This is a genomic window from Qipengyuania aquimaris (assembly GCF_020171965.1).
GTDB classification, from domain to species: domain Bacteria; phylum Pseudomonadota; class Alphaproteobacteria; order Sphingomonadales; family Sphingomonadaceae; genus Qipengyuania; species Qipengyuania aquimaris_A.
In genome coordinates this window covers 1,300,932-1,413,764 of the sequence record NZ_JAIUZK010000001.1, presented here as the reverse complement: position 1 = coordinate 1,413,764, position 112,833 = coordinate 1,300,932, and the positions used below count along the sequence as shown (strand labels likewise).

At 62.8% G+C, this 112,833-nt stretch carries 113 protein-coding genes, 2 tRNA genes and 1 pseudogene (2 of these 116 running past the window's edge); 40 read left to right on the top strand and 76 right to left on the bottom strand.

Annotated features, from left to right (window positions below; all coding sequences use genetic code 11):
• From LCM24_RS06980 to LCM24_RS06950, 7 genes are all read right to left on the bottom strand, one after another.
• A protein-coding gene (locus LCM24_RS06980) for a TonB-dependent receptor plug domain-containing protein (protein WP_224803322.1) crosses the window boundary here: on the bottom strand, nt 1-1,040 show its beginning. 1,729 nt of this gene lie to the left of the window's left edge; only the first 1,040 of its 2,769 coding nucleotides appear in the window; its start codon is at nt 1,038-1,040; its stop codon lies off the left edge, out of view.
• 245 nt (nt 1,041-1,285) lie between these two features.
• Nucleotides 1,286-2,626, bottom strand: coding sequence for an ammonium transporter (locus LCM24_RS06975; RefSeq protein WP_224803321.1), 1,341 nt, complete (start codon nt 2,624-2,626; stop codon nt 1,286-1,288).
• Between the two features lie 17 nt (nt 2,627-2,643).
• Nucleotides 2,644-2,982 carry a P-II family nitrogen regulator gene (locus tag LCM24_RS06970; RefSeq protein ID WP_224803320.1) on the bottom strand — a complete coding sequence of 113 codons (339 nt, stop codon included), beginning with the start codon at nt 2,980-2,982 and terminating at the stop codon, nt 2,644-2,646.
• Nucleotides 2,983-3,124: 142 nt separating this feature from the next.
• Nucleotides 3,125-3,826: an endonuclease/exonuclease/phosphatase family protein gene (locus LCM24_RS06965; protein ID WP_224803319.1), complete on the bottom strand. Its 702-nt coding sequence runs from the start codon at nt 3,824-3,826 to the stop codon at nt 3,125-3,127.
• 7 nt (nt 3,827-3,833) lie between these two features.
• Nucleotides 3,834-4,391: a pyridoxamine 5'-phosphate oxidase family protein gene (locus LCM24_RS06960; RefSeq protein ID WP_224803318.1), complete on the bottom strand. Its 558-nt coding sequence runs from the start codon at nt 4,389-4,391 to the stop codon at nt 3,834-3,836.
• A complete protein-coding gene (locus LCM24_RS06955) occupies nt 4,391-5,260 on the bottom strand; it encodes an alpha/beta fold hydrolase (RefSeq protein ID WP_224803317.1) in 870 nt (289 codons plus the stop codon). Before LCM24_RS06955 ends, LCM24_RS06960 begins: the two co-directional genes overlap by 1 nt.
• 37 nt (nt 5,261-5,297) lie before the next feature.
• On the bottom strand, nt 5,298-6,842 hold the full coding sequence (locus tag LCM24_RS06950) for a peptide chain release factor 3 (protein WP_224803316.1): 1,545 nt from the start codon (nt 6,840-6,842) through the stop codon (nt 5,298-5,300).
• Nucleotides 6,843-7,060: 218 nt separating this feature from the next.
• Here LCM24_RS06950 and LCM24_RS06945 point away from each other — a divergent pair, with 218 nt between their 5' ends.
• On the top strand, nt 7,061-7,576 hold the full coding sequence (locus LCM24_RS06945; RefSeq protein WP_224803315.1) for a hypothetical protein: 516 nt from the start codon (nt 7,061-7,063) through the stop codon (nt 7,574-7,576).
• 12 nt (nt 7,577-7,588) lie between these two features.
• Here LCM24_RS06945 and LCM24_RS06940 read toward each other — a convergent pair whose 3' ends face one another.
• From LCM24_RS06940 to hisN, 9 genes are all read right to left on the bottom strand, one after another.
• Nucleotides 7,589-8,338: an SDR family NAD(P)-dependent oxidoreductase gene (locus tag LCM24_RS06940; RefSeq protein ID WP_224803314.1), complete on the bottom strand. Its 750-nt coding sequence runs from the start codon at nt 8,336-8,338 to the stop codon at nt 7,589-7,591.
• Nucleotides 8,335-10,728 (bottom strand): phenylalanine--tRNA ligase subunit beta, encoded by a 2,394-nt coding sequence (gene pheT, locus LCM24_RS06935; RefSeq protein ID WP_224803313.1) that lies wholly within the window; start codon nt 10,726-10,728, stop codon nt 8,335-8,337. The genes LCM24_RS06940 and pheT overlap by 4 nt, the downstream gene beginning before the upstream one ends.
• Entirely contained in the window at nt 10,725-11,825 is a 1,101-nt protein-coding gene (gene pheS, locus LCM24_RS06930; RefSeq protein ID WP_090477265.1) for a phenylalanine--tRNA ligase subunit alpha, read from the bottom strand. The genes pheT and pheS overlap by 4 nt, the downstream gene beginning before the upstream one ends.
• Before the next feature lie 110 nt (nt 11,826-11,935).
• Nucleotides 11,936-12,841 carry an AraC family transcriptional regulator gene (locus LCM24_RS06925; protein ID WP_224803312.1) on the bottom strand — a complete coding sequence of 302 codons (906 nt, stop codon included), beginning with the start codon at nt 12,839-12,841 and terminating at the stop codon, nt 11,936-11,938.
• Entirely contained in the window at nt 12,838-13,770 is a 933-nt protein-coding gene (locus LCM24_RS06920; RefSeq protein ID WP_224803311.1) for a helix-turn-helix domain-containing protein, read from the bottom strand. Before LCM24_RS06920 ends, LCM24_RS06925 begins: the two co-directional genes overlap by 4 nt.
• A 114-nt stretch (nt 13,771-13,884) precedes the next feature.
• Nucleotides 13,885-14,244 (bottom strand): 50S ribosomal protein L20, encoded by a 360-nt coding sequence (gene rplT / locus LCM24_RS06915; protein ID WP_090477261.1) that lies wholly within the window; start codon nt 14,242-14,244, stop codon nt 13,885-13,887.
• Nucleotides 14,245-14,269: 25 nt separating this feature from the next.
• Nucleotides 14,270-14,473 carry a 50S ribosomal protein L35 gene (gene rpmI, locus LCM24_RS06910; protein ID WP_040964345.1) on the bottom strand — a complete coding sequence of 68 codons (204 nt, stop codon included), beginning with the start codon at nt 14,471-14,473 and terminating at the stop codon, nt 14,270-14,272.
• 119 nt (nt 14,474-14,592) lie between these two features.
• The gene (locus LCM24_RS06905) at nt 14,593-15,342 is read right to left on the bottom strand and encodes an SDR family oxidoreductase (protein ID WP_224803310.1); all 750 of its coding nucleotides are present in this window, start codon (nt 15,340-15,342) and stop codon (nt 14,593-14,595) included.
• Nucleotides 15,343-15,369: 27 nt separating this feature from the next.
• A complete protein-coding gene (gene hisN, locus LCM24_RS06900; RefSeq protein ID WP_224803309.1) occupies nt 15,370-16,152 on the bottom strand; it encodes a histidinol-phosphatase in 783 nt (260 codons plus the stop codon).
• A 111-nt stretch (nt 16,153-16,263) separates the two neighbouring features.
• On the opposite strand from hisN, the gene LCM24_RS06895 reads away from it, so the two are divergent.
• Complete coding sequence (locus LCM24_RS06895) at nt 16,264-17,247, top strand: helix-turn-helix domain-containing protein (RefSeq protein WP_224803308.1); 984 nt, start codon at nt 16,264-16,266, stop codon at nt 17,245-17,247.
• A gap of 3 nt (nt 17,248-17,250) precedes the next feature.
• On the opposite strand, the gene LCM24_RS06890 is transcribed toward LCM24_RS06895, so the two are convergent.
• Both LCM24_RS06890 and glpX read right to left on the bottom strand, forming a co-directional pair.
• Nucleotides 17,251-18,186: a ribose-phosphate pyrophosphokinase gene (locus tag LCM24_RS06890; protein WP_090477256.1), complete on the bottom strand. Its 936-nt coding sequence runs from the start codon at nt 18,184-18,186 to the stop codon at nt 17,251-17,253.
• A gap of 94 nt (nt 18,187-18,280) precedes the next feature.
• Nucleotides 18,281-19,255 carry a class II fructose-bisphosphatase gene (gene glpX, locus LCM24_RS06885; protein ID WP_090477254.1) on the bottom strand — a complete coding sequence of 325 codons (975 nt, stop codon included), beginning with the start codon at nt 19,253-19,255 and terminating at the stop codon, nt 18,281-18,283.
• 89 nt (nt 19,256-19,344) lie between these two features.
• Here glpX and LCM24_RS06880 point away from each other — a divergent pair, with 89 nt between their 5' ends.
• A complete protein-coding gene (locus LCM24_RS06880) occupies nt 19,345-19,971 on the top strand; it encodes a hypothetical protein (protein WP_224803307.1) in 627 nt (208 codons plus the stop codon).
• On the opposite strand, the gene LCM24_RS06875 is transcribed toward LCM24_RS06880, so the two are convergent.
• The 3 genes from LCM24_RS06875 to LCM24_RS06865 all read right to left on the bottom strand — a co-directional run bounded on the left by LCM24_RS06875 (nt 19,925) and on the right by LCM24_RS06865 (nt 22,532).
• Entirely contained in the window at nt 19,925-21,232 is a 1,308-nt protein-coding gene (locus tag LCM24_RS06875) for a homoserine dehydrogenase (protein ID WP_224803306.1), read from the bottom strand. The genes LCM24_RS06880 and LCM24_RS06875 overlap by 47 nt on opposite strands.
• Entirely contained in the window at nt 21,225-21,641 is a 417-nt protein-coding gene (locus LCM24_RS06870; protein WP_224803305.1) for an acyl-CoA thioesterase, read from the bottom strand. Before LCM24_RS06870 ends, LCM24_RS06875 begins: the two co-directional genes overlap by 8 nt.
• A gap of 69 nt (nt 21,642-21,710) precedes the next feature.
• Nucleotides 21,711-22,532, bottom strand: a complete 822-nt coding sequence (locus LCM24_RS06865) for a hypothetical protein (protein ID WP_224803304.1) — start codon at nt 22,530-22,532, stop codon at nt 21,711-21,713.
• Between the two features lie 392 nt (nt 22,533-22,924).
• Here LCM24_RS06865 and LCM24_RS06860 point away from each other — a divergent pair, with 392 nt between their 5' ends.
• The 5 genes from LCM24_RS06860 (at nt 22,925) to LCM24_RS06840 (ending at nt 26,066) form a co-directional block, all read left to right on the top strand.
• Entirely contained in the window at nt 22,925-23,578 is a 654-nt protein-coding gene (locus tag LCM24_RS06860; protein WP_224803303.1) for an energy transducer TonB, read from the top strand.
• A gap of 50 nt (nt 23,579-23,628) precedes the next feature.
• A complete protein-coding gene (locus LCM24_RS06855; RefSeq protein ID WP_160596033.1) occupies nt 23,629-24,417 on the top strand; it encodes a MotA/TolQ/ExbB proton channel family protein in 789 nt (262 codons plus the stop codon).
• A gap of 75 nt (nt 24,418-24,492) precedes the next feature.
• Nucleotides 24,493-25,023, top strand: coding sequence for an ExbD/TolR family protein (locus tag LCM24_RS06850; protein ID WP_224803302.1), 531 nt, complete (start codon nt 24,493-24,495; stop codon nt 25,021-25,023).
• A gap of 36 nt (nt 25,024-25,059) precedes the next feature.
• Complete coding sequence (locus LCM24_RS06845; protein ID WP_224803301.1) at nt 25,060-25,491, top strand: ExbD/TolR family protein; 432 nt, start codon at nt 25,060-25,062, stop codon at nt 25,489-25,491.
• A gap of 128 nt (nt 25,492-25,619) precedes the next feature.
• A complete protein-coding gene (locus tag LCM24_RS06840; RefSeq protein WP_224803300.1) occupies nt 25,620-26,066 on the top strand; it encodes an ExbD/TolR family protein in 447 nt (148 codons plus the stop codon).
• A gap of 3 nt (nt 26,067-26,069) precedes the next feature.
• On the opposite strand, the gene LCM24_RS06835 is transcribed toward LCM24_RS06840, so the two are convergent.
• From LCM24_RS06835 to LCM24_RS06815, 5 genes are read right to left on the bottom strand one after another with little or no spacing between them, the layout of a single operon-like run.
• Nucleotides 26,070-28,538: a ligase-associated DNA damage response DEXH box helicase gene (locus LCM24_RS06835; protein WP_224803299.1), complete on the bottom strand. Its 2,469-nt coding sequence runs from the start codon at nt 28,536-28,538 to the stop codon at nt 26,070-26,072.
• Between the two features lie 46 nt (nt 28,539-28,584).
• The gene (locus LCM24_RS13095; RefSeq protein WP_224803298.1) at nt 28,585-29,397 is read right to left on the bottom strand and encodes a DUF2059 domain-containing protein; all 813 of its coding nucleotides are present in this window, start codon (nt 29,395-29,397) and stop codon (nt 28,585-28,587) included.
• A gap of 23 nt (nt 29,398-29,420) precedes the next feature.
• Nucleotides 29,421-30,824 (bottom strand): phosphoglucomutase/phosphomannomutase PgmG, encoded by a 1,404-nt coding sequence (pgmG, locus tag LCM24_RS06825; RefSeq protein WP_224803297.1) that lies wholly within the window; start codon nt 30,822-30,824, stop codon nt 29,421-29,423.
• On the bottom strand, nt 30,821-31,123 hold the full coding sequence (locus LCM24_RS06820) for a J domain-containing protein (RefSeq protein WP_224803296.1): 303 nt from the start codon (nt 31,121-31,123) through the stop codon (nt 30,821-30,823). The genes pgmG and LCM24_RS06820 overlap by 4 nt, the downstream gene beginning before the upstream one ends.
• On the bottom strand, nt 31,120-31,932 hold the full coding sequence (locus LCM24_RS06815; protein ID WP_224803295.1) for a division plane positioning ATPase MipZ: 813 nt from the start codon (nt 31,930-31,932) through the stop codon (nt 31,120-31,122). The genes LCM24_RS06820 and LCM24_RS06815 overlap by 4 nt, the downstream gene beginning before the upstream one ends.
• 89 nt (nt 31,933-32,021) lie before the next feature.
• Between LCM24_RS06815 and panC the strand changes: the two genes are divergently transcribed.
• Complete coding sequence (gene panC / locus LCM24_RS06810; protein WP_224803294.1) at nt 32,022-32,873, top strand: pantoate--beta-alanine ligase; 852 nt, start codon at nt 32,022-32,024, stop codon at nt 32,871-32,873.
• Nucleotides 32,874-32,902: 29 nt separating this feature from the next.
• Here panC and LCM24_RS06805 read toward each other — a convergent pair.
• From LCM24_RS06805 to pepN, 9 genes are all read right to left on the bottom strand, one after another.
• Nucleotides 32,903-32,976: transfer RNA gene (locus LCM24_RS06805), tRNA-Gly, on the bottom strand.
• A gap of 57 nt (nt 32,977-33,033) precedes the next feature.
• Nucleotides 33,034-33,666 carry an OmpA family protein gene (locus LCM24_RS06800; RefSeq protein ID WP_224803293.1) on the bottom strand — a complete coding sequence of 211 codons (633 nt, stop codon included), beginning with the start codon at nt 33,664-33,666 and terminating at the stop codon, nt 33,034-33,036.
• Nucleotides 33,663-35,516 carry a cation:proton antiporter gene (locus tag LCM24_RS06795; RefSeq protein ID WP_224803292.1) on the bottom strand — a complete coding sequence of 618 codons (1,854 nt, stop codon included), beginning with the start codon at nt 35,514-35,516 and terminating at the stop codon, nt 33,663-33,665. Before LCM24_RS06795 ends, LCM24_RS06800 begins: the two co-directional genes overlap by 4 nt.
• Before the next feature lie 92 nt (nt 35,517-35,608).
• Nucleotides 35,609-36,145 carry an adenine phosphoribosyltransferase gene (locus tag LCM24_RS06790; RefSeq protein ID WP_224803291.1) on the bottom strand — a complete coding sequence of 179 codons (537 nt, stop codon included), beginning with the start codon at nt 36,143-36,145 and terminating at the stop codon, nt 35,609-35,611.
• A gap of 93 nt (nt 36,146-36,238) precedes the next feature.
• On the bottom strand, nt 36,239-37,090 hold the full coding sequence (locus tag LCM24_RS06785) for a cytochrome c1 (RefSeq protein ID WP_224803290.1): 852 nt from the start codon (nt 37,088-37,090) through the stop codon (nt 36,239-36,241).
• Nucleotides 37,091-37,115: 25 nt separating this feature from the next.
• The gene (locus tag LCM24_RS06780; RefSeq protein WP_224803289.1) at nt 37,116-38,408 is read right to left on the bottom strand and encodes a cytochrome b; all 1,293 of its coding nucleotides are present in this window, start codon (nt 38,406-38,408) and stop codon (nt 37,116-37,118) included.
• A gap of 23 nt (nt 38,409-38,431) precedes the next feature.
• Nucleotides 38,432-39,004 (bottom strand): ubiquinol-cytochrome c reductase iron-sulfur subunit, encoded by a 573-nt coding sequence (gene petA / locus LCM24_RS06775; RefSeq protein ID WP_224803288.1) that lies wholly within the window; start codon nt 39,002-39,004, stop codon nt 38,432-38,434.
• A 217-nt stretch (nt 39,005-39,221) separates the two neighbouring features.
• A complete protein-coding gene (gene pgeF / locus LCM24_RS06770; RefSeq protein ID WP_224803287.1) occupies nt 39,222-39,905 on the bottom strand; it encodes a peptidoglycan editing factor PgeF in 684 nt (227 codons plus the stop codon).
• A 10-nt stretch (nt 39,906-39,915) separates the two neighbouring features.
• Nucleotides 39,916-42,570, bottom strand: coding sequence for an aminopeptidase N (gene pepN / locus LCM24_RS06765; protein ID WP_224803286.1), 2,655 nt, complete (start codon nt 42,568-42,570; stop codon nt 39,916-39,918).
• 42 nt (nt 42,571-42,612) lie between these two features.
• On the opposite strand from pepN, the gene LCM24_RS06760 reads away from it, so the two are divergent.
• Nucleotides 42,613-43,389, top strand: coding sequence for an SDR family NAD(P)-dependent oxidoreductase (locus LCM24_RS06760; RefSeq protein WP_224803285.1), 777 nt, complete (start codon nt 42,613-42,615; stop codon nt 43,387-43,389).
• Here the strand turns inward: LCM24_RS06760 and LCM24_RS06755 are convergent.
• Both LCM24_RS06755 and LCM24_RS06750 read right to left on the bottom strand, forming a co-directional pair.
• Nucleotides 43,372-44,310 (bottom strand): DMT family transporter, encoded by a 939-nt coding sequence (locus LCM24_RS06755; RefSeq protein WP_224803284.1) that lies wholly within the window; start codon nt 44,308-44,310, stop codon nt 43,372-43,374. The genes LCM24_RS06760 and LCM24_RS06755 overlap by 18 nt on opposite strands.
• On the bottom strand, nt 44,307-45,314 hold the full coding sequence (locus LCM24_RS06750; RefSeq protein WP_224803283.1) for a threonine aldolase family protein: 1,008 nt from the start codon (nt 45,312-45,314) through the stop codon (nt 44,307-44,309). Before LCM24_RS06750 ends, LCM24_RS06755 begins: the two co-directional genes overlap by 4 nt.
• Before the next feature lie 52 nt (nt 45,315-45,366).
• On the opposite strand from LCM24_RS06750, the gene LCM24_RS06745 reads away from it, so the two are divergent.
• Complete coding sequence (locus LCM24_RS06745) at nt 45,367-45,660, top strand: GNAT family N-acetyltransferase (protein WP_224803282.1); 294 nt, start codon at nt 45,367-45,369, stop codon at nt 45,658-45,660.
• Here the strand turns inward: LCM24_RS06745 and LCM24_RS06740 are convergent.
• The 4 genes from LCM24_RS06740 to LCM24_RS06725 form a co-directional block, all read right to left on the bottom strand.
• Nucleotides 45,657-47,177, bottom strand: coding sequence for a PH domain-containing protein (locus LCM24_RS06740; protein ID WP_224803281.1), 1,521 nt, complete (start codon nt 47,175-47,177; stop codon nt 45,657-45,659). The two genes, LCM24_RS06745 and LCM24_RS06740, sit on opposite strands and share 4 nt — an antisense overlap.
• A complete protein-coding gene (locus LCM24_RS06735) occupies nt 47,174-47,641 on the bottom strand; it encodes a PH domain-containing protein (protein WP_224803280.1) in 468 nt (155 codons plus the stop codon). Before LCM24_RS06735 ends, LCM24_RS06740 begins: the two co-directional genes overlap by 4 nt.
• A 32-nt stretch (nt 47,642-47,673) precedes the next feature.
• Complete coding sequence (locus LCM24_RS06730; RefSeq protein ID WP_224803279.1) at nt 47,674-48,843, bottom strand: acyl-CoA dehydrogenase family protein; 1,170 nt, start codon at nt 48,841-48,843, stop codon at nt 47,674-47,676.
• Nucleotides 48,844-48,962: 119 nt separating this feature from the next.
• Nucleotides 48,963-49,037, bottom strand: a tRNA-Thr gene (locus LCM24_RS06725).
• Between the two features lie 113 nt (nt 49,038-49,150).
• On the opposite strand from LCM24_RS06725, the gene LCM24_RS06720 reads away from it, so the two are divergent.
• Genes LCM24_RS06720 through LCM24_RS06675 form a run of 10 tightly spaced genes read left to right on the top strand, consistent with a single transcriptional unit; the run spans nt 49,151 to nt 58,048 of the window.
• Nucleotides 49,151-49,294, top strand: a complete 144-nt coding sequence (locus LCM24_RS06720; protein WP_224803278.1) for a hypothetical protein — start codon at nt 49,151-49,153, stop codon at nt 49,292-49,294.
• Nucleotides 49,295-49,327: 33 nt separating this feature from the next.
• Nucleotides 49,328-50,014: a 2,3-diphosphoglycerate-dependent phosphoglycerate mutase gene (gene gpmA / locus LCM24_RS06715; protein WP_224803277.1), complete on the top strand. Its 687-nt coding sequence runs from the start codon at nt 49,328-49,330 to the stop codon at nt 50,012-50,014.
• A 2-nt stretch (nt 50,015-50,016) separates the two neighbouring features.
• On the top strand, nt 50,017-50,499 hold the full coding sequence (gene purE, locus LCM24_RS06710) for a 5-(carboxyamino)imidazole ribonucleotide mutase (protein WP_224803276.1): 483 nt from the start codon (nt 50,017-50,019) through the stop codon (nt 50,497-50,499).
• Nucleotides 50,499-51,557 (top strand): 5-(carboxyamino)imidazole ribonucleotide synthase, encoded by a 1,059-nt coding sequence (locus tag LCM24_RS06705; RefSeq protein ID WP_224803275.1) that lies wholly within the window; start codon nt 50,499-50,501, stop codon nt 51,555-51,557. The genes purE and LCM24_RS06705 overlap by 1 nt, the downstream gene beginning before the upstream one ends.
• A complete protein-coding gene (locus tag LCM24_RS06700) occupies nt 51,554-52,030 on the top strand; it encodes a dihydrofolate reductase (RefSeq protein ID WP_224803274.1) in 477 nt (158 codons plus the stop codon). The genes LCM24_RS06705 and LCM24_RS06700 overlap by 4 nt, the downstream gene beginning before the upstream one ends.
• Nucleotides 52,027-53,196, top strand: coding sequence for a dipeptidase (locus LCM24_RS06695; RefSeq protein ID WP_224803273.1), 1,170 nt, complete (start codon nt 52,027-52,029; stop codon nt 53,194-53,196). The genes LCM24_RS06700 and LCM24_RS06695 overlap by 4 nt, the downstream gene beginning before the upstream one ends.
• Nucleotides 53,193-54,134, top strand: a complete 942-nt coding sequence (locus tag LCM24_RS06690) for a bifunctional riboflavin kinase/FAD synthetase (RefSeq protein WP_224803272.1) — start codon at nt 53,193-53,195, stop codon at nt 54,132-54,134. Before LCM24_RS06695 ends, LCM24_RS06690 begins: the two co-directional genes overlap by 4 nt.
• Nucleotides 54,127-57,102, top strand: a complete 2,976-nt coding sequence (gene ileS, locus LCM24_RS06685) for an isoleucine--tRNA ligase (RefSeq protein WP_224803271.1) — start codon at nt 54,127-54,129, stop codon at nt 57,100-57,102. Before LCM24_RS06690 ends, ileS begins: the two co-directional genes overlap by 8 nt.
• Nucleotides 57,099-57,641, top strand: a complete 543-nt coding sequence (gene lspA, locus LCM24_RS06680; RefSeq protein ID WP_224803270.1) for a signal peptidase II — start codon at nt 57,099-57,101, stop codon at nt 57,639-57,641. Before ileS ends, lspA begins: the two co-directional genes overlap by 4 nt.
• Nucleotides 57,638-58,048 carry a DUF3035 domain-containing protein gene (locus LCM24_RS06675; RefSeq protein WP_090477186.1) on the top strand — a complete coding sequence of 137 codons (411 nt, stop codon included), beginning with the start codon at nt 57,638-57,640 and terminating at the stop codon, nt 58,046-58,048. Before lspA ends, LCM24_RS06675 begins: the two co-directional genes overlap by 4 nt.
• A 24-nt stretch (nt 58,049-58,072) precedes the next feature.
• Here the strand turns inward: LCM24_RS06675 and LCM24_RS06670 are convergent, their stop codons facing one another.
• Nucleotides 58,073-59,398 carry a hemolysin family protein gene (locus LCM24_RS06670; protein ID WP_224803269.1) on the bottom strand — a complete coding sequence of 442 codons (1,326 nt, stop codon included), beginning with the start codon at nt 59,396-59,398 and terminating at the stop codon, nt 58,073-58,075.
• A gap of 168 nt (nt 59,399-59,566) precedes the next feature.
• Here LCM24_RS06670 and LCM24_RS06665 point away from each other — a divergent pair, with 168 nt between their 5' ends.
• A complete protein-coding gene (locus LCM24_RS06665; protein WP_224803268.1) occupies nt 59,567-60,259 on the top strand; it encodes an OmpA family protein in 693 nt (230 codons plus the stop codon).
• A 69-nt stretch (nt 60,260-60,328) separates the two neighbouring features.
• Here the strand turns inward: LCM24_RS06665 and LCM24_RS06660 are convergent, their stop codons facing one another.
• Nucleotides 60,329-61,111 carry a 3'(2'),5'-bisphosphate nucleotidase CysQ gene (locus tag LCM24_RS06660; RefSeq protein ID WP_090477180.1) on the bottom strand — a complete coding sequence of 261 codons (783 nt, stop codon included), beginning with the start codon at nt 61,109-61,111 and terminating at the stop codon, nt 60,329-60,331.
• A gap of 118 nt (nt 61,112-61,229) precedes the next feature.
• Between LCM24_RS06660 and sucC the strand changes: the two genes are divergently transcribed.
• Nucleotides 61,230-62,429, top strand: a complete 1,200-nt coding sequence (gene sucC / locus LCM24_RS06655; RefSeq protein WP_160596000.1) for an ADP-forming succinate--CoA ligase subunit beta — start codon at nt 61,230-61,232, stop codon at nt 62,427-62,429.
• 13 nt (nt 62,430-62,442) lie between these two features.
• Here sucC and LCM24_RS06650 read toward each other — a convergent pair whose 3' ends face one another.
• The gene (locus LCM24_RS06650; protein ID WP_224803267.1) at nt 62,443-62,952 is read right to left on the bottom strand and encodes a DUF6265 family protein; all 510 of its coding nucleotides are present in this window, start codon (nt 62,950-62,952) and stop codon (nt 62,443-62,445) included.
• 202 nt (nt 62,953-63,154) lie between these two features.
• Between LCM24_RS06650 and LCM24_RS06645 the strand changes: the two genes are divergently transcribed.
• The 4 genes from LCM24_RS06645 to LCM24_RS06630 all read left to right on the top strand — a co-directional run bounded on the left by LCM24_RS06645 (nt 63,155) and on the right by LCM24_RS06630 (nt 66,772).
• Nucleotides 63,155-63,901: an electron transfer flavoprotein subunit beta/FixA family protein gene (locus LCM24_RS06645; protein WP_224803266.1), complete on the top strand. Its 747-nt coding sequence runs from the start codon at nt 63,155-63,157 to the stop codon at nt 63,899-63,901.
• A gap of 27 nt (nt 63,902-63,928) precedes the next feature.
• On the top strand, nt 63,929-64,858 hold the full coding sequence (locus tag LCM24_RS06640) for an electron transfer flavoprotein subunit alpha/FixB family protein (RefSeq protein ID WP_090477173.1): 930 nt from the start codon (nt 63,929-63,931) through the stop codon (nt 64,856-64,858).
• 62 nt (nt 64,859-64,920) lie between these two features.
• Nucleotides 64,921-65,850 (top strand): energy transducer TonB, encoded by a 930-nt coding sequence (locus LCM24_RS06635; RefSeq protein WP_224803265.1) that lies wholly within the window; start codon nt 64,921-64,923, stop codon nt 65,848-65,850.
• Entirely contained in the window at nt 65,840-66,772 is a 933-nt protein-coding gene (locus LCM24_RS06630; RefSeq protein WP_224803264.1) for a TonB family protein, read from the top strand. The genes LCM24_RS06635 and LCM24_RS06630 overlap by 11 nt, the downstream gene beginning before the upstream one ends.
• Here LCM24_RS06630 and LCM24_RS06625 read toward each other — a convergent pair.
• From LCM24_RS06625 to LCM24_RS06600, 6 genes are all read right to left on the bottom strand, one after another.
• Entirely contained in the window at nt 66,764-67,981 is a 1,218-nt protein-coding gene (locus LCM24_RS06625) for a DUF445 domain-containing protein (protein WP_224803263.1), read from the bottom strand. The genes LCM24_RS06630 and LCM24_RS06625 overlap by 9 nt on opposite strands.
• Before the next feature lie 82 nt (nt 67,982-68,063).
• Nucleotides 68,064-71,534 (bottom strand): efflux RND transporter permease subunit, encoded by a 3,471-nt coding sequence (locus LCM24_RS06620; protein ID WP_224803262.1) that lies wholly within the window; start codon nt 71,532-71,534, stop codon nt 68,064-68,066.
• A 4-nt stretch (nt 71,535-71,538) separates the two neighbouring features.
• Nucleotides 71,539-72,735, bottom strand: a complete 1,197-nt coding sequence (locus LCM24_RS06615) for an efflux RND transporter periplasmic adaptor subunit (protein WP_224803261.1) — start codon at nt 72,733-72,735, stop codon at nt 71,539-71,541.
• 213 nt (nt 72,736-72,948) lie between these two features.
• Nucleotides 72,949-73,215 (bottom strand): GlsB/YeaQ/YmgE family stress response membrane protein, encoded by a 267-nt coding sequence (locus tag LCM24_RS06610; RefSeq protein ID WP_090477163.1) that lies wholly within the window; start codon nt 73,213-73,215, stop codon nt 72,949-72,951.
• 136 nt (nt 73,216-73,351) lie between these two features.
• Complete coding sequence (locus LCM24_RS06605) at nt 73,352-73,651, bottom strand: DUF1153 domain-containing protein (RefSeq protein ID WP_090477161.1); 300 nt, start codon at nt 73,649-73,651, stop codon at nt 73,352-73,354.
• Entirely contained in the window at nt 73,652-73,945 is a 294-nt protein-coding gene (locus LCM24_RS06600) for a hypothetical protein (RefSeq protein WP_224803260.1), read from the bottom strand. It abuts the gene before it with no gap.
• Nucleotides 73,946-74,050: 105 nt separating this feature from the next.
• On the opposite strand from LCM24_RS06600, the gene mnmA reads away from it, so the two are divergent.
• Complete coding sequence (gene mnmA / locus LCM24_RS06595; protein ID WP_224803259.1) at nt 74,051-75,205, top strand: tRNA 2-thiouridine(34) synthase MnmA; 1,155 nt, start codon at nt 74,051-74,053, stop codon at nt 75,203-75,205.
• Here mnmA and LCM24_RS06590 read toward each other — a convergent pair whose 3' ends face one another.
• Nucleotides 75,206-75,544 (bottom strand): hypothetical protein, encoded by a 339-nt coding sequence (locus tag LCM24_RS06590; RefSeq protein ID WP_224803258.1) that lies wholly within the window; start codon nt 75,542-75,544, stop codon nt 75,206-75,208.
• A 34-nt stretch (nt 75,545-75,578) separates the two neighbouring features.
• Here LCM24_RS06590 and LCM24_RS06585 point away from each other — a divergent pair, with 34 nt between their 5' ends.
• Entirely contained in the window at nt 75,579-76,712 is a 1,134-nt protein-coding gene (locus LCM24_RS06585) for a serine hydrolase domain-containing protein (protein ID WP_224803479.1), read from the top strand.
• Here LCM24_RS06585 and LCM24_RS06580 read toward each other — a convergent pair.
• The 3 genes from LCM24_RS06580 to pdxH are packed head-to-tail and all read right to left on the bottom strand — an operon-like array spanning nt 76,691 to nt 79,046.
• Entirely contained in the window at nt 76,691-77,494 is an 804-nt protein-coding gene (locus LCM24_RS06580) for a PhzF family phenazine biosynthesis protein (RefSeq protein ID WP_224803257.1), read from the bottom strand. The two genes, LCM24_RS06585 and LCM24_RS06580, sit on opposite strands and share 22 nt — an antisense overlap.
• Complete coding sequence (locus LCM24_RS06575; protein ID WP_224803256.1) at nt 77,491-78,426, bottom strand: cation diffusion facilitator family transporter; 936 nt, start codon at nt 78,424-78,426, stop codon at nt 77,491-77,493. Before LCM24_RS06575 ends, LCM24_RS06580 begins: the two co-directional genes overlap by 4 nt.
• Nucleotides 78,423-79,046 (bottom strand): pyridoxamine 5'-phosphate oxidase, encoded by a 624-nt coding sequence (gene pdxH / locus LCM24_RS06570; protein ID WP_224803255.1) that lies wholly within the window; start codon nt 79,044-79,046, stop codon nt 78,423-78,425. Before pdxH ends, LCM24_RS06575 begins: the two co-directional genes overlap by 4 nt.
• 201 nt (nt 79,047-79,247) lie before the next feature.
• Here pdxH and LCM24_RS06565 point away from each other — a divergent pair, with 201 nt between their 5' ends.
• From LCM24_RS06565 to fabI, 3 genes are read left to right on the top strand one after another with little or no spacing between them, the layout of a single operon-like run.
• Nucleotides 79,248-80,195 carry a DnaJ C-terminal domain-containing protein gene (locus LCM24_RS06565; RefSeq protein ID WP_224803254.1) on the top strand — a complete coding sequence of 316 codons (948 nt, stop codon included), beginning with the start codon at nt 79,248-79,250 and terminating at the stop codon, nt 80,193-80,195.
• A gap of 5 nt (nt 80,196-80,200) precedes the next feature.
• Nucleotides 80,201-81,190 (top strand): YihY/virulence factor BrkB family protein, encoded by a 990-nt coding sequence (locus LCM24_RS06560; RefSeq protein ID WP_224803253.1) that lies wholly within the window; start codon nt 80,201-80,203, stop codon nt 81,188-81,190.
• A 23-nt stretch (nt 81,191-81,213) separates the two neighbouring features.
• Complete coding sequence (fabI, locus tag LCM24_RS06555; protein WP_224803252.1) at nt 81,214-82,020, top strand: enoyl-ACP reductase FabI; 807 nt, start codon at nt 81,214-81,216, stop codon at nt 82,018-82,020.
• Nucleotide 82,021: 1 nt separating this feature from the next.
• Here fabI and wecC read toward each other — a convergent pair whose 3' ends face one another.
• The 10 genes from wecC to LCM24_RS06505 all read right to left on the bottom strand — a co-directional run bounded on the left by wecC (nt 82,022) and on the right by LCM24_RS06505 (nt 90,658).
• The gene (gene wecC, locus LCM24_RS06550; protein ID WP_224803251.1) at nt 82,022-83,287 is read right to left on the bottom strand and encodes a UDP-N-acetyl-D-mannosamine dehydrogenase; all 1,266 of its coding nucleotides are present in this window, start codon (nt 83,285-83,287) and stop codon (nt 82,022-82,024) included.
• 72 nt (nt 83,288-83,359) lie between these two features.
• Nucleotides 83,360-84,484: a non-hydrolyzing UDP-N-acetylglucosamine 2-epimerase gene (wecB, locus tag LCM24_RS06545; protein WP_224803250.1), complete on the bottom strand. Its 1,125-nt coding sequence runs from the start codon at nt 84,482-84,484 to the stop codon at nt 83,360-83,362.
• A gap of 42 nt (nt 84,485-84,526) precedes the next feature.
• Nucleotides 84,527-85,132, bottom strand: coding sequence for a hypothetical protein (locus tag LCM24_RS06540; protein WP_224803249.1), 606 nt, complete (start codon nt 85,130-85,132; stop codon nt 84,527-84,529).
• Nucleotides 85,133-85,227: 95 nt separating this feature from the next.
• The gene (locus LCM24_RS06535; RefSeq protein ID WP_090477139.1) at nt 85,228-85,755 is read right to left on the bottom strand and encodes a demethoxyubiquinone hydroxylase family protein; all 528 of its coding nucleotides are present in this window, start codon (nt 85,753-85,755) and stop codon (nt 85,228-85,230) included.
• Nucleotides 85,752-86,231 carry a disulfide bond formation protein B gene (locus LCM24_RS06530; protein WP_224803248.1) on the bottom strand — a complete coding sequence of 160 codons (480 nt, stop codon included), beginning with the start codon at nt 86,229-86,231 and terminating at the stop codon, nt 85,752-85,754. Before LCM24_RS06530 ends, LCM24_RS06535 begins: the two co-directional genes overlap by 4 nt.
• Before the next feature lie 18 nt (nt 86,232-86,249).
• Nucleotides 86,250-87,590, bottom strand: coding sequence for a S41 family peptidase (locus tag LCM24_RS06525; protein WP_224803247.1), 1,341 nt, complete (start codon nt 87,588-87,590; stop codon nt 86,250-86,252).
• Nucleotides 87,591-87,693: 103 nt separating this feature from the next.
• Entirely contained in the window at nt 87,694-88,923 is a 1,230-nt protein-coding gene (locus LCM24_RS06520) for a murein hydrolase activator EnvC family protein (protein WP_224803246.1), read from the bottom strand.
• Nucleotides 88,924-88,941: 18 nt separating this feature from the next.
• Nucleotides 88,942-89,364 carry a 23S rRNA (pseudouridine(1915)-N(3))-methyltransferase RlmH gene (locus tag LCM24_RS06515; protein ID WP_224803245.1) on the bottom strand — a complete coding sequence of 141 codons (423 nt, stop codon included), beginning with the start codon at nt 89,362-89,364 and terminating at the stop codon, nt 88,942-88,944.
• Nucleotides 89,365-89,497: 133 nt separating this feature from the next.
• A complete protein-coding gene (rsfS, locus tag LCM24_RS06510) occupies nt 89,498-89,917 on the bottom strand; it encodes a ribosome silencing factor (RefSeq protein WP_224803244.1) in 420 nt (139 codons plus the stop codon).
• Nucleotides 89,918-89,986: 69 nt separating this feature from the next.
• Nucleotides 89,987-90,658 carry a nicotinate-nucleotide adenylyltransferase gene (locus LCM24_RS06505; protein WP_224803243.1) on the bottom strand — a complete coding sequence of 224 codons (672 nt, stop codon included), beginning with the start codon at nt 90,656-90,658 and terminating at the stop codon, nt 89,987-89,989.
• 315 nt (nt 90,659-90,973) lie between these two features.
• Between LCM24_RS06505 and LCM24_RS06500 the strand changes: the two genes are divergently transcribed.
• Both LCM24_RS06500 and LCM24_RS06495 read left to right on the top strand, forming a co-directional pair.
• The gene (locus LCM24_RS06500) at nt 90,974-92,059 is read left to right on the top strand and encodes a M23 family metallopeptidase (RefSeq protein ID WP_090478423.1); all 1,086 of its coding nucleotides are present in this window, start codon (nt 90,974-90,976) and stop codon (nt 92,057-92,059) included.
• Between the two features lie 19 nt (nt 92,060-92,078).
• Entirely contained in the window at nt 92,079-92,468 is a 390-nt protein-coding gene (locus tag LCM24_RS06495; protein WP_221562742.1) for a bactofilin family protein, read from the top strand.
• 87 nt (nt 92,469-92,555) lie between these two features.
• Here the strand turns inward: LCM24_RS06495 and LCM24_RS06490 are convergent, their stop codons facing one another.
• From LCM24_RS06490 to LCM24_RS06470, 5 genes are all read right to left on the bottom strand, one after another.
• Entirely contained in the window at nt 92,556-94,226 is a 1,671-nt protein-coding gene (locus tag LCM24_RS06490) for a long-chain-fatty-acid--CoA ligase (protein ID WP_224803242.1), read from the bottom strand.
• Between the two features lie 98 nt (nt 94,227-94,324).
• The gene (locus LCM24_RS06485; RefSeq protein WP_224803241.1) at nt 94,325-95,059 is read right to left on the bottom strand and encodes a DUF1013 domain-containing protein; all 735 of its coding nucleotides are present in this window, start codon (nt 95,057-95,059) and stop codon (nt 94,325-94,327) included.
• A gap of 117 nt (nt 95,060-95,176) precedes the next feature.
• Nucleotides 95,177-96,253 (bottom strand): glycosyltransferase family 4 protein, encoded by a 1,077-nt coding sequence (locus LCM24_RS06480; protein WP_224803240.1) that lies wholly within the window; start codon nt 96,251-96,253, stop codon nt 95,177-95,179.
• Nucleotides 96,250-97,149 (bottom strand): UDP-2,3-diacylglucosamine diphosphatase, encoded by a 900-nt coding sequence (locus LCM24_RS06475; RefSeq protein WP_224803239.1) that lies wholly within the window; start codon nt 97,147-97,149, stop codon nt 96,250-96,252. The genes LCM24_RS06480 and LCM24_RS06475 overlap by 4 nt, the downstream gene beginning before the upstream one ends.
• 96 nt (nt 97,150-97,245) lie before the next feature.
• A complete protein-coding gene (locus LCM24_RS06470; RefSeq protein ID WP_224803238.1) occupies nt 97,246-98,259 on the bottom strand; it encodes an NAD(P)H-quinone oxidoreductase in 1,014 nt (337 codons plus the stop codon).
• A 101-nt stretch (nt 98,260-98,360) separates the two neighbouring features.
• Between LCM24_RS06470 and LCM24_RS06465 the strand changes: the two genes are divergently transcribed.
• The 5 genes from LCM24_RS06465 (at nt 98,361) to LCM24_RS06445 (ending at nt 104,320) form a co-directional block, all read left to right on the top strand.
• A complete protein-coding gene (locus LCM24_RS06465) occupies nt 98,361-98,561 on the top strand; it encodes a DUF1192 domain-containing protein (RefSeq protein WP_090478415.1) in 201 nt (66 codons plus the stop codon).
• A gap of 142 nt (nt 98,562-98,703) precedes the next feature.
• Nucleotides 98,704-101,094, top strand: a complete 2,391-nt coding sequence (gene clpA / locus LCM24_RS06460; RefSeq protein ID WP_224803237.1) for an ATP-dependent Clp protease ATP-binding subunit ClpA — start codon at nt 98,704-98,706, stop codon at nt 101,092-101,094.
• 69 nt (nt 101,095-101,163) lie between these two features.
• Entirely contained in the window at nt 101,164-102,168 is a 1,005-nt protein-coding gene (locus LCM24_RS06455) for a ligase-associated DNA damage response exonuclease (protein WP_224803236.1), read from the top strand.
• A gap of 2 nt (nt 102,169-102,170) precedes the next feature.
• A complete protein-coding gene (locus LCM24_RS06450) occupies nt 102,171-103,763 on the top strand; it encodes a cisplatin damage response ATP-dependent DNA ligase (protein WP_224803235.1) in 1,593 nt (530 codons plus the stop codon).
• Between the two features lie 47 nt (nt 103,764-103,810).
• A complete protein-coding gene (locus LCM24_RS06445; RefSeq protein ID WP_224803234.1) occupies nt 103,811-104,320 on the top strand; it encodes a DUF1993 family protein in 510 nt (169 codons plus the stop codon).
• On the opposite strand, the pseudogene LCM24_RS13090 reads toward LCM24_RS06445, so the two are convergent.
• From LCM24_RS13090 to LCM24_RS06410, 7 genes and pseudogenes are all read right to left on the bottom strand, one after another.
• A pseudogene (locus LCM24_RS13090) lies at nt 104,304-104,429 on the bottom strand (DUF167 domain-containing protein); the annotation flags it as partial. The gene LCM24_RS06445 and the pseudogene LCM24_RS13090 sit on opposite strands and share 17 nt — an antisense overlap.
• A gap of 142 nt (nt 104,430-104,571) precedes the next feature.
• On the bottom strand, nt 104,572-105,138 hold the full coding sequence (locus tag LCM24_RS06435) for a gamma carbonic anhydrase family protein (RefSeq protein ID WP_224803233.1): 567 nt from the start codon (nt 105,136-105,138) through the stop codon (nt 104,572-104,574).
• Nucleotides 105,135-105,692 (bottom strand): GNAT family N-acetyltransferase, encoded by a 558-nt coding sequence (locus LCM24_RS06430; protein ID WP_224803232.1) that lies wholly within the window; start codon nt 105,690-105,692, stop codon nt 105,135-105,137. Before LCM24_RS06430 ends, LCM24_RS06435 begins: the two co-directional genes overlap by 4 nt.
• Nucleotides 105,685-106,239: a GNAT family N-acetyltransferase gene (locus LCM24_RS06425; protein ID WP_224803231.1), complete on the bottom strand. Its 555-nt coding sequence runs from the start codon at nt 106,237-106,239 to the stop codon at nt 105,685-105,687. Before LCM24_RS06425 ends, LCM24_RS06430 begins: the two co-directional genes overlap by 8 nt.
• On the bottom strand, nt 106,236-108,281 hold the full coding sequence (locus LCM24_RS06420; protein ID WP_224803230.1) for a spermidine synthase: 2,046 nt from the start codon (nt 108,279-108,281) through the stop codon (nt 106,236-106,238). The genes LCM24_RS06425 and LCM24_RS06420 overlap by 4 nt, the downstream gene beginning before the upstream one ends.
• Nucleotides 108,274-109,275 carry a porphobilinogen synthase gene (hemB, locus tag LCM24_RS06415; protein WP_224803229.1) on the bottom strand — a complete coding sequence of 334 codons (1,002 nt, stop codon included), beginning with the start codon at nt 109,273-109,275 and terminating at the stop codon, nt 108,274-108,276. The genes LCM24_RS06420 and hemB overlap by 8 nt, the downstream gene beginning before the upstream one ends.
• A 37-nt stretch (nt 109,276-109,312) precedes the next feature.
• Nucleotides 109,313-110,908: a M23 family metallopeptidase gene (locus LCM24_RS06410; RefSeq protein ID WP_224803228.1), complete on the bottom strand. Its 1,596-nt coding sequence runs from the start codon at nt 110,906-110,908 to the stop codon at nt 109,313-109,315.
• Between the two features lie 205 nt (nt 110,909-111,113).
• Between LCM24_RS06410 and LCM24_RS06405 the strand changes: the two genes are divergently transcribed.
• Nucleotides 111,114-112,833: the 5' portion of a helicase-related protein gene (locus tag LCM24_RS06405; protein WP_224803227.1), read on the top strand. Its footprint extends 788 nt past the window's final position; the window shows 1,720 of its 2,508 coding nt (coding positions 1-1,720); it begins with the start codon at nt 111,114-111,116; its stop codon lies beyond the right edge, outside the window.

The window sequence follows — 112,833 nt, the reverse complement described above, 5'->3', positions numbered from 1 at the left end:
CCCACGAGGACCGACGCGACACCGCCATCTTCTTCGGCAAGGGGAGCGCCCGTCGCAGGATCGACGAAGGGTCCGGCATAGACGCCGCCACGATTGGTCGGGTTGCGGAAGAAGAAACCGCCGTCGACGTTACGCTCGGCGTAGTTGCCGAAAGCGTAGAGTTCGATGGCGGGCGAAAGTTCGAGGCCGAAGTTGGCAAAGAACTTCATATCGTCGTTGACGTTCGGCTGGCCCCAGATCTGGGCCGGATCGGCAACGGCGGTATTGCCGGCAGCGATCAGCGCGGCAGCGTCGTCGCGCTGGACGGAACGGACAGTCGCATCGGATTCTCCATATTCGGCCGACAGGTTGAGGAAACCTGCTGCCGTGACCGGGATGCCGACATTGGCGGCGATGGTGTATTTGTCGCCGTCGCCTTCATAGGTCTCGCCCCATTGTGCGGACACGGTGCCGCCGTCCGGGCTATCCTTGAGAATGAAGTTGAGAACACCGGCGATGGCGTCCGAACCATATTGGGAGGATGCGCCGTCGCGCAGCACTTCGAGCTGCTTGATCGCGATCGACGGGATGACCGAAATGTCGGGGCCCTGCGACCCGTCCGAGATGCCGCCGCCGAGGAAGGCGATGACCGCAGCACGGTGCTGGCGCTTGCCGTTGACCAAGACCAACGTGTTATCGGGCGAAAGTCCGCGAAGGTTTGCAGGACGAACGAGCGTGGCAGCGTCCGAAATCGGCTGCGTGCCCACGTTGAATGAGGGGACCGAAACGCGAAGGACGTTGCCGATATCGCTATCGGCCTGGTTATTCAGTTCTGCAGTGGAAACGATATCGACCGGCGCGACGGTGTCCGCAGCCGAGCGGTCGGCCTGGCGGGTACCCGTGACGATGATGGCGCGGTCGGCCTGTTCGGCGGCGACTGCATCGGTTTCGATCCGTGTCTGAGAATCCTGCGCCATTGCAGGCGCGGAAGCGACAAGCGCGGCTGCACCGCAAAGAAGCGCTGCACGCGTCGCAAGAACACTGTTCTGATTATTAGTCATTACTCTCTCCTCCTGAGAACGAGCCCAGTGATTGAATCTGACGCTTTGGATGTTGCTTGCGCAATAGTATTTCGTGAGGCGGAGAATGAACCGAAAAGCAGTGTGACAGCTTTGCAACATAAAAAGAGGCCGGCCCCGTCAGGGAACCGGCCTGTTAAAGTCTTGTGTTCGCAGGAGGAACATCGGTGGGCGGGGCCGCCCGTGAGGAGAGAGGAGAGAGTTAGGCGGCCCCGCCGAGTTGGTGATCAGTTGTAGGCACGTTCTCCGTGTTCGGAGATATCGAGGCCTTCGACTTCGGCGTCTTCGGTGACCCGCAGTCCGATCAGAGCCTTGACGACAAGGCCGGCGATCAGGGTGCCGATACCGGCCCAGGCAATGGTCACGAGGACGCCGAACGTCTGGATCCAGAGCTGCGCACCGAGAGCGGTCGAACCGTCGCCGGGGCCACCGAGGAACGGCTGGTAGACGACTGCCGTACCGATAGCGCCGACGATGCCGCCCACGCCGTGGATACCGAATGCATCGAGGCTGTCGTCATAGCCGAACTTCATCTTCACCTTGGCGACGAAGATGTAGCAGACGGCCGAACTCAGGATACCGAGCAGGATCGCACCGAACGGACCGCTGTTGCCTGCTGCCGGGGTGACGGCAACGAGGCCTGCAATGACGCCCGAGCAGAAGCCCAGCGCGCTGCCCTTGTGGCCCGCTGTCCGCTCGATGACCATCCAAGTCAGCGCACCGGCTGCAGTGGCGACGAAGGTGTTGATCATCGCAAGACCGGCCGAACCGTCGGCTTCCAGAGCCGAACCGGCGTTGAAGCCGAACCAGCCCACCCACAGCAGGCCCGTGCCGACCATGGTCAGCGTCAGGCTGTGCGGCATCATCGGTTCCTGCGGCCAGCCACGACGCTTGCCGAGAAGGTAAGCGAGGACGAGGCCCGAGATACCGGCGTTGATGTGCACCACGGTGCCGCCAGCAAAGTCGAGCGCGCCGTCTTCGAACAGGAGACCGCCGCCGGCCCAGACCATATGTGCGATCGGGAAGTAGACGATGGTCAGCCAGATCGGCACGAAGGCCATGACCGCGCTGAACTTCATGCGCTCTGCCGTTGCGCCCAGGATCAGGGCAGCGGTGATGGCTGCGAATGTCATCTGGAAGCTGATGAAGACGTACTTGCTGATGACCTCGTCGGTGAAGGTCGCGGCAGTGCTGCTCGCGTCGGTACCGGAAAGGAAATAGCTGCCACCGCTGATGAAGAGACCGAGAGTGCCTTCATAAGTGGTGTCGCCGAAAGCAAGGCTGTAGCCCCACATCACCCAGATCAGCATTGCGAGCGCGGCAGTGGCGCCGATCTGCGTCATGGTTGAGAGCATGTTCTTCGAACGGGTCAGGCCGCCATAGAACAGGGCCAGGCCCGGAAGAATCATCAGCATCACCAGGACGGTGGCGGTCATCATCCAGGCATTGTTCCCGGGGTTGGGCACGGCGGCAGCCGCTTCGGCGGCCTCCTGTGCGAAAGCTGCCGTAGCAGTGGTGAACGAGGCGGCAAGGACGCCGGCCCCGGTAAGAATCTTGCGCATGGTCATGGTGCTCTCCTTGCGGCTCACAGCGCGGTTTCGCCGGTTTCGCCGGTGCGGATGCGGGTGGCGTCGGTGAGGTCGAAGACGAAGATCTTCCCGTCGCCGATTGCTTCGGTGCTGGCGGTTTGCTGGATCGTCTCGATGACTTGCGGTGCGAGATCGCCCGCCACTGCGATTTCCAGCTTCACCTTGGGAAGCATGTTGGTCGAATATTCGGCACCGCGATAAATCTCGGTCTGCCCCTTCTGGCGTCCGAAGCCCTTGACCTCGGACACGGTCATTCCGGCCACACCGATACTCCCGAGCGCTTCGCGCACTTCGTCGAGCTTGAATGGCTTGATGACAGCGATGATGTATTTCACGCCTTCACCCCTCTGGCTGCGCACCGGCCAAGCACCGGCCTTCGCACCTGCAGCACGAAGCGTGCCAAATGCGTATCGGGAGTGTTTTCAGGCTATTTCAAGGGGGCGCACGCAATGAGGTGCTCAATTATTAGGCTGCTGCCTATTTTTCCATCAGCTCCAGCGTCGCAACCACGGGCAGATGGTCTGAGGCCACTGCGGAAAGCGCGGTGTGGTGGACATGCGCCGAATGGCAGGCCCAGTGAGGGCTCGCGACGATGCGGTCGAGCGTGGCAACCGGCTGGCGGCTCGGATAGCTCTTCCCCGGCGTGACCACGGTCCAGTCGCTGGCAAATTCGCGCATAGCCCCTGTCGCGCGGCCCCACTGGTTGAAATCGCCCATGATCACCGTCGGCACCGGCTGCGTGGCTGACGCCACGAAATCCAGCAGCGAGCGGATCTGGTCGCGGCGGCGCAGGCCGGACAGGTCGAGATGCGTGCCGATAACCCGCATCATATGCCCCTCGACCATCAGATCGCCGCAGGCGGCTCCGCGCGGCTCCAGCGTCGGCAGGTCGAGCGCCTCGCCGCCACGGACATCCATTCCGCGCCTGACGAGGATCGCATTGCCATGCCAGCCGATGCTGCGCGGGCGCTTGGCCACTTCGACCAGTCGCCAGTGGGTGTCGTCGAGTTCGGCGCGCGGGATGGTCGTCGCCCGGTCACCGATCCTGCGATCGACTTCCTGAAGTGCGATTACGTCGGCGTCGATTTCGTGAATTACGGAAAGGATGCGCTCGGGATCGCGCTTGCGGTCGAGCCCGACTGCCTTGTGAATGTTGTAGCTGGCGAAAGTAAGCTTCACGCGCGCGCTATTCGCCCCCGATGTACCGGTCGGTCGTGCGCACGGGGATACCGTCGATACTTGTGTCGCGACCCTGTTGCTTGGTCAGCCATTCACCCGGATCGGACTGCTTGTGCGCCTTCTGCAGGGTCGCGCGTTCGTCGCGATATTCCATGAAGGGCACACCCCAGCCGCAGCTGGTCTGGACGCTTTCGACGGCAATGTCGAAAATCTGACGCGTCCCTGGCAGCAGGTCGAAATGTGCGGCGAGTTCCGCCCAATCCGCGTCCTGCGGCAGCACCGCGCGACCGGTCCCGTAAATACGCAGGATCAGCGCCGGACGGTCGAAATTGCAGAACATCAGCGTAATGCGCCCGTCGCGCGAAAGGTGCGCGTGGGTTTCATTGCCCGATCCGGCAAGGTCCAGATAGGCGACCCGCTCGGGCCCGAGAACGCGAAATGCATCATAGCCCTTGGGGCTGAGATTGATGCGGGCATCTTCGGCGGCGGTGGCGACAAAGAAGACCGGCTGCTTGCCGATCATCGCGATATGCTTGTCGTCCAGCGCGTCGAAGAATTCTGCCATCAGAGGAAATCCCTGATTGTCTTCATGAACCGGTCGAACTGGTCGTGATGGAGCCAGTGTCCGGCATTCTCGAATTCGATCACCTTGGCATTGTCGAAATGATCGAGCCTGCCGTCACCTTCGGGATTGGAGGCCCAGCTGTCCGCCCCGTAAAGCAGGAGGGTGGGCGCAGTGATCGCAGACCATGTCTGGTGCAGGAACTCATCGGCGATGTCCTCGACCGCCCAGACATTGAGATGCGGATCGAATTTCCAGCTGTAGGTCCCGTCCTCGTTGCGGTTCACGCCGTGGATGGTGAGGTGCCGCGCCTGTTCTTCCGTCAGGTAGCTGTTTTCCTCGATCATGCGCGCGAAAGCGGATTCGATGCTGTCGTACTTGCGCGGCATCCGGCCAGATGCACCGCGCTTTTTCTCGATCCATTCCTTCATGCGGACGGGATACGGGTCCTCGCGCATTTCGGCCTGCCGCTTGGGGCTGGGACCGAGGCCCTCGATCGCGACGATCTTGGTCACCATTTCGGGGAATGTGCCCGCATAGCGCAGCGAGACATTGCCGCCCATCGAATGGCTGACGATCGTAACCGGGCCGACGCCGAGCTGATGGACCAGCTGTGCAAGGTCATAGACCATGTCGTTGACGTGGTAATTGCCATCCGAGACCCAGTCGCTGTCGCCGTGGCCGCGGTGATCCATCGCCACGACGTGCCAGTCGTCGCGCAATTCTTCGGCCACCCAATCCCAGCTGCGCGCATGGTCGCGCCCGCCGTGGACCAGTACGAGAGGCGGCTTTCCGCGGTTGCCCCAATCGAGATAGTTGAGGCGCAGGCGTTGGGAAATGAAGGTCTGGGAAGTCGGGCCGGTAAGCGTCATGGCGTTCCCATGCCGCGAAGCAGCGCCGCTCGCAAGCCTACCGCTCCTTCGTGGCCGAGAAGGTCAGGTCGGGATTCTTTTCCTGCTGGTAGGAAACGTCCCAGGTGCTCTTGGCCATGAAGACCAGGTCGCCGTCGCGGTCGCGGGCTAGATTGGCGCGGTTGTATTTCTCGAATTCGTCGAGCGCCTTCTCGTCGCCCTTGAGCCACCGAGCGGTCGCGAAGGGCGACGCTTCGAGGCCCGCCTCCACCTTGTATTCGGCCGACAGACGGCTGATCAGCACCTCGAGCTGGAGCTGGCCGACCACGCCCACGATGTGCTGGGCGCCGAGTTCGGGATAGAAGACCTGGATCACGCCCTCTTCCGACAGATCGTCCAGCGCCTTGCGCAACTGCTTGGTCTTGGTCGGGTCCTTCAGCTGGACGCGGCGCAGGATTTCCGGTGCGAAATTCGGCAGGCCGGTGAACCGGATGTCATTCTTTTCCGACAGCGTATCGCCCACGCGCAGCGTGCCATGGTTGGGGATGCCGATGATGTCGCCCGGCTCTGCGAAATCCGCGACCTCGCGGTCCTGTGCGAAGAACAGGATCGGTGAATGGATCGAGATGGGCTTGCCGAGACCCGACGGCGTCAGCTTCATGCCGCGTTTGAAGGTGCCGGACACCTGCCGCATGAAGGCGATGCGGTCGCGGTGGTTGGGGTCCATGTTCGCCTGGACCTTGAAGATGAAGCCGGTGACCTCGTCGCGGGTCGGCTCGATCTGTTCGTCACCAGCCGGCTGGGGGCGCGGCGGCGGCGCGTATTTCGCGATCGCCTCGATCAGTTCGGTCACGCCGAAATTCTTCAGTGCCGACCCGAAATAGACCGGGGTGAGGTCGCCATTGCGATAGGCCTCGAGATCGAATTCGGGATAGCCGATCTGCGCCAGTTCGATGTCCTCGGCGAACAGCTCGGGCAGCTCGGGGTTTTCGTCGCGCTTGCCCTTGAACTCCTTCGACGGGCCTTCCGGGCGCGCCACTGCGCCGGTTTCGAAATCGAGAATGCCTTCGAACTGGCCGCCCATGCCCACCGGATAGGCCTGCGGACTGACGTCGAGCGCCAGCATGTCGGCAATCTCGTCGAGCAATTCGAACACCGGACGGCCTTCGCGGTCGACCTTGTTGACGAAAGTGATGATCGGCACGCTGCGCAGGCGGCAGACCTCGAACAGCTTGCGCGTCTGCGGCTCGATACCCTTCGCGGCGTCGATCACCATGATCGCGGAATCGACGGCAGTCAGCGTGCGGTAGGTGTCTTCGGAGAAGTCTTCGTGGCCCGGCGTGTCGAGCAGGTTGAAGGTGATGCCATCGCGCTCGAAGGTCATGACCGAGCTGGTCACCGAGATACCGCGCTGCTGTTCTATCTTCATCCAGTCCGAACGCGCACGTCGGGCAGCGCCGCGCGCCTTGACCTCACCGGCGAGGTGGATCGCGCCGCCGGTCAGCAGCAGCTTCTCGGTCAGCGTGGTCTTACCCGCGTCGGGATGCGAGATGATCGCGAAAGTGCGGCGGGACTGGGTGGTATCGGAATTCGCTTGCGCCATGCGCCGCGCGCTAGACCGACAGCGCCCCCGCGTCCACCGCTAAGCGTGTTGGACAGGCCTTGCCGCCTTAAGCGAATGGAAACACTCGCTATTTAGGTTGAGGCCACGAATTGGGGGGCACGATGTCTATAGTACGTAGCATAATGACTATATTTGGCGCTATTTTCTTGGCGTCTTGCGGGAATTCCGGCGAATATTACGAGAAAACACCTGAACAGGTGACGCATGCTATCAAGAGTGCGCACCTTCCAACACATGTGCTCGGCAAGCAGGTCAAGCGCAGCCGCGTCACCCAGCCCGCTCCCGATACGGTCGTCACGACGCTGCTGGGCGAAGGCGGACGCGAAATGATGCACTTCGTCACCACCGTCACGCCCGATGGCACCGGCTCGCGCGTCGCCACCGAGATCGCGATCCCGGAAGGCGTGAAGGAGCGGCTCGACGAAGCCGTGGCGAAGGATCCGATGGCGAATTATGCGATGAACCTGATGCATGTCGTCGCGCGCGAACATGTAGTCGCGGCGATCGAGGGCCGCCCGTTCGACATGACGCTCGGCAACCCAAAAGCCGAGGTGGCTATGCAGATGAACCCGGAAATGCGCGCGCAAATCGAGGAGGCCAACAAAGCTGCATCCGATATGGCGAAACAGGAGCAGCAGATGCATTTTAGCCAAAGCTACGGCAATGATTGGGGCGACAGCGGGTCCAGCACAGGCGACGGCTGGGGGGATTGAGCGTAGCCGCCGTCAGTCGCCGCGGGCGACCCGGAAGCCGCCGAAACTCTGGCTGACGGGCATCAATTCCAGCGTATTGATATTGAGGTGCGGCGGTAGCTCGGCGACCCAGCGCACGGTTTCCGCGATATCGCCTGCGGTCATGGGATCGGCGCCGCCATAGAGCATTTCGTGGGCTTCCTCATTGCCGCCCGTGCGGACGAGCGTGAATTCGGTTTCCACCATGCCCGGCTCGATCGAGCATACGCGCACGCCCGTTCCGTGCAGGTCGCCCCTCAGGCCAAGGCTGAACTGGCGCACGAAGGCCTTGGTCCCGCCATAGGCATTGCCGCCCGGATAAGGGTAATTGGCCGCCACGCTGGAGATATTGATGATCGCGCCCTTGCGCTCGATGAGGCCAGGCAAAAGCTTGTGCGTGATCGAAGCCAGAGCCGTGACATTGGTCTCGATCATCGTCTTCCACTGGTCGAGATCGGCCTCTTGCGCAGGAGCCGTGCCAAGCGCAAGGCCGGCATTGTTCACCAGCAGGTCGATGCTCGAAAACGCTTGCGGCAAGCCGTCCAGCGCCGCATCGCGCGCCGCTTCGTCGCGGACGTCGAAGCTGGCCCCATGGACCTTATCCGCACCCAGATCCGCGACCAGTGCGTCCAGCCGTTCCTTGCGCCGCCCCGTCGCCACACAGCGCCAGCCGCTCGCGACCAGTGCGCGAACCGTCGCCTCTCCGATGCCCGAAGTTGCGCCAGTGACGAGGGCAGTCTTCATCCGCGCAGCTCCGCACCCTGCTTGGCCGCATTTGCGACGATCTTGTCCGAGATCGCCTTGATCTCTTCGTCGGTGAAAGTCTTCTCGCCGGGGCGCAGTACGACTTCAACCGCAACCGACTTGTGGCCGTCGGGCACTCCTTGGCCGGCGAAGACATCGAAGACGCGAGCGTCGACGATCGCTTTCTTGTCCGCCCCGCGCACTGCCTTGACGAGGTCGCCAGCAGGCAGGTCCGCCGGGACGAGGAACGCGAAGTCGCGGGTCACGTCCTGCAAGGCCGGTGGCGCATAGGTCGCGCGCGCAAATCCGCCGCCGCCTTTCTTCGCCGGGATCGCGTCGAGGAAGATTTCGACTGCCACGACCGGTCCATCGATGTCGAAAGCCTTGAGCGTGTTGGGATGAAGCGCACCGAAACGGGCGAGCACATTCTTCGGGCCCAGACGCAAGGTGGCCGACTGGCCCGGGTGGAACTGCTCGCCAGCCTCGCCCATCACCATGAGGTTGCCGACCGGGGCACCGGCTGCTTCGAGCAGCGCAACGGCTTCTGCCTTGGCGTCATAGGCATCGAACTTGGCGCCCTTCCCAATGGACCAGCCGCGCGCGGTCTTCTCTCCGGAAAGCACGACGCCGAGCGTCGGCTTCTCGTCACTCGCGCCATTTGCCCCGCGGAAATAGCGTCGCCCGATTTCGAACAGGCGCGCGCCGTCGGACCCGCGATCGGCATTGCGCTTGGCTGCCGAAAGCAGCCCCGGAATAAGCGAGGGGCGCATGGCCTTCATGTCTTCGCTGATCGGATTGTCCAGCACCCACAGCTGGGCACCGTCGGCGAAATGCTCCGCTTCGGCAGTCGGCAGGAAGGACCAGGTGATCGCTTCGTTGAGGCCGCGTGCGGCCGCGGCACGGCGCAGCTTGCGTTCCGCCTGCTGGAGCGGCGTTGCCGTCGGCAATGCGACACCGGGACGGCGCGGAAGCGGGGTGCTTTCCACCTCGTCGATACCGTGGATGCGGACCACTTCCTCGACCAGGTCGGCCGGGCCTTCGATATCGTGGCGGCGAGGCGGGCATGTGACCGTCCAGTCATCACTCACTTCGAAATCCAGCGAAGTCAGGATGGCGCGCTGCTCGTCCCGGGGGACTGCAAGGCCACCGATGCGCTCGGTCAGGTCGGGGTCGAATTCGATCTTCAGTGCATCGGTCGGCGGAGTGCCTGCGCGCACCACCTCGGTCGGCTCACCACCGCAGGTCTTGGTGATCAGGCTGGTCAGGATGGCGAGGCCATCGTCGAGATATTCCGGATCGACACCGCGCTCGAAACGCGTGCGAGCATCGGAGGCAAGGCCGAGCTTTCGCCCCGTCACGCCGATGCGCTCCGGATTGAAATAGGCGATCTCGAGCAGGACGTCGGTGGTGCCCTCCGTCGCGCCCGAATGCTCGCCGCCCATGATGCCGGCGATATCGTGCACGCCGTTGTCGTCGGCGATCACGGTCATCGTGTCGTCGAGCGTATAGGTCTTCTCGTTCAGCGCCTCGACCGTTTCGCCGTTCTTGGCGCGGCGGGCCACGACAGCGCCCGACAGTTTCGCCAGGTCATAGACGTGCGCCGGGCGACCGAAAGCGAGCATCAGGTAATTGGTCGCGTCGACCAGTGCCGAGATCGGGCGCTGGCCTGCTGCAATCAGGCGGCGCTGCATCCACTCGGGCGAAGGCTTGGTGTTGTCGACCCCGCGAATGACGCGGCCATAGAACGCCGGGCATCCTTCGGGATCGTCGGTGCGTATCTCGATCGGGCAGGGGTCCGACGCCTCGATTGCGGAAGCTTCGACCGGCTTGAAGGTGCCGAGGCCAACCGCCGCAAGATCACGCGCGATGCCTTCGACGCCCATGCAATCGGGGCGGTTGGGCGTGATGGCCACATCGAAAATGGGCGAGGCAGAGTGATATTCGGCGAAGGTCTGGCCGACCGGCGCATCGTCGGGAAGCTCGATGATCCCGTCGTGCTCTTCGCCCAATTCGAGTTCGCGAACCGAACACATCATGCCGTTCGATTCGACCCCGCGGATCGCGCTCTTGCGCAGCTCCATGCCGTTTGCCGGGACCACCGCACCGGGCAGGCCGAGCACGCCTTTCATTCCGGCGCGCGCATTGGGGGCACCGCACACGACCTGCAGCGGATCGCCCTCGCCCGTATCGACGGTCAGCACCTGCAGCTTGTCGGCATCGGGATGCTTGGCCGCGGTCAGGACCTTGGCGACACGAAAGCCGTCCAGCTTTTCTGCCGGGTCCTCGATCCCCTCGACCTCATGGCCGATACGGTTGAGCGCAGCCGCGATGTCCGCGACGCTCGCGTCGGTATCGAGGAAGTACTTAAGCCATTCGAGCGAGAACTTCATGCGCTTGCTCCCACGCCTGCGGAGAGGGTCGGCTGGTCGAAGGGCGAGAAACCATAGTGGTCGAGCCAGCGCTGGTCGCCGTCGAAGAAGGCGCGCAAATCATCCATCCCGTATTTGAGCATGGCGAGGCGGTCGACGCCGACGCCGAAGGCGAAACCTTGCCACTCGTCCGGGTCCAGCCCGGCGAATTCGATCACGCGGCGATTGACCATGCCGCTGCCGAGCAGTTCCATCCAGCCGTGGCCGGGCGCATCGCCGTCACCGCCGAGCACGCGGCGACCGTTCACGTCCTGCCAGCCCACGTCGACCTCGACCGAAGGTTCCGTGAAGGGGAAGTAAGAGGGGCGCAGGCGCAGCACGATATCGTCGCGCTCGAAGAACGCCTTAAGGAAGGTTTCCAGCGTCCACTTGAGGTGGCCGAGATTGATATCCTTGTCGATCACGAGGCCTTCGACCTGGTGGAACATCGGCGTGTGCGTCGCGTCGCTGTCGGAGCGATAGACGCGGCCCGGCGCAATGATGCGGATCGGCGCACCCTGCTTCACCATCGAGCGGATCTGCACCGGCGAGGTGTGCGTACGCAGCAGCATGCGGCGCCCCTCACTGTCCACGTCGGGGAAATAGAAGGTGTCGTGCATGGCGCGCGCAGGGTGCGTTTCAGCCATGTTGAGCGCGGTGAAGTTGTGCCAGTCGTCTTCGATTTCGGGACCGGTGGCGACCGAGAAGCCGAGGTCGGCGAAAATCTCTGCCAGTTCGTCCATCACCTGGCTGACGGGGTGGACGCTGCCCTTCGGCGATTGCGGTTCGGGCAAGGTGAGGTCGAGCGTTTCGGATGCGAGCCGGCGTTCGAGCTCGGCTGCGTCGAGCGCATCCTTCTTTGCAGCGATCGCATCGGCTACATCGCTGCGCAGGCCCTGGATCTTCGGCGCTTCACTCTGGCGCTCTTCAGGGCTCATCTTGCCCAGCGTCTTCATCAGTCCGGAAATCGAACCCTGCTTACCAAGCAGTTCGACGCGCAAGCTCTCCAGTGCGGCGGCATCCTGTGCTTCTTCGATACGCGTCAGCGCGCTCTCACGCATTGTAGCCAGATCGGTCATCTATTCCTCGGGAATCCTGTAGGGGGCTGCCTCTAGCGGCATCGGCCGAAATGCTAAAGCCCAGTTTCAGCGTCGAAGCCTAAGTGCGTCGCCAAAACTCGACTTCGCTTTCAGCTAGCGGGTCTTGCCGGTCTGTGAAGCACCTGCACCGCCTCTCCCGCCACCGCCTGGCGCGCCTTGGCGGCAGCACCGAGAACAGGATGCGGCAATCTCGCATATTCGCGAGGCCCCATTCCCATGAATCGCTTGAAGTCGCGGGTGAACTGGGCCTGGTCGTAATATTGCGGGTCGAGCGTCTCGATCCAGCGCATCGACGGGTCAAGCATGAACTGCGCAAGGCTACGCAGGAAGCGTTGGCGTCGGATAAGGAGCTGTGGCGGAAAGCCGAACACATCCAGGGCGAACCGCTCCAGCGTGCGGGTGGTCATCGCGAGTTTTTCGGCGAGGTGGGCGACATTTGCGCAACCGGGGTCGAGGAGGGCGCGCTGGGCTTCGACAATTTCCGCCTCCCGCTTGCTGGGCTTGGCCAGCAGCTTGCCAAAGAGCGTGAAAATCGCATCCTTTTGCGCGACGATGCTGTTGCTGCGGGATATCTGTGTGAGCGGCGTCAATTGCTGCAAATCGGAATCGGCTTCGACGTCGCACATCCGGTCCGCATATTCGGCGGCACTCTTTCCGGATAGCCTTGCCCAGCCGGCGGGGAGAATGCCCACGCCCCAGGTGTGGCATGGTGGAGCGACGAACTCGGCAGCATGGCTCGTAGGGCCGGTCATCACGAGACGTGGCACGTTCACGGGGGTGCCCGGCCCGATACTGGCAGACAGCTCCCCTTCCAGCACGATGCGAAGATTGAACCACTCCGGGTGCAGCCAGTCCCGGATCGGTTCGGCCGCACTGCCGGGCTCAGGCTCGACCACATCGAACCGGTATACGGTCGTGATGAAAGGCCTCAACTGCTCGGGAGGCAGGAAGAATTCGAGTTCGACGGCGAGCGCGCCGCGCGCAGTGTCGGTCAAGGCGCGCTTCCGCCGTCGAGATCCTGCCGCGGCTTGTCGAGCGTCTGCACAGGAGACCCCCAGATGCGCTGACGCTCGGTCATGAACGCGTTGAGGATGGGGTGATCGGTGGTCGCATATTCGGTCGGGCTCATGCCCATGAATTCATGAAACTCGCGCACGAAATGCGGCTGGTCGTGATAATGCCGGTCGATAGTCCGCGACCAGCTCTCCCCTTCCGAAAGCATGAATGCAGCGAGACTGCGCATCATCCGCTGTCGGCGCAGCAGGAACCGCGGCGAAAATCCGAAGTGTCGGTTGCAAAGCCGCTCCAGCGTACGCTTGTGCATCTTTGCCGCGTTGGCAAATTCGTCGATCGAGGTGAGGTAAGGATCGACCATGGCTTCATGGATCGCGATGATCCGCGCCTCGTCACGCGTCGGCTGCAGATTTTCGCGCAAGACCTGGACCAGCTTTGCAAACTGCTCCTCATCGTCCTGCGATGGCTCACACAGCAGGTCGCACAAGCCCGCCAAATGCCGGAAGGTCGGGTGTTTTTCGCCATCGGTGATGATGTTTGCGGATTCGTTGGCGGGCTTGGCTATCAATTTCGCCCAGCCCAGCGGCTTCAGCCCGATTCCCCACATCCTCGTCTCGCCCATCTCGAAATAGACCGGCTTGGAACTGGGGCCAGTTGCCTGGAAACGCGCACCGTCGACAAAGGATGGCTCGGGCGCGTCGGGGTTCGCCACCCTGGCATAGGGTGCGTTCTCGCAGAAGAACCTTAGATTACCCCACTCGGGCTGCAGGTAATCGGTCACCTTGGCCCCGCCACCGATCCTTGTTTCGAGAAGATAGACCGTCGTCAGGCACGCCGCGAGGTCTTCGGGCGGCGGAAAGAAGCGCACCGTCAGGTCGAAGTCCGTTTCGGGTTGCTGGTCGTGGACCATGCAATCCAAGATATCGGATGGACGGGATTTCGCAAATCCGGCGGCACAAAAAGAAAGGGCGCCTCCCAAAAGGAGACGCCCTTGCTTGCATTCGAGCCCGAGGGTTCGAGCCGGTTAGGCCGGAAGAGCCTTCTTGGCCTGCTCGATGATCGCCTTGAAAGCCGCAGCTTCGTTCATGGCGAGATCGGCCATGACCTTACGGTCGAGTTCGATGCCGGCAAGCTTGGTGCCGTGCATGAACTGCGAATAGGTCAGACCTTCGGCGCGAACCGCAGCGTTGATACGCTGGATCCACAGAGCGCGGAAATTGCGCTTCTTGATCTTGCGGTCGCGGTAAGCGTACTGGCCGGCCTTTTCGACGGCCTGGCGAGCGACGCGGATGGTATTCTTGCGGCGACCGCGATAGCCCTTGGCCTGGTCTAGGAGCCGCTTGTGCTTCTGGCGCGTGGTAACGCCGCGTTTGATGCGAGGCATATCTTATTCTCCTTGAGTGTCGCGATCAGTCGAGGCCGTAAGGCGCCCACTTCTTCACCGTCTTGGTGTCGGCTTCCGACAGGACAGTGGTGCCGCGGTTCTGGCGGATATACTTCGCATTGTGGCTGATCAGGCGGTGACGCTTGCCAGCGACGCCGTGCTTGACCTTGCCGTTGGCGGTGATCTTGAAGCGTTTCTTCACACCGCTCTTGGTCTTCAGCTTGGGCATTTTCATCTCCTTTGCAGAGACACGTCGAACCAGCCCTGGCAGCCCTCGTCGCCAGGCCGGCACATGAATCACGTGTCGGTGAAGGCGCGCGAGATAGCGATTCTGCCTGCGAATGCAAGTCAGAAGTGGCTGAGGTAGCCGCCGTCGACGGCCAGGGTCTGCCCGGTGATGTAACTCGCCTCGTCCGATGCGAGGAAGGCCACCGCCCCCGCGATTTCTTCCGGCTGTCCCCAGCGCCCCAGCGAGGTCCGCCGCGAAAGGTGGGCCTCGATGTCCTCATCCGCGACCATCTCGCTGTTCGCCTCGGTGGCGAAATAGCCGGGCGCGACCGAGTTGACCGTGATACCTGCAGGCCCGAGCTCTGCAGCGAGGGCACGCGTGAGGGCATCCAGCCCGCCCTTGCTGGCCGTATACAGGACATCGCCTCGAGCAATCCGGGCGGCGATGGACGTGATGTTCACGATCCTGCCGCGACCCTTGCGCGTCATATGGGCAGCGGCCCTGCGAGCCAGATCGAACGGCGCCACGAGGTTGACCTCGAGCATTCGGGCCATGTCCGCACGCACGACGTCATCAAGATCGCGCCGGTCCCTCTGGCCGACATTGTTGACCAGGATGTCGATCCCGCCCGCTCCTGCCATCTCCTCGATGGCCGCCCGGGTGGCATCGTCGTCGCAAATGTCGAATGGAAGGATCCGGCAATCGCCTGCGATCTGCGCGCGGGCCTCCTCCAGCGCCGAAGCGTCCCTGCCATTCAGCCAGACCTGCACTCCTCGCTGCGCCAGACGCTCGGCAATCGCGAAGCCGAGCCCTCTCGAGGCGCCGGTCACAAGGGCAGTCCGGCCCGCCAACGAAACGCCGGCATCCATCTCAGCCTCTGCGCTCCGGGCGACAAGTCAAAGCGCCAGGTCCATCGCTTCCAAAACGTCTTCCAGCCGGGCGGCATCGCCTATGGCCAGCACATTCCCGTCGCTCGCGGAATGCAGCGGCCCTCCGCTCCAGTCGCACATCAATCCGCCCGCGCCTTCCACCACCGGAGCCAGCGCGGCGAAATCGTGCAGCTTCAAACCCGCTTCGCACACGATGTCGACATGGCCGCTCGCCACCAGACCGTAATTGTAACAGTCGCCGCCATAGATGATCTTGCGTTCGGCCACCGCCTTGGCGAGACCCATGAAGTGATCGGCCTCCTGGTCGCTGAACTGGTGCGGCGTGGTCGTGGCGAGGACCGCGTCGGACAGCGACCGGCAGGGCGCGGATCGCACGGGCTTGCCGTTGAAAGTCGTTTCCTTGCCCGAGAATCCGGCCCAGCGCTCGCGTCCGATCGGCTGGTCGATGATGCCGAGGACCGGAAACCCGTCCTGCAGCAGCGCGATAAGCGTCCCGAAAATCGGCCTGCCTGCAATGAAGCTGGTGGTGCCGTCGATCGGATCGAGCACCCATTGCCGCCCTGCGCCCTCGTTGCGGGTGCCATATTCTTCCCCGACAATACCATCATCCGGGTATTCCGCCTCGATCAGCGCACGCATGGCTGCCTCGGCAGCCCGGTCGGCTTCGGTGACGAAACTGGAGTCGGATTTCTTCTCCTGCTCCCAAATGCCGCGAAACAGGGGGCGAATGGCCTCGCCCGCGGCATCGGCGAGGCGGTTGGCGAAGGTAAGGTCGGAACTTGTTGGCATGGGCCTGCATTTGCTTTCTTGTGGTCTGCGGTCAAGCCAGCTTAACCACGGCTCCGCCTTCGGGTCGTTCTGAAGGGGAATTTCGTCACGACGTCGCAAGACGATCCTGAATTGCCGGCCTCCGGCAAGGCCGATGCTGACGTGCCGCCGATCCGGTCCCACACCGGATCGACGCGGCAGGGCATGCCGCTCGCCCTGAATCGCGCGCCCGGCGAAGACTTGCAGGACTGGATCATGCGCATCGGCGTCACGTCGGTCGACATGCCAGAAGGCGCATCGATCGAGTGCATGTCACTGTGCGAACATCCGGTCATCCGCATGATCTATGGCGCAAAATGGACCGCATGGACGGCCGATGGAAAGATCGAGTACGAACCCGGGGATAAAGGCCTCGTGCTTTATTTCGGCCCCGAAACAAGGGCGATGAACCTCAGGGTCGATGGATCCTTCCGCGTGGTTTCCATCAATTGCACCTCCGCCTTCGCAACCAATTTCGGGCTGCCCGATCCGCGCGAGACGCTCGACCGTATCCTTCCCTTCGATCCGGTGAGCGGCCTGCAAGGCATTGCCGAAGGTCACCACCCGCAGGACGATCCCCACGCCTGGCTCGACGCCAGCGAGCATGCCTTGCGGGAAAGCCTGAGGGTCGGTCGCCCCGATCGCCCCCATGACCTGCTCGATGCTTTCGAACATCTCACCCTGACCGACCCGGCGGCGAGCCTGTCGGATTTTGCGGAGCGTCTGGACATCACGCCGCGCACTTTGGAGCGCACTATTTCGCGAAATTGGGGAGTGACGCCGAAATTCGCACTCCGGCGAGCGCGCGCGCTGGACATGGCTGCGGCTCTCTTGGGTGTTGCCGATGCCTCCGAGGAGCCCGAGCTACGCCTGCGCTATTTCGACCAGTCGCACATGACGCGCGAGATGCGTCACTTCTTCGACCACACGCCGGGCGCCATGCAGACCGGCGACTGCCCGCTCCTGCGGATCACGATGGAAATTCGCCAGTCGCGCAGGCTCGAGGCCATCGCGAAGCTTGCGGGATCGGAAAAACCTTCGTGGCGCGACCCGTCGGCTGAGCCGGGAACCGATTAGCCCTCAGTCGAAGAGCGAGCTGACCGAACTTTCGTCGGCGATCCGCCGGACCGCCTCGCCGATCAGCGGTGCGATGGTGAGGATGCGGATGCGCTCGGAATCCGAGGCCGCGTCCGTCGGCTTGATGGAATCGGTGATTACCAGTTCCTTCAGCGCAGACCCGTCGACCCGGGCGACCGCCCCACCGGAAAGAACGCCGTGAGTAATGTAGGCGGCCACCGAAGCGGCCCCCTGGTCGAGCAGCGCCTGGGCCGCGTTACACAGCGTGCCGCCCGAATCGATGATATCGTCGATCAGGATGCAGTGGCGGCCCGATACGTCGCCGATAATGTTCATGACTTCGCTTTCGCCCGGACGATCGCGGCGCTTGTCCACGATGGCCAGCGGGGCGTTGTCGAGCCGCTTCGCCAGCGCGCGGGCGCGCACGACGCCGCCGACGTCGGGCGAAACGACCATAAGGTCCTGGTCGCCGTACCGCGCCTGGATGTCGGCAGCCATCACCGGCGCCGCATAGAGATTGTCGGTCGGGATATCGAAGAAGCCCTGGATCTGGCCGGCGTGCAAATCGACCGAGAGGACGCGGTCGGCACCCGCTTCGGTGATGAGGTTTGCCACCAGCTTGGCCGAGATCGGCGTACGCGGTCCGGGCTTCCGGTCCTGCCGGGCATAGCCGAAATAAGGGACCACGGCGGTGATGCGCCGCGCCGAAGCGCGCTTGAGCGCATCGATGCAGATCAGCAATTCCATGAGATTGTCGTTCGCCGGATAGCTGGTCGACTGGACGACGAAGACATCCTCGCCGCGCACGTTCTCGTGGATCTCCACGAAAATTTCTTCATCGGCGAAGCGGCGCACCTGCGCATCGACGAGAGGCATTTCGAGATAGCCTGCGATCGCACGCGCGAGCGGCAGGTTCGAGTTGGCGGCCATGATCTTCATGTGAGCGAATCCCGTGTCGGCTGGCAGTCACTCCCGCCTAGCGACACGTCATGGGATTGCAACATGACAAGCGGGGCATTCCCCGCTTCGCTGGTTATTTCGTGCGATGTTCGCCCTTGATCCAGCGCACCGTGCCGCTGGAGGCGCGCATGACCACGCTTTCAGTCGTCATCTTGCCGCCGCGCAGGTACTTCACGCCTTCGAGCAGGCTGCCCGAGGTGACACCGGTCGCGGCAAAGATGCAGTCGCCCTTCACCAGATCGTCGCGCGTGTAGATGCGGTCGAGATCGGTGATGCCCCATTTCGCAGCGCGGGCCTTCTCGTCGTCGTTGCGGAACACCAGTCGTCCGTTGAACTGGCCACCCACGCAGCGCAGCGCGGCCGCGGCCAGCACACCTTCGGGTGCGCCGCCCTGGCCCATGTACATGTCGATCGTGGTTTCCTCGTCGGTCACCGCGATCACGCCTGCCACATCGCCATCGCCGATCAGGACCACGCCGCATCCCAGCGAGCGCAATTCGGCGATCAGGTCCGCATGGCGAGGACGGTCGAGCACGCAGACGATGATGTCGCCCGGCTCCACGCCCTTTGCTTCGGCGACGGCCTTCACATTCTCGGTCGGTGATTTGGCGAGATCGATAATGCCTTCGGGATAGCCCGGTCCGACCGCGAGCTTGTCCATGTAGACATCAGGCGCGTTGAGCAGGCAGCCTTCTTCTGCTGCCGCGAGCACGGCCAGCGAATTGGGCCCGGCCTTTGCGGTAATGGTCGTGCCTTCCAGAGGGTCGAGAGCGATATCGATCTTAGGCCCCTTGCCCGGTGCGCCGCCGACCTTTTCACCGATGAACAGCATCGGCGCCTCGTCGCGCTCGCCCTCGCCGATGACCACGGTGCCGTCCATATAGAGGGTGTCGAATGCCTTGCGCATAGCTTCGACTGCAGCAGCGTCGGCGGCCTTCTCGTCGCCGCGACCGATCAATTTCGACGCAGCAACCGCTGCCGCTTCGGTCACGCGGACCATTTCAAGGACGAGGACGCGGTCGAGGGAGTTTTCAGCAGGCGAGTTCATGGGGTGTTCAGTCCTTGGAGCGAGTTTGGGGCACAGGTGGATGGCCCGCGAATTCGTATGCGCGGGCCGATATACGCAGGAGCATCATCTTGTCGAGACTTGGCTGGACGGGCCTCTGCATTCTTCTGGCCCCGGTCTCCCAACCGGCCCTGGCGCAGGAGGCGCTGGAAGCCCAGTCAGCCACGCCTCCGGAGCGGATCGACCTGCTCATACCCGAAGAGGCGAACGACGAAGACGAGCAGCGCCTCGAGGATTGCAGCGAGGAACAGGACGCGGCGGAAATCTCCCGCGAGATCATCGTCTGCCGCCGTCGCAACACCGAAAATTCGAAGTATTACGACAAGGACAAGGTCGAAAAGCGGATCGCCGAAGAAACTGCTTTCAAGAAAGACCCCAAGACCCCCGATTTCATACTGGACTGCCATGATCAGGGATGGCCTGTCGGTTGCGTGAAGATGGGTAGCGTCCCGCCGCCGGTTTATATGATCGATTTCGACGACCTGCCCGATACGCCGCCCGGCTCCGATGCCGATCGTGCGGCGCAAGGACTTGCCCCTCGCGGCAATGCTTATTCATCCGACGGTTCGGTCGTCATCGCTGGCGAGGCGCGGATCCAGTCCAATGCAGACGAGCTGGGCCTGCCGCCACCCCTCAAAGTTGCCGAGGAGGTCAGTCCTTCAGGATCGGCATCACCAGAGGAGCAGCCGTCAGGCTAGGCGACCCTTCCAGGAGCGAAAGCGCTTCGGTTACGCAGCGCTCCGGCCCCTCGTGGGTCACCATCGCCACCTGGACTTCGCCGCCATCGTGGTCGCGGCTGCGCTGGATCATGCTTTCGATCGAAACGCCCGCATCGCGCATGGCGGCGGTTATCTCGGCCAGCACACCCGGCCGGTCCGCGACGGTAAAGCGCAAATAGTCGCGCCCGATCCTGTCGCCGGGGTCGGCCGCAGCGCAGCTTTGCAGCGCAGTCACCGGAACCGAGAACGGCGCACCGCTCTGGCCGCGCGCAATCTCGATGAGGTCGGCCACCACGGCGCTGGCCGTCGGCTTGTCGCCTGCCCCTGCACCCTGGAAAAGCAGTCGGCCGGAAAAATCGCCTTCCGCGACCACGGCATTGGTCGGGCCGGTCACCGCTGCAAGCGGATGGCGGAAAGGCACGAGGCACGGGCGCACCCGCTGCAACAGGCGCGGCCCCTCTCCGTGGTCTTCCAGCGTTGCGATACCGACCAGCCGCACCACGTAACCGAGCGCATCCGCCTGGGCGATGTCGCTTGCCCGGACCTGCGTGATGCCTTCGGTCTGGACGGCATCGAAATCGATCCGAGTCCCAAAGCCGATGGCCGCAAGGATCGCCAGCTTGTGCGCGGCGTCCACGCCTTCGATGTCGAATGCCGGATCGGCTTCGGCGTACCCCTTCTCCTGCGCCGCCTGAAGCATCTCGTCGAAGTCGGCGCCCGTGCGCTCCATTTCCGACAACACGTAATTACAGGTGCCGTTGAGAATGCCGTAGATACGGTTGAGCGCGTTGGCGGCAGTACCTTCGCGCAATCCCTTCACCACCGGGATACCGCCAGCCACCGCAGCTTCGAAAGCGAAGGGCGACTTCTTGATGGCGGCAAGTTCCGCCAGCTCGAGGCCGTGATGGGCCACCATCGCCTTGTTTGCTGTGACCAGGCCCTTGCCCGCATCGAGGGCGGAGCGGGCGAGCGTGAGCGCGGGGCCGTCGGAGCCGCCGACAAGTTCGACAACGACATCGACATCCGCGCGGGCCGACATGGCCTGCATGTCGTCGACCCAGGCATACTGGGAAAGGTCGACGCCCCTGTCCTTGCTCTTTTCACGAGCAGTCACCGCGACGATCTCTATCGGCCTGCCGGCGCGGGCGGCGATCATGTCGCGATTGGTTTCGATCAGGCGGATTACTCCGGTGCCGACAGTGCCGAGACCAGCCAGCGCTATGCGCAAGGGATCAGACATCGGCGCCCTCCTGTGCCGGGAAGCCGAAAGCCTCGCGCACCGCATCGGGCACAGGAGTAGGCCGACCTTCGGGCAGGTCGACGTGGACATTATGGAGACGGATCTCCGCGCGAAGGTCGCCTTCTTCCGCGCCGTGAAGCGTGATGAGCGTCTCCATGCTCGAATTGCCGATCCGGACGACCGTAAGGCGGCCCTCGATCAATTCTTCGAGCCGGATTGGCGCGAGGTAATCCACTTCCGCGCGGCGCACGTGGAATTCGGCGTCGGTTGGCATTCCGCGCTCCCGCGCTTCGCGGAAAAATTCGCTGACCAGGACGTCGGCGTATTCGAGATAGCGCGAATTGAAGACGACGCTTTGGGGGTCGACCTCTGCGTAGCGCACGCGAAATGTATGACGATAGGGATCCATGCGGGACCGCCTAGCGCAGCATATGCACCCGCGTGAACCAGTTTGTCTTTGCAGGCCCTAAGCGGGCATTCAGTCGGTCGTTCGCTCGCACGGGCCCAGCTGGTCGATCACGAAGGCGTAATCGCGCGCTGCAAGGTCGCGAGCACGCTGGTCCTGGGCGAGGTTTGCCGTGCCCGGCAGGTCCTGCGGCAAGGCGCAGGCGAGCCGATACCACTCCAGCGTCCCGGCTTGCGGAGGGCGCGCGGCCTGGTCGACGATTTCGGTCCACGACACACCCCAGCGCGGAGCCTGGCCGGGGCGGCGAACGACAGTCACCGACACGGGCCCGTCTTCCACCGTATCGAGGAACAGCTGGGTTTCCGATTCGCCCACGAGCGTTCCTTCGACAGCAAGGGCATCGGAAACGCGGGTGATTTTTGGCGGGGCTTGGGGAGATACGAGATCTGCAAGGATCGGTCGCAGCCGGTTTTCCAGCTCGGGCGAATAGCGCAATTGCGCATCGGTGCCGATCAGCTGGATCTCCCCCGGACGGCCGGCCACCGGCCTCGCGAATAGGATGACCTCCTGCTTCTTCAGCTTGGGAACCTTGCCTTTCGCATCCAGGGGGACATCGACCAGATACTTCAGTTCTTCGCCCACCGGCACGGTCCCGGCGATCAGCGAGCCGGTACGCGCCTCGACATAGAGACGCGCAAATCCGGGTGCGAGTCCCGGCGCACGCTCGGGTGAAACCTGCGCCTGCTTGCGGATTTCAGCCCTGATGACGAGCGGCGTTCCATCGGAAAGCTGGACCAGGTCGGCATAGGTCAGGCGCGGCGCATTGTCCTGCGCGGCAGCCGGGACGGCGAGCGCCACTGCCGCCGATATCGCGAAGAAAGTCTTTGAAAACATGGGCGCAATAAGCCTTCTCGATTGCTGGGACCATTAAGGTTTCGCCGTCTCGTAGGTCAACCGATCCAACGCTGCCAAGGTTCCTCTCATCGTAGCCGTGAATTGCCCCTTAACCGGAAAAGGGTTTGCCCCTGTAAAGCATCGCAGCTAAGGGATGGGCCTGAGCCGGGCGAATGATACAATATTGCCTGAAACGACCGTTTTCGGGAGTTTTCGGGAACAGCCCCTGGTTCGCAGCGCTCTATCCCCTAGGGGATATTGCTTGCATAGTATGGAATTCGGCGTCGGGATTGCGGTCAGAAATACCTCCCCCCACGGCGCCAAAACGGCCCGGTGCGAATCGGGCAGACACGATGGAGTGATGCAACCGAATGGCTTATGCTGACCAAGAGATGAGTGGCAATCGCATCGTTGCGATCATCATCGTTGCCCTCATCCACATAGGACTCGGTTACGCCCTGATTACCGGACTTGCCCTTGATGTGGCGAAGTCGGTCGTCGAACGCGTGACCACAATCGACGTGGAAGAGCCACCGCCGCCGGAGCCTGAGGACGAACCTCCGCCCCCGCCGGAAGACATCCCGGAGACGGCTCCCCCGCCGCCCGTGGCACCGCCGCCGCCGATCAACATCGCGCCGGCTCCGCCGCCCATCCGCACCCAGACGACGATTCCGCCGCCGGCACCGCCCGCCGTCCGGATTCCGCCGCCTGCTCCGCCCGCTCCGCCGGCACCGCCCCCCGCGCCTTCCAAGGCACGTGGTGCAAGCCCCAAGGGCCAGAGCAGCTGGGCCAGCCGGATTCAGCGTAACTATCCTCGCCGCGCAGAACGCGACGGTGTCGAAGGTAACGTTGGTGTGAGCGTGACTGTTGGCACCGATGGCCGCGTGGCTGGCTGTACAGTTACAAGTTCCAGTGGTTCGAGCGACCTGGATACCGCAGCGTGCGATGGCATGACCCGCTATGCGCGTTTCGATCCGGCTCTCAACACGGCGGGCGATCCGATTACGGATACCTACCGGACCACGATCGTATACCGTCTCAACTAAGCTTTTCCCGCCATTGAGGCGGAACGTAATTTTCGAGAGGACTACTCGCTATGACCTTTGAACTTCTTGCTGCTGCCGCCGATGCAGCTCCGCAGACCTCCTTCGGTTTCTGGGAAGCAATGGAACAGGGCGGCTTCGTCGCCTGGTTCATTCTCTCCGTCATGATCATCATGTCGGTCGGTTCGTTCTACATTCTCTTCACCAAGCTGTTCGAACAGCAGAAAGTGATGAACCAGTACAAGGGTGTGAAGAACACCTTCTGGCGCTCCAACTCGCTCGACGAAGGCGCCAAGAAGCTTGAGAAGAACAGCGCATGGCGCCAGCTGGTCGACGACGCCGTCAAGGCCCGCGACAGCCACCACAAGATGGGCGACAGCCTTGAAGCTCACGACTGGCTGCACGGCTCGCTCGATCGTTCGGAAGCAACGATCAACGCCAAGCTCGCAGGCGGCCTGCCGTTCCTCGCTACCGTCGGCGCAACCGCACCGTTCGTCGGTCTGCTCGGTACGGTTATCGGTATCTACCGCGCACTGATCAACATCGGTGCCGCCGGTTCGGCTTCGATCGACAAGGTCGCAGGCCCGGTCGGTGAAGCACTGATCATGACCGCCATCGGCCTTCTGGTCGCTGTTCCGGCCGTGTTCGCCTACAACTGGCTGCAGAGCCGTAACCGCCGCATCGCCGAACTGATGAGCGGTTTCACCACCGACCTGCTCGCCAACATCAGCTCGGACGGCAAGATTCGCCCGGCTGCAATGACGGCGACGTCGACCCAGCAGGCAGGCAAGGTAGCTGCCAAGCCCGCAACCGGCACTGCGACCGGCGCGGTCAAGAAGTAAGACGGATTGGCGGGGGCCACTGGCCTCCGCCCCTTCCGACACATTGATTTCTTTTAGCTACGGACAGGACACAAGATGGCGGTTTCAGTAGGCGGCAGCGCGGAAACGCCGATGTCGGACATCAACACCACCCCCCTCGTGGACGTGATGCTGGTGCTTCTGATCATCTTCCTCATCGCGGTCCCGGTCGCGATCCAGACGATCGAGAAGCTCGAGATCCCGATCTTCGAGTCGCTGGAATCCAAGGACAAGGTCGAGAACCTTCTCCTCACGGTCAGCACAACCGATGCATCGGGCCGGAGTGCTGGCGAGCCAGGGTTCGAAGGCGCATCGCGCAACGGCGAATGCCGGGTCTATTTCAACAACACCACCCCGGTGACCTCCGAAGAGCTTTACGACCAGGCGTTCGAACGTCTCGACCAGATCGTCCAGCGTTACGGTGGTCCCGAAGCGATCATGGAAGACCCCGAAGCAATTCCGCAGGTCCACATTCGCGGTGACGTGAATGCACCGTGGTCGTGCGTCGCGGGGGCGATCTACAACGTGCAGGCGGCCGGTTATCCGACTGTCGGCTTCATCTCGAACCCGGTCGACCCGAACGGCTGATCGGCTTCGAGCCAGAATTTCTAGGGAGATACCCTCATGGCAATGTCAGGCGGCAAGGATGATGGCTCGCCGATGATGGAAATGAACATGACGCCGTTGATCGACGTCCTGCTCGTTCTCCTCATCATGTTCATCATCACCATCCCGGTGGCGACCCACTCGGTCGATATCGACCTTCCGCAACCGAACCCGAACCCGCCCCCTGTTACGGTGGAGCCGGACAAGAACAAGCTGGTGATCACTCCCACGGACGAGCTGCTGTGGAACGGCGAAGCCATCCAGGAAGGCGACCTCGTCAACCTGCTGGCCCAGTCGCTGACGATCAATCCGGAACCCGAACTGCAGTTCGAGCCGGAAGCACAGGCAAGCTACGAAGCTTCGGCCCGCGTGCTCCAGATCATCAAGTCGAGCGGCGTGACCAAGTTCGGCTTCGTCGGAAACGAACGCTATCGCAGCTTCGGCAAGTAAGCGCCGAGCCAGATTTAAGGAAAGGGGCGGAGCGATCCGCCCCTTTTTTTGTGCCTGCAATCCCTATCTCCGACCACCCTCCCGCCACTATTGCGCATGCCGTTTGGTATGTTATGCTATTACATTGCATGAGGGAGAGTGAAATGCCGTATCCCGCCACCACGAGACAGAATGTCGGCCGCCCGATGAGCGATCTGAACATCACTCCGTTGATCGACGTGATGCTGGTTCTGCTGATCATGTTTATCCTCGCCATCCCGATCGCCACGCACGCACTGCAAGTCCCCTTGCCAAGCGGAAGTCCGTCCAACCCGATCGAAGAAACGAATGTTGTCCATATAGATGCATCCGATCGCCTGTTCTGGAACGGCGCGGAGATGGACCGGCAAGGCCTGCTCAACCAGCTGGCTGGCGTCGCTGCGATGGACAGCCAGCCGGTCGTCCGCTTCGACCCCGATGGCCGGGCGAGCTATGCCACCTCGGCCCGCACCATCGCCCTCATAAAGGATTCCGGAGTCGAGAATTTCGCGTTTGTCGGGAATGACCGGTATCGGAACTTCGGGCGCACGCAGTAGGGCTCAATCGGTCTCGGGAGCCTCATCGACCCGCATCGCCGCACCGGCCAGGCTCTCCGCCTCCAGCAGCAATTCGTCATCGACCGAGCCCTGCGGCGTCGCTTCACGGCCGATCATGACCATGACCGGCACTGCGAGCGGGCTGACCCGGTCGAGTTCGACATGGACCAGCTCCTCCGCCGCCCGATCGAGCAGGCTGCCCAACCGCCCCACATCGGTCATTCGCGTCCTTGCATCGGCCCATGCCGCTTCAAGGAGGACGTGGTCGGGTTCATACTTGCGGAGCACGTCGTAAATCAGGTCGGTCGAGAACGTGACCTGCTTGCCCGTCTTTCGTTTGCCGGGATGCTGCCTCTCGACCAGCCCGCCGATTACGGCCACCTCCCGGAAGGCCCGCCGCAGCAGGTGCGAGTTTTGAACCCACTCGATAAATTCGTCCTGTAGGATGTCGGGTGACAGAAGCGGGGCGGGATCCTTCACCTGCTTCAGACCCCAGACCGCCAGTGAGTAATCATTGGCCACGAAGCCTCCGGGCATCAGGCCACGATCCTCCATCCGGCGGGTGATCAGCATCCCAAGGCTCTGGTTCGCGTTCCAGCCTTCGAAAGTATAGTAGACGCTGTAATGACGTTTCGCGTGCGGGAAGCTCTCGACCAATAGCTGGCCCGGCCCCGGCATCTGCGAGCGCCAGTCCTGCACCTCCAGCCATTCGCGCACGTCGTCGGGGAACCGCGCCCACCCTGCCCGGTCGACAAGCATGTTTCGCACGCGGTCGGCCAGATGTGTGGTAAGCGGCATTCGCGCCCCGCCATAGCTCGGGATCATCGCGCTTGCCTTGGCGGCCTTCACGAGCACTTCCATGTCCTGGAGCTTCACGACCTCCAGGCTCATCCCGGCAAAGGCGAATGTGTCGCCCGGGCTCAGGGAGGCTGCAAACCGTTCCTCGATCTTGCCCAGGCTGCGCCCGCCCCGCCCGCGACCAGAATTGATCCGCACCTCCAGCATCTCGCTGTCGATGATGATCCCTGCGTTCATTCTGTGCCGCTGGGCCTGTTCGGGATGACTCAGGCGCCAGACACCCTCACTGTCGCGAACGATGCGCTTGAACCTGTCATAGGCTTCGAGCGCATAACCGCCGGTGGCGACGAAGGTCAGCACGCGCTGCCATATCTCCTCATCAACCCAAGTGTATGAGAGACTGGACCGAACCTCCGCGAGCAGTTCGTTTTCCTCGAAAGGCGCGGCACAGGCACAGGCCATCACATGCTGGGCGAGCACATCGAGGCCTCCGGGACGGAAATCCTCTCCGTCACGCCGCCCTTCGTCGACCGCTTCCTTGGCCGCGGTGGCCTCCAAGAACTCGAAGCGATTGCCCGGGACCAGCAAGGCCCTGCTCGGCTGGTCGAGCCGGTGATTCGCACGCCCGATGCGCTGCAGCAGGCGGCTCGAACCCTTCGGAGCGCCCATCTGGACGACCAGGTCTATATCGCCCCAGTCGACGCCGAGATCGAGGCTGGCCGTCGCGACGAGCGCACGCAGTTCGCCGCGCGCCATGGCACCTTCGACCTTGCGCCGGGCCTCTTTGCTTAGCGATCCGTGATGGATGCCGATCGGCAGGTTTTCCTCGTTCACATCCCAAAGGTGCTGGAAAATGTACTCGGCAAGGAACCGCGTGTTCGTGAAGACCAGCGTCGTACGGTTCTTGCTGATGCGCTCGTAAAGCTGCGGAATGGCCCACGTCGCCGCATGCCCGCCCCACGGCACCCGCTCCTCGTCCGGAAGCAGTATCTCGACCTCGGACGGCGCGCCCTGCTCGCCCTCGACCAGCTCGACCGTGTCGAGATCGCCCCATGGAGCGAGCCACTCGCGGAAGGCTTCGGGACTTGCAACCGTCGCCGACAATGCCGCGCGCTGCATGCCCGGAGCAATTGCTTGGAGTCGCGACAGGGCAAGCGCCAGGAGATCGCCTCGCTTGCCGGTGGCGAAGGCATGCACCTCGTCGATAACTATCCGCTTCAGGCCGGAGAAAAGCTCGAAGCTGTCGGGGAAGGAAAGCAGGAGCGACAGGCTCTCAGGCGTCGTCAGCAGAACATGCGGCGGCTTCTGTCGCTGGCGGCGCTTGCGATCGGACGGCGTATCGCCGCTCCGCGTCTCGACCGTGATCGGAAGGCCCATTTCCTCGATCGGCGTGAGAAGGTTGCGCTGCACGTCATGTGCGAGCGCCTTCAGCGGCGAGACGTAAAGCGTATGCAGGCCATCCGGCGGCGCCTTCCCGCCAAGCCGCTCTTCGGTGAAGTCGGCAAGCGTCGGCAGAAAACCCGCCAGCGTCTTGCCCGCGCCCGTGTCGGCGACCAGCAAGGCGTGGCGCGAGGCATCGCTTGCCTCGAGCATCTCGCGCTGATGCCGGCGGATGCGCCAACCGCGACCGGCAAACCAGTCGTTGATCAGGGAAGGAACCGCCTGCTCGCTCACCTAGTCACAGCGCACCGAAAGGGGCGACGTTCCCGGCCGCAATGGTTCAGAACGGCGTGTCCTGGGCGGCGGTTTCTACCGCGACCTCCATTCCGAAGACCAAATCTTCTTCGCTCAGCCCGGTCAGCTCCTGCAGTCGCGCTTTCTCCTGCGCGGAAAGCGCGGAATAGGTCCGGCGTTCGGGCAGGTCGGCCATCGCTGCCTTCATCTTCTCTTCCATCGTAGCGAACTGTTCCATCATCACGGGCATGCTGCTCATGGCCGCGCTCATGATCCGGGGGTCGTTCGCCAATTCGAATGATTTCGCCGCGAAAGTCGAGCCCGATGGCGTTGCGAAAAAGGCGTTGAGATCGTTGAGTTCGGTCGCGGTGAAGGCGACGGCATAAGCCTCGCTCATACCCTTGCGCATGGCGGGTTCCATCGCTGCCATGACCTCGCCCATCGCATCCTTGACGAACGCCATTTCGCGGCGCTGGCGCTCCTGCCAGTTGGGATCGATGATCGAGGCGATTTCCTTGACCTGCTCGTCGGTCACTTCGAGCTCGGATTCGTCGTAGCCGATGGTGTCCGCAAGGCTCGGCCCGGCTTGTGCCGCAAGGTCCATGAACGGGCCGAGCATGCCACCAAAGGTGGAATCGATGACCTTCTGCATCGACCCTTCGGGCATCATTTTGTCGATGACCTGCTGGGCCAGGGGCAGGCGTGCCTCCTCCTCCGCAGAGAGTGGTTCGACGGCGAACGCCTGCATCATCGCAGCCATGACCTCGGCGTCTTCGGTGGCAGAATCCTCGTCCTGTGCCCAAAGAGGCTGGGCCGACAGGGCGAGCGGCGCGCTGAGCGCCAGTATCCACTTTTTCACGATAATACCCTCCTCGAAAATTCTCAGTGTCCGACGCTCTCGCCGCGCTCGAGGCCGGAGAGGCGCAGTTGTTCGTCGATCTGGTCCATCAGCCGCGCAAGGCCTTCCTGCGTATCGCTCTCGGCCCGTGCTACGAGCACGTCCTGCGTGTTCGAAGCGCGCAGCAGCCACCAGCCGTCCTCGGTATTAACGCGCACGCCATCGGTGCCGTTCACTTGCGCATCGCTGTTCGCAAGGCGGTCCTTCACTTCCTCGATCGCTGCGAACTTGCGGCTTTCGTCCACCTGGAAGCGCATTTCCGGCGTGTTGATCATATCGGGCATCGCGCCGCGCAATTCGGTCACCGACTTGCCCAGGCGCGCCGATGCCGCCAGCAGGCGCACACCTGCATAAAGCGCATCGTCGAAACCGTAATATTCGTCGGCGAAGAAGACGTGGCCGCTCATTTCGCCGGCCAGCGGCGAACCAGTTTCCTTCATTTTGGACTTAATCAGCGAGTGGCCGGTCTTCCACATCAGCGGTTCGCCGCCGCATCTCTCGACATGATCGAATAGTGCGCGGCTGGCCTTCACATCGGCGATAATTGTCGCGCCGGACATGGTCGCGAGAAGGTCTTCGGCATAGATCATCAGCAGCTGATCGCCCCAGATCACGCGACCTTCGCCGTCGATCGCCCCGATCCGGTCCCCGTCGCCATCGAAAGCCACTCCGAAATCGAGGGACTTTGCGGAGACGAGCTTTTTCAAATCGGCAAGGTTTTCCTCGACAGTAGGGTCGGGATGATGATTGGGAAATTCGCCGTCGACTTCGGTAAAGAGAAGATGATGCTCTCCGGGCAGCCGGGCAACCAGCTTTTCGAGAGCGGGTCCGGCAGACCCATTCCCGGCATCCCAACCGACGCGAATCCCTTCGAGCGCCTCGGTATCGATCCCGTCGAGTGCGGTAATCATGCGCGAGACGTATTCGTCGACGATGTCGCGATCTTCGACCGTGCCCGCACCATCGCTCCATTCGCCGGCAGCCGAACGCCTGCCAAGCTCCTGGATGTCGCCGCCGAAAAACGGACGGCCCTGAAAGACCATCTTGAAGCCGTTGTAATTGGGGGGATTGTGGCTGCCGGTTATCTGAATGCCGCCGTCGATATCGCGGTCGCTTGCTTCGGCATAATATAGCATCGGCGTCGGTCCGAGGCCTACGCGAACCGCATCGCAGCCTGCAGCGTTCAAGCCTTCGACCAGGGCGTGTTCGAGCATCGGTGAACTGACCCGTCCATCGTATCCCACTGCAACCCGCTCACCGCCAGATTCGCGCAGCATGGACCCGAACGTACGGCCGATCGCGCGCGCATCTTCCGCGCCCAGCGTTTCGCCGATGATGCCGCGAATATCGTATTCGCGCAGGATAGTGGGGTCGAAAGTATGGCTCATCGGGGAGGCTCCGGGGATTCGTAAGGGAGTTCGTTGATCAGCAGGTCGCGTGCGGCGTTCAGTTCCTGCATCTGCGCCTTGTCGCCGCCCTTGTCGGGATGGAGCATGCTGGCCATCCGGCGATGCGCTTCGCGAATTTCGCGGTGATCCGCGCGCGCCGAAACATTGAGCAGCTTGCGAGCCCTGAACAGCGCTTGCTCGCGCGTCGGTGTAGCGCGCAAGTAGTCCCATGGCCATTTGCCGAGCGCCCAGCGACACAGGACGGAGACCAGCGCGGCAATAATCAGGAAACGGATCATTCGGCTGCCTCTTCAACAAGCGGAAACGCGCTACCTGGCAATCGCAGCGCCGCGACGAGGCCGCGCAGCTCCTGCCGGGCGACCAGGTGGCTGGTGCCCAGATCACCCAGATGCCCCTTGTCGAGGAGGGTGAGGCCGGAGGGGAACAGTTCGCGATAGATCACGCGCTCCGACAGGCCCTTCGCAGTGCGAAAGCCGACGCGCTTGGACATTTCAGCCAGCGCCTGTTCGATGCGCGCCATGTTGCGCGCCTCTGTATGGCCCGTGCGGTTGCGCACGACGACCCAGTCCATCTGTGCTCGCTGCTGGTCGATCTGCTGGCGGCCGCGCTTGATCCGCGCCTCCCAGATGAGTTCAGCATAGAAAGAGAGCTTCTTGACCTTGAACGTTTCTCCCTCGACCTGGCCGATGAGGTCGAAATCGACGAAGCTGTCGTTCATCGGGGTCACAAGCGTATCAGCCTGCGTCGCCGCGAACCGGGCGAGCGGATCGTCACGCCCGGGCGTGTCGACGATGATGAAATCGGCTCCGGCGCTGTGCTGTTCAACGAAGGCGGCGAACTCCTCCGGTGCCAGATCCTCGATCGTATGGCAGCGCACTGTAGGAAGTTCGATATTTCGACGCTCCGCCGTGTCGGCCCGGTTCTCGAAATAGCGGCACATGGTGCGCTGGCGATGGTCGAGATCGAATGCGACCACATCGGCGCCGCGATAGGCCAGCGCGACGGCCACGTGAACGGCCGTGGTCGACTTTCCGGTGCCGCCTTTTTCATTGGCGAAGGTAATCCAGTGGGGTGCGGTCTGGGACACGGTAAGTAAAGATACTCGCAAATTGTTGCTGCAAGCCCGCGCTCGGCGCTAGGGCGTCTGAATTGATCCTTATCCAAGGGGATAGACTGGTGCAAACGGCCCGTGAACTTGAAGTGTTGAGGAAGGCGGTCGACACGCTGCGAGGCGATGGCGCGACCATTGCTCTAGTGCCGACGATGGGTGCCCTGCACGAGGGACATCTGACCCTGATGCGCGAAGCGAGGCACGCTGCGGATCACGTCGTTGCCTCGATCTTCGTCAATCCGCGCCAGTTCGGAGAGGGCGAGGACCTCGACGCCTATCCCCGCCAGCTTGCGCGCGATTCCGAGCTGCTCGAGAAAGAAGGCGTGGCGCTGTTGTGGGCGCCGCAGCCGCAGGAAGTCTACCCGCAGGGCTATGCGACCAATATCTCGGTAGCGGGCGTCAGCGAAGGGCTGTGCGGCGGCGACCGCCCCGGCCATTTCGACGGCGTCGCCACCGTCGTCTGCAAGCTGTTCAACCAGGTCAGGCCGGACATCGGCTTTTTCGGCGAGAAGGACTGGCAGCAACTTGCCGTCATCCGCCGGATGGCGCGCGACCTCGACCTGACCCAGCCCAATGTCGATGCGATCAGGGGCGTGCCGATCGTGCGTGAAGAGGACGGCCTCGCGATGAGCAGTCGTAACGCATATCTTTCCAGCAAGCAGCGCGAACAGGCAGGCGCCCTCCCCCGCGCGATGCGCGATGCAATCGCCGTTTTGTCCGAAGGCGGAGAGGCAGAGCGGCCACTCGGCAATCTTCGCGAAGTGCTCCAGGTCAGCGGGTTCGACAGCGTCGATTATGCCGAGCTGCGCGATGCAGACAGCTTGGAACCCCTGGAAAAGGACAATGGCAATGCACGCCTGTTCGTGGCGGCACGCATCGGCGGCACGCGGCTGATCGACAATATGGCGGTGGAATAGACCCTACAGACGCTGGCGAGAGCGGAGGCTGGAGCGGGTAAGGGGAATCGAACCCCTCTAGCCAGCTTGGAAGGCTGGAGCATTACCACTATGCTATACCCGCCCACACCTGCTTGGGCGGGAGCGCAGATGCCACCGGGAGTGGCCCCGCGTCAACAGGTCATTCGCCGTTGGTGCTGCTTTCTTCGCCGCCCGCCTCATCGGTCTGGGTGATGGTTTCGATAAGCGTGGGTGCGCGGGCTTCATCCGCATCGAATGCCTCGGTTTCGATCGTCACTTCGACCCGGCGATTCGCTGCGCGCCCTTCTTCGTTGGGTGAGCCATCAGGCAGGGCATTGGGCTCCACCGGGTTCTGTTCACCGAATGCGACGATCTCGATGCGCTCTTCCTCGACCCCGTTCTCGACCAGGAAATCGCGTACGGCCTCGGCGCGTTCGCGAGAGGCAGTCTCGTTCGCTTCGTCGCTACCGTCGCTGTCGGAATGACCGCCGAGCAGGATCCGCCCGCCTGCGCCCATCTGAGGTGACTTCAGGATCGTAGCGAGCTCGGCGCGCGCGGCCTCGGTCAGCTCACTGGTTCCATCGGGAAAACCCAACGTCGTTTCGAGCGGCGGAAGCGCGTCTGCAGCGGGGCCTCCTGCAGGCCCTTCGCCTTCTTTCTCGAAGATCGATCGCGGACCATCGCTTTCCGTTGGTACGGGTTCGGGCGCTTCCTCGCGGCCGCATGCCGACAGACCGACTGCTGCACCTGTCAGGAAGGCCGCACCGGCCCAGTTGTTCCAATTCCGGGTCATGCCGGCTCTATCCCCTGTTTTCGTCCAGATTTCTTGCGCGCCGCGTTCTCTTCCGCCGTGCGCGGCTGGGGCGGAAGAAAGCTCAGGATCGTGTCGCCAGCTCGCGGTTCCGGGCGCGAGGCATGCGTGAAGAAACGGATCACCCCGCCCCTGCGGATCAGCAGCAGCATGTTCGCCGCATCGGGCAGCCGCTCCTGCGCGTCCTCGAAGTCGAACTCATCGGACAGCTTGGTCTTGCGGAACACCCATCCCTGCCGCTGCCGCTCGGAAACATCCTCGACACCGAAACCCGATTCGAACAGCGCGCGACCGCGCAAGCTTTCCGGAAGCGAGTGCTTGTCGTCGGACTGCGCCGCCTCGCCGAGCTGGAACACCGCGTCGCGCCCGATTTCATGGGCGAATTCGTTGCAGACGAGCGCGTTGTAAGCTTCGTTCTCGGTCGCAGCCACGAGGTTCTGATAGGGCGCCAGCTCCAGATTATGCTCTGTCGCCTCGTTCAGGATTTCGCCGTGATAGAAGGGAATGCCTTTCTGGCGGGCCAGCGCGAGGCGTTGCCAGCTGGAATCGACGATCAGGACAGGAGCCTTCATCTCCTGGACTTGCTCCGCCAGCGCGATAGTCCAGGGCGTGCTGCCGACGATCAGAATGCCGGGGCGGGTCGCGCCCTTCACCTTCAGCAGCTTGGCGACGAAGTCGACTGTGAAACCGTGCGCCACGATAGTCACGACGACCACGGCGAAACTGAGGCCGATGAGCAAATTGCCATCAGTGAAGCCGAGGTCCGACAGGCGCAGTGCGAACAGGCCCGAGATGGCGACCAGCACGATCCCCCGCGGCGCGATCCAGGCGAGGAACAAGCGCTCGTTCCACGGAATGTTGGTACCCAGCAGGCTGATCAGGATAGTCGCCGGGCGGACGAGGAACAGCAGGGCGAGCAGGAATAGCCCGATAGGCCAGTTGATGTAGCGAATGTCCTCGATACTGAGCGATGCCGACAGGAGGATGAAAATCCCCGACACCAGCAAGACCGCGATATTCTCCTTGAACGGGTGAATGGACCGCAGGCTTGATACATTCATGTTCGCAAGGGCTACGCCCATGACCGTAACGGCTACAAGACCGGCCTCATGTTCTATGAGATTGGATACGACGAACACGCCGACAACCGCCGTGAGCAGGACGGGGACCTTGAGATATTCCGGGACTGCACCGCGGGGGAATGACCATGCTATCGCCAGCGCGGCGACATAGCCGATAAGGCCAGCGATGATCGCGGCGATAATCAGCGGAGGCACGACCTCGAACAGCGTTGCATTCGGCTGTTCGGCCACCTTGCGGAAATACTCGTAAGCAATGACAGCGCAGAGCGCCCCGGTGGGATCGTTGACAATCGCTTCCCACTTCAGGATCGAGGCGGGCCGCGATTTTACCGAGCTTTGCCTTAGCAGCGGGATTACAACCGTAGGTCCGGTCACCACTAGGATGCCCCCGAACAGGATTGCTACTTCGGGAGCCAGGCCGGCGATATAGATGCCCGCCAGCGCCCCGAGCAGCCACCCGATCGCGACCCCCACCGTCGCAAGGCGCATGACCGCGCTTCCGGTATGGCGCAATTCGCGGAAATCCAGGCTCAAGCCACCTTCGAAAAGGATCAGGGCGACGCCGACTGCGACCATCGGCTCGAGAAGCTCGCCGAACGCATGTTCAGGATCGAAGATTCCGAGCACGGGCCCGGCCAGGAAGCCTGCAGCGAGCATGAGAACGATCGCCGGCCATCCCGTCCGCCACGCAATCCATTGCGCGCCGATGCCCAGAATGCCCACCAAGGCTATGACTAGTGTCTGTTCCATGCCCCTCGCAATGTCAGTCGACCTTCTGCAAAAGGCCACCGTGCATCAATGCCCGAAAGCCCAACTATTTCCAAATTTACCGAAATTCCGGCCTAGTCGCCTTCGAATTGCATGAGCGAGGTGACCTCGACGCTGCAATCGCGCAGCTTTCGGGCGCCCCCGAGGTCCGGCAGATCAATGATGAAGCTTGCTGTCTGCACCCGCGCCCCGGCCTTGCGGAGCAGTTGCGTTGCCGCACAAGCCGTGCCGCCTGTCGCGAGGAGGTCGTCGACGATGGCCACGTGGCACCCATCTCCGATAGCCTCGGGATCCATCTCGAGCCGATCGCTGCCGTATTCCAGCGCATAGTCGACGCCGATCGTCTCGATGGGCAGCTTCCCGGGCTTGCGAATGGGAATAAACGGCTTGCCGAGCGCCGCTGCCACTGCCGCGCCGAAAATGAAACCGCGGGCCTCCATGCCGGCGATCGCATCGACAGGCGCTTTGGAAACCTGGCCGGAGAGCCAGTCGACGCTTGCACGAAAACCTTCACCGTGACCGATCAGCGTCGTGATGTCGCGGAACTGGATGCCGGACTTGGGGAAATCGGGGATCGTTCGCACAAGCGACTTCAGCTGTTCAGGTGACATGGCGTGCCTTTGCACTGGAGAGGAACACAAATGAAAACGCCCCCGCCATCACTTCGATGGCAGGGGCGTTCAAAAAGAGCGAGAAGATCTCGATCAGTCTTTCTTGGGCTTCACTGCCGCCCAGATCTGCTGCTTCGACATGTACGCGAGGATGGTCGCGAACAGGAGGAAGATGAGAACCGGCCAACCGGTCTGCTTGCGCTTCACGAGGGTCGGCTCGGCCGTCCAGGTCAGGAAAGCGGCGACGTCCTTCGACATCTGCTCGATCGTTGCTTCCGTGCCATCGTCGTAAGTCACCTGACCGTCGGTCGTGAGTGGCGGTGCCATCGCGAGGTTGAGGTTGGGGAAATACGGGTTGTGGTGCAGGCCCGGTCCCGGAGCGGCTTCGGGGTGCTCTGCAAGGAGCTCTTCCGAAGGCGCCTGATAGCCCATCAGCAGCGACGCGACGTAGTTCGTCCCGTCACCGCGAGCCTTCGTCATCAGCGAAAGGTCCGGCGGGATCGCATTGTTGTTGGCAGCGGCAGCGGCCACTGCGTTGGGATAAGGCGACGGGAAATAGTCGGTCGGGAGGCCCGGACGCATGGCCGCTTCACCGGTATTCGGGTCGATACCCGGGACCTGCTTGGAGGCGGCATATGCCTTCACCTGACCTTCGTCGTAGCCGAGCTCTTCCAGGTTGCGGAAGGCCACGAATTTGAGGCTGTGACACGCCGCGCAGACTTCGTCGTAGACCTTGAGGCCGCGCTGGAGCTGCGCCTTGTCCCACTTGCCGAAAGGCCCGTCGAAGGAGAAGGCGATGTCCATCGGCTTTTCGTAAGGCAGGTGGCCGGCAGGCTCTTCCGTTGCGGCGTTATAGGCGCCGATGACGAAAGCGAAGAGGGCTACAAATGCGAAGCCGAGGCCAACCAGGATGGCTACGAGGCGGACGCTGAGAAGTTTGGTCATGACCTGAAGATCTTTCTCGTATCGCTTAGACGGCCGGCGTCGTGTTTTCGCCGAGCACGGCCTTCTTGTCCGAACCAAGCACCGCCTCGGTGATGGAATACGGCAAGGGTTCGGGCTTTTCGACACTGCTGATGATCGGGAGGATCACCAGGAAGTGCAGGAAGTAGTACGCCGTGGCGATCTGGCTGAGCATCACATAGGGCTCTTCAGCCGGAGCGCCGCCACAGATGAACAGGACGACCATCGCCGGGATCAGGCCGAACCAGAAGAACTTGCGGAACAGCGGACGGTAGTGGCCGCTGCGAACCGGCGACTTGTCCAGCCAGGGCAGGAAGAACCACAGCAGGATCGAAGCGAACATCGCGATCACGCCCCACAGCTTGGCCGGGAGAATGAAGTCGACGGTGAAAGCGCGCAGGATCGCGTAGAACGGCCAGAAGTACCATTCGGGAACGATGTGAGCCGGCGTCGAAAGCGGGTTGGCTTCGATATAGTTGTCCGGGTGGCCGAGTGCGTTGGGCAGGAAGAAGACCATCGCGAAGTAGGCCAGCAGAATGACGCCGAGGCCGAAGCCGTCCTTTGCCGTGTAATACGGGTGGAAGGGAACGGTGTCGCTTTCGCTCTTCACTTCGACGCCCGTCGGGTTCGACGAGCCCGGGATGTGCAGCGCCCAGATGTGGAGGATAACCACACCGGCGATCACGAACGGCAGCAGGAAGTGCAGCGAGAAGAAGCGGTTCAGAGCGGCGTTGTCGGGGGCGAAACCACCCAGAAGCCAGATCTGAATCGGCTCACCGATAAGCGGAATTGCGCCGAACAGGCCGGTGATGACCTTCGCACCCCAGAAGCTCATCTGGCCCCAGGGAAGCACGTATCCCATAAAGGCGGTTGCCATCATGAGCAGGAAGATGACGACGCCGAGCAGCCAGATCATCTCGCGCGGGGCCTTGTAGCTCGAATAGAACAGGCCGCGGAAAATGTGCATGTAGACGACGATGAAGAAGAAGCTCGCCCCGTTTGCGTGGGCATAGCGCATCATCCAGCCCCAGTTGACGTTGCGCATGATGTGCTCGGTCGTCGCGAATGCGACCTGGGCGTTCGCAGCATAGTGCATCGCCAGCACCACGCCGGTGACGATCTGCAGAACGAGGAAGAAACCGGCGAGGACGCCGAAATTCCAGAAATAGGAAAGGTTGCGCGGAACCGGGTAACCGGCACCGACCGCGTTGTAGACGAGGCGCGGAAGCGGCAGCTTCTCGTCGAGGAAGCGGGTGAAGCCGTTGCTCGGCTGATATTCGCGTGCCCAGGGAAAGCTCATGTCTGTGTCTCTCGTCTTCTAGCTCAACCGACCTGGATTACCGTGTCCGAGGTGAACTCGTACTCCGGCACTTCGAGGTTCGTCGGGGCCGGGCCCTTCATGATGCGGCCAGCAGTGTCGTAGTGCGATCCGTGGCAGGGGCAGAAGTAGCCGCCATACTCACCCTTCACTTCACCTTCGGCGGCGCCCAGCGGCACACAGCCGAGGTGGGTGCAGACGCCCATGGTGACCAGGATGTCGCGATGACCTTCCTTTGTACGGTCCTCGAGGCTCTCCTGATCGCGGAGCGAGCCGGTGGGAATGGCGTTTGCCGAGGCTATTTCTGCATCGGTCAGGCGCTTCACGAACAGCGGCTGCTTGCGGAACACGGCCTTGATGGCCTGGCCGGGCTCGATACCCGAAACGTCCACCTCGGTCGTGCTGGCCGCGAGGACATCCTTTGACGGAGCCATCTGGGTGACCAGCGGATAAACCACGGCGAGACCGCCGACGCCGGCAGCGCCGATTGCGGCGATGTCGAGGAAGTCGCGACGACGGATTCCGTCATCGGTCTGTGCTGCGGTTTCAGTGGAAGCGGTTGCAGTTGTGTCTGCCATCAGCGCGTTGCCTTGCCTGCCTTGCGGGTCGAATGCCTGGGCTGGCAGACGACGTGAAAGAATTGCGATCCGTTGCCCGGAAATCCGGTGCGGGCAATGCCCGAGGCGAAAAAGCCTGTGCGAAAGCCCCCGGTGTCCCGGTTTGGTCCGGGCCTCTAGCCTTATTGCGCCCCCTTGCCAACCGCCATTTTGGCCAGACGAGTTCGGCTTTATGCAACTATGCAGTCAGGCAGATTGCGCTGAACTGGCGTCCCTCGGTCGGCTCTGCGCGATGCGTCGACCGGCGAAAGGAATAAAACCGCGATTCGTTCGCATAGGTGTCGAGCGAGAGGCGATCGATCTCTCCCACCCCTGCAAGCGACAGCCGCCGCGCCGCGTAGCCCTCAAGATCGAACTGCCAGTGGCCTTCACGACCGGCCTCGAAAAATCGATGAGCGGCGCTTTCGAACTTCGCCCGGAAAGCATCGTCTATCTCGTAACTGGCCTGGGAGATGCATGGGCCGATCGCAGCGGAGATGCGAGCTGGCCGGGCTCCGAGTGTTTCCATCGCCGCGACGGTGTTTTCGAGGACACCGCCATGCGCACCGCGCCAGCCGGCGTGGGCCGCCCCGATGACCCCCGCGCCGGCATCGTGGAGCAAGACCGGCGCACAGTCGGCGGTCACGATCGCCAGGCGAATCTGCGGCACCTTGGTTGCCATCGCATCCGCCTCGGGCCGGCTCTCGAAATCGAAACCGCTTCCCACGACTATGCAGTCTGCAGAATGCACCTGCTTGAGCAACGCGGTAGGTGCATCGCCCCCTATCCGATCCAGCTCTCGCCTGTCCGATTGGGGTCCGGTTAGGAAACCATGGTCGATCTCGATACGGTCGGATCGCAACAGATCTTGACCTTCCGCCACGCGCTTTTCCTCAGTCAGCCAGGCTTCTGGAAACCTGCTCGTAAGTATCGCGCGACAGCTTCTCGGCCTTTGCGATCCTTTCAAGCTGCTCGCGCATGAGAGCCGCCCGTTGCGGCTCCACCTTGCGCCACCGCCCGAGCGGCGGCACGAAGCGCGCAGCCGTCTGTGCGTTGATCGGATCGAGCTCGAGGATGAGGTCGCCGATCATCTTGTAGCCCTCGCCGCTGGCCGCGTGGAAGCCTTGCGGGTTCCCGGCAAAGGCCATGTAGAGCGACCGCACGCGGTTCGGATTTCGCAGGGTGAAATCGGGATGGTCGGCAAGGGCCTTCACATGCTCGACGACCTTGGGATGAAGCGAAGAGGCCTGCAGTGCAAACCACTTGTCGATCACGAGGGCATTGCCTTCATAGCGGTTGTAGAAATCGAGCAGCTTGTTGGTCCGCTCCACACCTTCTAGTCCGGTGAGCACCATGAGAGCGCCCTGCCGGTCGGTCATGTTGTCTGCCCGGTCATACTGGTAGGACGCCAGTTCAGCCGCCTTTTCGGGATCGCTTGCTGCCGCATAGGCAAGCACCATGGTTTTCAGCTTGCGCGCGCCTTTCGCTTCCGCATCGAGCGAGAACGGGACCTTTTCGGCCCGCTCGTAGAGCCGGTGCAATGGCTCCGAAAGCTGGCTACCGATCAGCGCCTTGAGACGCTCGCGCTCGGCATGGATGAGGCCCGGGTCGGCCAGCTCCATCTGTTCTGCGATGTAGGTCTGGCTTGGCATGCTCATCAGCTCGCCTCGCATCAGGTCGTCGATGTCCGGATCGGCAAGGATAGCGCCCATGGCTTCGGCGATACTCGCGCCGCCGCGGTTCCGCTCCTCTTCGGAAAGCTTGCCACCGACTGCGGCAACCAGATGCCGGACCATCAGATCCTGCATAGCCTCGTAGCGCGCAAAGGGATCGTCATCGGAGGCTGCAAGGAACACGAGATCCTCGCGATCGATCGCACGGTCGATCGTGACCGGCGCCGAAAAGCCCCGATTGATCGACAGGACTGGCTTGTTGGCAAAGCCATCGAAGCGGTGCTCCGCCGATTCGGTGTCGAGCACGATCAGTTGCTCGCCGCTGTGCGACTCAATCTCAGGGTCGAAAAGAGCCAGCTTAAGCGGGATCGGCATGGGCTTCTTGTCCGGCTGGCCAGGCGTCGGCGGGACGGTCTGGCGAAGTTTCAACACTGCCTCCTCGCCTTCGTGCGTCAGTTCGACCGAAACTTTCGGGGTCCCGGCCTGCGAATACCACAGGCGGAACTGTTTCAGGTCGAGCCCCGCGCCATCCTCGATCGAGCGGACGAAATCCTCGCAGGTCGCCGCTTCCCCGTCGTGACGGTCGAAGTAGAGGTCCGTGCCTTTGCGGAAGGCTTCTTCTCCGGCCATTGTGCGCATCATGCGAATGACCTCGGCGCCCTTGTTGTAGACTGTCGCCGTGTAGAAATTGCTGATTTCGCGATAACTGTCCGGGCGGATCGGGTGCGCCAAGGGTCCGGAGTCTTCGGGGAACTGGGCGAGGCGGAGGATGCGGACATCCTCGATCCGCTTCACCGGCTCGCTGCCCATGTCCTGGCTGAAGAGCTGGTCGCGCAGGACGGTAAAGCCCTCCTTGAGCGAGAGCTGGAACCAGTCGCGGCAGGTGATGCGGTTGCCCGACCAGTTGTGGAAGTACTCGTGACCGATAACGCCCTCGACCGCATCGAAGTCGCCGTCGGTTGCGGTTTCCGGATCGGCCAGCACGTATTTCGTATTGAAGACGTTGAGGCCCTTGTTCTCCATGGCCCCCATGTTGAAGTCCGAGACCGCAACGATGTTGAACAGGTCGAGATCGTATTCGCGCCCGAAGGCTTCCTCGTCCCATTTCATCGAGCGCTTGAGGCTCTCCATCGCGTGCTCTGTCCGAGGCAGGTCGCCGTCGCGAACCCACACGTTGAGCTCGACCTCGCGGCCGCTCATGGTCGTAAAGCTGTCGCTGCGCGCGACGAGGTCGCCAGCCACCAGCGCAAAGAGGTAGGACGGCTTGGGCCAGGGGTCGTGCCACTCTGCCCAGTGGGTATCGCCGTCTTCTCCTTCGTCGGTGCGGTTGCCGTTGCACAGCAGGATCGGGAACTGGTCCCTTGCACCGCTCATCCGAACGGTGAAGGTGCTGAGCACATCGGGGCGGTCGGGGAAAAAGGTAATCCGCCGGAACCCTTCCGATTCGCACTGCGTGCAGAGCATTCCGTTCGAGGCGTAAAGGCCCATCAGCTGGGTGTTGGAGGAGGGATCGATCTCGGTCTCGATCGCGATTTCGTGCGCTTCGCCGGGAAGCGTAAGCACGAGATCGTCGCCATCCATAGTGTAGGCTTGCGTCGGTTCCCCGTCGATCTTCACACTTGTCGGGACCAAGCCGTCGCCATTCAGCCTGATTGTCGGCGAGGCATCGGCCTTGGCATTGCGCGCTACGGTCAGCCGCGATCTGACGCGGGTGCTCTCTAGGCCGAGGTCGAACTCGAGACGGGTCTCGGGCACCATCCACGGGAAAGGACGATAATCCTCGCGCCTGATCTCGGGCGGATCATGCGGCTCCACGGCTGCATCCGCCATTTCGATGTTGCCGTCGGGGCTCGAGGGAGTGCGTGCTATATCCATGTTCATCCTGTGAATCTGAAACCTTTACGCTAGAACGCGCCGATGGCTCGATTGTTCATCTTCGGTCTCGGCTACACGGCGGGACGAATTGCGCAAGCGATGCGCGGTTCCGGCTGGCACATCGATGCAAGCGGAAGTGCGGGGAATATCGCTTTCGACGACATGGATGCAATGGTCCGCGCCGTGGGGTCGGCCAGCCATGTCCTGAGTTCGGTGCCACCCGCCGACGGCACGGATCCTGTGCTGGACCGATACGGACACGCGCTGGAAGGCCAATGGCTTGGCTATCTCTCCTCCACCGGGGTCTACGGAGATGCAGAGGGCGCCTGGGTCGATGAAGGCAGCCCGACCGGCGGTGGGCGGCGCACGGCGCGTGCGCAATGCGATGCGCGGTGGCTGGAGCTGGATGCACGCGTCTTCCGACTGCCCGGCATTTACGGCCCCGGTCGCAGCGCTTTCGAGAGGGTGCGCGAAGGCAAGGCCCACCGCATCGATCTGCCCGGACAGGTTTTTAGCCGCGTGCATGTGGAAGACATCGTTTCGGGTGTCGTCGCCGCCATCGAGAAAAGCGCGCCGGCGGGCGCCTACAATCTCGCAGACGACCTGCCCACGAGCCAGAACGCGGTGATCGAGGAGGCCTGCCGCTTACTAGGTACCGAACCGCCACCCTTGGTGTCGATGGAGGAAGCCGACCTCTCGCCCATGGCTCGCGGATTTTATGCCGAGAACCGCCGGGTCGCCAATGGCAAGGCCAAGCGGCTGCTGGACTGGAAGCCTCGCTATCCCACCTATCGAGAGGGCTTAGGCAGCCTGCTTTAGCGCCGGTGGCGGTGCCTGCCGGGCGCGCAGGGCAATGACGAGGCCGATCAGCGCCAGCACCGCGCCGATCACGGTCTGCGTGGTCCACCGGTAATCTTCGAAAAGTGTGGATAGGAGCATAGCCACGATGACGGTCACGATGCCGTTATAGGCTGCCCTGCCTGCCCCGATCTCGCGAACCAGGGTATAGTGGAGCGGAAAGGTCACGACGCTACCGGCCAGTGCCAGCCATCCGATACCGAGCCAGAAGCTCTGCCGGTCCGGAAGCTGCGGCGGTCCGGCGGTGAACCAAGCGAGGGCAAAATCGGCGATCGTCCCGTAGAGCATCGCCCATGCCAGCAAGGACACCATCGGCAGCGCGCGGCCGGTCTCGTTGGCCTGCACGACATTCGCGATACTTGCGGCAAGAATACCGAACACGGCCCACAGAATTCCAAGCGGGATGCTGCCGCCCAGCGGGTTCAATCCTGCTTCGTGGATAAGCAGCAGGGCGATGCCTGACAGTGCGACGACAGTTCCCACGACGAAGCCCCGGGTGATCCTTTGCCCAAGCAGCCACCAGCCGAATGCGGCATTGCTCACGATCAGCATGGTGAACATGACCGCGACGATGCCGGAAGTAAGGTGAAGCTCGGCCCGGTAGACGAAGTTGAAGTTGGCGCAGAACTGGGCGATCCCGATCGCGATTGCGAGGATGTGGCCGTTCCCGCCGATCGCCAGCGACCGGCCCATGACGCGGGCCAGCAGGAACATGGCAGGGGTTGCGATTGCGAAACGGACCGCCACCGACCAGCTGGGCGCGGCCCCGTCGATCTGGTCGGTAATGACCCACCAGGTCGAGCCCCAGATCATTCCGGTGAGGAGGAAGGGGATGACGATGCGCCAGCGCAGCAGCGTCGTCTCACCCGCAGAAGCGCTCATAGGCCGGAGATCGCCGATGCAAGCGCCCGCGCGTCTTCTTCGCGGGTGTTCCACGCAGTGACGAACCGCGCCGCGTCGTCGCCCCAGTCGTAAAAGCCGAACCCACGGGCCCTCAGCGCCTCGCGCTCTGCAGCACTGCAGCGCAAGAAAACCTCGTTCGCCTCGACAGCGTGCATCAGTCGCCCACCGCAGGCTCCGGCAATTTCCTGAGCGGCGGCATTTGCCGAGCGGGCATTGTGGAGCCAGACATCACCGTCGAGCATGGCGTGAAGCTGGGCCGCGAGATAGCGCCCCTTGCTCTGCAGATGGCCCGCCCGCTTGCGGCGATACCGCGCGACATCGGCCAGTCCGCGATCGAAGAAGACGATCGCCTCTGCGGTCATTCCGCCGTTCTTGACAAAGCCGAAGCTGAGCGCATCCACATCACCGGCGGCTTGCGCGGCCGAAACATCGAGAAACGCCACCGCATTGGCGAACCGCGCACCATCCATGTGAAGTCCGAGCCCGCGTTCCTTCGCGAGAGCGGAAATAGCGGCGAGTTCTTCGGGCCGGTAAACACGCCCGTATTCGCTCGCCTGGGTAATCGAAATCGCGTGCGGCTGGACCTGGTGCACATCGTCGCGGATCGGATCGATTACCGCGCGAATGCTGTCGGTCGAGAGCTTTGCGCCATCACCCTCGCCCAGAAGCAATTTCGCGCCGTGCAAATAGAAGCCCGGCGCGCCGCCCTCGTCCATTTCGATATGTGCCTCTTCATGGCACACGACCCCGCCGTGCGGCTGGACCATGGTCGCCAGCGCGAGGCAATTGGCGGCCGTCCCGGTTGCCACCCAAAGGACTTCGCAATCGCGCCCGAACAGCGCGGAAAACTTCTCGTCGAGCGAAGCGCTGTGTGCATCGCCGTCATAGGGTGCATCGCTCGCATCGGCGGCACGCAGGGCGTCCCAGATCGCCGGGTGGACGCTGGCTGCATTGTCGGAGAGAAACTGGGCCTGGCTCGTCATAGGGGAACGCCTCTAGCGCGCACGGCGTTGCTTGCACAGAAAGGAAATCTGCGTGAGCGATAGGATCGAAATCCAGCACGAAGGAAACGAAACAAAGGGGCGGTACTTCACGTCAGTCGGGGGTGCTGCGCGGGAAGCTGAACTGACCTGGCGCGCCGAAGGCAACGTACGTCACGCCACCCACACCTTCGTCCCGACCGAGGCGCGCGGGAAAGGCCTGGCCGCCAAGCTGGTCAAGGCCATGATAGAAGATGCGAAGGAGCAAGACTTTCGCATCGCGCCGGATTGCTCATATGTGGAAGGATATTTCAGGCGGCATCCGGAACTCTCGGACTTGCGCGCCTAGGCCGGCTCGACCCGCGCCTCCAGCAAGTCGGAGAAATCGGTTTTGCCGATACTCTCGAGGATAGCGCTCCGCCACTTGCTCGCTTCCGCCAGCGGCATTCCGTGAACGCGCAAATTCCCGCCAGCAAGCCCCAGGAGCAGGCTTGCATAACCTCGACGTCTGGCGATCGGCCCCTGCATTATCTCGACCGACTGCAGCTTCGTGCGCGATCCGATAGCGAGGCTGGGCGCGAACCAGCCATGCCTTGAATAGAGCTGCGTCTTATCGAGCGCATGACGATCATGGCGCCAACGCCACCAGTGATGCGCAATGATCCATGCGAGCGTTATCGCGGGGATGAGCCATTGCCATGATGGCGTGATGAAGATCGCCGCAATAGTGACGGGCAAGAGTACCACGCTGGCGAGGATCATCTTGTCGAGGCGATACCGGTCCATGGCGCGGTGCCAGGTGATGTCGCTCCCCGGTAGCGCGAAGCCGGTTTCCGCAACGATAGGCGCGATTTCGTCCATCTGCGCGAACGGCGCAGCTTCATGATTGGCCGCGCCGCTGTCGCTCGCAAGGCTGATCACCTTGAGCCCGTGCCAGCCGAACAATCTGCGCAAGAAGCCCGTTTCCAGCCTCAGCGCCTGAACCCTGTGCACGGGCATGACTAGATCGGTGCGGGTCAACAATCCGCGGCGGCGGCGGAAGCCTTTCGGTGTGCGATCGAGGCGAAAATCCCATTCGCGAAGCGCCGTGCGCACAATCCCTGTCGCGAAACCGAGAACTGCGAGGGTCGCCACCCCAATCATGACGCCAATCGCTTGTGCCAGGGGACCAAGCCCGGCCAATTGCTGGCCCGGCCCTGCCAGCCTTTCCTGCCAGAGGTCGAGATCCCAGATGTCGAAGGGGAGCAGGAACTCGAATTGCTGTGCGAGACCGCCGATCACCGCGACCACAGCCAGCGAAAACTCGAACAGCCCGAATGTAAGGACTCGCTTCGGTCCCATCTGGAAAAGCGGCGCGCTGCTCTGTTCGGAATCGGCTTGCGGAACTTCGGACAAGGCTTGCGGCGCATCCTCGTCGCGTCGCTCCTTCACGACTTCCCGCAGCCGCTCCCCTTCCGCTTCGGAAAGATAGGCAAGCGAGAGGTCCTCCTTGCCGCCAGCCCCGGTCTCGAACTTCACTGCGACGAGGCCGAAGAGCCGGGGAAGCAGCTTCTGTTCGATGCTCACATCCTGGATGCGCTCGTAAGGGACCGATCTGGCGGCGCGAGACAACAACCCCTTCTCGACCCGGATGTCGGCATCGCCGGTAGCGTAGGTCAGCCGTGTCCACTGTAGGTACTGCGCGACCAGATTGCCGACGAACAGCAGGCCGAGAATCGGCAAGGCAAACGAAAGTCTGTCCAGTTCGTCGCGCATGACGACGAAAAGCGCGGCCGCGGCCGGAATGAAACGGATTATGTAGCTGACCGCCTCCACCAGGAAGGTTCGCGGATCGGTTCGCTTCGGTTCGCGAAGGTCGCCCGTCATTGCGTGTCGCGTCGGATGGCGGCGCGGATTTGTTCCCGCATCGCCATTGCATCTTCATGGGCGAGCCCGGGAAGGGATACGGAGGAATTGTGACTGCCCGCCGTGTGAACCGTAAGCGTCGCAAGATGGAACGCGCGCTCAAGCGGCCCCTGTTCGACATCGATGTGCTGGACGCGTCCGAAAGGGACGACGGTATCCGAGCGAAACAGCACGCCGCGCACCACGCGCAGCCTTTCTTCCGCCAGGGAATAGCCGCGCGTCGAATAGCGGCGCATCGGCAGCCAGACGACGAGGTACAATACGACCAGCAGGACCGGACCCCAAACCACACCGGTCCAGCCCGGTATGACGAATTCCGCTATGCTGGCCCCGGCGAGCAAGACGACCGCAAATATCGCCGCGACGAGGCGCATCATCGTTTTGTAGCGCGGATCGAGTTCGGTCAGCCCCGTCGTGTCTTCCATGCCGTCATACCTAAGCAATACAGCGCCGGCTATCAACGCCTTTGATCGAAGCGCCGCCCGACGATGGCTGCCGCGATATTCGTTTTCTGCACGTCGGTAGTGCCGCCAGCGATGCCCCAGGCGAACCCGTCCCGAACGCGTTGCTCCATGCCGTATTCCTTGTGGTAGCCATAGCCGCCCATGACCTGCATTCCATTGGCGGTCACGCTACGCACGATATCGTTGGCAAAACACTTCGCGGTCGAGCTTTCGTAGACGCTCGGCAGCCCATCGGGGTTATGCTCCGCATTGGCAGCCGCGCGATAGATCAGCAGGCGCGACGCTTCGACCTGCATCGCCATTTCCGCCAGCCGCATCTGCACCGCCTGGAAATCGACGATCGGTTTCCCGAACGCTTCGCGCTCCTGCACATATGCGGTCGCCTGCTCCAGCGCCGCCGCAGCAAGCCCGAGCGACTGCGTGGCATTGCCGCAGCGTTCCAGCCCGAAGGCGCTCATCAACTTTCCGAAACCGCCGGCGGGGACGATCTCGTTTTCCTTGGGCACCTTCACGCCGTCGAAGGTGATGTCCCGCGTTTCGATCCCCCGAAAGCCCATCAACTGCTCGCGCTTGCCGAAGCTCACGCCTTCCATTTCCTTGTCGACCAGCAATGCGCCGATCCCCTTCGCCCCCGGGGCGTCGGAAAGCCGCGTGTAGACGACGTAATAGCGTGCATGCCCTGCGCCACTGGTCCATCGCTTGTTGCCATTAAGAAGGTAGTGGCTGCCCTCGTCGCTTGCGCGAGTGGTGAGGTCAGTGAGCGCCGTTCCGGCATCGGGTTCCGACATGGAAACGGCCACCGTCGCCTCGCCTGAAACGACCTGCGGGATCACTTTCGCCTTGATCGCATCGCTTCCGAATCGCTCCAGCGTGCGAACCGGGCCGACCAGCGCTTCGAATACCGGGAAGGCGACGGCATTTGAGATCATTGCGAATTGTTCGAGCACCAGCAGTGCCTCGAGATGGCCCAGCCCCAGACCGCCATATTCTTCCGGCAGGTTGACGCCCAAAAAACCCATTTCGCCATACCGACGCATCATGTCGGCCGGAACGGAGAAATCCTCCTCCTCCATCTTTCGTGCTAGGTCGGGCAGTTCCTTGCGTGCAAAGGTGCGCGCAGCGTCCTGAAGTTCGCGCTGTTGTTCGGTCAGGCGGAAATCCATCTATCTCTCCCTCGATGAAGGGAGTGCCGCGATGGGTGGCAATGTGCAACCCGGTTCTTGGCCACGATGGATCGAGCCGGGAGCATGGCCCCCGGTGTTCACGGATGAAGGGAAGAAAATGGTGCTGCTGGGGAGGATTGAACTCCCGGCCTCACCCTTACCAAGGGTGCGCTCTACCACTGAGCTACAGCAGCACGGATCCTCCGCAAGAACGCTCGCGGGGTGGAGGCGCGCGCTATTGGCAGACACGGCGGATAAGTCAACCTTCGCTTGCGACACTGGCCGAATTTCGCAAAAGGATTGCGCAATGAGCCAGCCAAACGACAAGATGACCCGCGAAGAGCGGCTTGCAGCGAAACTTCGCGAGAATCTGCGCCGCCGAAAGGGACAGGCGCGGGAAATCCGCGAATCGGATGCAGACAGGGTTTCCAAGCCCGACTCAGACCGCTAACGCGCAGTGCTCCTAGGGAAACAGGGAGCGCCCATGTCCAAGCTGATCCTCGTCCGTCACGGCCAGAGCGAGTGGAACCTCGCCAACCGGTTTACCGGCTGGTGGGATGTCGACCTAACCGAGAAGGGCGAAACGGAAGCGCGCGAAGCCGGTGAGCTGATGAAAGCGAAGGGCGTACTGCCCACGACCGCTTTCACTTCCGTCCAGAAACGCGCCATCAAGACGCTCAATATCGCGCTCGAAGCGTGCGACCGCCTCTGGATCCCGGTGACGCGAGACTGGCACCTCAACGAACGGCATTATGGCGGGCTAACCGGCCTTAACAAGCAGGAAACGCGCGAGAAGCACGGTGACGAGCAGGTGCATATCTGGCGCCGCAGCTTCGACGTTCCGCCTCCCGAGCTCGAGCCGGGCAGCAAGTTCGACCTCTCCGATGATCCGCGTTACGCGGGGATCGACGTGCCGCGCACCGAAAGCCTCAAGCTGACGATCGAGCGTGTGCTCCCCTATTGGGAAGAAGCCATCCTCCCGCAGCTGGGCAAGGGCGAGACGGTCATCATCTCGGCCCATGGCAACAGCCTGCGCGCCCTGGTCAAGCACCTGTCTGGCATTTCCGACGACGAGATAACCGGACTGGAGATACCAACCGGCCAGCCGATCATTTACGAATTCGACGGGACGCAGGTGTCGGGCGAACGCTATTATCTGAAGGACAGCTGATCATGGGGGCAAAGGTCGCAATCGTCATGGGTAGCCAGTCGGACTGGAAAACCATGACCTGCGCAGCCGAAGTGCTGGAGGAACTCGGTGTGGAAACCGATGTGCGGATCGTCTCCGCCCACCGTACACCGGACCGGATGTACGAATTCGCCAAGGCAGCAGAGGCCGATGGCTTTCACGTCATCATCGCAGGCGCAGGCGGCGCGGCTCACCTTCCCGGCATGATCGCGGCCCTTACCCACATTCCCGTCCTCGGCGTCCCGGTCCAGTCCAGGGCCTTGTCCGGAGAGGACAGCCTGCTCTCCATCGTGCAAATGCCGGCAGGCGTGCCGGTCGGCACTCTCGCAATTGGTGAAGCGGGAGCCACCAATGCCGGCCTTTTGGCTACCGCTATTCTGGCCAACGGGGACGCCGCGCTGGCAGAACGGCTCAAGGCCTGGCGCCAGGCGCGCAGCGATGCTGTTACAGAGCGACCGGAAGACTGATGCTGAAGCGGGGCTCGACGATCGGCATCCTGGGAGGGGGCCAGCTTGGCCGGATGATGGCCGTCGCCGCGACCCAGCTCGGATATCGCTGCATCGGCTACTCGCCGGAAGGCGATAACGTCGCTGCCGAGGTCTGCGAGGACTTCTTCACCAATCGCTGGGACGACCAGGCGGCCTTGGCGGCATTCGCCGCACGTTGCGACATCGTCACCTGGGAATTCGAGAACGTGCCGGTCGCGACCGCCCGGGCGTTTCCTTCCGACAAGATATTCCCCGACCCCAAGGCTCTAGAAACGGCGCAGGACCGCCTCAACGAGAAAAGGTTTATCGAGGGGCTGGGCGGCAAGCCGGCAGCCTATGCGAAGATCGATTCCCAAAGCGATCTTGAAGCGGCGACCGACCGGCTTGGCGCGCCCGGCATCGTGAAGACCCGCCGCGACGGTTATGACGGCAAGGGCCAGTGGCGCATCATGTCGGGCCGCGATGCCGCCGCCCTCAAACTCCCCGATGTCCCCGCGATCTACGAAGGTTTCGTGGAATTCGATGCCGAGTTTTCGGTCATCCTCGTGCGCGCCAAGGATGGCGAAATCCGTTTCTGGGACAGTTCGCGCAACGTCCATGAAAGCGGCGTACTCGCAGCGTCCTTCTTTCCGGCCGGAGACGCGGTCGAACCTCAGGTGGAGCAGGCTCGCAAGCTGGCGGGACAGGTGGCCGATGCCCTTGGATACGTCGGCGTGCTGACGCTCGAATTCTTTGCGACTCACGAAGGCCCCATCTTCAACGAGATGGCACCACGGGTGCACAATTCCGGCCACTGGACCATCGAGGGCGCGGCAACAAGCCAGTTCGAGAACCACATCAGGGCCGTTGCGGGACTGCCGCTGGGCGACACGCGCACCACGGCAGAGGCGGTCGACATGCGCAACATCATCGGCAGCGATATCGAGGGTGCACATGCATTTCTCGCGGATGCCGATACCCACCTGCACGATTACGGCAAATCGGAAGTCCGTGGAGGGCGCAAGATGGGCCATCTCACCCGCCTGACCCGCGCATGAGCCTGTTCTGTATCTATGCACGCGCCGCCAATGGCGCGATCGGCAAGAATGGCCAGCTGCCCTGGCACCTGCCCGCCGACCTGAAGCGCTTCAAGGCGCTTACCATGGGCCAGCCGATGATCATGGGCCGCAAGACCTTCGAGAGCTTGCCCGGCCTGTTGCCCGGACGTCGCCATATCGTCCTGACCCGCAAAGAGCGTTGGGACTCCACCGGCGCCGAGGTGGTGCGCTCTGTCGAGGAGGCCCTCGCGACCGCTGGCGATAACGCTGCCGTCATTGGCGGTGCCGCCATTTTCGATGTCTTCCTCCCTCTGTCGGACCGGGTAGAATTGACGGAGATCCACCAGGATTTCGATGGCGATGTCTTCATGCCCCCGCTCGGACCCGAATGGGAAGTAGGCGGACGCGAGGATTTCGACGCTCGGGAAGACATGCCTGCCTATTCCTTCCTGACGTACGAGCGATCGGAATGAAGCGGCGCATTGTCTTTGGGCTTGGGGCAGTAGTCCTGCTGGCAGTTGTCGGCTTCTTCGCTTTTGGTCCGGCGGTGGTCGAGCGGGGCATGAACAAGGTCGATGGTCTGCCCTTGATCGAAGTGTCGGACGAAGCGCGGGCGCTTCATGACAGCCTCACCATCGTCGACCTGCATTCCGATACGCTCTTGTGGAACCGTGATCTTCTGGACCGGGGCGACAGGGGGCATGTCGACCTGCCGCGCCTCCAGCAGGGCAACGTCGCGTTGCAGGTCTTCTCCAGCGTTACAAAGACGCCGCGCGGGCAGAATTACGATGCCAATGGCGCGGACACGGACAATATCACCCCGCTGGTGATCGCGCAGCTTCAACCGGTGCGGACATGGGGAAGCTTGCTGGACCGCTCGCTTTACCACGCGCAAAGGCTTGATCGGGCGGTCGAAGGCTCCGGCAATCAGCTCGTGTCGATCCGCGGCCGGGATGACGTAGCCGGGCTGCTGGGACGCCGCGCGGTCAAGAACAATGGGACCGGCGTCCTCTTCAGTGCTGAAGGCTTGCAAAGCCTCGAGGGCGACATCGACAATCTCGACACGCTATACGCTGCTGGAATGCGCATGGCGGGGCTCACGCATTTCTTCGACAATGAACTGGCCGGTTCGATGCATGGCCTCGAGAAGGGCGGGCTGACCGATATGGGCCGCGAAACCGTCAAGCGGATGGAGGCGATGGGCATGATCGTCGATATCGCGCATTGCAGTCATCAGTGCGTTTCGGAAATACTCGCCATGGCGACCCGCCCCGTGGTCTCCAGTCATGGAGGTGTGCAGGCCACCTGCGACGTCAATCGCAACCTCACCGACGAGGAAATTCAAGGTGTCGCGGCGACCGGCGGGATCATCGGTGTCGGTTATTGGGAGGGCGCCGTCTGCGACACCTCCCCTCGCGCCGCTGCGAAAGCAATGAAACATATTCGCGATCTCGTCGGGATCGAGCATGTCGCGCTGGGCAGCGACTATGACGGCGCGGTCACCGTGCGCTTCGACACGTCAGAGCTGACACAGGTCACCCAGGCCCTGCTCGACGAAGGCTTTTCCGAGGAAGAAATTCGCGCGGCGATGGGCGGCAATGCTCTGCGCGTGATCGGCGAAGGACTGGTGCCGCAATGAGGTTTCTCGACCACCGCGACCCGCTGCCCGAGAGCCTGCGCGGCGCGATCATTGCGCTCGGCAATTTCGACGGGTTCCACCTAGGCCACCAGGCCGTCGCGAAGCAGGCGATCGACTGGGCGCGTGAAGAGGGACGCCCCTCGATCATCGCGACCTTCGATCCGCACCCGGTTCGCCATTTCAAGCCCGACGCCCCGCCATTCCGGCTGACCACGCTGGAGCAGCGGCAGGAGCTATACCTTGCCGCCGGCGCCACCGCGATGCTGGTGTTCCACTTCGACGGCCAACTGGCGGGGACGACCGCAGAAGACTTCGTGAAGGTGTTGCTGGCCGAACATCTCGGCGCGGCAGGTGTCGTCACCGGCGAAGACTTCACTTTCGGTAAGGCGCGCGGAGGCAATTTCGAAAAGCTCGTCTCGCTCGGCAAGGAAGTCGGGATCGAGGCACGCGCCGCCCAGCCGGTACTCGATGGCGGCAAGCCGGTTTCTTCCAGCCGCGTGCGCGATGCACTGCGTGAAGGCGATCCGCAGGAGGCCGCGCGCCTGCTTACCCGCCCCTTCGCGATCCGCGGGATCGTGGAGCATGGCGACAAGCGCGGGCGCACGATCGGCTATCCCACCGCGAACCTGTCGATCGAGCATTATTTGCGACCCAAATACGGTATCTATGCCGTAACGGGCCGTATCCTTTCGACCGGCCAGGAACTCCTCGGCGCGGCGAATATCGGGGTCCGCCCCCAGTTCGAGCCGCCCAAGGAACTGCTGGAGCCATATTTCTTCGATTTTTCCGGCGATCTTTATGGCCAGGAAATCGAAGTGGCCTTCCATCACTTCCTGCGCGGCGAGGCGAAATTCGATTCGCTAGAGGCGCTCACCGCAGAGATGGAGAAAGATTGCTTGGAAGCGCGCCATCTACTAAGCGCGCGCGGCAATGACTGAACAGCGCGACTATAAAGACACGGTCTTCCTTCCCAAGACCGATTTTCCCATGAAGGCCGGCCTCCCCCAGAAGGAGCCGAAGATCCTTGCGCGCTGGCAGGAAGAAAACCTCTACGAAGAGCTGCGCGAGGCCCGCAAGGACCGCGAGAAGTTCATCCTTCACGACGGCCCTCCCTACGCCAATGGCGACATGCATATCGGCCATGCGCTGAACCGCATCCTCAAGGACATGGTGGTGCGTTCGCAGACGCTGCTCGGCAAGGACGCGCCTTTCGTGCCCGGCTGGGATTGCCACGGCCTGCCGATCGAGTGGAAGGTCGAGGAACAGTTCCGCAAGAAGAAGCGCGACAAGAACGCCATTCCGGCGAGCGAATTCCGCGCCGAATGCCGCGCCTATGCGCAGAAATGGGTCGATGTTCAGCGCGAACAATTGAAGCGCCTCGGCCTGATGGCGGATTTCGACAATCCGTACCTCACCATGCAGTTCGAAAGCGAGGCGACCATCGTTGCCGAGCTGATGAAGTTTGCCGAGGCCGGAAACCTCTATCGCGGCTCGAAGCCGGTGATGTGGTCGCCGGTCGAAGAGACCGCGCTGGCCGAGGCCGAGGTCGAATACGAGGACATCACCTCGACCCAGATCGACGTGGCCTTCGAGATCGTGGATTCACCGATTGAGGAACTGGTCGGCGCGCATGCCGTGATCTGGACCACCACGCCGTGGACGATCCCGGTGAACCAGGCTTTGGCCTATGGGCCGGAGGTTGAGTATCAGCGTATTTCAGTAAGCCTCGATATTGATGTCGACTTGCCGGACGGTTCGGACGAACTTGCCCGGTGGATGCGCAACTGCGACTTTTTGCTGAATAATTCATTCCTCGTTGCTACTGAACTGGTCGAAGTCTTTGCAGAGCGTGTGAGGCGTGCGGTGCAAGACAGCGTGGATCCGACAGCAGGGATCACATTGGATGATCTCTACATCAGCTGGGCGGGCAAAGGCTCCGACCTAGCCGGAACCATGGCGCGTCACCCGATGCACCATCTCGGCGGGTTCTATGCCACGCCGCGTCCGCTGCTCGCGGGCGATTTCGTCACTACCGACAGCGGTACGGGCCTCGTCCATATGTCGCCCGACCATGGCGAGGACGACTTCCTGCTCTGCCGCGAACACGGCATCGAGCCGGTTTTCGCGGTCATGGGCGACGGGCGCTATCGCGACGACTGGGAATGGCTGGGCGGCCAAGACGAGCGCCGGCGCGCGGTGATCAACAAGGCGTTTAATTCGCCCGAAGGGCCGATCTGTTCGGACCTTCGCGAAGCAGGTGCGCTGCTTTCGGCCAGCGACGACTACGCGCACTCCTATCCCCATTCGTGGCGCTCCAAGGCCAAGGTCATCTATCGCTGCACGCCACAGTGGTTCGTGCCGATGGACAAGCCCCTCGATCGCGGAGACTTCGACGTTGCCGCGCCCGAAGGTTTCGGCGCCGCCGTCGCAATGTTCACAAGCAAGGACCACTCGACCTTGCGCGAAATCGCCATGCGCGAAATCGAGCGGGTGAAGTTCTATCCCGAAAAAGGCCGCCGCCGCATCGGTTCGATGGTCGAAGGCCGCCCCGACTGGGTGCTTTCCCGCCAGCGCGCATGGGGTGTGCCGATCACGCTCTTCGTGCGTAGCGACGGCTCCTATCTGCAAGACCCGCAGGTGAATGCCCGTGTGGTCGCAGCCGTACGCGAACAGGGCGTCGATGCCTGGGACGAAAGCCGCAAGGCCGAATATCTCGGTGCGGACCACGACCCGGCAGAGTTCGAGATGGTCACCGACATTCTCGACGTCTGGTTCGATTCGGGTTGTACCCACGCCTTTACGCTCGAAGGCGACCGCTGGCCCGACCAACGCTGGCCCGCCGACCTCTATCTCGAAGGCAGCGACCAGCATCGCGGCTGGTTCCAGTCGAGCCTGCTCGAAAGCTCCGCCACCCGCGGCCGCGCGCCTTATGACGCGGTGCTGACCCATGGCTTCACCATGGACAAGCAGGGCAAGAAGATGTCGAAGAGCCTCGGCAACACCATCGACCCGCTGAAGGTCATGGAACAGTACGGCGCCGACATCATCCGCCTCTGGGCGCTCTCCGTCGACTTCACCGAAGACCACCGCATCGGCGATGAAATCCTTAAAGGCGTGGGCGACCAGTACCGCCGCCTGCGCAACACCTTCCGCTACCTGCTCGGCGCGCTCGACGGTTTCGTCGGCGACATGGGCGATGCGGGCGAAATTCCCGAGCTGGAGGTCTACGTCCTTGCGCTGCTGGCCGATCTCGACGGCAAGCTGAAGGCGGCGCTCGAAAGCTACGATTACAATACCTACACGCGCCTCCTAGTCGACTTCTGCAACGAGGACCTGTCCGCGTTCTATTTCGATATCCGCAAGGACTGCCTCTATTGCGACGGTCCGGATAGCGTGAAGCGCAATGCCTATCGCACCGTGCTCGACCTGCTCTTCCACGCGCTGGTCCGCTATGCCGCGCCGGTGCTGGTGTTCACGGCGGAAGAGGCCTGGACCACGCGCTACCCTGACGGCGGCAGCGTGCACCTGCTCGACTGGCCCGCGGTACCGAGCGTGACTGCCGATGGCGCCCGCTGGGAAAGCCTGCGCGAATTGCGCGAACGGGTGACCGAAGCGATCGAACCGCTGCGCCGTGACAAGACCATCCGCTCCAGCCTCGAAGCGGACGTCGTCGTGCCCGCGAGTGCGGTGCCCGAAGGCTTCACCGACGAAGACCTCGCCGAACTGTTCATCACCGCGTCAGTGACGCGCGGCGATAGCGACACGGTGACTGTCACTCGAACCGGCGAATCCAAATGCGGCCGTTGCTGGCGCCTGCTGCCCTCGGTTTCCGAGGACGGTGCCCTGTGCGACCGCTGCGACGATGTCATCGAACAGATGGACGCTGCAGGGAGTTCGGGGGAATGACCCCGGTCCTGCGCAATCGCCTGATCGGCGTGGGGATCGCCTTTGCGATCTATGCGGTCGACCAGGTCGTCAAATGGTGGGTCGACGGCCCGCTCGGCCTCAAGGTGCCGGGCGACAAGCTCGACCTCCTGCCTTTCTTCGATTTCTACCGCGTCCACAATTACGGCGTTTCGCTGGGAATGTTCGAGGCGACCAGCCCGGAGACGCGCTGGATCCTCGTCGGCGTCACGGCGCTGATCGCCCTGCTGGTCACGGTATGGATGTTCCGCGAGAAGCTGCTTGGCGACATTCTCGGCCTATCGCTGATTCTCGGCGGTGCGCTCGGGAATATCAAGGATCGCTACGAGCTGGGCTATGTCCTCGACTATGCGGACTTTCACATCGGGGATTTCCGCCCCTTCCTCATTTTCAACATCGCAGATGCCGCTATCACCATCGGCGTCGTAATCATCCTTGCCCGCGCGTTCTTCATGGGCGACAAGGAAGTCGACGACATGATGGACGGCAAGACGGCAGACGCCGCGGAGAGCAATACATGAACACCTTTACTCGCATCGCCCTGGTGAGCGCCGCCGCAAGCACGCTCGCGGCCTGTGGCAGCGGCGGTTTCCTCAATCGCGAACGTCCCGACGAATTTGCCGTGCAGCGCCAGGCTCCGCTGGTCGTTCCGCCGGACTTCAACCTCGTCCCGCCGGCACCGGGCGCTCCGCGTCCGGCAGAAGGCACGGCTGCAGAACAGGCTCTCGAAGCCCTGTTCGGCGGTCCGGCTGCGCGTAGCTCGGTCGAGACTTCGGTGCTCGACCGTGCCGGTTCTGCGGAGCCGGGCATTCGCAGCATGATCGGTAGCGAAGGCACCAATACGGTCGCCAAGGGCAGCGTGACCCGCGACATCGTGGCCGCACCCGAAGGCGACGGTGCTACGGCGCAGGCCGTAATCCCTGGCTGATTACGCTTCCCTTTTCGGGAAGCTTCAACCGTCGCCGTCTTCCGAAGGTTTCGCTGAGTCCAGCGCGCTGACGAGGAGCTTGTCGATCCGGCGTTCGTCGAGGTCGATGACTTCGAAGCGCCAGCCCTGCTCCTCGAACCACTCGCCCTCGACCGGAAGCTTTTTCAGCACTGCGAGGACGTAGCCCGCGACGGTCGCGAATTCGCGGTCTTCGCCATATTCGAGCCCCAGCCGGTCGGCGAGCGCATCCGCACTTAGCGAGCCCGAAACCAGGAGCGAGCCGTCCGCACGCTCCACGATACCCGGCGAATCGCCCGGATCCTGGTCGCTGGCAAAATCGCCGACGATTGCGGTCAGAAGGTCGACCGGCGTCACGATCCCGTCGAGATGGCCATATTCGTCATGGACCATCGCCATGGCGATATCGGCCTGCTGCAAGACGCGCAGGGCATCCACCGCATCGAGCTGGTCCGGAACCACCTCCGCCTTGCGCAGGAGGTCCTGCAGGATCACCGGACCTCCGGCTACTTGGGCCGCCAGGATTTCGCGGACCCTCACAAGGCCGAGGACCTTGTCGGGGGATCCGTCCGCAACGGGCCACACCGAATGGGGGCTTTCGGCAAGAAGGTTGGATATCGCTTCCTCGTCAGCTGCGATGTCGATCCAGTCGATCTCCGTGCGCGGCGTCATCACTTCGCGCACGGGGCGTTCGGCGAGACGGACCACGCCCGACAGCATCTGGTGCTGTTCGTGCTCGATTACCCCGCTTCGCGTAGCCTCTGCGAAGAGCATGTGCAGCTCTTCCGCCGTAACCGCACTTTGACCGGCCGGGCGCACGCCGAGCAAGCGGATGATGAGGCTGGAAGAGGTGTCCAGCAGCCAGACCAAGGGCGCGGCGACCTTTGCGATGAAGGCCATCGGCAATGCCATCGCAGTGGCAATCGGCACGGCAGCGCGGAGCGCGATCTGTTTCGGCACCAGTTCGCCGATCACGAGGCTGAAATAGGTAGTCAGCGCAATGACCAGGGCAAAGCCGACCTGAGGGGCCCAGTCCGCGGGCAGCCCGATAGCGGCAAGGCGCTCTCCGACCGGACCGCCGAGGCTGGCGCCGGAGTATGCACCCGCGACGATGCCGACGAGAGTGATGCCGATCTGTACGGTCGAAAGGAACTTGCCCGGATCTGCCGCGAGCGCGATCGCCGCTTTCGCTCCGGCACTGCCTTGCTGGGCAGCCCCTTGTAGCCGTCCTGTGCGCGCGGAAACGATGGCGAGTTCGCTCATGGCGAAAACGCCGTTGAGCATGATGAGCCCGGCGATGATGAGCAGGTCTGTCCAGGGAAAGGGGGTCACACTCCTGCGCTAGCACAAATTATCGCGCATGCCAGTGCTTCGCGGAACACTAGGCCGTTTCGCTTGTTTGGAACCTTCAGAGGCGCTGGTGGGCGCGTCCCACATGGCGTGTCGGCACCGGCTCGTAAGGAGTCGCTGGCCGTCATAACTCTTGAAGGGGATATATATATGCAAAAATCACGGATTTTCCTCGCAGGCTTCTCGGCTGTCGCCCTCATCGGCACCTCGGCCTGCGTCACCGACCCGAACACGGGTGAAAAGAAGATTTCGCGCACCGTTCTCGGCGGCGTCGGCGGTGCAGTCGCCGGCGGCCTGCTTGGCGGCGTCATCGGCGGCAAGACCGGCCGTATCATCGGTGCTGCAGGCGGCGCCGCTGCCGGCGGCTATGTCGGCTACAAGATGGACCAGCAGATCAAGGAGCTCGAAGAGCAGACTGCCGGTTCGGGCGTGGACGTCAGCGAAGTTGATGGCGGCGAGGCTATCCTCGTGAACCTGCCGGACGGCGTAACTTTCGCTACGGGCAGCGCTACGATCAACAGCGCTTTCCGTCAGACACTCGACCGGGTCGCGCAGAACCTCGTCCAGTATCCGAACAGCCTGATCGACGTATACGGCTACACCGACACCGTTGGTGCCTCCGACTTCAACCAGCGCCTCTCGGAACAGCGTGCGCAGGCAGTCGCAAACTATCTGACCAGCCGCGGCGTGAGCTCCTCGCGCATCCGCTGGATGGGCTTTGGTGAAACGAACCTTGCAGTCCAGACTGCGGATGGCGTTGCCGAACCGCTTAACCGCCGCGTCGAGATCAAGATTATCCCCTTCGACCAAGACGATGTCGAAGCAGCCCAGCAGGGCAACTGATCCGAGCCTTTCGGAAAAGTCGCAGGAAAGGGGCCGGGCCAAAACCCGGTCCCTTTTTTGTTGGGGTTGCTATTTGGAGGCCAGGGTTGCCGCCCGGTCGGCGAGATGCGCGACCGTTGCGGAATGGATGCCGGGCGCGCTCACGACCATCCCGAATTCGCGCGGGTCGCGCTTGTTGTAATTCAGTTTACGGCCGAAGGCGTCCGAGACCGCGGCCCCCGCTTCGCGCGCGATAAGTGCCGCTGCAGCGATGTCCCACTCAAAACCCCAGCGCAGGGTCGCGACCAAATCGGCCTCATCCGCTGCAACCATGGCCATGCGCAGCGCAATCGAGTTGGGCTGGTAGACTTTCTCGAGCATCCGGTCCTGTTTCATCAGGTCCGCTGCAGGGACACGGGCACCGGTGAATTCCTCGCGCTTGGACGAAACGAGCTTCTCACCGTTTCTCCAGGAACCCTGTCCGGCAGTTGCCTGCCATACTTCCTTGCGGGCGGGCGCACAGAGCGAGCCGATCAGAGGCCGACCTGCACTTATCAAGGCCACCGACACCGCCCAGCCCGGACGGCCACGAATGAAATCGCGGGTGCCGTCAATGGGATCCACGAGCCAGATAAGATCGCGGTCGAGACGCGCCGGATCGTCGACTGTCTCCTCCGAAAGCCAGCCGGCTGCGGGCAACAGAGCGCCTAACTCCCGCTTGAGGAAGGCGTCGACGGCCAGGTCGGCTTCGCACACCGGGCTGCCCGGAGTCTTTTCCCAAGTGCGCACGTCGTTGCCCGCGCCGGGCCAGAGGTCCAGCGCGATGCGCCCCGCTTCGGAGACGATCGATTCGAGTCGCTTTGCGTCGATCATGGATGGGAAGCGCACCTGCACCCGAAAGTCGCACTTTTCAAGCGCGGCCAGACATGCTTATGCGGCCCCGCAACTCGATTCCCCCAGCCGCGCAATACGCGAAGGACGAAAGCCCGAAATGAACATCCACGAATACCAGGCCAAGGAACTCCTCGCTAAGTACGGCATCGCCGTTCCCGCAGGACACGCAGCGATGACCGTCGAAGAAGCGGTCGCAGGCGCGAAACAGCTTCCCGGGCCGCTTTACGTCGTGAAAGCCCAGATCCACGCCGGTGGCCGCGGCAAGGGCAAGTTCAAGGAACTCGGCCCCGATGCGAAGGGCGGCGTCCGCCTGTCGAAGAGCATCGAGGAAGTCGAAGCGAACGCCAAGGAAATGCTCGGCAACACGCTGGTGACGATCCAGACCGGCGACGAAGGCAAGCAGGTCAATCGCCTCTATGTCACCGACGGCGTCGACATCGCGCATGAATACTATCTCTCGATGCTGGTCGACCGCGCCACCGGCCAGGTCGCCATGATTGCATCGACCGAAGGCGGCATGGACATCGAGGATGTCGCGCACGAGACGCCCGAGAAGATCACCACCATCACCATCGACCCGGCACAGGGCTTCATGCCCCACCACGGCCGCGCGGTGGCCTTCGCCCTCAAGCTGACGGGCGACACCAACAAGCAGTGCCAGAAGCTCGCTAAGCAGCTCTACACCGCTTTCATGGACCTCGACATGGAAATGCTCGAGATCAATCCGCTGGTGGAAGACAAGGACGGCAACCTGCTCGTCCTCGACACCAAGATGAGCTTCGACGGCAACGCGCTCTACCGCCACAAGGACGTGGAAGCGATGCGCGACGAGACCGAGGAAGACCCGGCCGAAGTCGAAGCATCGGAATACGACCTCGCCTACATCAAGCTCGACGGCAACATCGGTTGCATGGTCAACGGCGCAGGCCTCGCCATGGCAACGATGGACATCATCAAGCTGAACGGCGCCTTCCCGGCGAACTTCCTCGACGTGGGCGGCGGCGCGACGACCGAGAAGGTCACTGCGGCGTTCAAGATCATCCTCAAGGACCCGGCGGTCGAAGGCATCCTCGTGAATATCTTCGGCGGCATCATGCGCTGCGACACGATTGCCGAAGGCATTGTCGTGGCGGCCAAGGAAGTCGAGCTGGACGTGCCGCTGGTGGTTCGCCTCGAAGGCACCAATGTCGAAAAGGGCAAGGAAATCCTCGCCAATTCGGGCCTGCCGATCGTTCCTGCAGACGACCTGGGCGATGCCGCTCGCAAGATCGTGGCAGAGGTGAAAAAGGCGGCCTGAGCGCCGCCCGGATTTACTCGACCCGTTCGAACCGGAAAACGAGCTCGCTTATCTCGCCGCCTGCGCTCTTCATGCGCACGGCGGCGACGAGGCCGTTGTCGCCATCGCAACGCAGTGTCAGCGCCCGGAAATAGGCAGCGCAGTCCTCAAGAGCGATGAGCTTGAAGGTTACCATGCCTTCCTTGTCTTCCCACGCGGTCAAGTCGGCGTTGAAGTGCTTGAGGCGCATGACCAGCGAGCCTTCTTCCTCCATCAGGTAGATATGCTCGGTAAACATGATCTCGGTTTCATCCTTCATCTGGATGAAGGTGCCGACCATGGTGTTGCCTGTGGGAAGCAGCCAGCTTTCGTGCGCGGGGGCACCGCCTATCCCGGTGCCGCTCCATTGACCTACCAGCCACCCCATCTGCTCTAGCGAAGCGGGCGGCGGGGGGTGGTCCTCCGGCGTGTCCCGCACTTCCTGCGCGGCGACCGGCGAGCTTGCCAGGGTGAGAGCCGCTGCAATCATCATCCAGTCGCGCATCGCAAACCTCCTGCCTTTGCAGGGAAACTATTCGCCACGCCATCCATAGTAAAGGTGAGCAGCCTGCAGCGCTTGACCTGAGGATTTCCGCGGGCGAGAGGCTGTTGCAAAGGTTTCGAATATCCGTCCTGCCCAACTTGACGTTTACGTAAACGCAAGCTAGGCGGGCGGCACAGTTTCTATCGAGAGGAAGGTAACACCCATGAAAATCCTCGTCCCCGTCAAGCGGGTGATCGATTACAACGTCAAACCCCGCGTGAAAGCCGATGGCTCGGGCGTGGATCTGGCGAACGTCAAGATGAGCATGAACCCCTTCGACGAAATCGCAGTCGAAGAGGCGATCCGGATCAAGGAAGCCGGTAAGGCGGAAGAGATCGTCGCCGTGTCGGTTGGCCCGGCAAAGGCACAGGAAACGCTGCGCACTGCACTCGCCATGGGTGCGGACCGTGCGATCCTCGTCGAAACCGACGATGAAGTCGAACCGCTCGCCGTCGCCAAGATCCTCAAGGCTATTGCCGAGGAAGAGCAGCCTGGCATCGTGATGCTGGGCAAGCAGGCGATCGACGACGATTCGAACCAGACCGGCCAGATGCTCGCAGCCCTCATGGGCCGTCCGCAGGGCACCTTTGCGAACACCGTCGAAGTCGATGGCGACAGCGTCACCGTGAAGCGCGAAGTCGATGGCGGTCTCGAAACCGTAAAGCTTACGCTTCCGGCCATCGTCACCACCGACCTTCGCTTGAACGAGCCGCGCTATGCTTCGCTGCCCAACATCATGAAGGCGAAGAAGAAGCCGCTCGATACCAAGAGCCCGTCCGATTACGGCGTCGACACCGCGCCGCGCCTCAAGACGACCAACGTCTCCGAACCGCCGGTTCGCCAGGCAGGCGAGAAGGTCGAAGACGTCGATGCGCTGGTCGCCAAGATCAAAGCGCTCGGCATCGCGTAAGAACCCGGACAGGAAAGGAATAGACTTATGAAAACTCTCGTCTGGGTCGAACACGACAATGCCGAGATGAAGGATGCAACGCTGGCTGCGGTCACTGCCGCCAGCAAGCTGGGCGAAGTCCACCTGCTGGTTGCAGGTTCAGGCTGCCGCGCTGTCGCGGAACAGGCCGCCAAGGTTGCGGGCGTGGGCAAGGTCCACCTCGCTGATGACGCAGCTTACGAGCATGCACTGGCTGAGAATGTCGCGCCCCTGATCGCCGATCAGATGGGCCACCACGACGCTTTCGTCGCACCCGCCACCACCACTGGCAAGAACATCGCACCGCGCGTTGCAGCACTGCTCGACGTAATGCAGATTTCGGACATCCTTTCGGTCGAAGGCGAGAAGACCTTCACCCGTCCGATCTACGCCGGCAACGCCATCGCCACGGTCGAATCGTCCGACGCGAAGCTTGTCATCACCGTTCGCGGTACCGCCTTCGACAAGGCGGCGACCGAAGGCGGCAGCGGCACGATCGAGGAAATCTCCGGCCCTGCCGATGCTGGCCTGTCCAGCTTTGTGAGCGCCGAGATCGCCGAGAGCGACCGCCCGGAACTTACCAGTGCCAAGGTCATCGTTTCGGGTGGCCGTGCGCTCAAGGACGGCGAGACCTTCGAACAGATCATCACGCCGCTTGCGGACAAGCTCGGTGCAGGCATCGGCGCATCGCGTGCCGCGGTCGATGCCGGCTACGTCCCCAACGACTACCAGGTCGGCCAGACCGGCAAGATCGTCGCTCCGGAAGTCTATATCGCGATCGGCATCTCCGGCGCGATCCAGCACCTTGCGGGCATGAAGGATTCCAAGACCATCATCGCCATCAACAAGGACGAGGACGCACCGATCTTCCAGGTCGCCGACATCGGCCTCGTGGCGGATCTATTCAAGGCGGTCCCGGAGCTTACCGAAAAGCTTTAAGTCAAACTTCGACTTGAATTCATAACCCCTCCGCTACATTATCGTAGCGGAGGGGTTTTTCTATGTTAGGTCGCAAATCATTACTTTCGCTTGTCATAATAGCTTTGCTAGCGGGATTTCCGTCGGGCATCTCGGCTAAGGAGCGGGAGCCTGAATTGCTCATGCCTCTCGGCCCGTGGCAGCTCGATATGGGCGAACACCGATGTCGACTCGCACGCCTTTTCGGGTCTGACGAAGAAAAGACCATCTTCATGCTTGATCAATGGGGGCCCTCGTCTTCCGCACAATGGGCGGTCGCAGGGCCGCAGGTGCGGGACATCAAGAAGACCGGGCGTGCCACTTTCGAATTCGGCCCCGGCGGAGACGGCGAGGAATTCCGCTATACCGGGGCGACCTTGGACAATTACGGCGCTGTGATCGGCGGCACAACAACGGTGGCTGCGACACCCGAGGTCGAGGAAGGCGCAGAGGAGCGCGACTGGAATACCGATCCGCGCGAAATCCCCGCGCTCGATGCAGAGGCCGCAGATTCGATCGACAGGCTCGCGATCGATCAGAGGGGCTCGACATCGTTCGCACTGAGATTGGGTTCACTTCAAAAGCCTATTCAGGCCCTGAACCTGTGTATCGAGAATTTGGTCGAGAGCTGGGGTTTCGATGTCGAAGAACAGAGGGCTGTTGCGATACCGCCGAAGATCACGAATCTCGACGTGGTCGCTAACCGTATCATGCGGGAATATCCCGCCGAGGCTTTGCGCAAAGGCGCTCAGGCAGATTTTCACTTGCGTGTGAATGTGGGCGATGACGGGCGCATCGAAGATTGCACCCTTCTCAACCAGACTCTCGCGAAAGACTTCGACATGAAGCGTCACCCCTGCACGGTTTTCCAATCCCACGCGAAGATCGAGCCGGCTCTTACGATCAGCGGCAACCCCGTCCGGAGTTTTTACACCACACGCATTGTGTACCGGATGAATGGCAATGCCCCCTGAGAAACGGGAGCGCTCGATCTCCAACACGAGCACAGAAGTGAAGATGCGATCTCTGTTTTACGGACTTGTTGCATGCGCCATGGCAACGATGGTTGCTGAAGGTTCCGCGCGAGATATTGCGGTAATCTATCAGCCTTCGAACGAGTGGTCGGTCGAGCGTCAAGCCGACCGCTGCGTAGCCCGAAGGGCTTTCAGGCATGAAGACGAGACTGCGAGGCTTGTCTTCGAGCACGGCGGTCGCGGCGACACCTTCAACATGACGATCATCGGCGACGCTGTGAGGAACACCCATGGTCCCCTGATTAGCGTGCAGTTCGGACCCGCAGAAAAGCCCAGTGGACGCAACTATACATCTGCAGAAACACGCGGCGGCGATGCGGCGCTTGTGTTGTACGGGGCGCGCTTCTCGCCAGCGGAAAGAACCGCAGATGGCAGCTTCATCGTAAAAACCCCCGACGCCGAGCTCCTGGACGCGATCGAGTATCTCCAGATCGAGCGCGCCGGTCTGAAACGCTTCCGGCTGGAGACAGGCGGCTTGCTCGAACTAAGCGAGGCGATTGACCGGTGCACCGAGGCGCTGGAAACATCGTTCCTGTCGACGGACAGAGGGGGTGTGGTCGCGAGCAGGGCGGTTCCCCTGGATCAGGGCAGTTGGGTCCAGCAGAGCGACTATCCCGGTCTCATGCAAAAATACGGCATGGGCGCGCGGATAGCCGTCAGATTGACCGTGGGTACTGCTGGTCGAGCGACCTTCTGTCAGATCCAGAACTCAACCGTGCCGCAGATGTTCGAAGACGCCCTATGCCTTGCCCTTATGCGGCGGGCCAAATTCGAACCGGCTCTCAATGAGGATGGGGAGAAGGTGCCTTCCTATTGGAGTCTCACGGTAGACTTCCGAATGAAACAAGGGCGGCTACATTGAGGCAAGCAGTTGGCTGCCCGCATGGAGCGTCAGGCCGACGAGTCCGCCCACCAGCGTCCCGTTGATACGGATGAATTGGAGATCGCGACCAACTGCGCTTTCCACACGGTCGGTCAGTGTCGTGGCATCCCAGCGGCGGACGGTTTCAGATACCAGCTGCACGATCTGGTCGCCGTAACGCGTCGAGATACCTACGGCAGTGCGGCGTGCAAAGCGATTGACCTGTAGCTGGAGCCGGTGGTCATCGCGCAATGCAGCGCCAAGCTCGCCCAGGGTTTCGCCGAGATAGGAAGGTCCGACACCGCCGGACTCCTTGATCGACCGGATCAACCTCGCCCTGATCCGCTCCCAGACGCCTTGCCACCAATCCGCAATCGCGGGATTGGTGAGGAGCTCGCTCTTCAACCGCTCGACCCGTTCCTGCATTTCCGGATCCTCGCGCAGGCCCTTGGCGAGTTCTTCCAGCCCTTCCTCGATCTTGTCGCGAAGCGGGTGTTCCGGATCGACGAGCACTTCTGCAAGGAGCTTGTAAAGGCCATCGATGACCGAATTCGCGAGCCGCTCGTCCAGGCCGGTAAAGCGTAGGACGGCGTTGGCGCGCTTGTGAACCATGTCGCGGACCAGCGCTTCATTGTCTTCCAGGACCAGGCCGGCCCAGCGAATGATCTTGTCGATAAGCGGTTTGTGCCGGCCATCTGCGATCATTGCATCCAGCATTCCGCCCAATAGCGGAGCGATCTCCAGCTTCTCGATCTGCGCAGCGATGCCGCTTCGCACCTGAGTGCCAAGCCGGTCGGGATCGAGGGATTCGAGGACCTCGACAGCTAGGTCCCCGGCGCCGGCGCGTATGCGTGCATCCTGCGCAGCCTTGGGATCGGCGAGGTAGGAGCCGACGGCGCCGGCAAAGTTCATGGCGCCCATCCGTCTCGCCACTACCTGCGGCGTCAGGAAGTTGCTGCGCAGGAAATCCGCCATCGTATCGGCGATGCGATCCTTGTTTTCCGGGATGATTGCGGTGTGCGGGATCGGAAGCCCGAGGGGGCGCCGGAATAGCGCGGTAACCGCAAACCAGTCGGCAAGGCCGCCGACCATTGCCGCCTCGGCAAAAGCGTGCACGTAACCCCATGCAGGGTGCACAGCCAGGTAGCGGCCGGAAAGGATGAATATCGCAGCCATCAGGACGAGCATGCCGGTCGCCGCGCGTCGCATCGCTCGCGCACGGTCCGGTGGTATCTGTCCCGCCGTTGCTCCGGAAAGGGGAGTTAGTCCATCCGCCATAATCAGGCGACGATCACTCGGCCGGATCGATCCCGGCTTCTCCGTGTGCGTTACCGGAAACAGGCTTGCCGTCATCGCCAGGGCGATAGGTCAGGAAGCGCCTGCGCATCCATGGTCCCGCACGCTTTTCGAAGCCGTCGGCGAGACTGAAGCCCGCCGGGACGATCAGCAGCGTCAGGAGGGTGGACAGGATGAGGCCGCCTATGACCATGGTGCCCATCGGGGCACGCCACGCGCCATCGCCCGAGCCAAGCACACCCGACAGCGCCGTGGGAACCATGCCCGCGGTCATGGCGACGGTGGTCATCACAATCGGCTGGGCGCGTTTGTGACCCGCGTCGATGATTGCGTGCAGCTTGCGAGTGCCGCGATCCATCTCTTCGATAGCGAAGTCGATCAGCAGGATGGAGTTCTTCGATACGATGCCCAGCAACAGAAGGATGCCGATGTAGACCGGCATGGATTGCGGCTGGCCGAACATCCAGACAAGCAGGATGCCGCCGAGCGGGGCCAGCGCAAGGGACGTCATGTTCACCAGCGGGCTCATCAGTCGCTTGTACAGCAGGACGAGCACGGCAAAGACCAGCAGCACGCCGGACATGATCGCGATGAGCAGGCTGGAAATCAGCTCCTGCTGCCATTCGTCCTCGCCCACCACGTCGCGAATGACGCCTTGCGGCAAGTCCTGCAGGATCGGCAGCTGGTCGATTTCCTGCTGCGCCTCGCCCTTGACGACGCCCTGGGCGAGATCGGCGCCGACCAGCACACGGCGGTTCTGGTTATAGCGCTGGATAGCCGTGGGCCCGGAACCGAAGGATACTTCGGCGACGCGCGATAGGGGAACAGAGCCGCCCGACGCTGTCGGCACCGGGAGGTTCTTGATCGTGTCGAGGTTCTCGCGCGATTGCTCGGGCAACTTCACCCTGATCGGGATCTGGCGATCGGAGAGCGAGAACTTGGCTGCGTTCTGCTCGATTTCGCCCATGGTGGCGATACGGATCGTCTGACTGAGCGCGACGGTGGACACCCCGAGCTCGGCAGCGATGTTATCGCGAGGCGTGATCAGGATTTCCGGCCGGTTGATGTCGGCGCTGATGCGGGGGGCGATTAGAGAATCGATGCCCTTCATCTGCTCGACGAGGGTGGCGGCCGTTTCGTTCAGCAGTTCCGGATCCGAGCCCGCAAGCATGACCGTCATGTCGCGGCCGGAACCGAAGCCGCCCGATTGCGATGCAAAGCGCACGCGGGCATCGGGGATCTGGGCGAATACAGGAGCGATTGCGCGCTCGAATTCGATCGAGGTCCGTTCACGGTCCGGACGAAGCGTCACGTACAGCGTTGCCTGCCCTTCGCGCACGCGCTCCAGCGCGAGCTCGACTTCCTGTTGCTCGTAGAGAATGTCGGCGACCTGATCGACGACCCGCTCTGTCGTTTCGAGCGTGGTGCCCGGCACCATTTCGATTTCGACGCGGCTGTTCTCGTCGTCGATGACAGGCTGGAATTGGGCCGGAGTTATCGAAAAGAGGAGGATGGTCAGCAGCAGCGAGAAATAACCGACGCCCAGCATCCAGATACGATGATCAAGGAAGCGCGCGCGCATATATTGCCAGCCATTGCGGATGTTCTGGCCGCAGAAGCGCACGACCAGGCCTATGGCCGCAAACAAGGCCAGAATAGCGAGGAAACCGGCGGCGAGGGAGGCCACGAGCTGAAGCAGTTCGATAAGACGTGAAACGAGCCCGGCAAAGAAGCCGTCATCTGACCCGACGACAGACTCTACAAGCTCTAGCCCCGTCAGCATGCCCGAGACCGCAAAGGTCGCTGCGGCAGAAAGCACCAATGTTACCAGCACAACGCTCAGCAGACCGATAACATAGAGCCACCGGCGACGCGGGCTCTCTATTCCGTCACGCGCCGCATACATCTTGCCTCGGTCGAGCGACCAGCGCAGCACGTCCATATACCGGTCCATCATCGGACCTTCACCGTGGGATTGCTGTCCCTGCGCCTTAAGGAAGTAGGCGGCGAGCATCGGTGTGATCATTCGTGCCACTGCCAGGGACATGAGGACAGCGACCACCACGGTGAAACCGAAGTTCTTGAAGAACTGGCCCGAAATTCCGGGCATGGCGCCGACCGGGAAAAAGACCGCGACGATGCAGAAGCTGGTCGCCACGACCGGCAGGCCGATTTCATCGGCTGCGTCGATCGATGCCTGATAGGCGCTCTTACCCATGCGCATATGTCGCACGATGTTCTCGATCTCGACGATGGCGTCGTCGACCAAGACCCCGGCGACGAGCGCCAAGGCAAGTAAGGACAACTGGTTCAGGTTGAATCCGAGCAGGTCCATGAACCAGAAAGTGGGGATGGCGGAGAGCGGAATCGCAACCGCGGAAATCGCCGTCGCGCGCCAGTCGCGCAGGAAGAAGAAGACGACAACAACTGCCAGAATCGCGCCCTCGATCATGGCCGCCATGGCACTGTCGTACTGATCCTTCGTGTATTTGACGGTGTTGAAGAGCGGGATGAATTTCACGCCGGGGTTGGCGGCCTCGATCTCTTCGATCTTGACGAGAGCCTCCTCGAACACGGTAACGTCCGACGCCCCCTTGGCGCGGGACATTGCGAAGTTGACGACTTCCTTGTCGCGCACCTTGCTGATCGAAGTGCGTTCCGAAAAGCCGTCACGCACACTCGCCACATCCGAGAGCTTCACCGTGCGGCCACCCCCGAGCTGGATCTGACGCTCGCCAAGCTCGAAAGCGCTGGCATTATTGCCGAGAACACGAACCGACTGACGCGTACCACCCACCTCGGCCATGCCGCCTGCTGCATCGAGATTATTCTGACGCAGGACACTGTTGATCTGACTGGCAGTAACGCCAAGCGCCTGCATGCGCGGCAGGTCGAGAATGACCTCGATTTCACGATCGACGCCGCCGAAACGGTTGACCTCTGCCATACCTTCGATGCCGAGCAGCTGCTTCGCGACCGTATCGTCGATGAACCAGCTGAGGCCTTCGATCGTCATGTCGTCGGCTTCGACGGCGTAGATGGCAAGAAAGCCACCGGAAATCTCTTCCTTGGTGATCCTGGGCTCCAGAATTCCATCAGGCAGGCTGCCGCGGATCTGGTCAACTGCGTTCTTTACTTCTGCAACCGCATCGTTCGGATCGGTGCCGATCTCGAATTCAATAAACGTATTCGAGCTGCCCTCGCGCGCAGTGGAATTAAGTGAAGCCACGCCGTTGATGGAGCGCACCGCGGATTCCACGCGCTGCGTAATCTGGTTCTCGATCTCGGTCGGAGCGGCGCCAGGCTGCGAGATGGTGACGTTGACCGCAGGAAATTCGATGTCCGGATTGTTCACCACGTCCATGCGGGCAAAGCTGATCAGGCCCGCCAGCAGGAGAGCCGTGAAAGCAACCAGCGGAATGACTGGATTGCGGATCGACCATGCAGAGATATTGCGGAAATTCACGCGCCTATTCCCCGCCCAGCTTTACCAGGTCCGGCACCACCGTTTCGCCTTCGGTCAGGAAGCCGCCGGCCCGAAGAACGACCTTTTCCGAACCCGTCAGGCCTTCCGAGATGACGATGCCGCGCGAGGTAACCTCGCCGGTTGTAACGCTGCGGCGCACGGCCTTATTTTCGCCATCGATGACGAAGACATAGTCACCCTCGCGATCGGACAGGACGGCGCTTTCGGGCAGGATGGGCGCGACGAGCGTCCCGCTCGAAATCGTTGCGGTAGCGAAGCCGCCGGGACGCAACTCAGGCGCGTAAGGAAGCGCAATGCGGGCGGTGCCCTGGCGGTCCTGCGCATCGATAGTCGGCGCAAGCTGCCAGATCTGGCCCGAGAAGGACTTGTCGGAACCCGAAGGAGTGACTTCAGCGGATTCACCGGGTGAAAGGCGCGCGAGGTCCGCTTCGCTCAATCGCGCAAGCATTTCCATCTCACCGCCCTTGGCGATCAGGAACAGCGGCGGGGAGCCACCGCTGACGGTCTGGCCCGGCTCGACATTGCGTTCGAGGACCAGCCCGGCGCTCGGCGCAACGATATTAAGACGTGCATTGCGAGCCTGGAGTTCGCGCAGGGATGCCTGGGCCACACGGACGCGGGCGACTGCTGCATCGCGGGTGGCGGTCAGGCGGTCGACATCGGCCTTGGATACGAATCCACGCTCGACCAGCTGCAAGGCGCGGTCGAGATTTGCCTGCGCCAGATTGGCATCGGCCTGGGCGACCTGGATCTGGGCCGCGGCGCTCTGCGCCTGCTGTGTCTGGACGGAGCGGTCGATGACGGCAAGAACCTGGCCCTGTCGCACCCAGCTGCCCTGCTCAACCGGCACGGAGATGACCCGGCCACCTTCGCCTACGACACCCACGGGCATCGCCCGGCGCGCGGCGAGCGTACCTGTCGCAGTAATTTCACCGGTCACGGTCGTGCGGCCAGGCGCAATCACGCTGATCGAGGGCGCCTGTGCATCGCGATTGTCGTCGGCAGCAGTCTCGCCGCCCGACATCAGCATGTAACCGCCGATGATTGCGGCAAGGATGAGGATCGCAGCAATCACCCAGCGGGCCCTGCCGGTCGTGAAGCGCGCGAAACCGCCCTGCTCTGCGAACTTCACGTCCGAGGCATCACCAAGGTCGGATTTGATTTCGGTCTCGTAATTCATTCGTTCGCCCCGGCCATCACAACCTTGTTACTCGATCACTGTATTAGTCGAGTAAATCACAATGCGCAAGACTGCGCGTTTCCGCCCTAGGAGCGTGCTTCGATGAGAGCAATGGCGCACTCTATGAAGGTGCGACCCTGCCTGACGAACGGGCACCAAAAAGGGCGGCGAGTTGCCCCGCCGCCCCGATCTGATCTCTATATGCTTTCGGCGTTACCGTACCCGGCCACGCTGGACGAGGTTGGCGATGCCGAGCAACACGACTGCGCCGACCACGGCAATGATGAGGCCGGTCAGCGAGAATTCCTGCACGCTACCCTGAACGCCGAGCAGCGGGCCGGCGATCAGGTTGCCGAGGACCGAGCCTATGCAGCCGACGACGATGTTCCAGAAAATGCCCATCGAAGCATCACGGTTCATGACGAGACTTGCAAGCCAGCCGGCAATACCACCGACGATAAGTGCGATAATCCAACCCATTGAATTTCCTCCTGTTATTTGCCGTCGCCCTCCCCCCGAAAGAGGCAAAATGACGGAAGAACCCTACACCGCATGGCGGAGCAGGGATAGTCGGAAAGCGAATGGATTCGGGATTGGTTCCCGCTGCCGGAACCAATCAGTACTTGAACTGGCGCTCGTAAAGGTCGCGATAATGCTGGATGCGGGTGACACGAAGGCCCTGCATGCCGGAACGGTCTACCGCCCGCTGCCATGACGCGAATTCTTCCAGCGTCAGCCCGTAACGCTCGAGCACCTCGTCGATGGTCAGCAGGCCGCCGTTGACGGCAGCGACCACTTCGGCCTTGCGACGCACGACCCAGCGCTTCGTCTTGGGCGACGGAAGGTCCTTCAAGGTCAGCGGCTCGCCAAGCGGGCCGATTACCTGTGCAGGGCGGATGTCCTGGTTCTCGATCATCTATTTCTCTTTGTCGCCATGCACCGCACCATTTGCGGCTCGAGAAGGGTTTAGCCCGGCTACTTTGCCATGCACTAAATCAGTGTGGTTAATGGCGCTTTTACCATTCTCGCAGTTTTCGCGCCGTACTTCGCCGAAGGCTTCGAAGCCGCCGACCGAACCCTTGGCGAGTTCGGCACGCAGTTCGCGAGTCGCCTCGAGGCGCGCGACCAGCTCGGTCCAGCGAAACCGCTGCAAAACCTCGCTTTCACGTCCGTCGACGAAAGCCTTCCTATTGATGTGCCCCTCAAACATGCCATCCTGAATAGCGCGCTATGGTAAAGAGACTGTGAAGCATCAGCTCCGGCGCGAAACCGTAAATGGTGGAGATGCGGCGCAAGGCCGTGTATGGGGCGCGCCATGCCCGAATCCCGTCTTCTCGAACCGGCCGCTGCGGCCGATCTTTTCGACCTGCCTCGTCCGGCCAGCGAATGCCGCATCGTCGTGGCGATGTCGGGCGGCGTCGATTCGTCAGTCGTGGCCGCGCTCGCTGCAAAGAGCGGGGCCGAGGTCATCGGCATTACCCTCCAGCTCTACGATTACGGCGCCGCCACAGGGCGCAAGGGCGCATGCTGCGCGGGCGACGATATTGCCGATGCCCGCGCCGTGGCCGATCGCCTCGGCATTGCACACTACGTCTACGATCACGAAAGCGCCTTTCGCGAGGACGTGGTCGAAACGTTTGCGGACGAATATCTGGCCGGGCGCACGCCGGTTCCCTGCATCCGTTGCAACATGGGCCCCAAGTTCACCGACCTGTTTGCCATGGCTCGCGAGCTCGGAGCGGACTGCCTCGCCACCGGACATTACGTCCGCCGCGTCATGGGGCCCGCCGGAAGCGAGCTACACCGCGCAGTGGATCCCGCGCGCGACCAGTCCTATTTCCTCTATGCGACGACGCAGGACCAGCTGGACTACCTCCGCTTCCCGCTCGGCGGATTGCCGAAAGCGGAAGTGCGCGAGCTGGCCGAAGCGGCCGGCCTGCGCAACGCGGCCAAGCCCGACAGCCAGGACATCTGCTTCGTGCCGGATGGCGACTATGCCAAGATCGTCAAAAAGATGCGTCCCGAGGGCGCAGCTGCCGGAGATATCGTCCACGCGGCGACAGGCGACGTTCTCGGCAAGCATCAGGGCGTCATCCATTACACCGTCGGCCAGCGCCGCGGCCTCGATATCGGCGGCCAGCCGGAACCGCTCTATGTCGTGAGCATCGACGCGGAAGCCGCCCGCGTACTCGTCGGTCCGAAGCGAATGCTCGCCGTGTCGAGCGCGACTGTCATCGAGACGAACCGCATCGGCCCGGTCCCGGATGCAGGTCTGACGGCCAAGGTGCGCAGCATGGCCAAGCCGGTTCCGGTTACGATCGAGGGGCCTTTCGGCGAAGGGGCGACAACGAGGATTCGCTTCGCGCAGCCAGAGTTCGGCGTGGCGCCAGGACAGGCGGCCGTCATCTATGCAGGTGAAAGGGTCGTCGGCGGCGGCTGGATCGACGAGACCGAACGCCTCACGGCGTGATCAGCGGTCCCATTCCTTGAGGATGCAGCCGTAGCCTTCACGGTAGGTCGCCGTATCGGAAGCGATGAGCGGCACGCTGGCGGTCACGGTCATCGAATCCGTATTCTCGCTCAGCATCACGAATTCCATGCCCTCCAGCTTGTCCTTCGCGCAGTCCGAAAGGCTGCGTCCGGCAACGAAGCGGCACGAACACGCCACGCGTGCGCCATAGGCCGTGCCGGCCTCGGCCGTGCGCCTCACGCTGTCGCCCCAGGCCAGCCAGAGCCCGCCTGCGAGCAGCACGACGAGGATCAGGAGCCACAGCCAGCGGCTGGAAAGAATTGAGCGATTTTTCGCCATTGCGAGAGCGGTTTCCCCGTGCGAGTGCATGCGTATGATTCTGCGGTCGCGCTCCCTTATCGCCCTTGTCCTTGCCACTACAAGCCTCGCGTCGTGCGGAGGCCCCGGACCTGCAGAAGAGCCGCCACTGAGCGAAGAAGCGATGGCCGCCGTGACGGACAATGCAGGCGCGCCGCGCAAGGCCCTGGCCCGTGAAATCGACGATTTGTTCGAGATGGAAGGGCTTGGCGATACCCGCGCGCTCGTCGTCATGCACGACGGCCAGATTGCGGCGGAGCGCTATGGCGAGGACTATGATGCCGACACGCGTTTCGTCAGCTGGTCCATGGCGAAGACCGTGACCGCGATGCTGATCGGCCAATTGGTCGGTGACGGCCTGCTGCGTCTCGATGCGCCCGCCCCCGTGCCGCGCTGGCAACGGAGCGGCGATCCGCGCGCCGATATCACGCTGCGTCACCTGCTCCAGATGCGCTCGGGGCTCGAGCATACGGAGGCCGGCGACCCGCCCTACGAGAGCAGCGAAGTGCGCATGCTCTTTCTCGAGGAGCGCGACGACATGGCCGGTTTCGCGACCGCCCAGCCGCCGGAGGCCGAACCCGGCGAGAGGTTCGAATATTCCTCGAACACCACTGTCATCCTTGCCGACATTGCCGCTCGTGCACTCACGGAGAGTAGCGATCCCGACGAGCGGCGCCGCGCGGTGAGCGACTATCTCCATGCCCGCCTGTTCGATCCTCTCGGGACGGACTCCATGGTCCTCGAATTCGACCGTGCCGGCACGCTGATCGGCGGTAGCCTGATGCATGCCGACGCCCGCGACTGGGCGAAGCTGGGCGAGCTCCTGCGCCGCAAGGGCTCGCACCGCGGCGAACAGCTCGTGCCGCGCAGCTGGGTGGAGGAGATGGTCAAACCTAGCCCGGTGTCGCCGCATTACGGACTGCAGACTTGGCTCAACCGGCCCAATGGCGAGGATGAGCACCCGCTCTTCCCGAACCGCGCGCCGCAAAGCGCTTTCGCAATGATCGGCCACATGGGGCAGTATGTTTTTGTCTCGCCCGAACAGGGGCTGACCGTGGTGCGCCTCGGCCACTCCAATGCCGCCGAACGCAAGGCCATGCTGCAACAGCTGGCCGATATTATCGAACTCTATCCCGCCGAAGGCAGGTAAAACTCGCCCTTCACCACGGTAACGCAGTCGCCCGACAGCCAGGCCTGATCGCCTTCGCGGCGACAGGTCGCATGCCCGCCGCGCTGCGAAGCCTGGAAGGCCGTGAAGCTGTCGCGGCCGAGCTTCTCGGTCCAGAACCATGTCAGCGCGGCATGGGCCGAGCCTGTGAAACTGTCCTCATCGACGCCGCCGCCTGGAACGAAGACCCGGCTCACGACATCGGTATCGCTCGCGCGTGCCGTACAGATGAACTGGTCGTTCCCGAGCGCTTTCAGCCCGCGCATATCCGGCTCGATCGCGCGCACTTCGTCTTCACTCCCGTAAAGGTAGACGCCGTATCCTTCGGGGTTGAGCCAGACTTCCTGCGGCTGTGCACCCAGCAGCGACACGGCATCATCCCATGACCCGCGCTCTGTCGGGATCAGCGGAAGACCGAGTTCGTAGCCCGCACTACTCTTTCGCACTTCCAACAACCCGGCCTTGCGCGTGCGGAAAGTAACGCGGTCCTTACCGCTCTTCGACAGCAGCACATGTCCGCTCGCCAGCGTCGCATGACCGCACAGGCGCACTTCCTCCGTCGGTGTGAACCAGCGCAACTCGTAATCCGCCTGCCCGCTCGCATCGGGAATGACGAAGGCGGTCTCGGCGAAGTTGTTCTCTTCCCCGATGGCCTGAAGGACATCATCGTCCAGCCAAGCTTCCAGCGGCATCACGGCAGCCTGGTTCCCCTTGAACGGCGCATCCGCAAACGCATCCACATGCCAGTATTCGAGTGCTGTCACTTTTCGCCTCCCAGACGATCGAATTCGTTTTCCTCCACCAGCGGGTTGTCGGGTTCATCGACATGGCCTTCGGGATCGATGTGGATCAGCAGTTCCATATCGGGGAACTGGCCGCACAAGTCCTCCTCGACCCGCTCGATGATGTCGTGCGCCTCTTCGACGGTCATCGTCCCGGGCAGGTCGACATGGAACTGCACGAAATCGCGGTGCCCGCTGGTGCGAGTGCGCAGGTCGTGCAGGTTCGACAGCTCGGGATGCTTTGCAGCGGCCTCGACGAAGGCGAGGCGTTTTTCCTCGGGCCATTCGCGGTCCATCAGATCGTCCACCGCATCGCGCGCGGCGTTGAAGGCACCCCAGGCAAGCCACGCCGCGATGGCGAGACCAAAGGCCGGGTCTGCGCCCCGCAACCCCACGAACTGGTCGAGCACCAGGGCCGCAATCACTGCAAGGTTGAGGAAGAGATCGGACTTGTAATGCAGGTGGTCGGTCTGGATCGCGAGGCTGCGCGTCCGGCTCATCACGTAGCGTTGCCAGCCGAGCAGCGCGAAGGTCAGCACGATCGCCACCAGCGACACGCCGATCCCCTCGGCCGCGGCCTCGGTCTGCTGGCCCTCCGCAAATTGCAGGATGGCGCGGGTCGCGATGCCGAAAGCCGACAGGGAGATGAGCATGACCTGGAAAATCGCCGCGAGCGCCTCTGCCTTGCCGTGGCCGAAGCGATGGTCTTCGTCCGCCGGCTGCGAGGCTATCCACACGCCGGTGAGCGTGGCGATGCTGGCGATAAGGTCGAGCGCGGAATCGGCAAGACTGCCGAGCATGGCCGTCGAACCGGTTTTCCAGGTCGCCCAGGTCTTGAGCGCCACGAGGATGACGGCAACGCTGATCGAAGCGAGCGCGGCGGAGCGTGCGAGGCGGGCGCGATCGGTGCTCATGGATAGAGCAACGTGTTGGACCAGCCATCGGTCGGCGCTTTCCGCGTGAAGCGACGGCGGTCATGCAGGCGGTACTGGCGGTCCTGCCAGAACTCGATCGCGGTCGGCGTCAGCAGGAAGCCGGTCCAATGTGGCGGACGCGGGATGTCGCCTTCCGGATAGCGTTCCTCAAGCGCGGCAACACGGTCCAGATAGACCTGCCGGTCGGGCAGCGGCCGCGACTGGTCGGAGGCCGCCGAACCGATCTGCGAGACACGGGGTCGCGAATGGAAGTAGGCATCGGCCTGTTCGCTGCTGACTTCCTGTAGCGACCCCTCGATACGGATCTGGCGGCGCAGGCTTTTCCAGTGGAACAGGAGCGACGCCTGCATATTGGCGCGGATCTCCTCGCCCTTGCGGCTTTGGGCATTGGTGTAGAACACGAAGCCGCCGCCCTCGCCCCAATGCGTGCCATGTCCTTTCAACAGCACCATGCGCACCGAGGGCATGCCGCTTTCGCTGGCCGTGGCGAGCGCCATGGCATTGGGATCGTTCGGCTCGCTGGCCTTCGCCTCTCCGAACCATTCTTCGAACAAGGTGAACGGATCGGTGACGGGAATCGCGCTTTCGCTATCGCTCATCGGGCAGTCCTACAGAGTGGAACGGGTGGAACACAGTCCTGGGGCAAAAAACGTCGCCCGCGCATTTGGCCGCGGAATGGCGGAACTTCGCGGGGATGAGGATGGTTGAAGCGGTGCATGACGCGTTCCCTATATCCCGCTTCGTCCGTAGGAAAGCCTCTCCGCTTGCGCGGACAACGTGCTGCACCTAGCTAACACGCTATGGCCGATCCCTATTCCACCCTTGGCGTCCCGCGCTCTGCATCCGAAAAGGATATCAAGAGCGCATACCGCAAGCTCGCCAAGGAGCTTCATCCCGATCGCAACAAGGACAACCCCAAGGCGGCCGAGCGCTTCAGCGAAGTGACCAACGCCTACGACCTGCTGTCGGACAAGGACAAACGAGCCCAGTTCGACCGGGGCGAGATCGATGCCGAGGGCAATCCGACCAATCCGTTCGGCGGCATGGGTGGCGGGTTCGGCGGCGGCGGCCACCCGGGCGGCCAGCGCGGCTTCAGGGCCGAGGATTTCCAAGGCTTCAGCCAGGAAAACGTCGACCTGGGCGACATTTTCGAAGGCTTGTTCGGCGGCGGGCGTGCAAGCTCGCGCGGTCGCGGCGATCCGTTCGGCGGGCGCCGTGCGCCACCGCCCAAGGGCGCAGACATAGCCTATACCTTGCGCGTGCCCTTCACCGATGCGGCCTCACTCAAGGACCAGCGGATTACGCTGGCCGACGGCAAGACCATCGACCTGAAGCTGCCCAAGGGTGTCGAGGACGGCACCCAGATGCGACTCAAGGGCAAGGGTGAACAGGGTCCGGGCGGCGCGGGTGACGGGCTCGTCACGATCCGCATCGACCGGCACAAGCTCTACAAGCGCGAGGGCGACGATGTGCGCTTCGACCTGCCGATCACGCTCGATGAAGCGGTAAACGGCGCCAAGGTCCGCGTGCCCACGGTCGATGGTCCGGTCATGATGACCATCAAGGCCGGCACCAGCGGCGGATCGGTCCTGCGCCTGAAGGGCAAGGGTTTTTCCAAGAAGGACGGCAGCCGCGGCGACCAGCTCGTGACGCTCGAAATCCAGCTTCCCGCCGACCTTGGCGAACTTGCCAAGCGTCTCGATGGGTGGAAGGACGAAAGCGACCCACGGAGCAAACTCGGGGTATAGGGCCTTTGGTACATCATCCGCTTCCGCAGCCTGAAGAGCGCGAGGTACGGTCGCTCTCTCCGGAAGCGAGGCGGCAGGAGGCGGTCACACTGCGCGGCCGTGTGGCCAAGCGGGTCGGTCCCGGCACTTATTTCTTCCAGGTCCTGAAGCGCACCGCCGTCGGCACGTTCAACGACGGCTTCATCCATGCGGGCAACCTCGCCTATTTGGCGATGCTGTCGATCTTCCCCTTCTTCATCCTGGGCGCAGCGATATTTTCGCTGTTCGGCGAAGAGGCGGAGCGGGCTGCCACGATCAACGCTGTCCTTGTCGCCCTTCCCCCCATGGTCGGCAATGTGATTGAACCGGTCGCGCGCGATGTGATCGAGGCGCGTAGCGGCTGGCTGTTGTGGGCCGGTGCCCTCGTGGCCCTGTGGACCGTCGGCAGCCTTGTCGAAACCATCCGCGATATTCTGCGCCGGGCCTATGGGACCAAGATGACCAAGGCCTTCTGGAAATACCGGATATTCTCGACCGGCGTCATCATCGGCGCCGTCCTGCTGCTGATGCTCTCGCTCCTCGCACAGGTCGTCATTGGCGCGGCGCAGCAAGTGATCGAGGCCTATTTCCCGCAGCTCGTCAGCTACATTACCGACCTCAGGATTTCGCGCATCCTGCCCGCAATCGGCCTGTTCGGCTCGCTGTACATGATCTTCTATTCGCTCACCCCGTCGCATTATCGCCACCGGCGGTATCCAAAGTGGCCGGGCGTGCTGTTCACGACCCTGTGGTGGATCCTCGTCACGACGCTGATGCCCATCGTGCTGCGCAGCTTCTTCACCTACAACCTGACCTACGGCAGCCTTGCCGGGATCATGATCGCGCTGTTCTTTTTCTGGCTTGTCGGGCTTGGTGTGGTTATCGGCGCGGAATTGAATGCGGCGCTTGCCGAAACCCCCGAGGAAGAAGAACTGGGCGGAGAAGGCGAAGCAAACACGGCCGCGCAGACGGATTGAAGATCGAAGGAAGGAAGGCAGCTATGGGCTCACTGATGCAGGGCAAGCGCGGACTGATCATGGGTCTCGCCAACGACAAGTCGCTGGCATGGGGCATTGCCAAGAAGCTGCGCGAAGAAGGCGCGGAACTGGCGTTTTCCTACCAAGGCGAGGCTTTGAAGAAGCGCGTCGGCCCGCTCGCGGAACAGCTGGGCAGCGACTTCACTTTCGAATGCGACGTATCGGATATGGATGCGCTCGACAGCGCGTTCGACACGCTGAAAGAGCGATGGGATACGATCGATTTCGTCGTCCACGCGATCGGCTTCTCCGACAAGAGCGAACTGCGCGGAAAATATGTCGACACCAGTCTCGACAATTTCCTGATGACGATGAACATCTCAGCCTACTCGCTGGTCGCGGTGGCCAAGCGGGCGCGCGAGATGATGCCCAATGGCGGCAGCATACTGACGCTGACCTATTACGGCGCGGAAAAGGTCATTCCGCACTACAACGTGATGGGCGTCGCCAAGGCCGCGCTGGAAACGAGCGTCCAGTACCTCGCCAACGATCTCGGCCCGCAGAACATCCGCGTCAACGCGATCAGCGCCGGACCGATCAAGACGCTGGCGGCCAGCGGCATCGGCGACTTCCGCTACATCCTGAAGTGGAACGAGTACAATTCGCCCCTGCGTCGCAATGTCACGATCGAGGACGTGGGCGGATCGGGCCTCTATTTCCTGTCCGACCTGTCATCGGGCGTGACGGGCGAAACGCACCATGTCGATGCCGGCTATCACGTCGTCGGCATGAAGCAGGAAGACGCTCCGGACATCGCGCTCGACAAATAGGTCAGGCGACGTCGGGCCAGATGCCGCGCGTATCGTAGACGGCCTTGCCCTGGCGCTCTTCGGGCGGGATCACCTTGAAGACATCGTGGTCGACCAGCGTGATGAGGACGTCGCTTTCCGCGAGCGCAGTATCGATATCGACCAGTTCGGCACCCGTCCCGTCGAATTCCTTCGGCAGCTCGCCCGCATAGGGTTCGACCACCTGCACGCGCTCGCCGAATTCGCGCGCGAGGCTGGCTGCGACATAGCGCGCAGGGCTTTCGCGGAAATCGTCGATATTCGCCTTGAAGGCGAGACCGAGACAAGCGATTTTCGCGCCCGGGTTCGCCTCTACCAAAGACTTCGCGCGGGCGAGGACGTGATGCATTTTCGCGTCATTGGTCTCACGCGCCTGGCGGATGATCTTCGCTTCTTCGGGCGCGCCGTGGACGATGAACCACGGATCGACCGCGATGCAGTGCCCGCCCACACCGGGGCCGGGGGTGAGGATGTTCACGCGCGGGTGCCGGTTGGCGAGACGGATCACTTCCCACACGTCGAGCCCCTGCTTGTCGGCGATCATCGAAAGCTCGTTGGCGAAGGCGATATTCACGTCGCGGAAGCTGTTTTCGACCAGCTTGGTCATTTCCGCGCTGCGCGCATCGGTAGTGACGCATTCGCCCTTCACGAAGCGCTTGTAGAAAGCCAGCGCCTTGCGAGCACAGCGCGGGGTGATGCCGCCGATCGAGCGATCGTTATGCGTCAGCTCCTCCAGGATCTTGCCTGGCAGCACTCGCTCCGGGCAATAGGCGAGGCTGACGTCGGGCTGTCCGTCCGTCAGGCCGGGCATGGCGAGATCGGGTCGCTCGGCCGCCATCGCATCGCGCATGGCCTCGGTCGTGCCGACGGGCGAGGTGGATTCGAGAATCACCACGTCGCCCTTCTTGAGGACCTTTGCCACGTTCTTTGCCGCAGCCATGACATAGGACGTGTCCGGCGTGTGATTGCCGTCCTTGGCAAAGGGCGTGGGCACGGCGATGACGAAGACGTCGGCCGGGGCGACTTCGGTGGAAGCCTTGAGCAGGCCGCGCTGGACCACCGCTTGCACCAGGCCGTCGAGGTCGACTTCCTCGATATGGATCTCGCCGCGATTGATCGTGTCGACGACATTCTGCGTCACGTCCACGCCGTGCACGGGGCAACCCGCCCGCGCGATGATCGCCGCCGTGGGCAGGCCGATATAGCCAAGTCCGATGACACAGACTTCCGGTTTGATGTCGCCGCGCATTGTAAGTGTGATTCCCGTCCAAAATTCCCCGCCTGCCTAGCCGACGAGGGTAAATTTACCAGTAACGCTAAGTCAGGCTTTCGCCAGCAGGTCGCAGATACGCTGTGAAGAGTGGCCATCCCCGAACGGATTATGCGCCCGTGCCATGGCGGCATAGGCATCGCCGTCGTCGAGCAGGCGCATTGTCTCGCGCACGATGGTGTCGGCATCGGTGCCCACAAGCTTTGCCGTGCCCGCCTCCACGCCCTCGGGGCGTTCGGTCGTCTCGCGCATGACCAGCACCGGCTTGCCGAGGGCGGGCGCCTCTTCCTGCACGCCGCCGCTATCGGTGAGCATGAGATGGCTGATATCGACAAGGCGCGCGAAATGCGGATAATCCAGCGGTTCGATCAGCGCGACATTGTCGAGCCCCGCAAGCTGCTCGTTCATCACGGCGCGCACATTCGGGTTGAGATGGACGGGGAAAATAACCGCAACATCATCACGTGACGCAATAGTCTTAACCGCATTGGCTATATTCTGCATCCCGTCGCCAAAGTTTTCGCGGCGATGGCTGGTCATCCCGATGATGCGCTTGCCCACAAAACGCGCCTCGAGATCGGCAAGGCCCGAGGCAAGCGAAGGCTCCTGTTCGATGCGCGCGGTCACCCATTTGAGCGCGTCAATCACCGTATTCCCCGTTACGTGAACGCTGGCAGGATCGACGTTTTCCTTGAGCAGGGCTGCAGCGCTGGTTTCTGTCGGCGCGCAGTGTAGCGCAGCAAAGGTGCCGACAACCCGGCGGTTCACCTCTTCGGGCCAAGGGTGATAGATATTGCCGCTGCGCAGGCCCGCCTCGACATGGCAAACGCGGATCTGGCGGTAATAGGCGGCGAGCGCGCCTGCCATGACAGTCGTCGTATCGCCTTGCACCACCACCCAGTCGGGCTGTTCTTCGTCGAGCACCTTGCCGATGCCCGTAAGCGCGCGGGCGGTGAGCTCGTCGAGCGTCTGGCCCGGCGTCATCAGGTCAAGATCGTGGTCGGGCGACACCCCTGCGATATCGAGCACCTGGTCGAGCATACCGCGGTGCTGCGCAGACACGCAAACGCGGCTTTCGAAGCGCTCGTCCGCCTGCAAGGCGTGGACAAGCGGGAAAAGCTTGATCGCTTCGGGCCTGGTGCCGAAGACGGTGAGGATTTTGGGGCGCGCGGTCATGGCGTTGCGCTGTAACCGCAATTGGTTAACGGGCCATAGACCTTATTCGGGCCGTTCGTCGGTCTCGGCATCGCCGGCAACCACGGTCGCTTCGGGCTGGGGCAGCGCCTCTTCATCGCCCGGCAGCGGTTCGCCGCGCTCGCGGGCAAGACGCTCCATATATTCGCGCTCGATCATTTCGACATCGCGCTGCTGCGCCTCGGCATCTTCATCGATAGTCGAAAGGCGCTCCGCGCGCTGGGCCGCGATGATTTCCGAGAAGCGCACGGCAGAGCCTTCGCGCTTTTCCTCATAGGCCTTGTCGATGAATTGCTCGGTACAGCCGGTGAAATTTGCCGGGCCGGTCGGGGTGCAGGACATGATGCCCGAGGCACCGACCATTTCGAAGCTTTCGACGCGGTCGGCCCAGCTCTGGTTCGCCGGGCTCTTCGAATAGCGCAGCGCTTCGGGGATGCGATAGCGTTCCGCCTCTGCCTTGCGCGCACAGACGACGATTACGTCGCCCTCGCTCGGCGGGCATTCGTCTTCGCCGTAGACGATGACCATGTTGTAGCGGTCGTCACCCGTGTCCACCGGCACCTGGGCGATCGCCGGAGCGCCGAGCGTTGCGCCGGCGATTGCGGCAAAAGCGAGAAGCGGCTTGGACATGATCAACCTCGTGAATTGTGTGCGCCCGCGACTAAGCGCGCGCACGCGTGAACTGTCAATGAAGCGAACGGGCGCGCGGCCCGGTTCCCGTCCCGCTAGATACGCTCGGAAATGCGGATGGCGGCGCGGCATCCGAGGCGGATGAGGCCCGAGAGGACCGGATAGGCGGGCGCACGCTCGGCCCCCGCGGCAAGCGCCGCATCGCGGTGTTCGCGTTCGTCTTCGCGAAATTGCTCGATCATCGCGGCAAGCTCCGGATCCTCGCCGGTTTCCTCTAGCTGGTCGAGCTGGTCGGAATAGTGCTTGTCGATCTCGGTCTCGACCGCAGCAGTACAGGCCATGGCCGCTTCCGGCCCGATCATCGCCGTGACTGCACCCAAGGCGAAACCGGCGCGATCCCAGAACGGCTGCAGCGCTGTCGGGCGCACGCCCCGGCGAGCCATGAGCGCATCGAACTTGGCCCGGTGATCGGCTTCCTGCTCGGCCATTCCCGCGATTTCCGCCGAATGCGGTCCGCGATCGCCCATGACGGCAAGCTGTCCCGCGTAAATCCGCGTGGCGCCGAATTCTCCGGCCTGATCGACGCGGATCATGCGGGCGATGTGGTCGGGGGTCTTGGTCATACTGCCTTGTCCTTTGCCAACAGGCGCAAGATGGTGAGCCCGCCCAAGGTGGACAAGAGGAAGTTGAAGCCCGCAAGGCTGATACCGAACAGCGTCCAGGGCGCTTCGTCGCAGCGCACCAGCGGGGCGTTCATGATGGCATCGAGCGCGCTCTGCCCGTCACCGGGTAGCGGGGCAGCGGCACAGGAGGTGATTCCTTCCCACAAATCGTATTCCACACCGGCGTGAAAGAACCCGATGGCGCCCGATGTGAGAATTCCGCCGGCCGCCAGCGCGACGAGCAGCTTCTTGTTCGGCTTGAAGAACGACAGCAGCGCAAGTGCCAGCGCAGCGAAGTGGGGCCAGCGCTGCCACCAGCACATTTCGCACGGATAGAGGCCGAAACCGTATTGCGAGATATACGCGCCCGCCAGGAGCGCGGCAGGAAGCGCAAGGGCCAGCCGCTGGGCCAGCTGCATCGAGGGGGTCTCGGTCATAGCGGGCGGGTGCTAGCCCTACTTGCGGCGCGCGGCAACCGAGCTCGGGGACGTGCGGCTGAGCGTTTGCAGCGCATAGTGGAGCTGGAAATCCTCGATGCCCTGCTCCTCAAGCTCCGCAGCCGTCATCTGGAAGCGCGGATCCTGGCGCTTGTCTGCCTCCATGTCCTCGTCCTTGAGGCCCAATTCGTTGACGAGATGGCCGCGAAGATCGCTCTCGCGCATCAGGAAGCGGTTGCGCTTTGCTAGGTCCGGATCGGACAGCTGCGGCACAGTGATGTCGGGCTTGATGCCACCTTCCTGCACCGAATGGCCCGACGGCGTGTAGTAACGCGCCGTCGTCAGCTTCAGCGCGGCATCGCGGCCCAAGGGCAGGAGCGACTGCACGCTGCCCTTGCCGAAGCTGCGCTCGCCCATGACCACTGCACGGCGATGGTCCTGCAGCGCGCCTGCCACGATTTCGCTGGCGGAAGCCGAGCCGGCATCGATCAGGACGACGATCGGCAGTCCTTCTGCGATGTCGCCCCGGAATACGGTTTCCGCTTCGTAGCTGATCGATTCGCCGCGCGCCCTGCCGCGCTGGGATACGATCTGCCCGTCGGTAAGGAACAGGTCGGAGAGCGCGACAGCCTCATCAAGCGATCCGCCCGGGTTGGAGCGCAGGTCCAGCACGAGGCCGGTCAGGCGGCCCGTGGCCTGCTTCTGCAAGTCCTTCCACGCGGCGAAGACATCGCTGCCGACATCGCGGGAGAACTCGTTGATCATGATATGACCGATGGAATTCTTCTCCAGCTTCCAGGTCACCGGTTCCAGTTCGATCAGGCCGCGCGTCACGTCGACTTCGAAAGGCTCGTCACGGCCTGGGCGGAACACGGTCAAGCGGATCGAAGTGCCGGCCTTGCCGCGCATGCGCGCGACGGCTTCATCGAGTTCGAGGCCGTAGATCAGCTCGCCATTAAGGTGCGTGATGTAATCGCCTGCCTTGACGCCCGCTTCATCGGCCGGGCTGCCGCGGAAGGGCGAGATAACTTTCACTGCACCATCTTCACCGACGACCGAGAGGCCAAGGCCGGAGTAGTTGCCGTCGATCATGGTTTCGAGGCGCTGGAGGTCCGATCCGTCGAGATAGCCGGAATGCGGGTCGAGCGCTGCCAGCATGCCGTCGATCGCGCCGTTGATAAGGACATCGTCTTCGACCGGCTCGACATAGCTCGCCTTGATGCGCTGGTAGACCGAGAAAAGCTTTCCGAACTCGGGCCCGGCGCTGCCTTCGACGCGGGCCAGCCCGGCAGTCGTTGCGGGGACCAGCGCAACTGCGGTCACAAGGGCTGCGGAACGGGCCAAGACGGCGAATTTCATCGGCAATATCCTTCAAACGAATACGCATTGTATAGCGCACGCTGCGTGAATGAAAGGTGAGCCGCAAGCTGTCCCGCAAGGGAACGGTTTTTCGACCGACCGCCTAGCGTAGAAGGTCGAGCGGATTGACCGGTTCGCCATCCCTGCGAACCTCGAGCGCGACTTGCGATCCGGCAGGGCCGGCTTGTCCGAGCGGAGAGCCTGCCGTGACCGACTGCCCCACCGCCACCGATACGCGTGACATCCCCGTAATGAGGCTGGTCCAGCCATTGGCGTGTTCGATAATCGCGATTGCGCCGAAGCCCCGGTACGGTCCGGCGAACACGACACGTCCCTCGCCTGGAGCGACGACCTGTGCGCGGGGCCGCGCCGCCATCGCCAGACCGGAACTGCGCTCGCCGCTCGCATCGGGATCACCGAATCCGGTCACGACGCGGCCCCCGACAGGCAGGATATAGCGATCCGGAGCAGCGGTTGAACGCGGCAAGGGCCGGGGGGTGGCCGCAGCAATGGGCGAGGACGCAGGCGCGCTTCCCGGCCGCAGCACCGGCCCGGGCAGTGCAGCCAGGCGGCTTCGCATCGCGGCCGCCGCCTCCAGGTCGCCGACCAGGCTGTCGAGGTCCCGGGCCTCTTCGGCAAGGAACAGGGCCCTTTCCGCCTCTCGCGAAGCGCCGCCAGCGGCGCGCTGGGCTTGCAACCGCTCTTTCTCCGCAAGGGCGAGCATATTGCGCCTGCGCGAATCGAGGCTGGACTCGGCCGCACGAAGGCTTTCGAGTGTTTGTAGCTGGCGCATCTCGACATCGCGCGCGAGATCGAGTTCGGAGCGCAGGCCGGATGTCCGCTCTTTCACGATCGGGATTGCGGCCGACAGGGCAGCCCTTGTGTGCACCAGATCTTCCAGCGAGCCCGGCTGGAGCGCCGCCAGGGCCAGTGGGCGGCGCGCCATGGTCTGCAGAGCCGCAGTGAGCCGCATGAGCGGTTCCCGCTTCCGCGAAAGCTGGCGATCGAGGTTCTGTTTCTGGATATTGAGCAGGGCCAGTTCCGCCTCCGACGCGGCAATGGCAGCTTCGGATTGCTGGACGCGTGCGGCAAGCGCGGCCGCCTCGCTTTGCGCCTTGCCTGCACTTTCCTGCAATCGGTTCGCCCTCTGCTCGAGCCGTTCTGCCCGCGCACGGGCATTGCGCTGCTGCTGGCGCGCTGCCTCGAGCGCCTCACGCGCTCCGCTCGCACCAAGGGCGGCCGCAGCGCTTGCGCCACCGGGCGATGCGGTCCCCGGCAAGGCGAGGACAAGGGCAATCAACAGGGCCGTGGAAATGGCTGCGGCGCGGATCATGACGCCATTACTGCCCCATCACCCACTGCGATGATAGGGGTGACCGGCGATGATCGTAGTCGCACGGTACAATTGTTCGGCCAGCATCGCACGCGCCAGAAGGTGCGGCCAGGTCGCCTTGCCGAAAGCGAGCAGGAGGTCCGCTTCGCGTCGCTCTTGCTCCGAATGCCCGTCTGCCGCGCCCAGAACGAACCGACATTCACGCATGCCATCGTCGCGCCACCGCTCGAGAGTTGCGGCCAGCTTCTCGGACGAAATATCCTTGCCGCGCTCGTCCAGGAGCACGGTTTTATAGGGCGATTGCGGCTCCGGGATCCGCCCGCCGGTCTCGGGCAATTCGGTGAATTTCACCGGCCATGTCAGCCGTTTCTCATATCGCGCCACGAGCTCCGCCTCCGGCGAGCGGGCAATTTTTCCGCGAGCGATAATATGGAGAAGCAAAGCGCCAACCTCGACAGACAATCTCAGACCGGGCCGAAGGCCCGGCAAGGGCGACCGCCCGCCCGCAGGCGCCCGAAGCGCAGCGGAGGAACAGCGCCGAGGACGCAGCCGCGGAGGCGGCTGCGCAAAGCGATTAAGCCATGCCGGCTACCGGTGGTGCGTCACCGAATGCCCACATACGCTCCAGATTGTAAAAGCTGCGGACTTCGGGACGGAAGAGGTGCACCACGACGTCACCGGCGTCGATCAGGACCCAGTCCGCTGCCGGAAGGCCCTCGAGTTTCACAGGGCCAAAGCCCTCTTTTTTGACCGTTTCGGCAAGCTTTTGAGCCATCGAAGCCACCTGGCGGGTAGAGCGGCCCGAAGCGATCACCATGTGATCGGCAATCGAGGTCTTCCCTTCGAGATCGATGGTCACGATCTCCTGCGCCTGGTCGTCGTCGAGTTGCTTGAGCACGAGCGAAAGCAGCGGATCGTCCTTGGCATCAACCATGCGAACCACTTTCGCCGTGTCGGTCCCGGAACTGGCCGGGTTGGTATGCGCCTGTGTCATAGGCGTGCATCGTACTCCTGAATGCGGGGGTCGAAGAGACCGTGGGTATCATGGGAAAGGCAACGCGCATCATGGCGCAGTTGTTTCCTCCCGTGACGGGATCGGACGATGAGTCACCTGGTCTCGAAGGGTTTTACCGGCGTGGCGCGATGCCCAGTCGGGATCGGCGCGGCGGATTGCCGTGGCCGAACGCGGGTCGGGATCGAAACGCAATGTCACCAGTGCCGGTGCGCTCCATTCGCCCCCATTAGCAAAGCTGGCGAGAGGAACACGAAAGCGCCCCAGCCAGGCCATCGCGGGGCTTGCGATAGCGGCACCATCATAGCCGGGCCGCGCGATGACCGCAATCGGCATCCTTCGCGCGATCCCCCGCCAGTCGCGCCAACGGTGGAATTGGGCAAGGTTGTCGGACCCCATAAGCCATACGAAATCGTGCTTGGGATAACGCCGTTGGATCGCGCCCAGCGTATCGACGGTATACCGCGTCCCCAGCTCGCGTTCGATTGCGGTCGCGCGGATCGGCGCGCGGCGGGCCTGCTCCATCGCCGAGGAAAGGCGAGCGGCTAACGGAGCCATTCCCTCCTTGGGCTTGAGGGGATTACCGGGAGAAACCAGCCACCAGACTTCGTCCAGCCCAAGCGCCTCTCGCGCGAATAGCGATATGCGCCTGTGGCCGCCATGCGCGGGGTTGAAGCTCCCGCCCAACAGGCCGATTCGCCGTCCATTCGCGCGGTACGTCATTCCCACCGCCTAGCACTGCGGCAAATGCTTGTCAGCGCGCCAAAATAGGACCGAATCGGGCGCGGCGTGGTAAACACCGACTTAATCTTTGGTTCCCGGTCTTGATCGGAAATTTCGCGTCGATGAAACGACTCGTCCCGCCAAATCATCGACTCGTGGATTCCGGTAAGGGTTTATTCGATTTTCGCGGGAACCTTTGTTAGCGATCTCAAACAAGGGTCAAAGACCAAGGGACGGGTCGTTTTGGATAAAGACATCGCAAGCGGCGGGCGCATTGCCCGTATCAAGAGCTGGTTTCCGGATCGCGAATTTTTCATGCGCTCCGAAGGCCAGGTTCGCTTCATCACCATTTCATCGCGCGTACAGATGACCGCAGCGGCAGTGGCCGTCACGGTCCTTCTTGTGTGGGCGCTGTCGATGGCAATTGCCGGCTGGGCGCAGTACCGCGCCTCCGCAGATCGCGATCTCCTGCTCGATCGTGAAGCCAAGGTCGCCACCCAGGAAGAACGTTTCGCCGCCTATAGCGAAGACCTCGACGCGGTGAGCGACGATCTCGACCGCCGGATGGAATTCATCGAAGGCGTCGCAGAACTGCTTCCCGAAGATCTCAAGGTGGACACGGCCGTATCCGATTCGACCGGTGAAGCCGCCGCCACGGTCGAAAAAGTTTCCGCCGCGTTTCCCGAAGCCGCCAAGCTCGCCCGCATCGAAGCGCGCCAGCTTGCCGTAGTCGAAGGACTGACCCGCTACGCCGACTGGCGTGCGCAGCGCGCCGCAGAAGCGCTCAAGAAGCTCGACCTCAATCCCGCACAGGTGATCCGCACCAGCCGTAACCAGGCAATGGGTGGTCCGCTCGACGGTCTGGCCACTGCCGCCGACGGTTCGATCGATCCGCGCTTCGAACGCCTCGGCCTGTCGATGGAGCGCATGGCCGCTCTCGAACAGGCGCTTGAAGGCGTCCCCCAGTTCGCCCCGGCCCGCAAGGACCTGATCTCGTCGGGCTTCGGCTATCGCCGCGATCCCTTCAACGGCCGCGCAGCGATGCATAACGGCCTCGATTTCCGCGGCGCTACCGGCACCCCGATCTATGCCGCCGCCAAGGGCCGCATCACCTTCGTCGGCCGCAAGGGCGGCTATGGCAACACGGTCGAGATCACCCACGGCAATGGCCTGATGACGCGCTATGCGCATATGTCGCGCTTCAATGCCAAGGTCGGCCAGCAGGTCGGCGCAGGCGACACCATCGGCGCGATCGGCAGCACGGGTCGCTCCACCGGTCCCCACCTCCATTTCGAGGTCCGGATCAACAACAAGGCGGTCAATCCGCGCACCTTCCTGGAGACAGCCCCCCATGTTCTCGAAGAAATCCGCCGAGCACCCGAGCTCGCCCACGCCCACTAATTCCGGACGCAGCGCACCCATGGCCAGCAAGAGCAATTCTACGTTTTCGGTCCTCGGTTCGGACCTTGCCATCAAGGGCGACATCAAGGCTTCGGCCGACCTGCATATCGACGGCAGCGTCGAAGGCGACATTTCCTGCTCCAGCCTCGTGCAGGGCGAAACCAGCACCGTCACCGGCGCGATCAAGGCGGAAAGTGCCCGCCTGGCGGGCACCGTCAATGGATCGATTACTGCCCGCGAACTGGTCATCCTGAAAACCGCCAAGATCAATGGCGATGTGTTCTACGATGCGCTGACCATCGAACAGGGCGCACAGGTAGAGGGCCGCTTCGCTCACCGCGATGCGAAGCCCGCCGCAGCGGCGCCGCAGCAGCAGGCGAGCAAGCCGGACCTCCAGGTCGCCAGCTGACACCGCTTACAGTTTGGAGGGGATGAAGGTCGCCCTGCGCACGACGCAGGGCGACCTTCTTCTTTTCGTGGTTGCTGAACCTGCCGCTTAGTCGAGCACTTCGGCGCGCAGAGCCTTGCGGTCGAGCTTGCCGATCATGGTCTTGGGCAGTTCTTCGCGTACTTCGACACCGCACACGCGTTCGTGCTTGCCGATGCGGGCGTTGAGCCATTCGCGCAGGGCGTCTCCGTCGGTTTCGGCATCGGCGTTCAGTGTCACATAGGCTTTCGGGCATTCGCCGAGGTAATCGTCCGGAATGCCGATCACCAGCGCTTCCTTGACCGCGTCGTTTTCGAGCAGGACGTCTTCAACCTGGCTGGGGAACACCTTGAAGCCGCCCACGGCAATCATGTCCTTGATACGGTCGACGATTTCGAGGAATCCGTCTTCGTCCACCGTGGCAACATCACCCGTGCGCAGCCATTTCTTGCCGCGATGCTCGATGAAGACTTCCTTCGATGCCTCGGGCCGATTCCAGTAACCCTGCATGATCTGCGGGCCGTGGATGGCCAGCTCTCCGGGTTCGCCATCGGGCGCAATGACAGTCGGGTCTTCCTTGTCGAGCAACAGCACCTCGGTGCGCATTACGACCTGCCCGATTGTGCCCGGCTTGCGCGTACCCTCGTATGGATTGACCGATACGACGCCCGAACTTTCGGTAAGTCCGTAGCCTTCCACCAGCCTGACGCCGGTCGCGGCTTCGAACTTGTCGCGCAGGGGCGCGGGCAATGGTGCACCGCCGGAGATGCACACCTTCAGTGTCGACATATTCGTCTTCGGCAAATCCGGATGATCGAGCATGGCCTGAAACATGGTCGGCACGCCGGGAAAGCCGGTCGCTCCGTGCTTCTGGATCGTCTCGAGCACTTGCTTCGTTTCGAAGCGCGGAACCATGGCGATAGAGCCGCCGCTTACGACAGCGTGGTTGAGCAGGGCGGTGTTTGCAAAGACATGGAAGAACGGCAGCGCCCCCATGAACACTTCCGAAGCCGGATCGCCGAAGGGGTTGAGACCCGCGGTCTGCTGCGCATTGATAGAAAGGTTCGCGTGCGTCAGCATCGCACCCTTGGGAGTTCCCGTTGTCCCGCCGGTGTATTGGAGCAGCGCGAGATCGTCGGGCGCGACCTCCGGCAGGCTGCCGCCTCGCGCCCCTTCTGTCAGAAGCGTATCCCAGTCGAGGATCGTTTCCGAGTACGAAACCTTTGCCACCTTGCTGCGTGCGAACAGCCGCAGGGCGAGCCCCTTGAGCCTGGGAAGCATGTTCGAGAGCTTGCTGACGACCAGCGTTTCCAGCGCCGAATTGTTTAGGACTTCTTCTGCCGTGCCGTAGAGTTCGGGCACATCGACAGTCACAAGGATGCGTGTGCCGGAATCGGCCACTTGCTGGGCCAGTTCATCGACCGAATAGAGCGGCGAGAAGTTCACCACCACGGCGCCAACCATCATCGCCCCGTAATAGGCGGCGACATAGCTGGGAACATTGGGAAGGAAGAGGCCTACGCGATCACCCTTTGCGATGCCGCGCCCCGCCAGCGCGTGGGCGAAGGCCTCGGCGTCGCGGAGCAATTCCGCATAGCTGTAGGTGCGGCCGAGAAAATGCAGCAACGGCGCTCCGGGCGCCTTTGCGGTCGTCCGGGCAAACATTGCCGGAAGCGCCATCGCTTCAAATTGCGTGTCCCATGGAGTGGGATGGTGGTTCGGCAGCTTGCTTACATCCATGTCAGTAACATGGCCTATCTCGCACTAAACGCAAGCAAAAAGGGCGGGCGAAGCTCTGTGCCTCGCCCGCCCTTCGCGTATCGTATGTCGGAGGAATTTCAGCCCTCGTCGGAAGGGGCTGCAGGTGCTTCGCCCGCTTCTTCGGCCGCACGCTTGGCGCGCAGCCATTCCTCGGCCTCGGCTTCCTGTGCAGCTTCGGCGGCGGCCTTTTCATTGGCGTCGCGTTCGGCGCGCAGTTCTTCGATCAGCTTCTCGCGATCGCTGACACCGCTGGGTGCTGCCGCAGCCTCACCCTCTTCGGTCACGGGCTTGTTCTTGGCTGCCTTGGCGACGACGGCATCAAGCTCGCGCTGCGAACACAGGCCCAGAGTGACCGGGTCCTTGGGCTGGATATTCTGGATATTCCAGTGGCTGCGCTCGCGGATCGCAGTGATCGTGTTGCGCGTTGTGCCGATGAGCTTGGAAATCTGGGCGTCCGAAACTTCCGGATGGCTACGCAGCAACCATGCAATGCCGTCGGGCTTGTCCTGCCGCTTCGAAACCGGCGTGTAGCGCGGGCCCTTGGTGCGGCTGACCGCTACGGGCGCGCGCTGCATCTTGAGCCGGTATTCCGGATCGGCCTGGCCCTTCTCGATTTCTTCCTGCGTCAGCTCGCCCGAGTGGAGCGGGTCGCGACCGGTGTACTTGCTGCTGGCGAGATCGTCAGCCATGGCCTGGACTTCCAGGATGTGGAGGCCGCAGAACTCGGCGATCTGTTCGAACGAAAGACCGGTGTTGTCGACCAGCCAGGTGGCGGTCGCATGCGGCATCAGCGGAGTGGGTTGGTCGGCCATGAATATGCCTTTTCTCAAGTCTGAAAATAGAAGGGCCGCCCCTCGCGGAGCGGCCGTTGCCCTTCGCATGTAGGCGACAGGCGCGGATTCGGCAAGCGCGATCAGCCCGCCGCCGGCTCAGGCGCGGATTGTTTCCCGGTGCGAGAGCGGCGCAAGTCCGTCGAGGAATTGCGCACTGGCCGCTTCCCACGAATATTGCCGCGCGAAACGGGCGCAGGCCTTGCGGTCGCAATAAAGTGCTGCGTCGATCGCCCGGTCGAGCTGAAAGGACAGCGCCCCGACCTCGTCGGACACGATGTCGCGCGGCCCGGCAACGGGAAACGCGGCTACCGGCGTCCCGCAAGCCAATGCCTCTATCATGACGAGGCCGAAGGTGTCGGTGAGGCTGGGAAAGACGAAAACGTCCGCGCCGGCATAGCAACCGGCAAGCTCGCTTCCGGTCCTGCGGCCAAGGAAGAGGGCGTCGGGATAGGCCCTGCGCAGATGCTCGAGCGCCGGACCGTCGCCGACCACGACCTTGCTGCCGGGACGCGAAGAGTCGAGGAAAGCCTCGAGATTCTTCTCTACCGCTACTCTTCCGACATATAGCTGGATCGGCCGCTGGAGGTTCTCGAACTCCGTTGGCGGCAGCGCATCGGGGGTGAAGCAGGCGAGGTCGACGCCCCTGCTCCAGTGATGAAGCCGGTCCAGGCCATGCTGCCTCAGTTCCGTGCGGATGCTCGGCGTGGCCACCAGGATGCGGCTTGCGGGCCGGTGGAACCAGCCGATGTAGCGCCAGAACCAGTCGCTTGGTAGCCGGGTGCGCGTGGCCAGATAGTCGGGAAACTGGGTGTGGTAGGCGGTGGTGAACTCGATGCCATGCTTCACGCAGTGATGGCGCGCCGCCAGCCCAAGCGGGCCTTCGGTCGCAATATGGATGGCATCCGGGATAAAAGCCCGCAGGCGCGCGGAGATTGTGGCCGGGTTCGTCAGCGCGAGCCTGATTTCGGGATATGTCGGGCACGGCACGCTGCGAAAGGCATCGGGCGAGATGACCATCACGTCATGGCCCAGCCTGCGCAGATGGTCGCACGTCGTGGTGAGCGTGCGGACCACGCCGTTCATCTGCGGGAGCCACGCGTCGGTGACGATGGCAATCCGCTGGGGGGTGATGGCAGGCCCCTCGAATTCGAGCGACAGGCGCTGCGCGTTCATGCGGCCTGCATGGCCAGTGCTGCCTGCGCGGCCTTCTCGGCCTCGCGCTTGGCGATTTCGTCGGGCCAGTGGAGTATCTCCATTGTGCCGTCGAAATGCTCGACCAGCGCGGTGCAGCCTTCGACCCAGTCGCCGTCGTTGTAATAGGCGACCTCGCCCTCGCCGTGCTTGAAGTCGCGCATTTCCGCGGTGTGGATGTGGCCGCAGACCACACCGTCGACACCGCGTTCGCCCGCGGCCCGCGCAACTACCGATTCGTATTTCGAGATGAACTCGACAGCATTCTTCACCTTGTGCTTGGCCGCTTTCGAGATCGACCAGTACGGCAGGCCCAGCAGCTTGCGCACCGAGGCCACCCAGCCGTTCAGCTTCATCATGGCGTGGTAAAGTGCGTCGCCCACGAAAGCGAGCCAGCGGTGGGCGAGCATGACGGTATCGAATTCATCGCCATGCAGGACCATCAGCCGGCGGCCATCGGCGGTATCGTGAAATGCCGCGCGAGCGATCTCCACCCCGCCGAAATTCATGCCCGAGAACGGCCGCACCATCTCGTCGTGATTGCCGGGAATGTAGACGATGCGCGTACCGCGATGTGCGCGCTTGAGGATGCGCCAGACGATGTCGTTGTGTTCGGCCGGCCAGTAGAACTTCTTCTTCAGCCGCCAACCATCGATGATGTCACCGACCAGATACATCGTGTCGCTGTCAGTGTGGTCGAGGAAATCGATCAGCAGGTCTGCGTTGCAACCCTTGGTGCCGAGATGGATGTCGCTGATCCAGATCGTACGGAAGCGGCGGCGCTCCTCCAGGCTGGTACGTTCGGGCACCTTCGGCTTGACCGGCAGGAAGCTGGAAACATTGGCGAAAGCGGTAAGGTCGGGCGTGAGATCGGTCATGCACATTCCCCCTGAATCTGGGGCGTGCATGGCAGGGAATTGTTACGTCAGCATCGCAGGTGCATTACACATGCGCGTCTTTGCTACGGTTCGGAGTCAGTCCTCGCCGGACACCTTGAGCACGATCTTGCCGATGTGATCGCCAGCTTCCATGCGGGCGTGGGCCGCGCCGACCTCAATCAGCGGGAACACCTTGTCCATGACCGGTGCGACCGTGCCGTCCTCGAACAGGGGCCACGCGTGGTTGTAGATTTCGTCCGCGAGAAGGGCCTTGAACTCGTCCGAACGCGGGCGCAGCGTCGAGCCGGTCAGCGTCTGCCGCTTGCTCATCAGCTTTGCCATGTTGATTTCCGCCTTCAGCCCGCCGAGCACGGCAATCGTCACATGGCGCCCGTCGACTGCGAGGCAGTCCAGATTGCGCTGCACGTAATCGCCCGACACCATGTCGAGGATCACATCCGCCCCCTCGCCATTGGTGAACTCGTTCACCTTCTCGACGAAGTCGTCGGTCTTGTAATTGATCGCGAAATCAGCGCCGACGCCGCGTGCAGCCTCGCATTTTTCGTCGCTTCCGGCTGTGGTCACGACCTTGAGGCCGAATTCCTTGGCGAGCTGGATTGCCATTGTGCCGATCCCGGAGGTGCCGCCGTGAACGAGAAAGGTTTCCCCGTCGCGTGCCCAGCCCCGCTCGAACACATTGTGCCACACGGTGAAGAGCGTTTCGGGAATTGCCGCAGCAGTTGCCATGTCCATGCCCCGCGGGACCGACAGGCAGTGTTCCGCATGGGCGAGGCAATATTCGGCATAGCCGCCACCCGACACCAGCGCGCAAACGCGGCGATTGAGCATCTCCGGCGCGGCTTCGTCACCGACTGCCACGATCGTACCCGACACCTCCAGTCCCGGGATGTGGGATGCACCGGGCGGGGGCGGATAGAAGCCCTGGCGCTGGATAACATCGGGGCGGTTCACGCCGGCATGGTCGACCTTGATCAGGACCTGCTTGCCGGTTGGTGCCGGGACAGGCAGGGTTTCGGCACGAAAAACATCCGGACCACCCGGCGCATCGAAGCCCATCGCGGTCATCGTTTCCGGCAGATTGCTGGCCAAACCTTCCCCCTTTTTAAAATGTGCGGCCTAGCGGCCACGAAGCGGTGCATTAACGCGCGGCCGTGTTGACAGCAACCGCGCAAAGGCAGAGCATGGCCGCCATGGATGACGACGCCCGTCCACGCCCCAAAGGCGATGCCGCCAGCCTCCTCGCCGGAGAAGACCTGGCACCCTATTCCATCGACGAACTGGCCGACCGCATCCGTCTTCTCGAAGACGAAATCGCGCGCGTCGAAAAGCACCGCCTGAAAGCCGCCGCGCATCGAGACGCGGCCGACGCCCTGTTCGGGCGAAAGGACTAGGCGGTGGTCGGGGGGCTGAAATTCCGCAGCCCGCTTCCCATATGCACGAAACACGCCGCCGCGTGGTCAGCTTTCGTCAATCTTGACCCCCTAGGCTCTCCCTGTCTCGCCATTCCGCGAGTCCCTCGAAAGTAGGAACCGAATGCCAAGCTTCGCCGCGAACCTCGAAAAGACCCTTCACGCAGCCCTCACCGATGCGGGCGAGCGTCGCCACGAATATGCGACGCTGGAGCACCTGCTGCTCGCGCTTATCGGCGATGAGGACGCCGCCCAGGTCATGACCGCTTGCGGTGTCGATCTCGGCGAACTGACGACGGTCGTCACGCAGTATCTCGAACAGGAATACCAGTCGCTGAAATCGGACGATGGTGCCGATCCGCAGCCGACAGCCGGTTTCCAGCGGGTGATCCAGCGCGCGATCCTGCATGTCCAGTCTTCCGGCAAGGACACGGTAACCGGCGCAAATGTGCTGGTGGCCCTGTTCTCCGAACGCGACAGCTATGCGGTCTATTTCCTGCAGCAGCAGGACATGAGCCGTCTCGATGCGGTCAGCTTTATCAGTCACGGCATCGGCAAGGGTGGCAAGCAGGTCGAAGGCCGTCCGCCGCAGGGCGCGGAAGAAGCGCAAAGTCCCGATGCACCCGAACAGGCGAAGGGCGGCGACAAGAAGGAAACCGCACTCGACCAGTTCACGGTCAACCTCAACCAGAAGGCGGAAGACGGTAAGGTCGATCCGCTGATCGGACGCGGGCCGGAAGTGGACCGCACGGTCCAGATCCTGTGCCGCCGGTCGAAGAACAACCCGCTCTATGTCGGTGATCCGGGCGTCGGCAAGACCGCCATCGCGGAAGGTCTCGCGCGCAAGATCGTCGAAGGCGACGTCCCCGAAGTACTGCAGGACGCGGTCATCTACTCGCTCGACATGGGCGCGCTGCTGGCAGGCACCCGCTATCGCGGCGATTTCGAGGAGCGGCTGAAGCAGGTCGTGAACGAGCTCGAAAGCATGCCCGAAGCCGTGCTCTTCATCGACGAGATCCACACGGTGATCGGTGCCGGCGCGACCAGCGGCGGCGCGATGGATGCGTCGAACCTGTTGAAGCCCGCACTTTCGAGCGGTTCCATCCGCTGCATCGGCTCGACCACATACAAGGAATTCCGCAATCACTTCGAAAAGGACCGCGCCCTGCTGCGCCGGTTCCAGAAGATCGACGTGAACGAACCCACGATCGAGGACACGATCAAGATCCTCAAGGGTCTGCGCAGCGCCTTCGAAGAGCATCACAAGGTCAAGTACACTCCCGATGCGCTCAAGACTGCCGTCGAGCTTTCGGCGCGTTACATCAACGACCGCAAGCTGCCCGATAAGGCGATCGACGTGATCGATGAAGTGGGCGCGATGCAGATGCTGGTACCGCCGAGCCGCCGCAAAAAGAAGATCACTGCACGCGAGATCGAGGCCGTCATTGCGACAATGGCGCGCATCCCGCCGAAATCGGTGTCGAGCGACGACAAGAAGGCTCTCGAGAACCTCGAGCGCGACCTCAAGCACGTCGTCTTCGGCCAGGATCCGGCAGTCGAGAAACTGTCGACGGCCATGAAGCTGTCCCGCGCAGGCCTGCGCGATCCGGACAAGCCCATCGGTTCGTTCCTGTTCAGCGGCCCGACCGGCGTCGGCAAGACCGAAGTCGCGCGCCAGCTCGCCTCGATCATGGGTATCGAACTCAAGCGCTTCGACATGTCCGAGTATATGGAGCGTCATTCGATCAGCCGCCTGATCGGTGCGCCTCCGGGCTATGTTGGTTACGACCAGGGTGGTCTTTTAACCGATGCGGTTGATCAGAACCCCCATTGCGTGCTCCTGCTCGACGAAATCGAGAAGGCCCACCCGGATCTCTTCAACATCCTGCTGCAGGTGATGGATAACGGTCGCCTGACCGACCATCACGGCAAGACGGTCGATTTCCGCAACGTGGTCCTCATCATGACGACCAATGCGGGCGCTTCCGACATGGCGAAGCAGGGTATCGGTTTCGGCGACGTATCCAAGGAAGATGCGAGCGAGGAAGCGGTGAAACGCATGTTCACGCCGGAATTCCGCAACCGTCTCGATGCGATCGTGCCCTTTGGTTACCTCAACAAGGCAACCGTGGCCCGCGTGGTCGACAAGTTCATCCTCCAGCTCGAACTGCAGCTGGCCGAACAGAATGTCGATATCCAGTTCGACGCGGAATCGCGCGCATGGATGGCGGACAAGGGCTATGACAAGCTCTACGGCGCACGCCCCATGGGTCGCCTGATCCAGGAAAAGATCAAGCAGCCGCTCGCCGAAGAACTCTTGTTCGGCAAGCTGGCCGATGGCGGCGAAGTCGCGGTGACGATGAAGGATGGCAAGCCGTCATTCGAACTCACACCGGCTCCGCCCAAGACCAAGCCGAAGCGCAAGCCCGCGGCGAAGAAGAAGGCGGCGCCCAAGAAAAAGCCCGACGCAGATGCCAGCGAAGGCGGCAGCAAGGGCGAGAAGGGCAAGGACTGACATCCTGCGATAAGCAATCGAAGGGGCGCGGATCGGGAACGGTTCGCGCCCCTTTCGCTTGAGTCGGCGATGGCCGCGCCTTTTTCCTGGATCAAACCCGAACCGCACGGGATCTATATCGAGCCGGCCGATTGCTGGGTCGATCCTTCACGGGCCGTAGACAAGGCCCTGGTGACACACGGTCACGCCGACCATGCGCGCGGAGGTCACGGGCAGACCGTCGCGACTCCCGAAACGCTGGCGATCATGAAGTTGCGCTACGCGACTTCCGACGGTGCCACGCCAGTCGAATATGGTGAAACGATCCGCCTGCCCGGCGGGGTCGATGCGACCTATATCCCCGCAGGCCATGTCCTGGGCAGCGCGCAAATATTGCTGGAACATGCAGGCGAGCGCGTAATCGTGACAGGCGACTACAAGCGACGCGCCGACCCCACCTGCCCGCCCTTTGAGGTCACGGCTTGCGACATCTTCATCACCGAGGCGACCTTCGGCCTGCCCGTGTTCTGCCATCCTCCGATCGAGGAAGAGATGCGCAAGCTGCTGGACCGGCTGGCCGCCCATCCGGATCGCTGCGTGCTTGTCGGCGCCTATGCGCTGGGCAAGGCGCAGCGCGTTATCGCCGAATTGCGGCAGGCGGGGCATACCGATCCGATCTACCTCCACGGAGCGATGGAAAAAATGTGCCGTCTCTACGAGGAGCACGGCGTGGAGCTGGGCGAGCTTCGGCTCGTCGCCGACCACACGAAAGAGGAAATGCGCGGGGCGATCGTCGTATGTCCGCCATCTGCGCTGAACGATCGATGGAGCCGCCGCCTGCCCGATCCGATCACTGCCATGGCAAGCGGCTGGATGCGTGTGCGCCAGCGTGCTCGTCAGCGGAACGTCGAATTACCGCTGGTCATTTCGGACCACGCGGATTGGGGCGAGCTCACCCGCACGATCCGCGAAGTCGACGCGCAAGAGAACTGGATTACCCACGGGCGCGAGGATGCGCTGCTGCGCTGGTGTCAGTTGCACCAGCGGCGCGCCCGCGCGCTGGCACTCGTCGGTTATGAAGACGAGGACGATTGAACGTGGAAGAATTTGCCGCACTCGTCGATGCCCTCGTCTACACGCGTTCGCGCAACGAGAAGTTGCGCCTGATCGCGGAATATCTGAGGGCCACACCCGATCCCGACCGGGGCTGGGCACTGGCTGCACTTGCCGACGGGCTGGATTTTCCAGCCGTGAAGAGTTCCACGATCCGCAATCTGATGAAGGACCGCGTCGACCCGGTCCTTTGGACGCTCAGCCGCGACTTCGTCGGCGACACGGCAGAAACCGCCAGCCTTCTCTGGCCGGCGCCGGAAGAACCACCCTCCCCGCCTACGGTGAGCGAGGCGGTTGAGCTCCTCTCATCGATGAACCGTAAGAGCGTAGTCACCGAACTGCCGCGCCTGCTCGACCGGCTCGACGCATCGGGTCGCTATGCCCTGCTTAAACTGGCGACCGGCGGAATGCGCACCGGTGTTTCGAGCCGCCTGGCAAAGACCGCGTTCGCACAGGCGTTCGACGTGTCGGTCGACGAGGTCGAAGAGTACTGGCACGGCCTCGCCGCGCCCTACCCCGAACTGTTCGACTGGGCGGCGCACGGTAAGGACCCGCCCGATATCGAGAACCTGCCTACCTTCCGGCCGTTCATGCTCGCGCATCCGCTGGAGGAGACGGTCGTCGACCTGGCGGAATATGCCGCGGAGTGGAAATGGGACGGCATCCGCGTGCAACTGGTGCGGGCAGGCGGTGAAACCCGGCTCTATTCGCGCAGTGGCGACGATATCTCTGCGACGTTCCCCGAACTTCTCGATGTGCTTCCGTTCAACGCCGTGCTCGACGGCGAGTTGCTGGTGCGCGGCAATGTCCAGGGCGGGGAGGCCGGCGGCGCCGCCAGCTTCAACGCGCTCCAGCAGCGGCTAGGCCGCAAGACCGTGAGCAAGAAGATGCTTGCCGAAGCGCCCGCCTTCGTACGCCTTTATGACGTCCTCATCGCCGAGGGGGATGATCTGCGCGAAAAGGCCTGGACCAGTCGCCGCGCGGTGCTGGAACGGCTGATGGCCCGGTTACCGGAAAGCCATTTCGACCTTTCGAGCCTGGTGGAGGCCCGCGATTTCGAGCACTTGGCAGAGATCCGCGAAGGCAGCCGCGACGATGCGATCGAGGGCCTTATGCTCAAGCGCAAGGACAGCCCCTATATCGCGGGGCGGCGCGTCGGGGCCTGGTACAAGTGGAAACGCGATCCGCTGCTGGTCGACTGCGTGCTGATGTATGCCCAGCGCGGCAGCGGGAAGCGATCCAGCTTCTTTTCCGACTACACCTTCGGTTGCTGGGACGGCGATCCCGACCAGGGAGCCGACCTGCTGCCTGTCGGGAAGGCCTATTCCGGATTCACCGACGAGGAACTGAAGAAGCTCGACCGCCACGTGCGCAGCAATACCGTAAACCGCTTCGGACCGGTGCGCGAAACCGACAAGAGCCTCGTCTTCGAAGTGGCTTTCGACAGTGTGCACGAGAGCAAGCGGCACAAGTCCGGCCTCGCCATGCGCTTTCCGCGCATCCACCGCATCCGCTGGGACAAGCCTCCGCACGAAGCGGACCAGATCGAGGCGCTCCGCTCGCTCGTGAGGGATTGACGCCGCGGCTGCTCCGGCTAGGCCAAGTGCCTGTCCGGGAGATTTCGATGACACCTCACGATTTGCTGATACCGACCTGGCGCAACATGCTGCGCGCTCTTTCGGGCATGACCGACAAGGCTGCCAAGCACGAAAAAGGCGATGCCTTGCTGGCCGAGAAGCTGGCGGACGACATGCTTCCGCTCTCGACCCAATATCGGTTCGTGACCAATCTGCCCGGTGAGGGCCTGGCCAGGCTGGCGGGCCTCGACTTCACTTCCAGGGACGACGATCCTGCGACCTTTGCGGAAGCTAAGGAGCGGATCGCAGGAGCTTTGGCCATGCTCGACCGGGTTCGTCCGGACGACTTCCTTGGCGCTGAAGAGAAATTCGACATGACATTGCCCATCGGCATGACCTTCCACCTTTCGGCGCAGGAGTATGCGCGCGACTGGGCGCTACCGAACTTCTATTTCCACACGAGCACCGCCTACGCGATCATGCGGATGAACGGAGTGGAACTCGGCAAGGCGGACCTGGTCCCGCACATGGGCGCTTACGTCAAAGCTGCCGCATAATCCTGAAAAGCTTTTCGCGCGAAGTTGCGCCGCGCAACAATTCGACCTGGGACGGCGCAACGCACAGAGCCTGAGCAAGCAGGACACGCACTGCCTCGTTTGCCGCGCCATCCTGGGGTTGGCGCGGACTTTGACCGACACCCTATCGTTCTCGATGAGAATTGCTTGCGATCCGGGCGCCCGGAGTGACCCGGATCGCAAGACGGTCCTCGGAATCGATCAATTGGGCAAGCGCACCGGGTTCGGGCAGATCAGCTCTTGAGCGCTTCATCCACTGCCGCCGCATGGTGCCGCGCGTTTTCCGCATAATGCGCGGTGCCCATTCGCATGCCCATCACCGCCGCTTCGTCGAGGTCACGCATCTTGCGCGCGGGGCGACCGCCCCACAACTCCCGCTCTCCCATCACCTTTCCTTCGGTGAGCATGGCCCCTGCAGCGAGCATGGCATCGCTGCCGATGACGGCCTTGTTCATCGCGATTGCGCCAAGACCGACGAACCCGCGGTTTTCGATCACGCAACCGTGGATCATGGCCATGTGCCCGATCAATACGTCGTCGCCGATGATGAGCGGCGATCCATCGGGATCGCCCGGACGGGGCGGATCGCAGTGGAGCACGCTCCCATCCTGCACATTCGTCCGCTCCCCGATGACGATACGGCTGACATCCGCGCGCAGGACGCAGTTGTACCAGATCGAACTCTCGGCGCCGATCGTGACATCGCCAACGATAGTGCAGCCAGGTGCGATGAATGCGCTGTCGTCGATCTTCGGGTTCTTGCCGTGGATCGGCACGATGTTCACACCGGGGCGGTTCATTGGTTCTTCTCCCATTCCTCGCGGGTCAGGCTGTACTGGATGACCCGCCGGTCTTCGGGCGGGTAATCGGGATCATCGAAATCGAGATCGGTCCGCCGCGTCATGCCGAGCTTTTCCATCAGTTTCCAGCTTCCCACATTCGCCTCGCTGGTCAAGGCGACGACGTGCGGCGCATCCACCCGGCCGAATGCCCATTCGAGCACTGCCTCCATCGCCTCTCGCGCATAGCCGCGCCTCCAGCGGTCTTCGCGGACCAGCCAGCCGACTTCGTGATCGCCCTGATTCGGAGCAAGCGGGTTGTCGACCTGCTTGATCCCGCAATGACCCACGAGATCGCCGGTCGCCTTTTCGATCATCATCAGGAAGCTGAAGCCGTGACGCGAATAAAGCGCCTGGGCTTTCGCATGCTTCGCCTCGATTTCGTGCAGTTCCTTTACACCGCCGAGCCTCGCCATCACCGTTGGCGTGTTGAGAACGCGCATCTGCTCTGCAGCGTCGCTCTCTTCGATTGTCCGCAGGATGAGGCGGTCGGTTTCGGCGATAATGTCAGCCATTCCAGCGATCCGCGTCGATGGAGTATACGATGATTACAGGGTTCTCCGCATCGAACTCGTCATTGGCAAAGTCGAGATCCTCGCGCCGCTTCATACCGAGCCGTTCCATGAGGCCCCAGCTGGGGGAATTGCCGTGGACGGTCAGGGCGATCACCTCTTCCGCGCCAAAGCGAGCGAAAGCGAGATCCAGCGACGCTATGGCTGCCTCTTTTGCGTAGCCCTTGCCCCAGGCATCTTCGCGCAGGCGCCAGCCGACCTCCATCATGCCGACCGGCCCGCCGGCCTGGTTACATCGCTTCAATCCGCAAAAGCCGAGAATGGAGCCGTCGTCCTTGCGCTCCACCGCCCAGAAGGTGTGGCCGTGTTCCTCTTTGTACGAGAGGAGGCGGTTTTGCGCAGCGGCGCGCTTTTCATCATCGCAGACCCCGCCCAGCCAGCGCATCACGGACGGGGTATTGGTCGCTTCCCAGAAAAGAGGCCAGTCCTCGTCCCTCCAGTCCCGCAGGACCAGTCTTTCCGTCTCATGCCGGAAGGGAGCACGGTTCATTCGGTCAGGTTCACCTTCAGATGCGGTAGGACCGAGGCGTAATCGTCCGTCCACAGCCTTTCGGCAGGCTCGCCCAAGGGCTCCCAGCCGTCCTGCTCGGTAATGCTCTCGAGCTTGGAACCGTCAGCGCTCAGCGCGATCCAGCCGGACGTGAAAGTCCGCGCTTCCTTGTCTTCCATATCATTGCGGATGGTTGCGGTTAGCCCGGCATCACGCGCCAGAGCTTCAATCACCGGCTCCAGCTTGATGAAGCGATTGCTGATGTGGATCAGCAACACGCCATCGGGCTGCATCACCCGCCGGTACACGGCGATCGCTTCGCGCGTAAGCAAGTGCAGCGGGATGGAATCGGAAGAGAAAGCATCGATGACGAGCACATCGAAGGCATCGCTGGGCAAGGCTGCCAGTTCCAGACGCGCATCGCCGATGATTATTTCCGCTTCGGGGGTACATTCCGACAGGTAGGTGAACTGCCCCCGGGTCGAATAGTCGAGAACGGCGGGGTCGATCTCGAAATAGGTCCACTCCTGGCCCGGCTGGCGATAGCAGGCGAGCGTTCCCACCCCCAGGCCGACTACGCCGACGCGAGCCCCGTCACCGAACAGGCGCGGCGTCTGTGCCAGCACCCGGCCGACACCGGAATCGCGGCCATAGTAGGTCGTCGGCTCGGTACTTCCCTCCATCTGCATTCCGTGGGTCGTCGTGCCGTGGATGAGCCAGCGCGATCCGTCGTTCTGTTCCGCGACGGTGTAAATTCCGAAATAGCTTCGGGTCCGGTCGCCCACAGTGCTCAGGGCGATTTGTGTCGTCAGGCCCGTAAACATCATCACGAAGAAAACTGCGAAGACCAGTCCGGCACGAAACAGGATTTGCCGGATACGGATGCGCTCGAGCAGGTCCTTCCAACCGTCCAGCGGCAAGAGCGCTACCAACGCGATGATCAGGATGGGATGCTCCCAGGTCCAATCGAACAGGACGGGTGCAAACAGGGCGGTGAAAGCCCCGCCGATCACGCCGCCAAGCGACATGAAGAGATAGAAGCGCGTCAGCTCGCTCGCCGGCGGGCGCAGTGAATAGAGGCGCGCGTGGAGCGCAATCGCCCCGATGAAGAGCAGCACTATCGTGGCAATCCCGGCGGTTACCCCAAGGTCCGCTTTCTCGCCGATCGACAGCGCTGCACACAGGGGCACCAATACCGGCGCTGACAACACGAAAAGCCGGGCGAGCTTGCGGTTCTCGGCAAAAGCAATCGAGAACGAGAGCAGGTAAAGACCGAGCGGGATCACCCACAACAGCGGCATCGCCATGATGTCGGTCGTCAGGAAGGTGGTCGTCGAAAGCATCAGCCCGGAAGGCACAGCCGACAGAATCAACCACAGCGCGATAGTGAAGCCCTTGACCTTGGAATGCGCCTCTTCCGCAACATGAGTGACCGCAACCGCCTTGCGCCGCGCGAAGGCAACGCTCGCGACCAGCAGGACCAAGGCGCCGTATCCGATCGTCCAGAGCTGGCTTTGCTCGCCGAGAGGAAGGATGGGCTCGACGAGGAGAGGATAGGCAAGCAGGCCGCCGAAGCTTCCAAGGTTGCTGGCGGCATAAAGCGGATAGGGATCGCCCGCCCCGTCGCCCGCGGCGTACCAGCTCTGCATTAGCGGTGCCTGCGCCGAAACGGCGAAGAAGACCGGGCCCACGGTCAGGAGGAAGAGCCATGGCACCCAGACGACTTCCCAGCCCGGAGCCGCAGCGCCGCCCGCCTTCAGGGCAAGCGGCAGGGTCAGGCCGGCGAGGACGAGCAAGGCGACGTGGACCATCGCCTGGCGCTTGATCGTAAACCTGCCGATGAAGTGCGCGTAAGCGTATCCGCCGAGAAGCAGCGCCTGGTAAACCAGCATCGCGCTGTTCCAGACATTGGGCGCGCCGCCGAGCCGCGGCAATGCCATGCGCGCGACCATCGGCTGGACCATGAACAGCAGGAAGCTCCCCACGAAAATCGTGAGAGTGAACAGCCAGCGGCGCGAAGCTGCGCTCCCCGCCTCAGCCATTGAGCAGCCTTGCTGCCACAGGTGCGTGATAGGTCAGCACGCCCGAACATCCGGCGCGCTTGAATGCGACGAGCTTCTCCATGAGCAAGGCATCGCGGTCTCCGATGCCCGCTGCAGCGCCTGCCTCGATCAGCGCATATTCTCCGCTGACCTGGTAAGCATAGACCGGAACGCCGAATGCCTGCTTCGCGCGCCAGATAACGTCGAGGTAGGCGAGGCCGGGCTTCACCATGACGCTATCCGCTCCTTCGGCGATATCGAGCGCGATTTCACGCAGGGCCTCGTCACCATTGGCCGGGTCCATCTGGTAGCTCTTCTTGTCGCCCTTGAGCAGGCCGCCGGACCCTACGGCGTCACGGAACGGGCCATAGAAAGCCGAGGCGTATTTCGCCGCGTAGCTCATGATCTGGACATTGGGATGCCCGTTCATCTCGAGCGCCATGCGAATGGCCTTTACGCGGCCGTCCATCATGTCCGATGGCGCGACGATATCCGCCCCGGCGTCGGCCTGGACCAGCGCCTGGTCGACCAGAACTGCGACGGTATCGTCATTCAGGACATAGCCGTCCTCATCGATCAGCCCGTCCTGTCCGTGACTTGTATAAGGATCGAGCGCCACATCGGTGAGGATGCCGATATCGCTTCCGCAGGCGTCGCGTACGGACTTGATGGCCCGGCACATGAGATTGTCCGGATTGAGGGCCTCTGCACCATCCTCGCTGCGCGCGCTTGCCGGAGTGTTCGGAAAAAGTGCAATGCAGGGAATGCCCAGGTCGACAGCTTCCCTCGCCCGCTTGACGATCCCGTCGACCGACCAGCGCGATACCCCGGGCAAGCTCTGTACCGGATCCTCCACGCCTTCGCCGTCAGTCACGAACAGCGGCCAGATCAGATCGGACGCGGTCAGCACGGTTTCGCGCTGCATGCGGCGGCTCCAGTCGTGGGCTCGCGTACGGCGCATTCGCGTGGCTGGGTAGGATGCGTTGCTCGTCATGGGGCCCCTGTGCTGCAATCGCTGTGACGGTTCAATCTCAGGATACCTGCTGCGGCATGTTGAGCTTGTCGATCTCGCGCTTCGGCCCCTCTTCCGCCGCTTCATCCGCTGTGGGCGCCAGATCTTCCAGCGCGGCACCTGCTTCGACGGTCCTGATCTTGCGCAGCGCCTCGCGGAATTTCTGTAGCTCTTCGCCGGAAAGCTGGGCGCGGGTGACGAACTTCACCGACGCCGGATTCACCGAGCGGCCACCGCGATACATTTCGTAATGAAGGTGCGGCCCCGTCGAAAGGCCGGTCGATCCGACGTAGCCGATGACCTGCCCACGCTTGACCGATTGGCCGCCGCGCACCGCGATCCGGCTCATGTGGCAATAGCGCGTGTCGATGCCGTTCCCATGACGCAGACGCACAGCATTGCCGCACCCGCCCATTCGACCTGCACCGGTTACCCGCCCATCGGTTACAGCGACGATCGGCGTGCCGTGCCGCGCCTTGAAATCGACCCCGGCATGCATGCGCCGATAGCCAAGGATGGGGTGGCGACGCATTCCGTAGCTCGAGCTCATCCGGCCGGGGACCGGCGCCATCAGGCCGCCGCGCTCTTCCCCGACGCCCGACGCTTCGTAGAACTGCCCGTCTTTGCCCCATCGCATCAGCTGGATCGGCTGGCGCGAACCACGCTCGAGTCCGGCGAACAGCAGCTGGCCCGCCTGACGCTCCCCCGTCGCAGCACGGCGATGCGAGATGATCATGTCGAAAGTATCCGTCTCGCGGACTTCGCTGTCGAGGCTGACCTGCGCGGAGAGGGCCTTGAGATATGCCTGGATCGCGCTCGCCGGCGCTCCGGCTGCCCGGGCGGATCGATACAGGCTGTCGCCTACGGTTCCGCGGATGCGAAGCGGCGTTTCATCGACCCGGATGACCTTGCGCGACAAGGTCAGGTCGGCGCCAGGGTCCAGTCTGGACACAGCCAATTCGAGATCGAAGCGTGCGCGGAACTTCAGTTCTTCCAAAGGCCGCGAAGCCCCCGGGGCGGGTCGCCGGCCCAAAGTGATGTCGATCTGGGTGCCCGGCTCAAGCTCGCTGAGCGGCATGGCCCGTTCCACCAGTGACAGGATATCTTGCGCTTCCGACCTGCCGACACCGGATCGCAGCAGGGTTCGCTCGAAGCTGTCTCCCGACCCCAGCGTTGCCAGCATCTGCAATTGCGGACGTTCGGGCGCCTCGGCCAGCGGTCTCACGAGGTTGCTCGGCCCCATCCGGCGCCCGGTATCGGCTCCGAGGGCAAGCGGCAGGATCGCCTGGCTGTGATATTCGCCAAGGATTTCGCCATCGTCAGGCAGCGGCGAAGCGGCTTCCAGCGGCGCGAAATCGGGCCAGAATGCCAGTGCCACGACAGACAGGCCGACAAAGGTGCCCAGCCCCCTGAACCAGCGCTTCGAGCCGATGTCGGCCCCGAGGTCAGGCGCGATGTCGAGTGTTTCGATGCGAGCGAAAACTTGCGATTTAAGAGTGCCAAGAGAGAACTTGCCGGTGCTACCGGCGCGGTTGGGCGCATCGACCACAGGATCAGCACCAGGAGCGCGCTCACCCGCAGCCTGCCCCGCCGAAATCTGATCTGGCTTGTCCAAACCGGACACCTGCACCTAAATTCCTCCGTCTCGACAAATGGCGCGATCCCGCGCGCCCGCCGATCTATGTTTGCGGAGTAGTCTATGCAGGATTCAAGGTAAAGACACGCTTAACTTAGGCCTGTTCGGGCCCGAATCGCGCCGAGTTGCGGGTATTGCGTGGCGAGCGGTTGCACTGCCTGCGGCGCACTGCCACCTAGGTATCGTGAAAGACGCCTCGATCAAGGCGGTCCTCGGGCCCACCAATACCGGCAAGACCCACCTCGCCATCGAACGAATGTGCGCGCATTCGAGCGGTGTCATCGGCTTCCCGCTGCGCCTGCTTGCGCGCGAGGTCTATGACCGACTGGTCGCGATCAAGGGCGAGAAGGCGGTCGCGCTCATTACCGGTGAGCAGCGTATCGAGCCCGCCGGGGCGCGATACCTGTGCTGCACGGTGGAGGCCATGCCTCGCTCGCCCGACGCAGCCTTCGTCGCACTCGATGAAGCTCAACTCTCCGCCGACCGCGAACGGGGACACGTCTTTACCGATCGCCTGCTCAATGCGCGCGGGCGTGAGGAAACCATGCTGCTTGGTGCCGCGACCCTTGAGCCGATGGTCAAGGCACTCGTTCCCGACGCCGAGATATCCGACCGGCCGCGCTTTTCGACGCTTACGCATATCGGACCGAGGAAATTGTCGCGCCTGCCGCCGCGCAGCGCGATTGTCGCGTTCAGTTCCGAGGCGGTCTACGCCGTTGCCGAAATGCTCCGCAGGTTTCGCGGCGGTGCAGCTGTCGTCATGGGGGCACTATCACCGGAAACGCGCAACAAACAGGTCGAATTGTTCCAGAATGGTGAAGTCGACTACATTGTCGCTACCGACGCCATCGGGATGGGCCTCAACCTCGATGTGAACCACGTGGCCTTCGCGGGGCTGACCAAATTCGACGGCGTGCGGATGCGCAGGCTGCACCCAGCCGAAATGGCCCAGATTGCCGGGCGCGCAGGCCGCCACCAGCGGGACGGGACCTTCGGAACGCTCGCCGGTGCAGGCGGGAAAACGGGACCCGCTCCGGAATTCACCGAGGAAGAAGTCTACGCGATCGAGGAGCACCGCTTCGCTCCGATCACGAAGCTGTTCTGGAGAGAGGCGGAGCCACGCTTCGACGATATCGCCACGCTGATAGGCGATTTGGAGACACCGCCCCGGCACGAAGCGCTTCGCCTTGCACCGGAAGCGATCGACCTGGCCACCCTCAAGCGCCTCGCCGAAGAGCCTTTCGCCGCTACTATCCGCGGCCACGGACAGGTTCGCCGGTTCTGGGAAGCCTGCTCGCTTCCCGACTTCCGCCAGCGTGGGCCGGACGTCCACGCCCGCTTCGTGGCGCGGTTGTGGCAAGATCTCCAGCAGGGCTATATCGGAGCCGACTTCGTCGCAGCGCGAATCTCCGAACTCGACAATACGAGTGGCGACATCGATACGCTGCAAGGGCGGATCGCCGCGATTCGCTCCTGGGCCTATATCTGCCAGCGCCCGGACTGGGTTCTGGCTCGTGACGAAATGGCGTCGCGTGCCCGCGCAGTGGAAGCAAAACTATCGGACGCGCTCCATGCGCGGCTGACCGAAAGATTCGTGAACCGAAGGACGGCTATCCTGATGAAATCGCTGGGACAGGACGCATCCATGCTCCCCATTACCCTTACGGACGATGGCGTCCTCAAGGTCGAGGACGAACCCTTGGGCCATGTCGAGGGATTCCGTTTCGTCGTGGATGCGGCGGCCAATCATGCGGATCGCAAGATGCTCCTTGCTGCAGCCGAGAAGGCTTTGCCGCGCCTCCTTGGCGAACGCGCCGATGCCCTGGCTGCGTCCGGGATGGAGGAGATCGAGATCGGGCGTGGGGCCATCCGGTGGAAGGGCCAGATGCTTGCGAAACTGCGTA

Coding starts and splice junctions, on each gene's coding strand:
- LCM24_RS06535 (WP_090477139.1), bottom strand. CDS start 85,755: ATGACCAAGACCCCCGACCACATCGCCCGCATGATCCGCGTCGATCAG.
- LCM24_RS06600 (WP_224803260.1), bottom strand. CDS start 73,945: ATGTTTGAGGGGCACATCAATAGGAAGGCTTTCGTCGACGGACGTGAA.
- hemB (WP_224803229.1), bottom strand. CDS start 109,275: ATGACGAGCAACGCATCCTACCCAGCCACGCGAATGCGCCGTACGCGA.
- LCM24_RS06435 (WP_224803233.1), bottom strand. CDS start 105,138: ATGAACCGCCCCGGTGTGAACATCGTGCCGATCCACGGCAAGAACCCG.
- gpmA (WP_224803277.1), top strand. CDS start 49,328: ATGTCCAAGCTGATCCTCGTCCGTCACGGCCAGAGCGAGTGGAACCTC.
- LCM24_RS06860 (WP_224803303.1), top strand. CDS start 22,925: ATGAGTGGCAATCGCATCGTTGCGATCATCATCGTTGCCCTCATCCAC.
- LCM24_RS06505 (WP_224803243.1), bottom strand. CDS start 90,658: ATGACGTACCGCGCGAATGGACGGCGAATCGGCCTGTTGGGCGGGAGC.
- LCM24_RS06585 (WP_224803479.1), top strand. CDS start 75,579: ATGATTCTGCGGTCGCGCTCCCTTATCGCCCTTGTCCTTGCCACTACA.
- LCM24_RS06760 (WP_224803285.1), top strand. CDS start 42,613: ATGGCTCGATTGTTCATCTTCGGTCTCGGCTACACGGCGGGACGAATT.
- LCM24_RS06610 (WP_090477163.1), bottom strand. CDS start 73,215: ATGGGTTGGATTATCGCACTTATCGTCGGTGGTATTGCCGGCTGGCTT.
- LCM24_RS06640 (WP_090477173.1), top strand. CDS start 63,929: ATGAAAACTCTCGTCTGGGTCGAACACGACAATGCCGAGATGAAGGAT.
- ileS (WP_224803271.1), top strand. CDS start 54,127: ATGACTGAACAGCGCGACTATAAAGACACGGTCTTCCTTCCCAAGACC.
- clpA (WP_224803237.1), top strand. CDS start 98,704: ATGCCAAGCTTCGCCGCGAACCTCGAAAAGACCCTTCACGCAGCCCTC.
- LCM24_RS06740 (WP_224803281.1), bottom strand. CDS start 47,177: ATGACGGGCGACCTTCGCGAACCGAAGCGAACCGATCCGCGAACCTTC.
- lspA (WP_224803270.1), top strand. CDS start 57,099: ATGACCCCGGTCCTGCGCAATCGCCTGATCGGCGTGGGGATCGCCTTT.
- LCM24_RS06590 (WP_224803258.1), bottom strand. CDS start 75,544: ATGGCGAAAAATCGCTCAATTCTTTCCAGCCGCTGGCTGTGGCTCCTG.
- LCM24_RS06695 (WP_224803273.1), top strand. CDS start 52,027: ATGAAGCGGCGCATTGTCTTTGGGCTTGGGGCAGTAGTCCTGCTGGCA.
- LCM24_RS06645 (WP_224803266.1), top strand. CDS start 63,155: ATGAAAATCCTCGTCCCCGTCAAGCGGGTGATCGATTACAACGTCAAA.
- LCM24_RS06635 (WP_224803265.1), top strand. CDS start 64,921: ATGTTAGGTCGCAAATCATTACTTTCGCTTGTCATAATAGCTTTGCTA.
- LCM24_RS06420 (WP_224803230.1), bottom strand. CDS start 108,281: ATGGCTGAGGCGGGGAGCGCAGCTTCGCGCCGCTGGCTGTTCACTCTC.
- LCM24_RS06605 (WP_090477161.1), bottom strand. CDS start 73,651: ATGATCGAGAACCAGGACATCCGCCCTGCACAGGTAATCGGCCCGCTT.
- wecC (WP_224803251.1), bottom strand. CDS start 83,287: ATGCGCGGCGACATCAAACCGGAAGTCTGTGTCATCGGACTTGGCTAT.
- LCM24_RS06875 (WP_224803306.1), bottom strand. CDS start 21,232: ATGTCTGATCCCTTGCGCATAGCGCTGGCTGGTCTCGGCACTGTCGGC.
- LCM24_RS06905 (WP_224803310.1), bottom strand. CDS start 15,342: ATGGATGCCGGCGTTTCGTTGGCGGGCCGGACTGCCCTTGTGACCGGC.
- LCM24_RS06660 (WP_090477180.1), bottom strand. CDS start 61,111: ATGATCGACGCAAAGCGACTCGAATCGATCGTCTCCGAAGCGGGGCGC.
- LCM24_RS06730 (WP_224803279.1), bottom strand. CDS start 48,843: ATGGATTTCCGCCTGACCGAACAACAGCGCGAACTTCAGGACGCTGCG.
- hisN (WP_224803309.1), bottom strand. CDS start 16,152: ATGCCAACAAGTTCCGACCTTACCTTCGCCAACCGCCTCGCCGATGCC.
- LCM24_RS06940 (WP_224803314.1), bottom strand. CDS start 8,338: ATGAAGACTGCCCTCGTCACTGGCGCAACTTCGGGCATCGGAGAGGCG.
- LCM24_RS06495 (WP_221562742.1), top strand. CDS start 92,079: ATGGCCAGCAAGAGCAATTCTACGTTTTCGGTCCTCGGTTCGGACCTT.
- wecB (WP_224803250.1), bottom strand. CDS start 84,484: ATGACCGCGCGCCCCAAAATCCTCACCGTCTTCGGCACCAGGCCCGAA.
- LCM24_RS06795 (WP_224803292.1), bottom strand. CDS start 35,516: ATGGAACAGACACTAGTCATAGCCTTGGTGGGCATTCTGGGCATCGGC.
- pdxH (WP_224803255.1), bottom strand. CDS start 79,046: ATGAGCGATAGCGAAAGCGCGATTCCCGTCACCGATCCGTTCACCTTG.
- rplT (WP_090477261.1), bottom strand. CDS start 14,244: ATGCCTCGCATCAAACGCGGCGTTACCACGCGCCAGAAGCACAAGCGG.
- LCM24_RS06955 (WP_224803317.1), bottom strand. CDS start 5,260: ATGACGCTTACCGGCCCGACTTCCCAGACCTTCATTTCCCAACGCCTG.
- LCM24_RS06700 (WP_224803274.1), top strand. CDS start 51,554: ATGAGCCTGTTCTGTATCTATGCACGCGCCGCCAATGGCGCGATCGGC.
- pepN (WP_224803286.1), bottom strand. CDS start 42,570: ATGGATATAGCACGCACTCCCTCGAGCCCCGACGGCAACATCGAAATG.
- LCM24_RS06425 (WP_224803231.1), bottom strand. CDS start 106,239: ATGAACCGTGCTCCCTTCCGGCATGAGACGGAAAGACTGGTCCTGCGG.
- LCM24_RS06975 (WP_224803321.1), bottom strand. CDS start 2,626: ATGACCATGCGCAAGATTCTTACCGGGGCCGGCGTCCTTGCCGCCTCG.
- purE (WP_224803276.1), top strand. CDS start 50,017: ATGGGGGCAAAGGTCGCAATCGTCATGGGTAGCCAGTCGGACTGGAAA.
- LCM24_RS06465 (WP_090478415.1), top strand. CDS start 98,361: ATGGATGACGACGCCCGTCCACGCCCCAAAGGCGATGCCGCCAGCCTC.
- LCM24_RS06675 (WP_090477186.1), top strand. CDS start 57,638: ATGAACACCTTTACTCGCATCGCCCTGGTGAGCGCCGCCGCAAGCACG.
- LCM24_RS06445 (WP_224803234.1), top strand. CDS start 103,811: ATGACACCTCACGATTTGCTGATACCGACCTGGCGCAACATGCTGCGC.
- LCM24_RS06750 (WP_224803283.1), bottom strand. CDS start 45,314: ATGACGAGCCAGGCCCAGTTTCTCTCCGACAATGCAGCCAGCGTCCAC.
- LCM24_RS06950 (WP_224803316.1), bottom strand. CDS start 6,842: ATGGCGCAAGCGAATTCCGATACCACCCAGTCCCGCCGCACTTTCGCG.
- LCM24_RS06790 (WP_224803291.1), bottom strand. CDS start 36,145: ATGTCACCTGAACAGCTGAAGTCGCTTGTGCGAACGATCCCCGATTTC.
- mnmA (WP_224803259.1), top strand. CDS start 74,051: ATGCCCGAATCCCGTCTTCTCGAACCGGCCGCTGCGGCCGATCTTTTC.
- LCM24_RS06625 (WP_224803263.1), bottom strand. CDS start 67,981: ATGCGACGCGCGGCGACCGGCATGCTCGTCCTGATGGCTGCGATATTC.
- LCM24_RS06870 (WP_224803305.1), bottom strand. CDS start 21,641: ATGGATCCCTATCGTCATACATTTCGCGTGCGCTACGCAGAGGTCGAC.
- LCM24_RS06705 (WP_224803275.1), top strand. CDS start 50,499: ATGCTGAAGCGGGGCTCGACGATCGGCATCCTGGGAGGGGGCCAGCTT.
- LCM24_RS06890 (WP_090477256.1), bottom strand. CDS start 18,186: ATGAAGATCATGGCCGCCAACTCGAACCTGCCGCTCGCGCGTGCGATC.
- LCM24_RS06960 (WP_224803318.1), bottom strand. CDS start 4,391: ATGGCAGAATTCTTCGACGCGCTGGACGACAAGCATATCGCGATGATC.
- LCM24_RS06755 (WP_224803284.1), bottom strand. CDS start 44,310: ATGAGCGCTTCTGCGGGTGAGACGACGCTGCTGCGCTGGCGCATCGTC.
- LCM24_RS06855 (WP_160596033.1), top strand. CDS start 23,629: ATGACCTTTGAACTTCTTGCTGCTGCCGCCGATGCAGCTCCGCAGACC.
- LCM24_RS06430 (WP_224803232.1), bottom strand. CDS start 105,692: ATGGCTGACATTATCGCCGAAACCGACCGCCTCATCCTGCGGACAATC.
- LCM24_RS06565 (WP_224803254.1), top strand. CDS start 79,248: ATGGCCGATCCCTATTCCACCCTTGGCGTCCCGCGCTCTGCATCCGAA.
- LCM24_RS06735 (WP_224803280.1), bottom strand. CDS start 47,641: ATGGAAGACACGACGGGGCTGACCGAACTCGATCCGCGCTACAAAACG.
- LCM24_RS06480 (WP_224803240.1), bottom strand. CDS start 96,253: ATGAACGCGCAGCGCCTGTCGCTCGAATTCGAGGGGCCTGCCATCACC.
- LCM24_RS06520 (WP_224803246.1), bottom strand. CDS start 88,923: ATGATCCGCGCCGCAGCCATTTCCACGGCCCTGTTGATTGCCCTTGTC.
- LCM24_RS06540 (WP_224803249.1), bottom strand. CDS start 85,132: ATGTCCAAGCCGCTTCTCGCTTTTGCCGCAATCGCCGGCGCAACGCTC.
- glpX (WP_090477254.1), bottom strand. CDS start 19,255: ATGAACTCGCCTGCTGAAAACTCCCTCGACCGCGTCCTCGTCCTTGAA.
- LCM24_RS06650 (WP_224803267.1), bottom strand. CDS start 62,952: ATGCGCGACTGGATGATGATTGCAGCGGCTCTCACCCTGGCAAGCTCG.
- pgmG (WP_224803297.1), bottom strand. CDS start 30,824: ATGAGCCATACTTTCGACCCCACTATCCTGCGCGAATACGATATTCGC.
- LCM24_RS06490 (WP_224803242.1), bottom strand. CDS start 94,226: ATGGATGTAAGCAAGCTGCCGAACCACCATCCCACTCCATGGGACACG.
- pheT (WP_224803313.1), bottom strand. CDS start 10,728: ATGAAGTTCTCGCTCGAATGGCTTAAGTACTTCCTCGATACCGACGCG.
- LCM24_RS06800 (WP_224803293.1), bottom strand. CDS start 33,666: ATGACCCGGAATTGGAACAACTGGGCCGGTGCGGCCTTCCTGACAGGT.
- LCM24_RS06455 (WP_224803236.1), top strand. CDS start 101,164: ATGGCCGCGCCTTTTTCCTGGATCAAACCCGAACCGCACGGGATCTAT.
- LCM24_RS06665 (WP_224803268.1), top strand. CDS start 59,567: ATGCAAAAATCACGGATTTTCCTCGCAGGCTTCTCGGCTGTCGCCCTC.
- LCM24_RS06485 (WP_224803241.1), bottom strand. CDS start 95,059: ATGGCCGACCAACCCACTCCGCTGATGCCGCATGCGACCGCCACCTGG.
- pheS (WP_090477265.1), bottom strand. CDS start 11,825: ATGACCGATCTGGCTACAATGCGTGAGAGCGCGCTGACGCGTATCGAA.
- LCM24_RS06530 (WP_224803248.1), bottom strand. CDS start 86,231: ATGACCGAGACCCCCTCGATGCAGCTGGCCCAGCGGCTGGCCCTTGCG.
- sucC (WP_160596000.1), top strand. CDS start 61,230: ATGAACATCCACGAATACCAGGCCAAGGAACTCCTCGCTAAGTACGGC.
- LCM24_RS06615 (WP_224803261.1), bottom strand. CDS start 72,735: ATGAATTACGAGACCGAAATCAAATCCGACCTTGGTGATGCCTCGGAC.
- LCM24_RS06500 (WP_090478423.1), top strand. CDS start 90,974: ATGCGCTCCGAAGGCCAGGTTCGCTTCATCACCATTTCATCGCGCGTA.
- rpmI (WP_040964345.1), bottom strand. CDS start 14,473: ATGCCCAAGCTGAAGACCAAGAGCGGTGTGAAGAAACGCTTCAAGATC.
- LCM24_RS06475 (WP_224803239.1), bottom strand. CDS start 97,149: ATGACCGATCTCACGCCCGACCTTACCGCTTTCGCCAATGTTTCCAGC.
- petA (WP_224803288.1), bottom strand. CDS start 39,004: ATGGCAGACACAACTGCAACCGCTTCCACTGAAACCGCAGCACAGACC.
- LCM24_RS06630 (WP_224803264.1), top strand. CDS start 65,840: ATGCCCCCTGAGAAACGGGAGCGCTCGATCTCCAACACGAGCACAGAA.
- LCM24_RS06780 (WP_224803289.1), bottom strand. CDS start 38,408: ATGAGCTTTCCCTGGGCACGCGAATATCAGCCGAGCAACGGCTTCACC.
- LCM24_RS06840 (WP_224803300.1), top strand. CDS start 25,620: ATGAGGGAGAGTGAAATGCCGTATCCCGCCACCACGAGACAGAATGTC.
- LCM24_RS06785 (WP_224803290.1), bottom strand. CDS start 37,090: ATGACCAAACTTCTCAGCGTCCGCCTCGTAGCCATCCTGGTTGGCCTC.
- rsfS (WP_224803244.1), bottom strand. CDS start 89,917: ATGACACAGGCGCATACCAACCCGGCCAGTTCCGGGACCGACACGGCG.
- LCM24_RS06690 (WP_224803272.1), top strand. CDS start 53,193: ATGAGGTTTCTCGACCACCGCGACCCGCTGCCCGAGAGCCTGCGCGGC.
- LCM24_RS06575 (WP_224803256.1), bottom strand. CDS start 78,426: ATGAGCACCGATCGCGCCCGCCTCGCACGCTCCGCCGCGCTCGCTTCG.
- LCM24_RS06820 (WP_224803296.1), bottom strand. CDS start 31,123: ATGATCCGTTTCCTGATTATTGCCGCGCTGGTCTCCGTCCTGTGTCGC.
- LCM24_RS06865 (WP_224803304.1), bottom strand. CDS start 22,532: ATGTTTTCAAAGACTTTCTTCGCGATATCGGCGGCAGTGGCGCTCGCC.
- LCM24_RS06845 (WP_224803301.1), top strand. CDS start 25,060: ATGGCAATGTCAGGCGGCAAGGATGATGGCTCGCCGATGATGGAAATG.
- LCM24_RS06720 (WP_224803278.1), top strand. CDS start 49,151: ATGAGCCAGCCAAACGACAAGATGACCCGCGAAGAGCGGCTTGCAGCG.
- LCM24_RS06850 (WP_224803302.1), top strand. CDS start 24,493: ATGGCGGTTTCAGTAGGCGGCAGCGCGGAAACGCCGATGTCGGACATC.
- LCM24_RS06525 (WP_224803247.1), bottom strand. CDS start 87,590: ATGAAATTCGCCGTCTTGGCCCGTTCCGCAGCCCTTGTGACCGCAGTT.
- LCM24_RS06920 (WP_224803311.1), bottom strand. CDS start 13,770: ATGGTCCACGACCAGCAACCCGAAACGGACTTCGACCTGACGGTGCGC.
- fabI (WP_224803252.1), top strand. CDS start 81,214: ATGGGCTCACTGATGCAGGGCAAGCGCGGACTGATCATGGGTCTCGCC.